Origin of the sequence: Pseudomonas lundensis, assembly GCF_001042985.1 — a bacterium.
Lineage (GTDB): Bacteria > Pseudomonadota > Gammaproteobacteria > Pseudomonadales > Pseudomonadaceae > Aquipseudomonas > Aquipseudomonas lundensis.
This window is the reverse complement of record NZ_JYKY01000008.1, coordinates 56,146-162,778: the sequence shown is the minus strand read 5'-3', so window position 1 is coordinate 162,778 and position 106,633 is coordinate 56,146. Positions and strand designations below refer to the sequence as shown.

Annotated in this window: 98 protein-coding genes, 1 tRNA gene and 2 pseudogenes (1 of these 101 cut by a window edge); 45 read left to right on the top strand and 56 right to left on the bottom strand. The window is 58.5% G+C overall.

Annotation, left to right across the window (positions count from 1 at the left end):
• Positions 1 to 404, top strand: a 404-nt coding sequence (locus TU74_RS09325; RefSeq protein ID WP_048375663.1) for an IS3 family transposase, incomplete at its 5' end; no start/stop codon positions are given.
• Between the two features lie 145 nt (positions 405 to 549).
• Here the strand turns inward: TU74_RS09325 and TU74_RS09320 are convergent.
• The 4 genes from TU74_RS09320 to TU74_RS09305 all read right to left on the bottom strand — a co-directional run bounded on the left by TU74_RS09320 (position 550) and on the right by TU74_RS09305 (position 4,168).
• A complete protein-coding gene (locus tag TU74_RS09320; RefSeq protein WP_241485554.1) occupies positions 550 to 888 on the bottom strand; it encodes a hypothetical protein in 339 nt (112 codons plus the stop codon).
• A gap of 473 nt (positions 889 to 1,361) precedes the next feature.
• Complete coding sequence (locus tag TU74_RS09315; RefSeq protein WP_048376181.1) at positions 1,362 to 1,553, bottom strand: hypothetical protein; 192 nt, start codon at positions 1,551 to 1,553, stop codon at positions 1,362 to 1,364.
• A 107-nt stretch (positions 1,554 to 1,660) separates the two neighbouring features.
• Entirely contained in the window at positions 1,661 to 2,461 is an 801-nt protein-coding gene (locus TU74_RS09310) for a helix-turn-helix domain-containing protein (protein WP_048376179.1), read from the bottom strand.
• Positions 2,462 to 2,710: 249 nt separating this feature from the next.
• Entirely contained in the window at positions 2,711 to 4,168 is a 1,458-nt protein-coding gene (locus TU74_RS09305) for a DUF6538 domain-containing protein (protein WP_048376177.1), read from the bottom strand.
• Between the two features lie 297 nt (positions 4,169 to 4,465).
• On the opposite strand from TU74_RS09305, the gene TU74_RS09300 reads away from it, so the two are divergent.
• The 5 genes from TU74_RS09300 to TU74_RS09280 all read left to right on the top strand — a co-directional run bounded on the left by TU74_RS09300 (position 4,466) and on the right by TU74_RS09280 (position 7,927).
• Positions 4,466 to 4,900, top strand: a complete 435-nt coding sequence (locus tag TU74_RS09300) for an acyl-CoA thioesterase (RefSeq protein ID WP_048376175.1) — start codon at positions 4,466 to 4,468, stop codon at positions 4,898 to 4,900.
• 74 nt (positions 4,901 to 4,974) lie between these two features.
• Positions 4,975 to 5,943: a tRNA dihydrouridine synthase gene (locus TU74_RS09295; RefSeq protein ID WP_048376173.1), complete on the top strand. Its 969-nt coding sequence runs from the start codon at positions 4,975 to 4,977 to the stop codon at positions 5,941 to 5,943.
• A 114-nt stretch (positions 5,944 to 6,057) separates the two neighbouring features.
• The gene (locus TU74_RS09290) at positions 6,058 to 6,507 is read left to right on the top strand and encodes an Hsp20 family protein (protein WP_047275033.1); all 450 of its coding nucleotides are present in this window, start codon (positions 6,058 to 6,060) and stop codon (positions 6,505 to 6,507) included.
• Between the two features lie 175 nt (positions 6,508 to 6,682).
• Positions 6,683 to 6,811, top strand: a complete 129-nt coding sequence (locus tag TU74_RS24895; protein WP_257011210.1) for a hypothetical protein — start codon at positions 6,683 to 6,685, stop codon at positions 6,809 to 6,811.
• 150 nt (positions 6,812 to 6,961) lie between these two features.
• Positions 6,962 to 7,927, top strand: coding sequence for a GGDEF domain-containing protein (locus TU74_RS09280; protein ID WP_048376168.1), 966 nt, complete (start codon positions 6,962 to 6,964; stop codon positions 7,925 to 7,927).
• 35 nt (positions 7,928 to 7,962) lie between these two features.
• On the opposite strand, the gene pbpG is transcribed toward TU74_RS09280, so the two are convergent.
• Complete coding sequence (gene pbpG / locus TU74_RS09275; protein WP_048376201.1) at positions 7,963 to 8,901, bottom strand: D-alanyl-D-alanine endopeptidase; 939 nt, start codon at positions 8,899 to 8,901, stop codon at positions 7,963 to 7,965.
• A gap of 317 nt (positions 8,902 to 9,218) precedes the next feature.
• Here pbpG and TU74_RS09270 point away from each other — a divergent pair, with 317 nt between their 5' ends.
• The gene (locus tag TU74_RS09270; RefSeq protein ID WP_047291273.1) at positions 9,219 to 10,160 is read left to right on the top strand and encodes a class I SAM-dependent methyltransferase; all 942 of its coding nucleotides are present in this window, start codon (positions 9,219 to 9,221) and stop codon (positions 10,158 to 10,160) included.
• 144 nt (positions 10,161 to 10,304) lie between these two features.
• Here TU74_RS09270 and TU74_RS09265 read toward each other — a convergent pair whose 3' ends face one another.
• The gene (locus TU74_RS09265) at positions 10,305 to 10,823 is read right to left on the bottom strand and encodes a Dps family protein (protein ID WP_047275027.1); all 519 of its coding nucleotides are present in this window, start codon (positions 10,821 to 10,823) and stop codon (positions 10,305 to 10,307) included.
• Between the two features lie 205 nt (positions 10,824 to 11,028).
• On the opposite strand from TU74_RS09265, the gene TU74_RS09260 reads away from it, so the two are divergent.
• Positions 11,029 to 11,724: an AzlC family ABC transporter permease gene (locus TU74_RS09260; RefSeq protein WP_048376166.1), complete on the top strand. Its 696-nt coding sequence runs from the start codon at positions 11,029 to 11,031 to the stop codon at positions 11,722 to 11,724.
• Positions 11,721 to 12,032 carry an AzlD domain-containing protein gene (locus TU74_RS09255; protein ID WP_047275023.1) on the top strand — a complete coding sequence of 104 codons (312 nt, stop codon included), beginning with the start codon at positions 11,721 to 11,723 and terminating at the stop codon, positions 12,030 to 12,032. Before TU74_RS09260 ends, TU74_RS09255 begins: the two co-directional genes overlap by 4 nt.
• On the opposite strand, the gene TU74_RS23405 is transcribed toward TU74_RS09255, so the two are convergent.
• The 3 genes from TU74_RS23405 to TU74_RS09245 form a co-directional block, all read right to left on the bottom strand.
• Positions 11,980 to 12,174: a hypothetical protein gene (locus TU74_RS23405; RefSeq protein ID WP_080960211.1), complete on the bottom strand. Its 195-nt coding sequence runs from the start codon at positions 12,172 to 12,174 to the stop codon at positions 11,980 to 11,982. The two genes, TU74_RS09255 and TU74_RS23405, sit on opposite strands and share 53 nt — an antisense overlap.
• 110 nt (positions 12,175 to 12,284) lie before the next feature.
• Complete coding sequence (locus tag TU74_RS09250) at positions 12,285 to 12,479, bottom strand: hypothetical protein (RefSeq protein ID WP_047275021.1); 195 nt, start codon at positions 12,477 to 12,479, stop codon at positions 12,285 to 12,287.
• A gap of 159 nt (positions 12,480 to 12,638) precedes the next feature.
• Complete coding sequence (locus TU74_RS09245) at positions 12,639 to 12,989, bottom strand: hypothetical protein (protein WP_048376163.1); 351 nt, start codon at positions 12,987 to 12,989, stop codon at positions 12,639 to 12,641.
• A 231-nt stretch (positions 12,990 to 13,220) separates the two neighbouring features.
• Here TU74_RS09245 and TU74_RS09240 point away from each other — a divergent pair, with 231 nt between their 5' ends.
• Entirely contained in the window at positions 13,221 to 14,039 is an 819-nt protein-coding gene (locus TU74_RS09240) for a shikimate 5-dehydrogenase (RefSeq protein WP_048376162.1), read from the top strand.
• Positions 14,040 to 14,077: 38 nt separating this feature from the next.
• Here the strand turns inward: TU74_RS09240 and TU74_RS09235 are convergent, their stop codons facing one another.
• The gene (locus TU74_RS09235) at positions 14,078 to 14,722 is read right to left on the bottom strand and encodes a YceH family protein (RefSeq protein ID WP_048376160.1); all 645 of its coding nucleotides are present in this window, start codon (positions 14,720 to 14,722) and stop codon (positions 14,078 to 14,080) included.
• 192 nt (positions 14,723 to 14,914) lie between these two features.
• On the opposite strand from TU74_RS09235, the gene TU74_RS09230 reads away from it, so the two are divergent.
• Complete coding sequence (locus tag TU74_RS09230; RefSeq protein ID WP_047291280.1) at positions 14,915 to 15,424, top strand: DUF1993 domain-containing protein; 510 nt, start codon at positions 14,915 to 14,917, stop codon at positions 15,422 to 15,424.
• A gap of 89 nt (positions 15,425 to 15,513) precedes the next feature.
• Here TU74_RS09230 and sstT read toward each other — a convergent pair whose 3' ends face one another.
• The gene (gene sstT / locus TU74_RS09225) at positions 15,514 to 16,737 is read right to left on the bottom strand and encodes a serine/threonine transporter SstT (RefSeq protein WP_047277448.1); all 1,224 of its coding nucleotides are present in this window, start codon (positions 16,735 to 16,737) and stop codon (positions 15,514 to 15,516) included.
• Between the two features lie 344 nt (positions 16,738 to 17,081).
• Here sstT and TU74_RS09220 point away from each other — a divergent pair, with 344 nt between their 5' ends.
• Positions 17,082 to 18,236: an MFS transporter gene (locus TU74_RS09220; protein ID WP_047277447.1), complete on the top strand. Its 1,155-nt coding sequence runs from the start codon at positions 17,082 to 17,084 to the stop codon at positions 18,234 to 18,236.
• 61 nt (positions 18,237 to 18,297) lie between these two features.
• On the opposite strand, the gene nhaR is transcribed toward TU74_RS09220, so the two are convergent.
• The gene (gene nhaR, locus TU74_RS09215) at positions 18,298 to 19,203 is read right to left on the bottom strand and encodes a transcriptional activator NhaR (RefSeq protein WP_047275006.1); all 906 of its coding nucleotides are present in this window, start codon (positions 19,201 to 19,203) and stop codon (positions 18,298 to 18,300) included.
• Positions 19,204 to 19,338: 135 nt separating this feature from the next.
• Here nhaR and TU74_RS09210 point away from each other — a divergent pair, with 135 nt between their 5' ends.
• Positions 19,339 to 19,581 carry a hypothetical protein gene (locus TU74_RS09210; RefSeq protein WP_047275004.1) on the top strand — a complete coding sequence of 81 codons (243 nt, stop codon included), beginning with the start codon at positions 19,339 to 19,341 and terminating at the stop codon, positions 19,579 to 19,581.
• A gap of 30 nt (positions 19,582 to 19,611) precedes the next feature.
• Complete coding sequence (locus TU74_RS09205; protein ID WP_047277445.1) at positions 19,612 to 20,367, top strand: TerC family protein; 756 nt, start codon at positions 19,612 to 19,614, stop codon at positions 20,365 to 20,367.
• A gap of 54 nt (positions 20,368 to 20,421) precedes the next feature.
• Here TU74_RS09205 and TU74_RS24445 read toward each other — a convergent pair whose 3' ends face one another.
• Positions 20,422 to 20,595 carry a hypothetical protein gene (locus TU74_RS24445; protein WP_164488087.1) on the bottom strand — a complete coding sequence of 58 codons (174 nt, stop codon included), beginning with the start codon at positions 20,593 to 20,595 and terminating at the stop codon, positions 20,422 to 20,424.
• Positions 20,596 to 20,822: 227 nt separating this feature from the next.
• On the opposite strand from TU74_RS24445, the gene TU74_RS09200 reads away from it, so the two are divergent.
• Positions 20,823 to 21,491, top strand: coding sequence for a peptidase C39 family protein (locus TU74_RS09200; RefSeq protein ID WP_371264330.1), 669 nt, complete (start codon positions 20,823 to 20,825; stop codon positions 21,489 to 21,491).
• A 51-nt stretch (positions 21,492 to 21,542) separates the two neighbouring features.
• On the opposite strand, the gene TU74_RS09195 is transcribed toward TU74_RS09200, so the two are convergent.
• Positions 21,543 to 22,826: an NAD(P)/FAD-dependent oxidoreductase gene (locus tag TU74_RS09195; RefSeq protein ID WP_048376156.1), complete on the bottom strand. Its 1,284-nt coding sequence runs from the start codon at positions 22,824 to 22,826 to the stop codon at positions 21,543 to 21,545.
• Between the two features lie 184 nt (positions 22,827 to 23,010).
• Between TU74_RS09195 and TU74_RS09190 the strand changes: the two genes are divergently transcribed.
• A tRNA-Val gene (locus tag TU74_RS09190) sits at positions 23,011 to 23,087 on the top strand.
• Between the two features lie 723 nt (positions 23,088 to 23,810).
• Complete coding sequence (locus TU74_RS23115) at positions 23,811 to 26,696, top strand: SEFIR domain-containing protein (RefSeq protein ID WP_053069990.1); 2,886 nt, start codon at positions 23,811 to 23,813, stop codon at positions 26,694 to 26,696.
• Between the two features lie 458 nt (positions 26,697 to 27,154).
• Here TU74_RS23115 and TU74_RS09180 read toward each other — a convergent pair whose 3' ends face one another.
• From TU74_RS09180 to TU74_RS23400, 3 genes are all read right to left on the bottom strand, one after another.
• Positions 27,155 to 27,832: a recombinase family protein gene (locus tag TU74_RS09180; protein WP_048376154.1), complete on the bottom strand. Its 678-nt coding sequence runs from the start codon at positions 27,830 to 27,832 to the stop codon at positions 27,155 to 27,157.
• Between the two features lie 133 nt (positions 27,833 to 27,965).
• A complete protein-coding gene (locus TU74_RS09175) occupies positions 27,966 to 28,181 on the bottom strand; it encodes a hypothetical protein (protein ID WP_048376153.1) in 216 nt (71 codons plus the stop codon).
• Positions 28,182 to 28,213: 32 nt separating this feature from the next.
• A complete protein-coding gene (locus TU74_RS23400; RefSeq protein WP_082149858.1) occupies positions 28,214 to 28,435 on the bottom strand; it encodes a helix-turn-helix domain-containing protein in 222 nt (73 codons plus the stop codon).
• Positions 28,436 to 28,547: 112 nt separating this feature from the next.
• Between TU74_RS23400 and TU74_RS09170 the strand changes: the two genes are divergently transcribed.
• The gene (locus TU74_RS09170; RefSeq protein ID WP_048376151.1) at positions 28,548 to 28,856 is read left to right on the top strand and encodes a hypothetical protein; all 309 of its coding nucleotides are present in this window, start codon (positions 28,548 to 28,550) and stop codon (positions 28,854 to 28,856) included.
• A gap of 494 nt (positions 28,857 to 29,350) precedes the next feature.
• Here the strand turns inward: TU74_RS09170 and TU74_RS09165 are convergent, their stop codons facing one another.
• The 4 genes and pseudogenes from TU74_RS09165 to TU74_RS23385 all read right to left on the bottom strand — a co-directional run bounded on the left by TU74_RS09165 (position 29,351) and on the right by TU74_RS23385 (position 33,275).
• Positions 29,351 to 30,235 carry a hypothetical protein gene (locus tag TU74_RS09165; RefSeq protein ID WP_048376148.1) on the bottom strand — a complete coding sequence of 295 codons (885 nt, stop codon included), beginning with the start codon at positions 30,233 to 30,235 and terminating at the stop codon, positions 29,351 to 29,353.
• 98 nt (positions 30,236 to 30,333) lie between these two features.
• On the bottom strand, positions 30,334 to 31,107 hold the full coding sequence (locus tag TU74_RS09160; RefSeq protein WP_053069988.1) for a hypothetical protein: 774 nt from the start codon (positions 31,105 to 31,107) through the stop codon (positions 30,334 to 30,336).
• A gap of 545 nt (positions 31,108 to 31,652) precedes the next feature.
• Positions 31,653 to 32,774: a polymorphic toxin type 44 domain-containing protein gene (locus tag TU74_RS23390; protein WP_241485553.1), complete on the bottom strand. Its 1,122-nt coding sequence runs from the start codon at positions 32,772 to 32,774 to the stop codon at positions 31,653 to 31,655.
• Positions 32,775 to 32,784: 10 nt separating this feature from the next.
• Positions 32,785 to 33,275: pseudogene (locus TU74_RS23385) on the bottom strand (Hcp family type VI secretion system effector).
• 501 nt (positions 33,276 to 33,776) lie between these two features.
• Here TU74_RS23385 and TU74_RS24890 point away from each other — a divergent pair.
• The 4 genes from TU74_RS24890 (at position 33,777) to TU74_RS09140 (ending at position 35,516) form a co-directional block, all read left to right on the top strand.
• Positions 33,777 to 33,905, top strand: a complete 129-nt coding sequence (locus TU74_RS24890) for a hypothetical protein (RefSeq protein WP_262374183.1) — start codon at positions 33,777 to 33,779, stop codon at positions 33,903 to 33,905.
• Positions 33,906 to 33,955: 50 nt separating this feature from the next.
• The gene (locus TU74_RS09150; RefSeq protein ID WP_420912157.1) at positions 33,956 to 34,528 is read left to right on the top strand and encodes a cytochrome P450; all 573 of its coding nucleotides are present in this window, start codon (positions 33,956 to 33,958) and stop codon (positions 34,526 to 34,528) included.
• Positions 34,528 to 34,872, top strand: coding sequence for an antibiotic biosynthesis monooxygenase family protein (locus TU74_RS09145; RefSeq protein ID WP_048376146.1), 345 nt, complete (start codon positions 34,528 to 34,530; stop codon positions 34,870 to 34,872). Before TU74_RS09150 ends, TU74_RS09145 begins: the two co-directional genes overlap by 1 nt.
• Before the next feature lie 146 nt (positions 34,873 to 35,018).
• Positions 35,019 to 35,516, top strand: coding sequence for an anti-virulence regulator CigR family protein (locus tag TU74_RS09140; RefSeq protein ID WP_048376144.1), 498 nt, complete (start codon positions 35,019 to 35,021; stop codon positions 35,514 to 35,516).
• A 54-nt stretch (positions 35,517 to 35,570) separates the two neighbouring features.
• On the opposite strand, the gene pcp is transcribed toward TU74_RS09140, so the two are convergent.
• Genes pcp through TU74_RS09125 form a run of 3 tightly spaced genes read right to left on the bottom strand, consistent with a single transcriptional unit; the run spans position 35,571 to position 37,904 of the window.
• A complete protein-coding gene (gene pcp, locus TU74_RS09135) occupies positions 35,571 to 36,218 on the bottom strand; it encodes a pyroglutamyl-peptidase I (RefSeq protein ID WP_048376143.1) in 648 nt (215 codons plus the stop codon).
• A gap of 7 nt (positions 36,219 to 36,225) precedes the next feature.
• Positions 36,226 to 37,176 carry a DUF979 domain-containing protein gene (locus tag TU74_RS09130; RefSeq protein WP_048376141.1) on the bottom strand — a complete coding sequence of 317 codons (951 nt, stop codon included), beginning with the start codon at positions 37,174 to 37,176 and terminating at the stop codon, positions 36,226 to 36,228.
• On the bottom strand, positions 37,173 to 37,904 hold the full coding sequence (locus tag TU74_RS09125) for a DUF969 domain-containing protein (protein WP_047274939.1): 732 nt from the start codon (positions 37,902 to 37,904) through the stop codon (positions 37,173 to 37,175). The genes TU74_RS09130 and TU74_RS09125 overlap by 4 nt, the downstream gene beginning before the upstream one ends.
• Positions 37,905 to 38,215: 311 nt before the next feature.
• On the opposite strand from TU74_RS09125, the gene TU74_RS09120 reads away from it, so the two are divergent.
• Positions 38,216 to 39,142, top strand: coding sequence for a LysR family transcriptional regulator (locus TU74_RS09120; protein WP_047274985.1), 927 nt, complete (start codon positions 38,216 to 38,218; stop codon positions 39,140 to 39,142).
• Between the two features lie 326 nt (positions 39,143 to 39,468).
• On the opposite strand, the gene TU74_RS09115 is transcribed toward TU74_RS09120, so the two are convergent.
• Positions 39,469 to 40,668: a methionine gamma-lyase gene (locus tag TU74_RS09115; protein ID WP_047280349.1), complete on the bottom strand. Its 1,200-nt coding sequence runs from the start codon at positions 40,666 to 40,668 to the stop codon at positions 39,469 to 39,471.
• A 124-nt stretch (positions 40,669 to 40,792) separates the two neighbouring features.
• Between TU74_RS09115 and TU74_RS09110 the strand changes: the two genes are divergently transcribed.
• Positions 40,793 to 41,263, top strand: coding sequence for an Lrp/AsnC family transcriptional regulator (locus tag TU74_RS09110; RefSeq protein ID WP_047274935.1), 471 nt, complete (start codon positions 40,793 to 40,795; stop codon positions 41,261 to 41,263).
• Positions 41,264 to 41,269: 6 nt separating this feature from the next.
• Here TU74_RS09110 and TU74_RS23110 read toward each other — a convergent pair whose 3' ends face one another.
• Positions 41,270 to 41,722 carry a hypothetical protein gene (locus TU74_RS23110; RefSeq protein WP_052892169.1) on the bottom strand — a complete coding sequence of 151 codons (453 nt, stop codon included), beginning with the start codon at positions 41,720 to 41,722 and terminating at the stop codon, positions 41,270 to 41,272.
• 572 nt (positions 41,723 to 42,294) lie between these two features.
• Here TU74_RS23110 and TU74_RS25085 point away from each other — a divergent pair.
• Both TU74_RS25085 and TU74_RS09095 read left to right on the top strand, forming a co-directional pair.
• Positions 42,295 to 42,699, top strand: coding sequence for a glycoside hydrolase family 19 protein (locus TU74_RS25085; RefSeq protein WP_420912156.1), 405 nt, complete (start codon positions 42,295 to 42,297; stop codon positions 42,697 to 42,699).
• 98 nt (positions 42,700 to 42,797) lie between these two features.
• Entirely contained in the window at positions 42,798 to 43,331 is a 534-nt protein-coding gene (locus TU74_RS09095; RefSeq protein ID WP_047280346.1) for a DUF3087 family protein, read from the top strand.
• 73 nt (positions 43,332 to 43,404) lie between these two features.
• On the opposite strand, the gene ppnN is transcribed toward TU74_RS09095, so the two are convergent.
• Positions 43,405 to 44,778: a nucleotide 5'-monophosphate nucleosidase PpnN gene (gene ppnN, locus TU74_RS09090; RefSeq protein WP_048376139.1), complete on the bottom strand. Its 1,374-nt coding sequence runs from the start codon at positions 44,776 to 44,778 to the stop codon at positions 43,405 to 43,407.
• A gap of 284 nt (positions 44,779 to 45,062) precedes the next feature.
• Between ppnN and TU74_RS09085 the strand changes: the two genes are divergently transcribed.
• Positions 45,063 to 45,383, top strand: a complete 321-nt coding sequence (locus TU74_RS09085) for a YbjQ family protein (RefSeq protein WP_048376137.1) — start codon at positions 45,063 to 45,065, stop codon at positions 45,381 to 45,383.
• Positions 45,384 to 45,446: 63 nt separating this feature from the next.
• The gene (locus TU74_RS09080) at positions 45,447 to 45,863 is read left to right on the top strand and encodes an Ivy family c-type lysozyme inhibitor (protein ID WP_053069987.1); all 417 of its coding nucleotides are present in this window, start codon (positions 45,447 to 45,449) and stop codon (positions 45,861 to 45,863) included.
• Between the two features lie 59 nt (positions 45,864 to 45,922).
• Here TU74_RS09080 and TU74_RS09075 read toward each other — a convergent pair whose 3' ends face one another.
• Positions 45,923 to 46,453 (bottom strand): DUF1269 domain-containing protein, encoded by a 531-nt coding sequence (locus TU74_RS09075; protein ID WP_047274924.1) that lies wholly within the window; start codon positions 46,451 to 46,453, stop codon positions 45,923 to 45,925.
• 289 nt (positions 46,454 to 46,742) lie between these two features.
• The gene (csrA, locus tag TU74_RS09070; protein WP_047274922.1) at positions 46,743 to 46,937 is read right to left on the bottom strand and encodes a carbon storage regulator CsrA; all 195 of its coding nucleotides are present in this window, start codon (positions 46,935 to 46,937) and stop codon (positions 46,743 to 46,745) included.
• Positions 46,938 to 47,189: 252 nt separating this feature from the next.
• Here csrA and TU74_RS09065 point away from each other — a divergent pair, with 252 nt between their 5' ends.
• Positions 47,190 to 47,549 (top strand): SPOR domain-containing protein, encoded by a 360-nt coding sequence (locus tag TU74_RS09065; RefSeq protein WP_048376135.1) that lies wholly within the window; start codon positions 47,190 to 47,192, stop codon positions 47,547 to 47,549.
• Positions 47,550 to 47,654: 105 nt separating this feature from the next.
• Here the strand turns inward: TU74_RS09065 and TU74_RS09060 are convergent.
• From TU74_RS09060 to TU74_RS09050, 3 genes and pseudogenes are all read right to left on the bottom strand, one after another.
• Positions 47,655 to 49,069, bottom strand: a pseudogene (locus TU74_RS09060) (efflux transporter outer membrane subunit).
• Entirely contained in the window at positions 49,053 to 50,219 is a 1,167-nt protein-coding gene (locus tag TU74_RS09055; protein WP_048376134.1) for an efflux RND transporter periplasmic adaptor subunit, read from the bottom strand. Before TU74_RS09055 ends, TU74_RS09060 begins: the two are co-directional and overlap by 17 nt.
• Positions 50,209 to 53,427 (bottom strand): efflux RND transporter permease subunit, encoded by a 3,219-nt coding sequence (locus tag TU74_RS09050; RefSeq protein ID WP_048376132.1) that lies wholly within the window; start codon positions 53,425 to 53,427, stop codon positions 50,209 to 50,211. The genes TU74_RS09055 and TU74_RS09050 overlap by 11 nt, the downstream gene beginning before the upstream one ends.
• 221 nt (positions 53,428 to 53,648) lie before the next feature.
• On the opposite strand from TU74_RS09050, the gene TU74_RS09045 reads away from it, so the two are divergent.
• Entirely contained in the window at positions 53,649 to 54,059 is a 411-nt protein-coding gene (locus tag TU74_RS09045; RefSeq protein WP_047277244.1) for a PA0061/PA0062 family lipoprotein, read from the top strand.
• Positions 54,060 to 54,083: 24 nt separating this feature from the next.
• On the opposite strand, the gene mapR is transcribed toward TU74_RS09045, so the two are convergent.
• Entirely contained in the window at positions 54,084 to 55,493 is a 1,410-nt protein-coding gene (mapR, locus tag TU74_RS09040; RefSeq protein ID WP_047277242.1) for a GntR family transcriptional regulator MpaR, read from the bottom strand.
• 112 nt (positions 55,494 to 55,605) lie between these two features.
• Entirely contained in the window at positions 55,606 to 57,027 is a 1,422-nt protein-coding gene (gene ccoG, locus TU74_RS09035; RefSeq protein ID WP_047291314.1) for a cytochrome c oxidase accessory protein CcoG, read from the bottom strand.
• Between the two features lie 288 nt (positions 57,028 to 57,315).
• Here ccoG and TU74_RS09030 point away from each other — a divergent pair, with 288 nt between their 5' ends.
• A complete protein-coding gene (locus TU74_RS09030; protein ID WP_082149857.1) occupies positions 57,316 to 57,933 on the top strand; it encodes a maltotransferase domain-containing protein in 618 nt (205 codons plus the stop codon).
• Between the two features lie 54 nt (positions 57,934 to 57,987).
• Here TU74_RS09030 and TU74_RS09025 read toward each other — a convergent pair whose 3' ends face one another.
• Together TU74_RS09025 and TU74_RS24440 are read right to left on the bottom strand one after the other, a co-directional pair.
• On the bottom strand, positions 57,988 to 58,227 hold the full coding sequence (locus TU74_RS09025; protein WP_048376128.1) for a DUF3203 family protein: 240 nt from the start codon (positions 58,225 to 58,227) through the stop codon (positions 57,988 to 57,990).
• A 25-nt stretch (positions 58,228 to 58,252) separates the two neighbouring features.
• The gene (locus tag TU74_RS24440) at positions 58,253 to 58,423 is read right to left on the bottom strand and encodes a hypothetical protein (protein ID WP_164488086.1); all 171 of its coding nucleotides are present in this window, start codon (positions 58,421 to 58,423) and stop codon (positions 58,253 to 58,255) included.
• Between the two features lie 225 nt (positions 58,424 to 58,648).
• Between TU74_RS24440 and TU74_RS09020 the strand changes: the two genes are divergently transcribed.
• From TU74_RS09020 to glgB, 3 genes are read left to right on the top strand one after another with little or no spacing between them, the layout of a single operon-like run.
• Positions 58,649 to 60,643, top strand: a complete 1,995-nt coding sequence (locus tag TU74_RS09020; RefSeq protein ID WP_048376127.1) for an alpha-1,4-glucan--maltose-1-phosphate maltosyltransferase — start codon at positions 58,649 to 58,651, stop codon at positions 60,641 to 60,643.
• Positions 60,644 to 60,701: 58 nt separating this feature from the next.
• Positions 60,702 to 64,049 carry a maltose alpha-D-glucosyltransferase gene (treS, locus tag TU74_RS09015; protein WP_048376124.1) on the top strand — a complete coding sequence of 1,116 codons (3,348 nt, stop codon included), beginning with the start codon at positions 60,702 to 60,704 and terminating at the stop codon, positions 64,047 to 64,049.
• Positions 64,046 to 66,271: a 1,4-alpha-glucan branching protein GlgB gene (gene glgB, locus TU74_RS09010; protein ID WP_048376123.1), complete on the top strand. Its 2,226-nt coding sequence runs from the start codon at positions 64,046 to 64,048 to the stop codon at positions 66,269 to 66,271. Before treS ends, glgB begins: the two co-directional genes overlap by 4 nt.
• A gap of 45 nt (positions 66,272 to 66,316) precedes the next feature.
• Here glgB and TU74_RS09005 read toward each other — a convergent pair whose 3' ends face one another.
• The 13 genes from TU74_RS09005 to TU74_RS08945 form a co-directional block, all read right to left on the bottom strand.
• On the bottom strand, positions 66,317 to 67,117 hold the full coding sequence (locus TU74_RS09005; protein WP_048376121.1) for an endonuclease/exonuclease/phosphatase family protein: 801 nt from the start codon (positions 67,115 to 67,117) through the stop codon (positions 66,317 to 66,319).
• Positions 67,118 to 67,191: 74 nt separating this feature from the next.
• Positions 67,192 to 67,893, bottom strand: a complete 702-nt coding sequence (locus TU74_RS09000) for a glycosyltransferase family 2 protein (RefSeq protein WP_048376119.1) — start codon at positions 67,891 to 67,893, stop codon at positions 67,192 to 67,194.
• Positions 67,890 to 68,489, bottom strand: a complete 600-nt coding sequence (locus tag TU74_RS08995) for an SAM-dependent methyltransferase (protein WP_048376118.1) — start codon at positions 68,487 to 68,489, stop codon at positions 67,890 to 67,892. Before TU74_RS08995 ends, TU74_RS09000 begins: the two co-directional genes overlap by 4 nt.
• A gap of 3 nt (positions 68,490 to 68,492) precedes the next feature.
• A complete protein-coding gene (locus TU74_RS08990) occupies positions 68,493 to 69,257 on the bottom strand; it encodes a PIG-L deacetylase family protein (RefSeq protein WP_048376192.1) in 765 nt (254 codons plus the stop codon).
• The gene (locus tag TU74_RS08985) at positions 69,254 to 70,255 is read right to left on the bottom strand and encodes an acyl-CoA dehydrogenase family protein (protein ID WP_047291325.1); all 1,002 of its coding nucleotides are present in this window, start codon (positions 70,253 to 70,255) and stop codon (positions 69,254 to 69,256) included. The genes TU74_RS08990 and TU74_RS08985 overlap by 4 nt, the downstream gene beginning before the upstream one ends.
• Before the next feature lie 2 nt (positions 70,256 to 70,257).
• Positions 70,258 to 72,423 (bottom strand): glycogen debranching protein GlgX, encoded by a 2,166-nt coding sequence (glgX, locus tag TU74_RS08980; protein ID WP_047291327.1) that lies wholly within the window; start codon positions 72,421 to 72,423, stop codon positions 70,258 to 70,260.
• Positions 72,424 to 72,543: 120 nt separating this feature from the next.
• A complete protein-coding gene (locus tag TU74_RS08975) occupies positions 72,544 to 72,792 on the bottom strand; it encodes a DUF2934 domain-containing protein (protein WP_048376117.1) in 249 nt (82 codons plus the stop codon).
• Between the two features lie 16 nt (positions 72,793 to 72,808).
• Positions 72,809 to 75,577: a malto-oligosyltrehalose synthase gene (locus tag TU74_RS08970; protein WP_048376115.1), complete on the bottom strand. Its 2,769-nt coding sequence runs from the start codon at positions 75,575 to 75,577 to the stop codon at positions 72,809 to 72,811.
• Complete coding sequence (gene malQ / locus TU74_RS08965; protein WP_047291333.1) at positions 75,565 to 77,655, bottom strand: 4-alpha-glucanotransferase; 2,091 nt, start codon at positions 77,653 to 77,655, stop codon at positions 75,565 to 75,567. Before malQ ends, TU74_RS08970 begins: the two co-directional genes overlap by 13 nt.
• On the bottom strand, positions 77,648 to 79,459 hold the full coding sequence (gene treZ / locus TU74_RS08960) for a malto-oligosyltrehalose trehalohydrolase (RefSeq protein ID WP_048376113.1): 1,812 nt from the start codon (positions 79,457 to 79,459) through the stop codon (positions 77,648 to 77,650). The genes malQ and treZ overlap by 8 nt, the downstream gene beginning before the upstream one ends.
• A 16-nt stretch (positions 79,460 to 79,475) precedes the next feature.
• Positions 79,476 to 81,053 carry a glycogen synthase GlgA gene (gene glgA / locus TU74_RS08955; protein WP_048376111.1) on the bottom strand — a complete coding sequence of 526 codons (1,578 nt, stop codon included), beginning with the start codon at positions 81,051 to 81,053 and terminating at the stop codon, positions 79,476 to 79,478.
• Between the two features lie 621 nt (positions 81,054 to 81,674).
• On the bottom strand, positions 81,675 to 82,121 hold the full coding sequence (locus TU74_RS08950; protein WP_047274876.1) for a DUF411 domain-containing protein: 447 nt from the start codon (positions 82,119 to 82,121) through the stop codon (positions 81,675 to 81,677).
• 146 nt (positions 82,122 to 82,267) lie between these two features.
• The gene (locus TU74_RS08945) at positions 82,268 to 82,798 is read right to left on the bottom strand and encodes a DUF4946 domain-containing protein (RefSeq protein WP_048376109.1); all 531 of its coding nucleotides are present in this window, start codon (positions 82,796 to 82,798) and stop codon (positions 82,268 to 82,270) included.
• Between the two features lie 228 nt (positions 82,799 to 83,026).
• On the opposite strand from TU74_RS08945, the gene TU74_RS08940 reads away from it, so the two are divergent.
• Together TU74_RS08940 and rfaD are read left to right on the top strand one after the other, a co-directional pair.
• Positions 83,027 to 84,316: a serine/threonine transporter gene (locus TU74_RS08940; RefSeq protein ID WP_048376106.1), complete on the top strand. Its 1,290-nt coding sequence runs from the start codon at positions 83,027 to 83,029 to the stop codon at positions 84,314 to 84,316.
• Between the two features lie 180 nt (positions 84,317 to 84,496).
• Entirely contained in the window at positions 84,497 to 85,489 is a 993-nt protein-coding gene (gene rfaD, locus TU74_RS08935) for an ADP-glyceromanno-heptose 6-epimerase (RefSeq protein ID WP_048376104.1), read from the top strand.
• 76 nt (positions 85,490 to 85,565) lie between these two features.
• Here rfaD and tal read toward each other — a convergent pair whose 3' ends face one another.
• The 3 genes from tal to ccoN form a co-directional block, all read right to left on the bottom strand.
• Positions 85,566 to 86,489, bottom strand: a complete 924-nt coding sequence (tal, locus tag TU74_RS08930; RefSeq protein ID WP_048376102.1) for a transaldolase — start codon at positions 86,487 to 86,489, stop codon at positions 85,566 to 85,568.
• A 161-nt stretch (positions 86,490 to 86,650) separates the two neighbouring features.
• Complete coding sequence (locus TU74_RS08925) at positions 86,651 to 86,881, bottom strand: hypothetical protein (protein ID WP_047274864.1); 231 nt, start codon at positions 86,879 to 86,881, stop codon at positions 86,651 to 86,653.
• A 54-nt stretch (positions 86,882 to 86,935) separates the two neighbouring features.
• The gene (ccoN, locus tag TU74_RS08920; RefSeq protein WP_048376191.1) at positions 86,936 to 88,363 is read right to left on the bottom strand and encodes a cytochrome-c oxidase, cbb3-type subunit I; all 1,428 of its coding nucleotides are present in this window, start codon (positions 88,361 to 88,363) and stop codon (positions 86,936 to 86,938) included.
• Positions 88,364 to 88,708: 345 nt separating this feature from the next.
• On the opposite strand from ccoN, the gene TU74_RS08915 reads away from it, so the two are divergent.
• From TU74_RS08915 to TU74_RS08890, 6 genes are all read left to right on the top strand, one after another.
• Positions 88,709 to 89,377, top strand: a complete 669-nt coding sequence (locus TU74_RS08915) for a DUF3313 domain-containing protein (RefSeq protein WP_047274862.1) — start codon at positions 88,709 to 88,711, stop codon at positions 89,375 to 89,377.
• Positions 89,378 to 89,651: 274 nt separating this feature from the next.
• Positions 89,652 to 90,152 (top strand): thiol peroxidase, encoded by a 501-nt coding sequence (tpx, locus tag TU74_RS08910; RefSeq protein ID WP_048376099.1) that lies wholly within the window; start codon positions 89,652 to 89,654, stop codon positions 90,150 to 90,152.
• Between the two features lie 210 nt (positions 90,153 to 90,362).
• A complete protein-coding gene (locus TU74_RS08905; RefSeq protein ID WP_048376097.1) occupies positions 90,363 to 91,673 on the top strand; it encodes an MdtA/MuxA family multidrug efflux RND transporter periplasmic adaptor subunit in 1,311 nt (436 codons plus the stop codon).
• A complete protein-coding gene (locus TU74_RS08900) occupies positions 91,670 to 94,771 on the top strand; it encodes an MdtB/MuxB family multidrug efflux RND transporter permease subunit (RefSeq protein WP_047274856.1) in 3,102 nt (1,033 codons plus the stop codon). The genes TU74_RS08905 and TU74_RS08900 overlap by 4 nt, the downstream gene beginning before the upstream one ends.
• Positions 94,768 to 97,875, top strand: coding sequence for an efflux RND transporter permease subunit (locus TU74_RS08895; protein ID WP_047277187.1), 3,108 nt, complete (start codon positions 94,768 to 94,770; stop codon positions 97,873 to 97,875). Before TU74_RS08900 ends, TU74_RS08895 begins: the two co-directional genes overlap by 4 nt.
• Positions 97,872 to 99,380, top strand: a complete 1,509-nt coding sequence (locus TU74_RS08890) for an efflux transporter outer membrane subunit (protein WP_080963734.1) — start codon at positions 97,872 to 97,874, stop codon at positions 99,378 to 99,380. The genes TU74_RS08895 and TU74_RS08890 overlap by 4 nt, the downstream gene beginning before the upstream one ends.
• A 12-nt stretch (positions 99,381 to 99,392) precedes the next feature.
• Here the strand turns inward: TU74_RS08890 and TU74_RS08885 are convergent, their stop codons facing one another.
• The 4 genes from TU74_RS08885 to TU74_RS08865 all read right to left on the bottom strand — a co-directional run bounded on the left by TU74_RS08885 (position 99,393) and on the right by TU74_RS08865 (position 103,196).
• Positions 99,393 to 100,469, bottom strand: coding sequence for a GGDEF domain-containing protein (locus tag TU74_RS08885; protein WP_048376095.1), 1,077 nt, complete (start codon positions 100,467 to 100,469; stop codon positions 99,393 to 99,395).
• 165 nt (positions 100,470 to 100,634) lie between these two features.
• Positions 100,635 to 101,351, bottom strand: coding sequence for an HPP family protein (locus tag TU74_RS08880; RefSeq protein ID WP_047277183.1), 717 nt, complete (start codon positions 101,349 to 101,351; stop codon positions 100,635 to 100,637).
• A gap of 177 nt (positions 101,352 to 101,528) precedes the next feature.
• Positions 101,529 to 101,819: a type VI secretion system contractile sheath small subunit gene (locus TU74_RS08870; protein WP_157315149.1), complete on the bottom strand. Its 291-nt coding sequence runs from the start codon at positions 101,817 to 101,819 to the stop codon at positions 101,529 to 101,531.
• A 456-nt stretch (positions 101,820 to 102,275) separates the two neighbouring features.
• Complete coding sequence (locus TU74_RS08865) at positions 102,276 to 103,196, bottom strand: MurR/RpiR family transcriptional regulator (protein ID WP_047274848.1); 921 nt, start codon at positions 103,194 to 103,196, stop codon at positions 102,276 to 102,278.
• 291 nt (positions 103,197 to 103,487) lie between these two features.
• Here TU74_RS08865 and TU74_RS08860 point away from each other — a divergent pair, with 291 nt between their 5' ends.
• The 3 genes in view from TU74_RS08860 to iolB are tightly spaced (at most 49 nt apart) and all read left to right on the top strand, a layout consistent with a single transcriptional unit that may run on beyond the window.
• Positions 103,488 to 105,425, top strand: coding sequence for a bifunctional 5-dehydro-2-deoxygluconokinase/5-dehydro-2-deoxyphosphogluconate aldolase (locus TU74_RS08860; RefSeq protein WP_048376093.1), 1,938 nt, complete (start codon positions 103,488 to 103,490; stop codon positions 105,423 to 105,425).
• A gap of 49 nt (positions 105,426 to 105,474) precedes the next feature.
• Positions 105,475 to 106,368: a myo-inosose-2 dehydratase gene (gene iolE / locus TU74_RS08855; RefSeq protein ID WP_048376092.1), complete on the top strand. Its 894-nt coding sequence runs from the start codon at positions 105,475 to 105,477 to the stop codon at positions 106,366 to 106,368.
• Positions 106,365 to 106,633: the start of a 5-deoxy-glucuronate isomerase gene (gene iolB / locus TU74_RS08850; protein ID WP_048376090.1), read on the top strand. The gene runs 541 nt beyond the window's last position; only the first 269 of its 810 coding nucleotides appear in the window; it begins with the start codon at positions 106,365 to 106,367; its stop codon lies off the right edge, out of view. Before iolE ends, iolB begins: the two co-directional genes overlap by 4 nt.

Below are 106,633 nucleotides of genomic sequence, written 5' to 3'. Positions count from 1 at the left end.
TTGGTTGGTCAATGAAGTCGCAGATGACCAGCGACGTAGCCATTGATGCACTGCTGATGGCGGTTTGGAGACGTAAGCCGAAGCAAGAGGTGATGATCCACTCGGATCAAGGCAGTCAGTACAGCAGTTCGGACTGGCGAAGCTTCTTGAAAGCTAACAACCTGGTGGCCAGCATGAGTCGTCGAGGTAACTGCCACGACAACGCTGTGGCGGAGAGCTTTTTCCAGTTGCTAAAGCGGGAACGGATCAAGCGTAAAATCTACACTACACGCCAGGATGCTCGGGATGATGTGTTCGATTACATCGAGATGTTTTACAACCCAAAACGACGCCACAGTTTCAACAATCAGCTGTCACCGGTAGAGTTTGAAAAGCGTTACGCAGCGAGCCTGGAGAGTGTCTAGAAAACCCGGGGCGATTCAACAAGCTGGAGTTTTTGGTAGTCATGGGTCGGCCTCCTTGTTCAGGTGATTAGATTCGATTGGTTTATGCAGCAGAGGTCGGCAGATCGGCGTAAGGACAGCCGGAGCCAGGATGAAACTGTGACGGTTACTTCTTGAGTTCTTCAGCCATCTCCAGCAACAACCCGACCACAGCCCAGAGCGGCCAAGTGGGATTCATATCGGCAAAGGTGCGGAATGACTTGCAGCCCGTGACTTCGGTGATCTGTTCAAGTGTGATGCCGAGGCCCAAGGCGTACCGGCGTACGCCACCAGCAGTGGCTGGCAAATACCACAATGGAAGACGGAACCCAGCAGCAGCGGCCAGCTCACGCCAGCGAGGGGTATCTGAGAAGTCGAGTTTAAGGTTCTTGCGTGCGTGATCCTGAGCGGCAAGTCGGGTAGCTGCTGCTTTCTCAGGATTGGATTGAACTGATTGAACTTGCATTGTGTAGCCTCCATAACGTTGGGGGACGGACACACACTGGAACGGTTCTACGGACGCACGGAATCGCGCCAGTGCTGAACCGCCCCAGTTGGGTTGCTCAATCGCTAGCGTTGATTCTGGGTCTGAATTAGCCGTACGAAGGCGGGTATCGATCGAAGTGCACGGAGTGCGAGTGGGTGCAGCGGGGTTTGGATCTAGGATTCGTCAGTTGGTGAGGCTGGCGGGTTGGAACGGTTGAGACACTATCCAGAAGACCCAGTTAAGCCGACCCGGTAGGGTAGCTAGGGTGGCAAGGCTCTCGTCGTTTTAAGGCGTGGAATCACCGTACGAACACGGGTTTCATTCGATAAGCCGCGTGGGGTTGAGGTGCAGCGGAATAGGTTGCCAGCGTCCACGAAGGAGAGCGCGTCACTGGCGGCTGTACTCGATGACCAATCGAACACAGCGGGAAACAGGCCGGTCAGTCGGCGGGGTTATTCGTCTTCATCAGGCAAGGGTACATAACCCGCGAAGTACTCAGCAGCGGTTTCAGCAGAGCATCCTAAGGCAGCCATCAGCTCAGTAAGGCTCAGGCCATCAGCGATTAGCCGGGCAGCTTCCGCATCCTGTGAGAGGCCGCTGTCGTCGATGCAGACGCTCCCGTCGGGCAAGGTGGTTACAGTCATGGTCGGTGCTCCCGGGCGAGTGGTTCAATAGGTAGTAATGAGTACGAAGTACTCTATGAGTTTGATCAAGCTATGATGGGTGCAGTGCACCCACGCTGCACCCAGCCTTATGCCGCTCTCCGTATCCAACTCTTCACGGTGTTCCGATTCTGACCAAGGAACTGCGCAATCTCGCCAGTGGTTTTGCCTTCGTCACGGAGGCGTACAGCTTCCAGCCGTGGGTCTAGTCCGATGTCCTCCAATGCGTGCCGCGCATCAACGGCAGCTAGACGTGCTTCCAGCTCCCCGATACGGCGGGCGTGATCGGCCTCACTTTGTTCCAGTCGAGCCAGTCGAGCTTGTGTCTTCATATTCACAGCAATACCTTCAAGGCTTCCAGATAACGTATCAGCGGCCATGCGCAGGTACTCCCTCCTCCCTTCGCTTCGGATCATTCGTTGGGCATTCGGGTGCAGGGCATGTTTCTGCAATGACTTCTTGACCTTGCGACGCGCGCCGGTCTTGCTGGTAATCCGGGCTACTTCATCGGCAGGGACGCCAGCATCAAGCAGGGCCACTCGTGGGAGTACGTTCCCTTCGGCATCAATCACCAGCAGCACAGCAGCATCAACGGTTTGTTGGCTTGATCTGTACCGACCAACGTGCTCAGCGGCACAGGCTTTGTAGAAGGCTTGCTCTGCTCGGAGCTTTGCCAAGTACGCTTCGCGGGATTTACTAACGCCGCACTTGCCGGTGAATTCAGCGAACAAGTCAGCGGCTACTTTGTAAGTAGGCAGCGCACGGTAAACATTCTGGTCAATCTCCCGGCCAGCAATCCAGCCGTTCCACCAGTCTTTCTGCATCACAGTGAGCGTCGCGGTCGGGTCTTGGAACATCGGCTCCAAGTCTCTTACATCTAAATCTGTCAAATTCGTCTCCTTGTTGTCGTCTTCCTCGCAGTGGTACTCGGGGGAGGCTGCATCTTGTGCAGATGTACTCACTCTTCCTCGGAGTGTCCGCTATTGCTTAGAGGTCGGGGAAAGACGTTATTTGCTTCCCGTCTCCTCTAAGTGGGGAACTAAACGCCAGCTCAGCTACAGGCCACGTCCTATAAGGCTCTAAGCGATTCGACACATAGTGGGGATTCCGACGGCTTCGCAGTGCGTTTCTTAGCTGATTTAGATCCGCTCTGGCTTTGGATCTGGGATCAATTCCCGAACCTTTGCCAGCAGCTCACGCGGCCTATCCAACGGCTGGCTACCACCATAAATACTTGTGGCTTTCGATCCGGCTGGGGTGTGCCCGAGGATGCCGCCGACTTCATCCGTCGTCGCCCCGACTTTGCGCAGCAGGTCAGCGCACGTGTGGCGTTGGCTGTACAGGCTCATGCCGGGGGCTTCGCCAAGGGCGCGGCTGAACACCCGTGATAGGCTTCGAACTCGTTGCCGCGCCCGTCTATCAAGATCGGCGGAACTGGCCCCAGAGGGCAGCCCCAGCCCCGACAGCACGGCGTGGAACAGCGGCTCGTCATCGGCGTGCACAGGCAAATCACGACGGCTAGCCGCGTTCTTCCCGCCACTTAGCGCAGCTTTGAACACCAGTTCGGTATTACCCATCACATCGGAACGGTGCCCCAGTGCCCTCAAGCCTTCTTGAAGCAGCTCACTCGGGCGCAGGGCGTACCGCGCCAGCAGCACGACAGCGGGGTAATGCGCTGGGGTAGTGGCTTTGATCTTGGCGTGGATATCAAGCATCAGCGCCAGTGGGATCGGCAACCGTTGATCCTTGCTCATTCCCGCGCCAGATCGCACGGCTTTAGCCACCGCCCCGGCTTTTGGCAGTGCCATACCAACCCAGCCGGGGATTCTCCGCAGGACGCTCAGCAGGCAGTACGCGTCGGAATGCACCGACGAGGGTTTGCCGCCGCCCGCCAATTTCTCAGTGCAGAACTTCATCAGGCTTTGTATTTGCTGGTCCTGTGTGCTCGGCCAAGTCAGCACCTTTCTGCTCAGGCTGCGAACCTTGTCAGCGCGACCCTTGCTCACGCCTTCGCAGTACTCATCTAGCACCGACTGGAACGCCGCCTCGGTGACGGCATCGCCCGCTGGCACGGGAGTCGAGGCAGTAACAGCAGGCGCTCCCGGTGCAGGCGTATCGAATCGGGGAGAATTCCCGGCTAGAGTGTCGTCCAGTGCCCGCAACATCGCCCGAGCTTCAATAGGGTGTACATCCAGACCCGGCAACACCAAAGTCCCTCGGGCATGCGCTTCTAAGGACGCTCTACGCCATTCAAGCTCAGACTGCCAGCCCGACGACTGCATACGCTCAGTGATGTTTAACGTGAAGCCCCGGACCATAGCATTCAGATTGTTCAGCACCTCGGTGGCAGTCTTCGCTTGCGCTTGCACCGTCTCTGGCTCTGCGCTGTGCGGAACCGGGGCAGCACACTCGGCCACGGCTGCATCACAAATCCGATCGAACTCAACCGACACAGCGTGAGACAGGCGCAGCGCCTCCGACCGGTCGGCAGTACCCAAGGCTTTGCGGTACTCGACGCGTCCGACTACCTCGGCAACATCGGCGGGGAATCGACGGCGGTAGCTGTAACGACCATCGCGGCGAGTGAGGTAGGACATTCGAACTCCAATGCTGCACGTGTGACGGACGCGGGGAGCTGGCACAGGCCTCAGAATCGCCTTCTGAACGATCAGTGTGTACCATAGCGAACCTCGCTCAAGACCAGTAATATAGGGCGTCTCGGCAAGGTTGGCGAATTGCTTGTGTCACCGTCGTCTAATTATTGAATGGCCCTTTTGTTTGCCTGAAGCTTTTGTCATCCTCGCCATCACCCTCGTTTGGCCCTGTGCCGCTCCCCACCTTAAACAGACCTGCTGCGTTACACTGCGCCCTTTATTTAAGCGTGGAGGCTGGGCATGAGCTGGGATTTGGCAACGCCGTTCATCATTGATCTGCAGGTGCAGGCTGAAGACATCGACGGTTTTGGCCATGCCAATAACGCTGCCTATGTTGTCTGGCTGGAACGATGCGCCTGGCGTCACTCTCAGCGCCTCGGGCTGGACCTCACGGAATACCGTCGTCTTGACCGCGCCATGGCCGTGGCCAGGCATGAAATCGATTACCTGGCCAGCGCCTATGAAGGTGACGAGTTGCAACTGGCGACGTGGATCATCGATTGCGACAAACGCTTGCGCATGACGCGTCAGTTCCAGTTGATCAGGCCGCGCGACGGGCTGACGTTGCTGCGGGCTAACACCACGTTTGTGTGTATCGAACTGTCCAGCGGCAAAGCCAAACGCCTGCCGCCCGAATTCTTCGATGGCTATGGTCCGGCGGTCGTGCCAGCCTGATAGGGCGTGCAACGCGATACCGATTGCCCGCGTTAGCGCGTAAACTGCCGCACGTTTTTTTATGAGAGTCACCCATGCAAATTGCCTTGGCGCCGATGGAAGGGCTGGTCGACAACATCCTGCGTGATGTCCTGACCCGCACCGGCGGTATTGATTGGTGTGTCACCGAATTCATTCGGGTCACCGAGCGTCTGCTGCCCGAAGCTTACTTCCACAAGTTTGCCCCTGAGCTTCAGCACGGCGCGAAGACCCGTGCAGGCGTGCCGCTGCGCGTGCAATTGCTGGGGTCCGATCCGGCGTGCCTGGCAGACAACGCAGCGCTGGCCTGCCAGTTGGGCGCTGAAGTGATCGATCTGAATTTTGGCTGTCCGGCCAAAACGGTGAACAAGTCCCGTGGCGGTGCCGTGCTGCTCAAAGAGCCTGAACTGCTGCATGCGATCCTGTTGCAAGTGCGTCGCACTGTGCCGGCTCATATCCCGGTCACGGCCAAGATGCGTTTGGGCTTCGATACCCCTGACAGCGCCAACGAATGCGCCATTGCGCTGGCTGAAGGCGGCGCAAGCCAGATCGTGGTGCATGCCCGGACCAAAATGGATGGCTACAAGCCACCTGCGCATTGGGAATACATTGCTCAGGTGCAAGAGGTCGTCAAGGTGCCGGTGTTTGCCAATGGGGACATCTGGTCCGTTGAAGATTGGCGCCGTTGCCGCGAAATCAGTGGTGCTGAAGACATCATGCTCGGCCGGGGTCTGGTTTCCAGGCCAGACCTTGCCCGGCAGATCGCCGCAGCGCGGGCCGGGGAAGAGGTCGTCGAAATGACTTGGGCTGACCTGCAGCCGATGATTCGTGACTTCTGGGCCCAGGCTCAAGCGCAACTGACCCCGCGCTCAGCCCCCGGGCGTCTGAAGCAGTGGCTGGCGATGCTGACGCGCAATTATCCCGAGGCCACGGTGCTGTTCAATGCGATGCGCCGCGAAACCGACTGTGAAAAAGTCCGTCATCTGGTCAACAACTCGCCCATGGATGCGGCTTCAAACACCTGAAATTTTTTTTAAAAAAACCTCTTGAAATGATTGGGTCGGTCCCTATTTAGGGAGTACGCGATGCCGAAACCGGGTCGCGGAGACAAAATCTCGCTGAAATCAGGAGGCTAAATTATGAGCACTGCATTTTCTCTGGCGCCACTGTTCCGTAATTCTGTCGGCTTTGACCGTTTTAGTGATTTGTTCGAAACCGCGCTTCGCAATGACACCAGCGGTGGCTACCCACCCTACAACGTTGAAAAACGCGGTGAAGACAGCTATCGCATTGTCGTAGCTGCAGCGGGTTTCCAGCAGGAAGACCTGGACCTGCAAGTAGAGAAAGGTGTGTTGAGCGTGAGCGGCAGCAAACGTGAAACCAGCACCGACGACAGCGTGACCTTTTTGCATCAGGGTATTGCACAGCGGGCGTTCAAACTGTCCTTCCGCCTCGATGACCACATCGAGATCAAAGGTGCAAACCTGAGCAATGGCTTGTTGAGCATTGATCTGCAACGGGTAGTGCCTGAAGAGGCAAAAGCCAAACGCATCCCGATCAATGGGGAACAGCCAGCCCTGCAAAACTGATCCCGCAGTGGCGTGTCAGGAACCCCGTCTTTTCAGGCGGGGTTCTTTGTATTCGGGGTAGGCGCAGAACTGCAAGCGCTTGTTTCCGGATGGTTTTCAGAGGTTTTTCGTCGACTAGCCTGAAGATAGCCGACCGGGCGCACGACGTGTCCGGCGCCATTCACAGGTGATTGACATGAAAAATAAACGTGCCCGCGACTCCGCAACCGGTCTCTTTATTCCACTGGAAGAAGCCAAGCGTCGACCTCGGGAAACCACCGTAGAAACCATTAAAAAACCGAAAAAAGAGCAACCCAGGCATTGACGAGCAGTACGCAGGCATTTGTTTTCGACCTCTCCCCGAGACAAGTGCCTGCACTTTCTTTATCCCTCCCTTCGGCGTTTGGTCGGCCATCTCTCGTTCAAAGACGCTGTGAACTACGCTTGTGCCTGTTCGTGCACAAAGGAGTGACGCATGCGGGTTCCAGACAAACCTGTCGACGAGGCGGCTCGTTTAGAAGCCTTGCACAGGTTGAATGTCCTCGACACCGAGCCGGAGGAGCGATTTGACCGCCTGACCCGTCTGGCGCGACGCGTGTTCAATGTGCCGATTGCCTTGGTCAGCCTGGTGGATACCGAGCGTCAGTGGTTCAAATCGGCGGCTGGCCTTGATGTCATTGAAACGCCCCGCGACGTGTCCTTTTGTGGGCACGCGATTTTGGGCGACCAGATATTGATGATCTGCGACGCCGTGCTGGACGAGCGCTTTTATGACAATCCGTTGGTATTGGGCGATCCGGGCATCCGTTTTTACGCGGGCTGTCCGCTCAAAGTCGCTAACGGCGATAAAGTCGGCACGCTGTGCCTGATCGATACCTTGCCCCGTGTGCTTAGCGACGATGAGCGTGAGTTGTTGCGGGATTTGGCAGCGATGGCCGAGCAAGAGCTGGTGGCTGTGCAATTGGCGACCATGGATGAGCTAACTCTGCTTTCCAACCGGCGCGGCTTCGAAGCCTTGGCGCGTCATGGCTTGGCGTATTGCAGGCAATGGGGCAGGCCGGCGACGTTATTGTTTTTCGATCTCAATGAGTTCAAGCAGGTCAATGACACCTACGGCCACGCCGAGGGTGATCTGGCACTCAAGGCCTTTGCCGACGTGCTGCGCATCGCGTTTCGTGAAAGCGATGTAATCGGGCGATTGGGCGGGGATGAATTTGTCGTGTTGATGACTGGCTCGGACTGCGTGCACATCGCCGCCGTCATGGCTCGCTTGCAAGCGTTGCTCGATGAGCGCAATGCAAGCGCGTCACGGGGTTATGCGATTCGTTTCAGTGTCGGGCAGATTGAATATGACCCTCAACACCATGACTCGGTCGCAAGCCTGTTGCTCGACGCCGACCGTGCGATGTACATCCATAAGCAAACATTGAAGCGAGGTTGAGCCCGGCCCGGCATTCCGGGCCCGGGTCGCACTGATTACTTTGAGGGGTGAGGCTGGGCCGCCGGGCGGGCCTTCAGGTTCTTATCGGCTTTATAGCGCAATGCCACATCTGGCACGCTGCCGCTTTTGCCGGTCTCAATCCAGCTGCGGATCCGGCTGGCATCGGCAAAGTGGGTGTATTTGCCGAATGCATCCAGAATCACCAGCGAAACCGGGCGGTTGCCCATTTCTGTCACCAGCACCAGACAGTGCCCTGCCTGATTGGTGAAGCCGGTCTTGGTGATCTTGATATTCCACTTGTCCTTGTTGACCAGGTGGTCGGTGTTGCGAAAGCCCAAGGTGTAGTTGGGTTTGCGAAAGGCGACGGTTGTTTCTTTGGTGGTGCTCAATTGGCTCAGCATCGGGTATTGACGGGCGGCTGCCAGCAACTTGCTCAAGTCACGGGCCGTCGAGACGTTATGCATCGACAAGCCGGTCGGTTCCACATAGCGGGTGTGCATCATGCCCAGGCTTTTGGCTTTGGCATTCATGGCGGCAATAAACGCCACGTAACCGCCGGGGTAATGGTGTGCAAGGGTGGCCGCGGCGCGGTTTTCTGAGGACATGAGGGTAATCAGCATCATGTCGTGGCGCGTCAGTTCGCTGCCGAGTTTGACGCGGGAAAATACGCCTTTCATCTCGGGGGTGTCGCTGATGTTGACCGCGATGTATTCATTCATCGGCAACTTGGCATCCAGCACCACCATGGCGGTCATCAATTTGGACACCGAGGCGATCGGCACCACGACGTCAGGGTTACTGGCGTAAATGACTTTGTTGGTTTGCAGATCAACCAGCATCGCGCTGCCTGACGCGAGATGCAGTTGTGAGGTGTCGCGCGGGGCAGAGGTGCTTTCAGTCGCTGCGGCGATTGAGGGAGCGGCGGCGCCTGTGAGGACTAAAAACAGGCCAAGAATCGAAAGATGACTTTTCACGCAGATTGACTCGAAAAGAAGTGGGAGGTGACTGGCTGCATCGCGATGCATTACACATCGAGTTACATTTGTTGAGTATGTATCAATAACCGCAGAAATGCCTGAGGTCGCAGGCAGTTACAGCGTCTTTTTCACGTAATTCGTCTGATTAAGCCTCGTCAGCGACAAAGGCGATCCGTTAGGCCGGGGCGATGCCCCAAGGGGCACAGACTCACGTCTGACCCCAGGCCGAAGGAACTGTCTTAGTGTGCGAGGCTGGCGTGGAGGCCGAGGTAATTGTGTAAAATGCCCGCCCTTTGAAATAACCGGCCCCACCGATGACCCCTGAAGCGTTTTCCATCCTCGACTCGCATCTGTTGACCGCCCTGCAAAGCCCCCCCGAAGAGACCCGCCGTCTGTTTCACGGGCGAGGTCGCTGCTGGCCGGGGCTGGAGCAATTGACTGTGGATTGGCTGCAAGGCGTGGTACTGGTCTCGCTGTTCAAGGAGCCTGATGCCGCTGCGCTGCAAGCCCTAAAAGCCCTGTTGATCAACTTGGCGCAGACGCCGGTATGGCAAGCCAGCGGGGCGCACACCTTGGTGTTGCAGCATCGCTATACCCTGCAAAGCGACACCGAATGGCTGGTGGGCGAAGCCATTGACGAGTGGACGCTGACCGAAGGTGGGCTGCGCTACCGCGTGGATTTGGGGCGTAAGCAGAACAATGGCCTGTTTCTCGACATGCGCTACGGCCGCGAGTGGGTCAAAGCCCACGCCCAAGGCAAGCGGGTGCTGAATTTGTTTGCCTACACCTGCGGGTTTTCAGTGGCTGCCATCGAGGGCGGCGCCGAGCATGTGGTCAACCTCGACATGTCGCGCGCGGCGCTGAGCCGGGGCCGAGATAACCATCGCCTCAATAGCCACGACATGAGCAAGGTCACGTTTCTGGGGCATGAGTTGTTCAAGTCCTGGGGCAAGGTCAAAAGTACCGGCCCTTATGACTTGGTCATCATTGACCCGCCATCCTTCCAGAAAGGCAGTTTTCTGCTGACCAAGGATTACCAGCGGGTGGTGCGCCGTTTGCCAGAGTTGTTGAGTGAAAACGGTTTAGTGCTGGCGTGCATGAATGACCCGTCGCTGGGGTCGGACTTTTTGATAGGCGGCGTGACCGAGCATGCGCCGGGGTTGCGCTTTGAGCAGCGACTGGCCAACCCGCCCGAATTTCCGGATGCCGACCCCGAATGCGGATTGAAAGCGCTGGTGTTCAGGCAGGGCGTTTGAAAGGCAAAAAAAAGCCCGCAGGGGTAGGCGGGCAAGGGTTCATTGAATGAGCAAGGGCCACTATACAAGCTGCGGTACGCGGGCTGAGTGAAACATAATTCATCTGCAGCGCCGGTTTGATCGGGATCAAACCGGCGTTTTGTTTTATTTGGTACGCGACGATTCAAACAGGAACCACACGCGACGTTCCGCTTCATCGATCCAGTTTTCCAGCAGGCTGGTCGTCGCGACGTCGCCCAGCTCCGAACACATGCTGTGGGTTTCACGCATGTAAGCCGCCAGTTGGATATTGTCTTCACGCAACTCGGCCAGCATGTCTTCCGGGGTCACGAAATCGGCGTCGTTATCGAGCAGGCGTTGCAGCTTCTTGATGTGGCCGATCGAACGAAGGGTGGTGCGACCCAGCTTGCGCACACGTTCGGCGATCGCATCGGTGGTGGCAAAAATCTGATCGGATTGCTCATCCAGCAGCAGGTGGAAATCGCGGAAGTGCGGACCCGACATGTGCCAATGGAAATTCTTGGTTTTCATGTAAATGGCGAAGGTATCGGCCAGCAGCGCGTTCACTTCGGCTGCAATGTTGATGCAGGCTTCATCGCTCAGCGCCGAAGGTGTCCGCAGATCGGCCTTTCTGGTTTCCTTGGCGGATTTCAGGTCTTTCATGATGGTTCCTCGTGGAAGCTGTGGGCGGGAGATAACGGATAACGATTCCGGCTGACTAAAGACCAGGATTGACCTTTCGTCAAACTGTCGTGGCCGTACCGCTACGTCGTTTGAGCGGTCCGGGCGCGCATTGAGCAAGATTGTTCAAGACTTTGCGTGGCGTTGTTGCGACCCTTTGCCGCTGCTGACCATCAGGATGTTTTAAATGCCCCATTCGCTTCCAAGAGCCGCCTTCATACGCGGTGTGATTGCTTGTCTGCCATTGACGCTTGCCTGTGCGCCGTGGGGGCTGCTGGCGGGGTCAACCGCCATCGATGCGCAACTGACCCCCGCCCAAAGCCAAGGGCTGTCGGTGCTGGTGTTCGCCGGCGCCGCGCAACTGGTGGCCATTGGCATGATCAAGGGTGGCGCCAGCGTGTTGTCGATCCTGCTGACGACTTTATTGCTGACGTCTCAACACCTGCTGTACGCCATGCATTTGCGCCCCGTGGTTTCACCGCTGCCCGCCAGGTGGCGGTTCGGTCTGGGCTTTTTACTCACCGATGAGTTTTTTGCATTGGTCAGCAATCAGGATCGCAAGACGTTTAACCGCTGGTATGCGTTGGGTGTCGGGCTGTGCATGTACATCGGCTGGAACCTGTTCACCCTGATGGGTGTGGTCCTCGGCAAAAGCATTCCGGGCCTGGACCAGTTGGGGCTGGAGTTCTCGATTGCCGCGACGTTCATTGCCCTGATTACGCCCGTGGTGCGCAATGTCCCGACGATCATTTGCGTGGCCGTTTCACTGGTGAGCGTGGTGCTGTTCAGTTATTGGCAGTGGGAGTCGGCGATCGTGCTGGCGGGGCTGGCCGGGATGGCGGCCGGTTACTTGAGCAAGCGAGCAGGGGTGTTTTTCGAATGATGTGGGTGATTATTGTCGGGATGGCGCTGATTTTGTTTTTCAACCGCTATCTGTTTCTGGAGCCGCGGCTGCCTATCCGTCTGAATAGAGGTGTGAAGGAGTTTTTAGGCTTCGCTGTGCCGGGGATGCTGACGGCCATTTGCGGGCCGATTATTTTCGTCAAGGACCGAGCGCTCAATCTCAGCCTCGACAACCCGTACCTGCTGGCCGGGTTGTGTGCAATCGGGCTGATGGTCTGGAGTCGCAACGTGTTGCTCAGTGTCGTGTCCAGTGTGGCGTTGTTTTATCTGTTTCGCTGGTGGCTTTGACTTGAGCGGCGGCCCGAGAAGTAAACGGGCCGCTGACCGGCACCCCGTCGATCACCACATACCAGCAGGCCAACAAGCCGTCAGCGCGCAGTGGAGCAGGCACTGCGCTGCCCACCATCGACATGACATGAACCTTGGACATACACACCTCCTTCAATCAATGAAGCCACCTTACGGCGTGCGCCGCAGCACAAAAAGTCATTGCGCGTGATAGTCGCCATCGACAGGGATTAGGTTAGTGCGTGCGCCAGGTTAATCCACTACCAGGTCCAGCATATGCATGACCTCTTGCTCATTGAGCATGCCTTTGTCGACCAGGTGCTGGGCCAGCAGTGAAACCAGCTTGGCAGAGCGGTGCCCTTCAAGCTGCTTGAGTTCTGTGAGGGCTTCGTAAACCTTGCTTGAGGTGCAGAGGTCAGCCCGGCGATGAGGGTGTTGAGTCGGCATGAGGGTCGTCCTTGTTTTTATAGGTGTGCGGCGATTGAAACGCGCTGCGCCCGGCGAGTCCTGACAGGCTGCCGGGCGCATTGGCGTCCAATCATGCCGCAAACACGTTACATTTTGTGTTTCACCTGCGACATTCACATCATCTATTCAGACCAGCCTTTACCAGCGTGGCGGCCCGTAATACCCCCGGGGCGGTCCGTATGGCACAGGGTGTGGTCGACCGTAATAGCCCTGGTAGTAAACCGGCTGGGGCGCCGGGACGTAGACCGGTTGTGGCGGGTAGTACGCGGGCGGGGCCTGCACATAGACCGGTTGCGGCTGAGCATAGACCGGTTGTTGCACATAGACCGGGCGCTGATCGTGATGGGCGATCACCGAACCGATGATCGCGCCACCCACCACCGCACCGAACACGGCCGGTCCCGGGCCCCAGCCACCGTGGGCAGATGCCTGGCCCGCGACGGCCAGTGCGCCGATCAGCAACGCGACTTTAGGGATGTTGCGCATCATGACGTTCCTCGAATAGCAGCCCCGGCAGTTCAGCCTGACACAGGCCACAAAAAGGGTGCGGGGATAACACTCAGACCGCGTTTTTCAAAAAAACTGCGGCGCCTCTTGGTAAATGTTGTGTAAGGTCGTCGGCGGCTGACTCGTTTCAGCGTGGCCGGCCCGGACACGACTAATCAGCCCCCTTGAAGCGGCCGCAGCCGTCTATCTGAACGCTTTTCTCAGGAGATGAACATGCAGATGAACCCGAACAAAGACACCCGGTTATGCATTTCACTGTCGGGCCGCCCCGGCAATTTTGGACTGCGGTTTCATAATCATCTCTATGAGCAATTGGGGCTTAATTTCTACTACAAAGCCTTCACCACACAGGATCTGCCGGGCGCGGTGACCGGTATACGGGCATTGGGCATACGCGGATGTGGCGTTTCAATGCCATTCAAAGAGGCGTGTATTGCGTTGGTGGATGAGATGGACGCATCGGCCAAGGCCATTGACTCGATCAACACCCTGGTCAACACCGACGGCCATTTGAAGGCCTATAACACGGACTACATTGCCATCGCGCAGTTGCTGGAGCGCCATAACATCAGCCAAGACACAACATTCGCCTTGCATGGCAGTGGCGGCATGGCCAAAGCCGTGGCATCCACCCTGCGCGACGGCGGCTACAAACACGGTGTGATCGTGGCCCGCAATCAAGCGTCCGGCTCGGCTTTGGCCCGGCATTGTGGCTATGAATGGCAAGCGCAGTTGGGGCCCGCCCGGCCTCAAATGCTGATCAATGTCACCCCCATCGGTATGAGCGGCGGGGCAGAAGCCGATGATCTGGCGTTTGAAGAGGATGCGATCAATCAGGCGGCGGTCATTTTCGATGTGGTGGCAATCCCGTCAAAGACGCCGCTGATTGTTCGCGGTCGCGCCTTGGGCAAGCAGGTCATTACCGGGCTTGAGGTCATCGCCATTCAGGCGCTTGAACAATTCGTGCTCTACACCGGCGTACGCCCGACCCCCGAGCAGTTCCGGGCCGCCGTGACGTTTGCCCGGGGCTGAACGCAAAGCCGGGCGATTGATGGTGCCCGGCGATCAGGTTATTCGAGTGCGGCCAGCCGCGCTTCCAGTGCTGCCACCCGAGCTTCCAGGGCTTCAAAGCGTTCCACGGACAGGCCTGAAGCGCTGCCTCGCTCAGATGGCTGCTGGCGCGCAGCCAGGATGGCGTCCATGTCGTCCGGGTCACCCAGCGCATGCATGTAGCGGTCTTCACGCTGACCGCTCTGACGGGGCAGCAACAATGCCAGATCACGGGCGATCAGGCGTTCCAGCAGATGCTGCACTTGATCGGCGTCTTCAAAGTCGTGCATGCGCGCGCTGCGGGTCAGCAGCTCATTGAGGGTTTGCGGGCCACGCAGGAACAACAACCCCATCAACACCACCTGCGCCGGCACCAGCTCCAGCACTTTATCGACCCGGTGCTCCCAGCGATCTGCGCGACTGCCCATGACCAAGCGCGTAAAGCCTCGCCCCTCAAGTGCCCGCAGGCTTTGCCCGACCTGGCCGGGGCTGAGGTTCATTACCGGCTCGCGGCTGGTCTTTTGATTGCAAGCCAACACCAGCGCATTCAGCGTCAGCGGGTACGTGTCGGGGTGGGTGGCCTGTTTTTCGATCAAGGCGCCGAGGATGCGAATTTCCGTGCTGTTGAGACGGGCTTCGACGTCGGTCTCGTGTTCGCTGTTCATCACGTTTTCCCTGTGCGTTGGAAGGCGGCTAGCCTAGGGGCTGTCCCCGTTCCATTGCAAGCCGCGTCGCAGCGGCGATGCAACGGGAACAGCCCCTAAAACCAATGGCTGTGCAAAGACAAGCCGCTTTAGCGCAGCGACGTGTCTATAATCGGCGCTCATTCATTGTGCCCACCGACTGTCGAGACCCTCATGACTCTCTCTCTCTACGCAGCGTCCATTCCCGTGTTCAAACAAATGCTCAACGCCATGAGCGGTGTGCTGACCAAAGCAGAAGCGCACGCCACGGCCAAGAACATTGACCCCAGTGTGTTCCTGCAAGCGCGTCTGGCGCCGGACATGTTCCCGTTGGTGCGTCAGGTGCAAATTGCAGTGGATTTTGCTAAAGGCGTTTCGGGGCGCCTGGCCGAAGTTGAACTGCCCAAATATGACGACAACGAAGCCACCTTTGCCGAACTGCAAGCGCTGATCAGCAAGGTGCTGGCATTTGTGGACACCCTCAAGCCGGAGCAGGTGGATGGCAAGGAAGGGATTGAAATCGTGACCCGCCCGGGAACGCCCAAAGAGAAGCGCTTCACCGGCCAGGCCTATTTGCTCACTTACGGTTTGCCGCAGTTTTTCTTCCACGTCACCACCACCTACGCGATTTTGCGCCATAACGGCGTTGAAATCGGCAAGCGCGATTACATGGGTGCGTTCTGATTCAGCGATGAATGCGCACTGAAACGTGCAGCGACAGTGTTCAAGCGCCGCCTGCGGGCAGCGCTTGACGAGTGTGCAAAGGCGTGGCGTCAGACGGCTTTGTCTTCTTTCGCCATGCAGGCGGCGGCGGTAAACAGCACATCGGTGGACGAGTTGAGGGCGGTTTCGGCCGAATCCTGCAGGATGCCGATGATGAAGCCCACGGCGACGACCTGCATGGCAATTTCACTGGGAATGCCAAACAGGCTGCACGCCAGCGGGATCAGCAGCAACGAACCGCCTGCTACGCCCGATGCGCCACAGGCGCAAACAGCCGCTACCACACTCAGCAAAATGGCTGTAGGCAGGTCGACTTGGATGCCCAGTGTGTGCACGGCTGCCAGGCTCAACACGGTAATGGTGATGGCCGCACCGGCCATGTTGATGGTGGCGCCCAGCGGGATCGACACGGAATAGGTGTCTTCGTGCAGGCCCAGTTTCTCGCTCAAGGCCATGTTGACCGGGATATTGGCGGCCGAACTGCGGGTGAAAAAGGCAGTGATACCGCTTTCACGCAGGCACAGAAACACCAGTGGGAACGGGTTGCGGCGCAGCTTCCAGAACACGATCAGCGGATTGACCACCAACGCCACAAACAGCATGCAGCCGATCAGCACGACGAGCAGGTGCAAATAGCCCAGCAGGGCATTAAACCCCGAAGAAGCCAGGGTCGAGGCCACCAGCCCGAAGATGCCAAGCGGTGCGAAACGGATCACCACGCGCACGATCAGGGTGACACCGTTGGACAGGTCATTGAGCACGGTGCGGGTGGTTTCGCCGGCATGACGAATGGCAATCCCCATGCCAATGGCCCACGCCAGGATACCGATGAAGTTGGCGTTCATCAGGGCACTGACCGGGTTGTCTACGACACTCAACAACAAGCTTTGCAAGACTTCGTTGATGCCGCCGGGTGCAGAAATCGCCACGTCGTGGGTAGACAGCACCAGATTGGACGGGAACAGCATGCTGGCGACCACAGCGACGACCGCGGCTGCAAACGTGCCAAACAGATACAGCACCAGGATGGGACGGATGTGGGTTTCCTGACCATGCTTGTGGTTGGCGATCGAAGCCATGACCAGCACAAACACCAGAATGGGGGCTACTGCTTTCAAGGCGCTGACAAAAATCTTGCCGATAAAGCCTACGGTCAGCGCCGCCGACGGGGCGAGCCAGGCCAGCAGAATCCCGGCAATCAGGCCGATCACGATCTGGGTCACCAGGCTGGTGCGTTTGAGCCGGTGCAGCAGGGAAGGTGAAGCGTCAGTCATAGGGGACTCTCTAGTTGTTGTGGGTGCCGCAATCAATGATCGTGTGCGAACAAAAATGTCAGATGTTTCCCACAGATCTCAGGGGGCGAAAAGTGCGCAGCAGATAATAGCCGTGTCTATTGGATACGTCTGTGTGACTAAAACCATGGCGGGGCGCGGACTTTATCATAGGGCTGCGGGAACTTTCCTGCTCAAGGGCAATCTGTCACAGCTGAACCCGTGTCAGGGCCGTGGATTCGGCCGAAGCGTGCTGCGAATCATTCTGTTACCATTGCGTCATCCACTCTTATTCAAATCAGCGGGCCACTTGGCTTTCGCTGGCCTTGCCGTCTCTGGAGTTATCCATGCTGTTGCCCATCCTGCTGCTGTCTGCGGCCGGTTTTACCGTGCTCACGACCGAGTTCATCATCGTCGGCTTGCTGCCCTCTATTGCGCGGGACCTTGATGTCAGCGTGCCCCAGGCCGGGCTGCTGGTGACGTTGTTCGCCTTTACGGTGGCGGCGCTCGGCCCTTTTTTGACCGCCTATTTCGCCAGGTTCGAGCGTAAACGTCTGTTTATAGGCATTTTGTTGATGTTCGCCTTTGCCAACACGGTGGCCGCATTGGCGCCGACTATTTGGGTGATGGCATTTGCGCGTCTGTTGCCTGCCTTGGGCTTACCGGTGTTTTGGGCGCTGGCCAGTGAAACGGCGGTCGACATCGTGGGCCCTGACTATGCGGGGCGTGCGATCGCTAAAATCGGTTTCGGTATTGTGTGTGCGACGGTGTTCGGTATCCCGGTAGGTACGTTGATTTCGGATGCGTGGGGTTGGCGCAGTGCGTTCGGCATCCTTGCGGTGGTGGCGCTGGCCAAGGCTTTGCTGTTGTGGATCTACCTGCCTTCAACGCGGGTGGTTAAAGCCGCCGTCACGTTGCGCTCTCAATTCGCCATGCTGCGTAGCCCGTTGATGATCGGTCACGTTGTCTTGTCGGTCCTGGTGTTCAGCGGCATGTTCACGGCCTACACCTATCTGGCGGATATTCTCGAGCGCCTGGCAGGCTTTGATGGCACGTTGGTGGGCTGGTGTCTCATGGGGTTCGGTGCGGTCGGGCTGATCGGCAATTCGTTGGGCGGTCGCATGGTGGATCGTCATCCGCTGATCGCCTCGATGGTGTTCTGCGCCTTCATGATTGGCGGCATGGTGGCGCTGGTGCCGAGCATTCATTCCACGCTGGGGCTGGCGGCGGCCTTGGGCGTCTGGGGCGTGACGCAAGCTGCGCTGTTTCTGGTCAGCCATGTGCGCCTGATGAAAGTGGCGCCGCACGCCCCGGCCTTTGCAGCCTCGCTGAACATCGCTGGGGCGAACCTGGGCATCGGGCTGGGCGCCATGGTTGGCGGCCGGGTTATCGACCACTACGGCCTGGGCAGCCTTGGTTTCGCGGCCGCGGGCTTTATTGTGGTGTCGATCCTGCTCGCATTGATGCTCATGACCTCTAAAAAGCGCGAGATTTGCGCCTAGGCGCTGTACGAAATGGATGTGTGCATCGCTGATGCAGCGTTGAAAACAGTGCGTACAGACCCTAATCGCCAAGATCGGTGAACAGCTCGCGTCGCGCACCTTCGGTAATCGCAACGATACCGGGGTGCTTGATCTTGCGTTCCACGGTGATGGCGTAAAACGATTCGGTCACGGCGTGGGTCTGGCCGATCAGTTCCACGTCAAACTGGCGGATCACTTCATCCGCGATCACGCTGGGGGCGATAAACACGCCCGTACCCGACTGTCCGAAGGCTTGCATCAGGGCGCTGTCGTCAAATTCGCCGACGATGCGCGGCTGAATGTGTTGTTCAGCCAGCCAGCGCAACAGCCGGCTGCGCAACACGGTTTCGGGGCCCGGAATCAGCAGCGGGGCGCCCTGCAGGCAGTGGGGGAAGTTGTGCGAATAGTCTTTGGCCAGCAGGGCTGTGGCAAAAAAACTGATGCCACATTCACCCAGCTTCTGACTCAAGCCTTTAATGTCGAGGTGTGAAGGCATGGGGCTGTCGGAAATCACCAGATCCAGCCGCTGAATCGCCAGGTCCGCGAGCAAACGATCAAGTTTGTCTTCGCGACACGTGATGCGGATCGGCGCCTCCAGCGCCATGGTTGGCGCAATCAGCCGGTACACAATCGATTTGGGCACGACATCCGCCACCCCCACGCGGAACAAAATCTGTTGCTCCTTGGGTGACATGCGCAGCATGCATTCCAACTCACTGCCCAACTGAAACATCTGTTCAGCATAGGGCAGTACCTGTCGGCCGGTTTCGGTCAATTCCAGTTGTCGGCCGACCCGCCTAAACAAAGGCAGGCCATAAGTTTGCTCAAGCAGGCTGATTTGGCCGCTGATGGTCTGGGGGGTGAGGTTGAGTTGCTCGCAGGCGCGCACAATGCTGCCGGTTTTAGCAACCACCCAAAAGTAGTGCAGCTGTCGATAATTCAGCATTAGCCCGATAACACTTCGTAAAAAGCGAAGTATACGCCTTAAAAAAACGAATTTTACTGAACTGTTGGCCTGTCTAGACTCTCGCGTTATTCGCGTGCGCTGGCCGTGACCAATGATTGAGAGAGGAAAGGCAAGATGACGATGAGAAAACGGGGCGTTGCTACACTGCTTGCGACAGCGGTTTTGTTGATGAGCGGTTGCGATCAGGCCGAGAAAGCCGCGCAGCAGATGCTCAGTAAAACGGCCGAGAGCGCCAAGCAGGCCATCGACGATACGCATAAAGCCGCAGAACAGGCGCTCAATGAGGCGACGGGGTATAAGCCCGCCGAGCCGGACGCAGCACCCAAAGACAATAAAGATTCCTCGCAAGCCATTTAATTCGCCCTACATCTGAGTCCGAACGCACCTATGGATTACCTTTTACAACTGGCTGCCAGCCCAACTGCCTGGATCGCACTGGCCACGCTGATCGTGATGGAGATCGTGCTGGGGATCGATAATTTGATCTTCATCTCGATCCTCACCAACAAATTGCCTGAGCAATATCGCACCAAGGCCCGCCGAATCGGTATCGGCATGGCGTTGATCCTGCGCCTGGGCTTGCTGGGCACCATTGCTTACATCGTGCAACTGACCACGCCGGTGTTCGAGGTTTTAGGCAAGGCCTTCTCCTGGAAGGACATGATCCTGATTGCGGGCGGCCTGTTCCTGGTGTGGAAAGCCACCAGTGAAATCCATCACAGCATGAGCCCGCACGCCGAAGGTGAGACCCAGAGCACGCCATCGGGCGTGTCATTGGGGTTCGCTGCCGCGATCGGGCAGATTTTAATGCTGGACCTGGTGTTCTCGATTGACAGCATCATTACCGCCGTGGGGATGACCGAGCATTTGCCGATCATGGTCATTGCCGTCGTGGTGGCGGTGTTGGTGATGTTGCTGGCATCGGAGCCTTTGGCCAAGTTCATCAACGAAAATCCGACCGTGGTCATGCTGGCGTTGGCCTTCTTGATCATGATTGGTATGACGCTGATTGCAGAAGGCTTTGGCGCCCATGTGCCTAAAGGCTACGTGTATGCGGCGATGGCGTTCTCGGCCACGGTCGAAACACTCAACATACTGGCTCGAAGAGTCCGGGAAAAACGCCAGGCGGCGTTGCAGAAGTAATCACTGACGAAGCTCAAAAAAACCGTTCACTTTCACAGGCTGAGCGGTTTTTTGTTAATGGACGCTTGCTGCTTTGACGGCGGGTTTGGCGCCCAGTACTTTTTTGGGCTCAACGCGGGGTTGCGGATGATGGTGACGACGGCTGATACGCATCACACCCCACAGCATGGCGGCGGCGACCGCCAACCAGCCACTGAACAGTAGAAAGAGAGTTAATGCCGGGCTCATCAGTGCCTCCTTTGCCTCAATGGGGCATACACACATGACAAGTGACAGTCTAGCCGCTGATGTGTTTCAAGCTATTGACCAAAGGTCGTGGATGTTCAACTGATTGGCTCTAAATCACGCGGTTTACTGGGTACTAAGGCTATACCTGATCTCGCGCGAGCCTTAAGATCGGCACCCATGCCGGGCTGACAGTCTGGAACCATTCAAGGCGAGGGTGCATGCAGGGAATGAAGGGTATGAGAGTGGCGCGAATTGTCTGGGCGGCGGTTATGGTCTTGTCTGTGGCGAGTTGTGCCAGCGTTCAGCGACCTGAGGTTCGCCAGCTGCCAGAGCGGGTTGAACTCAACGGCGTGCCATTTTTCCGCGGCAATGCGCATCAAAGCGGGCCGCACGTCTTGGCCAGCATGTTCAATGAACAGCGGATCGGCACCACGCCTGGTCTGTTGACCAAGCCTCTGAAGTTGCCGCAAGCAGAGCAGGCCTTGCAAGGCAATATGCAAGCATTGGCCGAGCAATACGGGTTGATGGTATATCCGCTGGACCCCTCGCTATCAGCGGTGCTGACGCAGGTGGCGGCGGGCTATCCGGTCATGGTCCGCATCGCCGATGGGGTTGTCTGGTCCACGCCTCGCTACGCCATGGTGGTGGGGTATGACCGTCACAAACAGACTGTACTGTTGCGTGCCGGCATGGAAAGGCGGCGCCCGATGAGCTTCAATGCCTTTGAGTCGGCCTGGAAGGAGGAGGGGAGTTGGGCGGTGCTGATACTTTCACCTGGTCAGTTACCTGCCCGGGTCGACAAAGCGCGTTGGCTAAAGGCTGCCGAGGCGCTGGCACGTGCCGGGCAAGAGCAGGCAAGCGCCAAAGCGATTCAAACGCTGGAAGCGCAACAGTAGTCAGGATTAAAAAAACGGCGCCGAGAGCGCCGTTTTCGATGAAGCGTCCGATCAGAAGCCCAATTTGTCGCGCAGGCTGTAGTACCAGGCACCTAGCGCTGTCAGCGGAGTGCGTAGCAATTGACCGCCCGGGAACGGGTAGTGGGGCAGACCGGCGAACGCATCGAAGCGCTCGGCCTGACCGCGCAAGGCTTCGGCCAGCACTTTTCCCGCAAGGTGGGTGTAGGTCACGCCATGACCGCTGCAGCCCTGCGAGTAATAAATGTTGTCACCGATGCGTCCTACCTGCGGGAGGCGGGACAGCGTCAGCAGGAAGTTACCGGTCCAGGCGTAGTCAATCTTGACGTCTTTTAATTGCGGGAATGCCTTGAGCATTTTTGGCCGGATGATCGCTTCAATATTCGCCGGGTCACGAGCCCCATACACCACGCCGCCGCCGAAGATCAGGCGCTTGTCACCGGACAAGCGATAGTAGTCCAGCAAATAATTGCAATCTTCGACGCAGTAATCCTGAGGCAACAGCGTCTTGGCCAGATCGTCCGCAAGGGGTTCTGTGGTAATGACTTGAGTGCCGCACGGCATCGATTTGGCAGCCAGTTCAGGCACCAGATTGCCCAGATAGGCATTACCGGCCACGATGATGAACTTGGCCCTGACTTTGCCTTGCGGGGTATGCACCACCGGGTTGGCGCCGCGCTCAATGCGCACGGCAGGCGATTGCTCATAGACAATGCCGCCCAGTGATTCAACCGCTGCTGCTTCACCCAGTGCCAGATTGAGCGGGTGGATATGGCCACCGCTCATGTCCAGTAAGCCGCCCTGATATTGATCGCACGCGACGACCTCGCGTATCCGGCGCTGATCCAGGAGTTCCAGCTGATTATTGCCATAGCGCTCCCAGAGTTTCTTCTGGGCTTCCAGATGACCCATTTGCTTACGGGTGATCGCAGCGAAGACCCCGCCGTCTTTGAGGTCGCATTGAATCTGATACGTGGCGACGCGATCACGAATAATTTTGCCGCCTTCAAATGCCATCTGACCTAACAACTGGGCTTGCTTGGCGCCGACTGAGCGCTCAATCACATCAATATCGCGGCTATAACTGTTAACGATTTGCCCGCCATTACGACCGGAAGCGCCAAACCCCACTTTGGCTGCCTCCAGCACCGTGACCTTGAAACCGTTCTCCAGCAAAAACAGCGCACTCGATAACCCGGTATACCCGGCACCAATCACACAAACATCCGTCTCGACCTCGCCTTGCAGGGCGGGGCGTTCAGGTGCCGGGTTCGCCGAAGCCGCGTAATACGACTGGGGATAAGGAGTGTTCGCCATTCTGCAACCTCTGTTTTATATTTTTTACGAGTGCGGTCGATGCTACCTGAGTTGAAATCCCCCCGCCAGCTACCCGGAGGCGCGTATTTCTGCGCTTCAAATAAAAAATTCGACAATTCATAGAGTTACCTGCAAAAAAGGTGTTGACACACCTCCGTAAATCTATAGAATGCGACCCCACAGCAGGCACGTAGCTCAGTTGGTTAGAGCACCACCTTGACATGGTGGGGGTCGTTGGTTCGAGTCCAATCGCGCCTACCAAACAAAATCCGCTCTGCTGGGCGGTCTAGAAGGGCTCACCGAAAGGTGGGCCCTTTTTTGTTGTCTTGAATTTCATGCAGAACGTTCACAAAATATCGGGTTCGTTCACACGGGGCAATGTGAATGCCGAAAATGGCTCGATTTCGGATAGGATTTTTCTACGAGTAGCTGGACGGTATTGTCGGAGGTGTTGGGCGTATGCTGTGTGTGGTAGCTAGCCGCAGCGAGAACATTGCGCGCTGGGGTATGGCTGGCGGGGCTGTCTTCGTTACATAAGTCATTGACTCTGAAAGAGTTTTTAGGTCAAAAATCTCGAAGTACGACAGCGTTTAGTGACACCTAAGTGGTGCATCATAAGCTGCATGCTAGTGCGTCTGTTTCAGCTATATCACTCGATCCTGCTTAGATGGCTGTTAACTTTTTTCGCCTTGTTGGGCGCTGTGGTTGCGTCAGCAGCAATTACCAGATGCCTCTTGCCTCTGCCTTAACGCTTGAGGGAGGCGTCACTGGTCGACATACAGGCCGCTAAAATCTCCCTTCCATCATAGCAAGTGTCCTTGTGCAGCAATCGCCGTGGCGGAGCCTATCCAGCAGTGCCGGGGTGAGTCCAGCAAGATGTTAGATGTCAATATGGCATCATTAGGGTTTTTTATGTAAGCATGGGCACACACTGACCTTTCGTGAGCTTGGGGGGTCTACTACTATCGAGGATTAAGGACTAAAATGCCTCCTATCAAGTTGTTCATAAGTTATAGTTGGGATAGTGAAGAGCACCAAAACTGGGTTTTGGGCCTTGCTACAGATTTAGATGAGTATGAAGAGCTTCACGTAACTTATGATAGGTTTGATTTGGATAACTTCTCCGATAAAAATTTATTTATGGAGAAGGCAGTCCAAGAATCCGATGTGATATTAGTAGTGTGTACTGAGAAGTACAGAGAAAAGGCCGACAGTAGGACTGGCGGCGTTGGAATTGAAACGACCTTAGCCACGATTCGGCATTGGGAGGAGTCAGAAGGGGGGGCGGCGAGCAATCTTTTGGTGGTTTCTCGCGAGAGAAACAGCACGCCGTTCTACTTGAAGGGGAAGTTTAGAGTCGACTTTCACGTGGATGACTTATACCAAAAGAGTTTGAGTTATTTAATTAAGGCTGTTACACGCCAAGCAAAAACTAAACGCCCAGAAAAGAGGAAAAGTATAGAGAGTGGTAGTGCTAATTATACTTTCACGAGAGTTGAAGATATATTACGGCTTAAATACCCCAAGCGACAAGGGTTGATTAGTGCGGCTGATGGAACCGATTTCTCTAACGGCAATAGAGTGAAATTTGAGCTTTGGGAGGTTCGCAATCCATTTGTATCTCACTTCTTGATTCTTTATCCAAATATAACTATTGCTCATACCATTAATAGGTTTTGTTTGCTTGTTAAAGAGAAGGGTATAAAGGTTAAGGATTTAACTCTGTTGCGCCCTGCGAAGGGCGTTGAAAGCCTTGTGCAAAGAACTATTGATACGGCTGGGCTTTCAATAAATGTGGTGGAGTTAACATATTCTGAATTTATCTGGGAGTACTGTATTGATGAGGGTTTGCGTAATTCGTCATCTGTAAGGCCAAATAAATTCTATACGGATCAAGCCTTGCTTCACATGACGGGCGATGACGTGAAAACGAAGAGTGATTCGGCTGTTGGTTTTCTGATTGATCGCCTAACAAAAGAAACAGCGTCATCAGGGCAGCTCGTTATTGCCACCGGAGGGATGGGCAAGAGCACTCTGTGTCACGAACTGGCTATCGCTTTGAATAAGAAGCTTGCCGGTGAAAGCTCTGTAATATTAATCAAGGCCGAATCGCTACGGAATAATTTTTCCAGTGATTTTGTAGCAAACATTGAAGTTAAAGGCTTGTATGATTTGTACGATCTACATGCCCAAGTTAACAAGCTTGAGGTGGTTTACGATAGAAATCAATTTGAGTTATGCTTGCTCTGCGGAAGACTTGTAGTAATTATTGATGGTCTGGATGAGTTTGCATCGATATTGCAAGATCGCTTCTCAGTAGTCGATTTTTTAATATCTATACATGACGCTCATCAGCAGATGGGGCGAAGTCAGGTTATATTAACATCAAGGAATATGAACTTCATAAACGATGTGGCATTAGATGATGTTGGGATTCAATGCCATGAGTTGCTCGGTTTTGATGAGGGCTCTCGTGCGAAGTATATTAGGAAGCGGTTTTCTAAGTACGATAAAGTGGAAGAGGTAACTGGGCTTTTTGATAGATATATCTATCAGCTTGAGCGCTTTGGGGAGCATGAAAGTCGTATAGTGCCTTTCTTTGTTGATATTGTTTCTACAATATTCGAGGAGCAGCTTGATGAGCAGGGAAAAATATCATTTGAGATCTCGGCAGAAGATAAAGACTATGCTTGTAATTCGGCCCTGACAGATTTAATAGTTTTTTCCGTCCTGCGGCGTGAGAAAACGAGGCATGATATAGAGCTCGAGACAAAAGAGTTCATTGATCTTTTCTCAGAGTTGGCTGTTGAGCATGGCGAAACGATGCCGGCAGAAAAGCTCCGTGAAAAATTAACTATTTATCACGATGATAGTGCTGATGTTTTGTATTCGAAAGTTGTTATTAATCCGCTGCTGGTTCAGGAAGGGACGCAACTTCGCTTTCGTTATCACTTTCTTAATGAATACTTTAAATCGCTTTATGTCATAGCCGGAATTCTGCGTAAGTCACTGAGTAAGGTTATGGTTCAATGTCTTGCGAGTACTAAGGATGTAGGTCAATCGGCCTCGTCAGATGTAGTTAGCTATTTCTCTCAAGAACCTTCTGATACTCTTCATTCGGCAGTGAAAGATATGTTGAAGAGCGCGAAAATTTTAATGGCTCGTGATGGATTAGAGCCAAGAGAGGGGGAGGCTTTAAAAAAGGCCGTGGGAGCTTTGCTGGGTATTTACTCACGATGCAGCCAGGGTGCAAGAGGGGAGTTGTCACGCTGTATAAGGGATCTTTATCAAATATCCCCGGACTTGGATGTTGAAGGAAAAATCGAGGGATTATATATTTATGGCGATTTCCCATCTTTGGATTTTTCCAATCTGCAAGTTTGGGGGAGTGGTTTTTATAATTATGAGAATTTTATCACGTCAAAATTTTCGGGCACGAAATTTTACTATAGTGAGTTTTCAAATACCGGCGGTTCATATGCATCTGAAAGCTTTGATCCGGCAATGTTCGATAGTACATGTAAGCTTGGCGATTTGACGGATACTGTGGCTCTTATTGAGAGTTCCGAGAAAAGTAATAAGGCTCTCTGTGAGTCGGAGTTGAAAAAGTTTCTGAGGAGCTTTCATCGAGGTGATGATTTCATAGATCAAAAAATTATGTACATGCAGTTTTCTGGTAAAGTGGAAAAGATGGGGAAGAGAGGGTTTAATAGTTTTCTTAAAATTGGATTGCTAGAGTTTCTCTCAGAGAAACGTGGTGAAAAATTTTACGTTGTCGCTGAATCTTATAAAGATAGTGTTCACAGATTTTTAAACGATAATTATATTGATGGCAGAATGAAGCTGATCGTAGATCATCTCAGATCCTGAAGGATGGTTCTGCGAGACGGGCCATGGATAATATGCCTCTTCTGCTGCTAGGTTTACTACTTGGTAAGTTGAAGTGGTGTATAAAGGTCTTTGTCCCGTCAAATACTTTATGCCGCTATCAAGCGAGTCGTTCATCGGGACGAATGGCGAAAAGTGGGTCCAATTATCCGGCACCTTCATCTGATCTATCCTCAAGTAGATGGTGCATTGGAGGATTCATCGCGGTGTAATCGCCGTGTGCGAAAACAACATGGTGATTCCAGTAGATAATCTTTTATCTGATGACTGCTCTCCAGCGAATTTCCAGTCCCGCCAAAATTTTAGATTTACTTCGATAGTCGATAGGTTTTTTCGATTGGAAAAATAATCTGGTGGTTTTGCCCTAGGTGCTTAACCAAGCACAAGGAGGGCTAATGAGGGCCGCTGCTTTCTGAAAATAATCTCAGGTGCTCAGGTGCTCAGGTGCCGCAGTGCTCGATTGGGGCGACAGAGACAGTATAGGCGTCCAATAAAGCTGCTTTCGATTCTTTCTTGATCCTGTACACCGTGGCGACTCCACAGTCAGCGAGCTTGGCAATTTCGTCGGCGGACATTGTTGGATACTCCTGCACCAGCTTCTGTACCTTAGCCCACTTGGCAGCATTCCTTCCCTTGCCTGATGGCTTCCAATCAGGATCAGCAGCCTTCTTGTTTTCCAATCCTTGCTTGATACGCTCCACGCGTTTCTCTTGATCCAGTCTTGCCATGGTTGCCATGAGGTCGATCAGCATGTTGTTGATCACGTCCATGATTTGACCGGTGATTCCCTTCGCCTCAACGAGCATGTGACTGGTAGGCAGATCAGCTACAACCAGACGCAACCCTTTGGCCTTGATGGTAGTCTTAAGAGTGTCCCAGTCAGCTTGTGAGAGGCGACTCAGGCGGTCTACAGACTCAACCAATAGTGCGTCCCCCTTCGCGGCAGAATCCAGCAAGGCAAGCAGTTCAGGACGGTTGAGCTTGGTGCCACTGATGTTCTCCGCATACACGCCAACAATGTTCAACCGCTTCTCGACGGCGAACTGCTCCAAGGCCAGCTTTGCACGGTTGGCGTCTTGGTCTTTGGTAGAGGCTCGGAGGTAAAGGTGGGCATTCATCGTCATCTATCCTTTGTCATTCGACTTGATAGGTAAATGATAAATGAATCGCATAGCACTCCACAAGAGTCTATTGATAGTGATTTCCTGATCGCTATCGCACTACCTGATGGGTCTACTTCTTTGATAGCGATTATTGCCGGAGTTTGAGAGTCCCAGCGGTGATGGCTGATGCGTTCGCATCGAGAGTCTGTAATGCGTTGAGTGCATTTTCGCCGGTGGCACCTGCGGCATTAGCTTTAGCCCACAGGGACAATTCTTCAATTACAGCAGCTATGGCGTGCTGGTTGTGACGGAGGAGGGTTAGAGCGTCTGCTGTGGCTGCATTGGCTTCTGTGTTGTCTGGCACTGCTTACTCCTTGAGTTTGTCTTTGGAGATCGTCAGAGCCCTTGTAGCAGCTCTGATAAGGTCATTCCAAGTCCATCAGCAAGCACCTTTGCCGCATCTAGGCTGGGGTTGGCTGTGCCCGTTTCAATTCGCGACATATACGTTCGAACGAACCCACACCGATCAGCGAAAGCCTCCTGACTGAAGCCCTGACTCGTGCGTAGCTCTCGGATTCGTTGGCCGAAGCCCTTTCTCAGATTCTGATTTGGTTGCATCCTCGAATGATGGGCGGATGTACCCCAATCGTGAACACACCAAATGGTGACACACCAATTGATACATTGCTATGCTCAACGTTTGCTAGCCAGCAACCGAGAGTGATGCTCTATGAACGAAAAACTGTTTGTACTGACCCCCCAGAAGAAGAAAACAAATCACATCCTGCACGTGATCATGACAGTGCTGACTGGAGGTCTTTGGTTGTTGGTGTGGGGTATTGCCATGCGGAGCAATGACAGCCACAACAAAAAGCTCGACAAGCAGATCAACCAGATAATGCACTACAAGACGAAAGGCTTGAGTGACAACGAGACTTACAAGCAGATCAGGAGCGACGAACTCAACTCGGAAGTGCTTCAAGGGCGGGTGATATTCGTGGTTCTGGTCGTAGTATTTTTGTACTTCTGCCTGCGATAGTTGTTGCACATGCAAGACAACGATTGCACATCTAAAGCGGAGCTTTGGGTGTTATACCCTCTCAGCTCTGCTGAAATGCTCGCACCGAAAATTTCAGTTTTCAATGTTTAGGCGTGACTGCCGACATCCCTTCGGATGTACTTCAGTAACAAATAAAAATTACACAAATTCAGCTCTTCTCTTTTGATTTTTATTTTGATCTTGTTTGTTGGTGTAAGAATGAATACGGAAGTATTAGGTAGACCTTCCGTCAGCGGACGCTGACAATTATGCACGTTACCTTCGGTGGAGCAGATCAAGAGCAAGAGCTTAGATGTATATTGATTTCATTTAATTTGTTGGTATGTTGATCCAGAATCGGGACGATACGAAGATTGTTCTGACTCATGCTTTGCATGAAATGGTATTCAATCCAATGCTCCGCATTGAAGTGTTTCTATGATACATGCGGCCGAATTAGTCCCCCCCCCCCTTTTTTTTTTGAGAGGGGCTGCTTATGCGGCCTGCAACTCACCCTGTGTGGTTTGCATCTCGTCACGCCACTTCCTGATGGTCTTTGCCGATACGGCGGTGTCTCGCTCAATGGCCTTGACCGCTACGCCTTGTGCTAGCATCTCCAGTACGTCTAGCTTCTTCGGGTGCTGGTGCCGGTTCTGGTGCTTATGACGCACCGGCAAGGCTACGACATTAGCGGGAGCTGGATGTGTCGGATATTCCGCTTCGTACTCTTCCGCAGTCTTGAACTCGGTGAGGGTGCGCAAGTCATCATGCAGTTTGGCCAGTTCTTCAGCACTTGGTTTGCACAGATCATCCCAATCATCCCACTCACAAGCTTTTGGCTCAGGCTCGATGCCATCCATCTCGTTGATCAGGGATCGCGGACGACTCTCCATCATCCTTGGAACAATCATTTCGATTGCTTTGACGTAACGTCTTGCGTGCCTTTCCCCAAGTTGCAGCAAATCCTCTACACCCTCATTAGAGACGACTTGGAGGCTTTCCAGAGTTACTACAAGTTTACGTACAGACAGCGGCATAGACTTTCCACCAATACCCGCGGGGCGGTCATACCAGTCAAGTCGTGCAATTCCTTCAATGATGTCCATGGCAAACGCTGGATAGCGCCCCCAGTAAGTTGTACAGCCGATGAACCCATAAAACGGATTCTCAATCATCTTGGGCTTTCGCCCGCGTTCACTCTTTGGTTTACGTGGTGCCTTCGTTCTGGTCTTCGGTGCATTGTCTACCAGCCACTGATCTGCGTTAGCGGCAATACGCACATTCAATGCTTCCAATTCTGCTGGGGAGAGCAGGTCGGAAAGAGATTTACTGGTGGCGGTTGTGATAGTGGGCGATTTAAAGGCGGATGCGTGCGACATGGGTTGTTCTCCTGTATTCAAGTTCATTTCATAGGCTGTTGCCTCAGTGTTTGTTTTGGCCGCAAGTGAGCGCCTGCGGCTATGTTAGGTAATGCTGTTTAAGCGGAGAAACCAGTAGTTTCCCTGCCTGCGGTCGAGTCAGCTCGAAGCCGGTCGGCGTAGTGAATCAACGCTCGTACAACTTCTAGATGGACCACTCGTTCATTCATGTACCGCCGTAGAGCAGCATCAATTACATCTGCCTTCTTCACCTGCCAAGCTTTGTGAGCCGATAGCGGGCAATCAAAGCTACCGAGGCGAATTTGCTTGCCATCAGCTCTGCAAAGTGCCTGATACGCTACTCCTCGTGCCTGCTTAGTTACGCCTAGCGGCCACTCGCCACGGGTGGCTGCGGAGTCGGTTACGATGAGGTTGAGGTACGGTGGCACGTATCGACAGTGTTCCGGTCCATATACCTTATTACCGGGACATATCAGGTCTTTGTCCAAGCACCAGCCTTCAACATAGTTTTGATCAAACCAAGCTTTGAACCCAGAGAGTCTGAGCCATTCGGGGTGTACAGAGCACCCGATGTAGGTGGGGCAGCGGGCATGGGTTTTCTTGCTATAGCCGCGATTGATCATGGTGTTCCACGCTGAATACGCTGGCTGTATCCGCAGCTTACCGGTCTTGGGGTCACGGTAGGATGAGTTACCGGGGAGGTCGTTAATTCCAACTCCACAGACAAGCTTTCCGCTAACGCTGTCGTTGGCGGACCGAACTGTATGTCCGGGGATTGTCGTTGTAGCTGCGATCTGGCGGATGAGGTGATTGCCTGCGAGTTGCGGCGATTCACCATTGGTCTTGTCGTTTTCAGTGAAAGTGCTGCTCATAAAATCCTCCTATGTAGTTAAAAATGGGCGTAAAAATACCGACACATCGGTCGGCATCGGCTCGTCATTCTTCTCACTACGGAGGAGCAGGAACTCAGCTATTCGATGTCGTCGACCTCATGGTGGTGTTCGCTTGCTTTGCAATAGTCATGGCTGTTCTCATGGTTTGCTGTGATCGTCAAATGGTGATCAGCCAAAGTTCAGGCGTTAAAAAACCTCCTGCGATTTCTGGGCGATTAGTTCGCTCCGTGGTCGCGTAGAGGCTTCTAGATTGTCTGTCTGCTCACTGAAGCAGAAAGCTATCTGCTCACAGATGTGGGCCGCCTGTCAAGAAGTGGTTGCGGTTAGCGTTTAGATATGGTTGGTCTTGTTCGGGAAGCTAATCATTCCAGAGCCCTATCGCACCGTGTCATTTTGCATAAACCAGTTTCCAGAGGAGTGGAAGCGCCCTGCTTAGCCCAGACGATCAGTTCACCCCGTAAACGCTGGGCAAAATGGAGGTGGGTGTTGAAACATTACTAATTTAGTGCAGGTTATTCTGGGGTTTATAGAGGGTTTATAACAAGTTTTCCAGGCCGCCAACACTGGCGTTCCTCCCAATCTTTTATCTTACGGATGGATTCGGATGCAATCTGTTCAACGCCCGCGCCATCGGATAGGACGCTTTCTGAAAGGCCTCCTGCGCGCCCTACATAGCCATAGTGGATGTTCGACCAAATATCATAGAAATAATTGTAGTCTCCTTGTTTGTGCCAAACACCTCCAATGACCTTTGGGATTTTCTTCTTGTGATCCCAGTCCATCCCCTGGCCCACTTTTGCAGCCCAAAGTGTCATTGCCACCGCAGCATTCGCGGCACCAATAACTTGAGGGCTGGACGCACCCGATTGGGCATACCAAGGCAGCGCCATAAACTTGCGGGTCTCTTCCGCTACGTCGTAGCTAAGCAATTCTTTCATTTTCGAGACTGACGAGTGATGGATGTTGCGATTCATCTCATCAGCGATGTAGCTGGCCAGCTCTTCCATCATGTCTGGATGAGTGCAGACGACAGGCTCCGTTTTTTCTGGTGGAGTGGTCTGGCTCATCAGGCCAGTTAATCCTTGGGGCGTGATATCACAGATGGATTCCCTGACGTACGAACCTTGAAGGGCGGGAGGTATAAGGGGGGAGGCTAGCTTAGCTAAATGGCTAATCATCACTCGTGCTGCGTCCCCTTTGGAGGTGTTGGTATACGTGCCAGTAGACGCTATGGTGGCAGCTGGTTTCACGTCAGGAGGCGCGGAATTTCCGTCCGGTGAGCGATCACTCCCAGTCGCTACCAGCGACTCAAAGAACAAAGCCAGTTTTCCGCCTGTTGCCCTGCGCATTGGCGTATAGGGGCGTTCGTAATCTCTACCTTGCATGCGCCCGTTTTTTGCGTAAAAAAAAGTTTTTGCTCGTAATCCTTCATACTCAGCCTGTAATTGCTGCATTCCTTCCCAGGCACTGAGGTTGCCTTCATGCATATTTTTGATGATGCCATTGGCTAATGTCGCGATGTGAAAACCAAACCGGCTTTTTTTCAAATGGTCGAAGCCGTGTTTTCGGCCTAGCGAAGAGCCGAAGGAAGCTAGATTAGACGCCGTTTTAATGGCGTCATGAATAGTGCAAGACGCTTCATTCATTAGAGGATTCCTAAGAGCTGTAGGCTGATGTTCCGGCCGCTATGTGCTCCCAAATAATGTCCCTGTAACGTATAGTCACGTGTTCTTGTGGGTCTGCATCATTCAAATAAACAGCGTGAGGACTTTGTGCGTTGATATGCGCGATACGCGCCCCTTTGAGTCGAATGGAGTAATACTTCTCCTGCCCACCGGACGAACTGGTGCGGTAAAGGTGTAGTGTACAGTCCAGCTCTTCCCCGCTATCCCAAGCGCTGGCTAACAATGGGGAAGATTTATCAATATTCTTAGTAATCGATAGCGGCATGTGTTGGCCACGCCCGCCCGCCCGCCCGCGCTGCTGCCGTTACTGTTGGTGGCCAAATCGTGCTCATAAGCCAACACCATAATTTCATCTTTATGAGCTGTCTGACTCTTATTACCAATTGACTCTTGATCAGAACAACCGGCGGAAATAAGTCCTTGCTTATTTCCGGTAATGCTTATGTAACTGACGCTAGCCATTATGTTCTTCCTTAGATAATCAGGGGGAAATGTTATTTCATGTTTTTTCCGCTGACCTATCTAGAAAAAGTGAGTATTTGTAACAAGGTAATCTGCTGTTCAGGGGGTGTACGCCGGACCCCCCGATTTTTCCGGAGAGTCCCCAACCCAGCAACGGCGAGGTCTGTCGGAAAACCAGTGATTTCCGGCTCTGCTGAACCAAACGCGAAAACGGCCCCTTTTCATGAGTAAAACGTGTACGTAAAACTATATCGGGTAGACAGAGCAGCCGGAAATCTATCTCCAGGCGTTTCCGACGGAATTTTCTGGGGGGGGCGGCATACACCCCCTCCTAGGCGTCCGCCTAAGGCGGTCTAACTTAGGTTTGGATGCCAGCGCCTGGACTCTCAGCTCCACAGGTGGCACGCGAGCGCGCAGGCCGTCGTAGACGGCAAACAGAAAGTACGGCTTACATTGGTTTTTGGTTCCACTGCTCCCCAAACCCCAAATAGGAAACCGACGATGGCCACGCACTTTGATCCCTACCCTGACGACGATGAAGCTGAGCAGGCGCCATGCGGCATTTGGCTCGGGGAAGCCAGCAACGGCACCAGTAACTGGGTGCAGCCCATCGCGGGGCGATCCGGCTAAGCGAAATATTCACCACGCTGCTTGGCAGTGGCGAGCTAAAAAGCCGCTTCTTGAGCGATATCTTGAACCGGTGCGAAGCCGCTGCCTGGGGAGATCACGATGCGTTGATCGCCAACCTTATTGGCCTGTTGTCACAGGCCTGCGAGGCCACCGCTGGCTTGATCGGCAATACCCTCATAGCGCTTCAGCGGGAACCTCACCTGATTGAAGGCGTGCAGCCTACGCCGATGATTGTTGCGGACTTGGTGGCCGAGGTAGCGCGCTACGACTCGCCCGTGCAAAACACTCGGCGATTCGTGGCGATGCGTTGCACTGTCGGCGGCAGGGTGCTGGAAGAGGGGGATACTGTGCTGGTGCTGCTCGCTTCAGCCAACAGGGATCCTGACGTCAATCCGGACCCCGACAGCTTCTTGCTCAGACGGACGCAGCGACGCACCTTCAGCTTTGGGGCAGCAAGGCATGAATGTCCGGGTCGGGCACTTGCATTGACGATCGCCTGCGAGGCGATTTTGGTCTGGCTGCATAGTCATCCTGTCCCGTTTGCCCGTCTGCTGCGGTGGGACTATTTGCCCTCCCACAATGGCCGCATCCCCACGTTTTATCCTGATGAGGAAACCCGCTAATGATCGCTGTTATTTTTGAAGCATGGCCTCATGAGGTGCAATACCAGCGGTATCTTGACCTTGCAGCTGAACTCCAACCCATGCTGGCAGAGCTGGATGGCTTTATCTCGGTAGAGCGTTTTCAAAGCCTGAGTGAGCCCGGCAAGGTGCTCTCACTGTCCTTTTGGCGTGACGAGGACGCTATCACACGGTGGCGCGGTCTTGAGCTGCACCGGGCGGCACAATTGGCGGGGCGCAGGCAGGTTTTCGATGACTATCACCTGCGCATTGCCCACGTGGTTCGCGACTATAGTCTTGAGGATCGCCTTCAGGCACCGAGCGATAGCAAACACGCTCATGAGTGAACGGTCGGCGGCAACTGAACGTCAGGCGCGTTCGACCGAAGAGAGTCGACGCGGCGTGGGTGAACGAGAAACGCTTCGGCGTATGAGCCAGGAATCAGCTACTTTCAACAATACCCAGAGGTGCTCCCTTAATTGAGAGGACGGTCATGTTCACATTACGTGTGTTGGCGGCTACGGCCATGTGTTGCTCCCTGGCCTTGACTTCGTTGCCTGTATCCAGCGATCCCAGTAACGGCAAAGGGCCTGATAAAGGTCATGCACAAGGAGGCAAAGGGCAGGGTAATAAGGCGGATCAGGGCCACAAAAATCAGGACTCTAAAGGGAATCAGGGTAATAAAGGCAAGGGCCAACAGGAGGGGGAGTGGGGCCGTTCGCCTCATATCGACAGGGACAGTGTTTTAGGGATTCTGGCAGGCCATCGCAATGACTGGCAGCCTGGCCCGTCACTTCCGCCCGGGATCCAAAAAAACCTCGCGCGGGGAAAACCGCTGCCTCCGGGGATTGCGAAAAAGCTGGACGGCAGGTTGTTAACTCAATTGCCCCACTACGAGGGGTATGAATGGCAACAAGCCGGAGCTGACTTGATCTTGGTTTCGATCGCCAGTGGTCTGATTTATGAAGTGCTTAATGGGGCATTCGATTGAGGTTTCAAGCGGTTTCGAAATGGGCCACCGCGCGAGGGCTTGCCTGCGCAGCCGTCAGCTCACCTGCCCCCCTGAATCGAGGACGTCTACCCAGGTCTCAAGCGCTGTAATGATTGCCACACGCAACCCCTGGACCTGTGTTTCAAGGCTCATGGAAGCCACTGGCTGAGGCGCCAGCGCTACCTGCTGCGGGAGATACGGCACATGGATGAATCCGCTGCGTATGCCAGTACCTGCCAGGGCGTGTTGCAGGCAATAGAACACCTGATTGCAGACGAAGGTTCCGGCCGTCTGGGACACTGACGCCGGAATGCCCTCAGCCCTTAACGCCCTCACCATGGCCTTGATCGGCAATGTACTGAAGTAGGCTGCCGGGCCTTCCATGACCACTGGGGTGTCGATGGGCTGGTCGCCCAGGTTGTCGGGAATGCGCGCATCGTTGAGATTGATTGCCACGCGCTCGATGGCAATATCGGTGCGTCCTGGCCCTAGTCCTACGGCAATGACCAGGTCTGGCCGCACGGTCTCCAACAGCTCGCGCAAACGGGCCGGGGCTTGAGAGAACACGCACGGCAACTGCCGCGAGACAATCCGGGTGTCTTCCTTTATCAGGCGTTGATCGAGCGCTTTCACGGCTTCCCATGAGGGGTTGAGCGTGTCTTGATCGAACGGTTCGAAACCTGTCAGCAACACAGTACGCATGGGTACCTCACATCAGCAGATAGAGCAGGGCAATATTGACCAGCAGCATCATCAGTGCCGTCGGCATTTGCGCTTTGATCACCGCGTATTTGTCCGGAATCTCCAACAGGGCCACCGGCACGATATTGAAGTTGGCCGCCATCGGCGTCATCAGTGTTCCGCAGTACCCCGAGAACATGCCAATGGCGGCCATGACGGCCGGGTTGGCATCGTAAATACCCACCAGCACTGGAACACCCACGCCACCGGTCATCACCGGGAACGCCGCAAACCCGTTGCCCATGATCACGGTAAACAACGCCATGCCCAGCACATACACCATCACCGCGATCAGGCGGTAGTCCATGTTGATGTAGGACGTTGCGACGTGCGCCACGGCTGTACCCACTCCCGCATCGTTAAACAGCAGGCCGAGCATGGCCAGCATTTGCGGCAGCACCATGGTCCAGCCCAGTGCCTCGGTCAGACGGCGTGATTCGCGCAGGCTTTGCAGGGGCGTATCGCGAGTCAGCAGGCAGGCCAGAATCAAGGCCACAATACAGCCCAGTCCCAAGGACACGAACGTGGTGTTTTTGGGGTCCAGCAGCGGCACGCCAGCAATTTGCGTGTGTTTGAGCAGCATGGAGCCGATAACCGTGACCAGAGGAATCGACAGGGCAGGGATGAACAGCTTGTGTCCCAGTCGCCCGGCGCTGGCGCGTGCTGCCTTGACGTGTAATTCGGCATGCGTCCCGCGGCCTACGCCGCCCACACCTGCGATCACAGCCATGACCAGTACGCCTACGCCTACAGCGAACGGCGGCAAGCGGTCGCCTACCAGGAAAACGATGGCAAACAGTGTCCAGAACAGGCTGCTGCTCCAGCGTTTTGGATGGGTCTTGTCGCAGGCGATCATAGCGGCGGTGACCATTAACAACACGCCAGCCAGCCAGTAGAAGTACTCAATGGAGATGATCATTGTGCAGCCTCCCGCGAGCCAGGCGTGATGGACGATTGCGGCGAGGTCAGTTGGCGCGTCAGCTGCAAGTCGAAGCGATACAGGCGCAGGGCATGCACGATAAAGGCGCAGATAGCCGTGGGAATTCCCCAGAATGCGATGTGTAAAGGTTCTACATCGAGACCCGAGCCCAGTAAAAAGGTATGCATCAAGGCGATTGCGCCAAAGGCTACGAACACATCTTCGCCAAAGAACAAACCGACATTGTCGGTGGCCGCGCACATGGCCAGCACCTTATGACGCAGTGCTTCGGGCAACTTACCGAACTTATTTTCAGCCGCGCCCTCGGCCATGGGGGCCAACAAAGGGCGCACCATCTGCGGGTGGCCACCCAGGCTGGTCAAGCCCACCGCCGCGGTGGTCTCCCGCACGAACAGATACATGATCAGCAGGCGACCGACCGTGGCCCGTTGAAACTTGGCGATCCAGTTCTGCGCATGCAAACGCAAGCCATGGCGCTCCAGCAAACCGATCACTGCGAGGGGCAGCAGCAGGATCAGTTGCAAGGCGCGGGTTTGCAGAAACCCTTCGCCCATCAACGTGATGATGTGCTCCAGGGAGAAGCTGGCTGCAAGGCCGGTCACGATCGCGGCCAAACTCACGACCAGTAGAGGATTGAAGCGCAGCACGAAGCCCACGACGATGACGAATACGCCCAATAAGGGCCATAGGTTGACGACGGTTTGCATGGGGAGTGAATCCCTTGGCTGGATGCCGCAACGCCAGGGCAGGCTGGGGTGCGCGCAAGGCGAAAGCGGTCGGGCTCACTTTCGCAAAATTGATTCGCTGCCGGACTCAGCGTGTTTTTTTATTGTTGGCGCCCGATGATAGAGCGTCATTGAGCGATATCTTTGGGCGCTTTATTCACTGCGTCCAGTCAAAAAAAGTTGTCACCGCCGAACAAAAAAGTTTGGTTAACGGCTTGCCTGGTCGGGCTGGCTTGGGATTGTTGCAAGGGTTTACAGTGGCAGCCTTGTTTGGTGTGGACGGGCAACCCTGCATGAATATGCGATTCCTTTTGACCTTTGTGTGGGTGGCACGGCTCGGCAGCTTTCGACTGACTGCCGAAAAGCTATCCAGTACACAAGCGGCGATCTCCAGCCGTATCTCGGTGCTGGAAGCTGAACTCGGCGTGCAGTTGTTTCAACGTGACTCACGGGGGGTCAGCCTGACCCGTGAGGGGCACAACGTGCTGAGCTATGCGCAGGAGATGCTGGCGACCCAGCAGCGCTTGCTCCAGTCACTGGGCCAGGCCGACACGTTTTCAGGCCGCTTGCGCATTGGGGTCATGGACACCGTGATTCACAGCTGGTTAAGCGAGCTGATTAACGCCCTGAGCCGGGAATACCCGCAGGTTGAAGTCGAGCTGACTGCCGATACGGCCCTCAACCTGAATGAGCAGTTACTCAAGGGGCAGTTGGACCTGATTTTCCAGACAGACTTATTACGGGCCGACGGTGTGCGTAACAGACACTTGGCGTGCTATCCGTTGCGGTGGGTGGTGGCCAGTGGAACCCCGCTTGATCGCCCGTATGAAGGGCTTGCAGCGCTTTGCCAAGAGCGGATCCTGACCTTTTCGCGGCTGTCCCGGCCGCATCAGGACGTGCTCAATTACCTGCATCAGCAAGGCGTGAGCGCGCCACGCATCAGTTGCATCAATTCGGTGGCGGCCATTATCAAGCTGGTGGCTGACGGGTTTGGCATTGGCGTCCTGCCGCCAGTGCTGGTCAGCCGCGAATTGAGTAATGGCAGTCTGGTTGAATTGCCGATGTGTGCTGGGCCCGGCTTTTCGGTCTATGCCAGTTGGCGCGTCGGGGCTGGCCTTGAACTCAATGAAGCGGTTGTCAGCCTTGCGCAAGAGGTGGTGGCCGACTACCAACGTGCCGTTGCTCCGGGCCATCTGGTATTGCCCAAGGCCCTCGATTAGTACAGCTCATCATCTGATCCGTATTTTTATGAATCAACTGCGCCTGTATTGCAGCTCACAATCGGCAGAAAATTGCAGCCAGTCAGATCGCTCAAGCAGGCATCGAACCTTAAACGGTGCAGGGATGCCGTCCGTTGATGCTCACGTTCTGGTTTTCGACATACTTACGGTAGGAACTGATATGGCTAAGATGGGTTGGTTTTTGGGCGGATTTCTGCTGTTGACCATTGGGATCGGTATCCTTGCCACCATTCCGCCGGGTTGATCCCTTTTACATTTAAAGGCCGCTGCGAAATCAGCGGCCTTTTCTGTTTGCGCAAGGGTATTCAGGCGTTGTACGTGAGGGCTTGTTCAACATCAGCCAGCAGATCTTCCACGTCTTCCAGGCCAATCGCCAAACGCACCAGCCCCTCACTAATGTCGTGTCGAGCACGCTCCTCCCGCGTGTAAGCCGAATGGGTCATGCTTGCAGGGTGTTGCGCCAAAGATTCTGCACCGCCCAGGCTGACAGCCCGGCTGATCAGTTGCAGAGCGTTCATGAAATGCCGACCGGCTTCCAGGCCTCCCTTTAGCTCGAAAGCAATCATCCCGCCAGGTTGGCGCATTTGGAATTTAGCCAACTCATAGTGTGCGAAAGAGGGTAGTCCTGGATAAGACACTGACTTCACGGCCGGGTGATTCTCCAAATACTGGGCAATCACCTGAGCACTGCTGCAATGGCGATCCATGCGTAAAGCCAGGGTCTTGAGCCCGCGCATGAGCAGGTACGCATCGTGGGGCGACAGCACGGCCCCCGTGAGGTCCTTCAAGCCCTGCAAGCGAATACGCGAGGCCAGCGCTTGTGAGGTGACAACAATGCCCGCCGTGATATCGCTGTGCCCACTCAGGTATTTAGTGGCCGAGTGCACGACCACATCGGCGCCTGACTCCAATGGTCGCTGCAAGTAAGGGGTGCAGTAGGTGTTGTCGATCACCACCGTGATGTCAGGATGGGCGTGGGCAACGCGCGCAACAGCTGCAATATCGACGAGTTGCATGTTGGGGTTGGCCGGGGTTTCAAAGTAGATCATGCGCGTGGCGGGGGAGATCGCGGCTTCAAGTGCTTGCATGTCGGTCATGTCGACATGTTTGACCTTGATGCCGAATTCCCCGATGCCGTGATGCAGCAGGGCAAAGGTGCAGCCATACAGGGTGCGGCTCACGATCAGTTCATCCCCCGGGCGCAGTAGCGTCCAGAAGGTCGTGGCAATAGCGCCCATGCCAGAACTGAAGGCAATACCGGCTTCGCCGTTTTCCAGTGTCGCCATGCGTGCTTCGAGCAGCGCGAGGGTGGGATTGGAAATGCGTGTATAAAAATGCCCGTCTTCTTCTCCGGCGAAACACGCTGCGCCGTATTCAGCAGTCGGAAAAGCAAATGTGGACGTCAAGTAAATGGGAGGAATCAGGGCGCCCTGATTCTCAAGGGCGTTGTAGCCGTGATGGATCGCGCGGGTAGAAAAGCCGAACTCATTTTTTTTGTCGTTCATGCTGGACGCTCCGATATTTCCTACAATGCTATGCTCAAATTCGAAGCGATAAATACCAATTCCAAGGGTTAAATCGAGCGCTATTGGAATAAATACCCTCCACATCGAGATCAAGAGGCACAGTATGCTCAACGCTCTGGATAGAACCGATAAAGCCCTGCTGGCTGCATTGCAAAACAATGCGCGATTAACGGTGGCCGAACTCGCGGAGCAGGTGTCGTTGACCACCTCGCCCTGTTGGCGGCGGGTCAAAATCCTTGAGCAACAGGGCCTGATTACGGGCTATCAAGCGATCATCTCGCCCAAGCAACTGGGGTACGGCGTCACGGCCTTTGTCAGCGTCATGATGGCCTCACATTCTCAGGAAACAGCCAGAAAATTCGAGCAGTGCTTACTGGATATTCCTGAGATCGTGGCCTGTCATAACATTTCGGGTCGTTATGATTTCTTGCTTGAAGTGGTGGCTAAAGACCTTGAATCTTTTGGTGAGTTTGCGCGTGAAGTTCTGCAAGCTTTACCTGCGGTCAAGGAGATTTATTCAAGTTTTTCATTCAAGTCGGTAAAACCGCTTCGCAAGATGCCCCTGGGACTTTAACGACCGTTATCCGATAAAAAAGTCGACCGTGTAGCTGTAGGGCCTGGAGGGATTATGGTGGGTGAGTTGTGAACGGCAGGGGAAGTCCGGATACTCGGCACATGCACAGTGGTGTGTCCAATAGAATGTCACCTTGGGCGCGCGATGATTAAGTCTTTTCTCATAGGCATATAAGAAACTACTTTCAAAAGTAATGATCGTCTTGTCGAGCGTGTAAGCAGCGCGAGATTCAAAGATGGATTTTTTAACATCATAGTCAATCAGAATGTCACCCCGTAGTTTGGGTGTGGTCACGAACTGAATTTGGTCGACGCGCACGTCAAGATTGTTGTCCGATAGCTCCGGAGGGAAAGCGCCTTGTCTCGCCGTGTGGTGTGCGGAAAGCAAATCCAGTCGGTAGCCCGTTTTATTGATAAAGCGCATATTGATATACATGTTGTCGCCAGGATGGCTGGTCATTCAATGAGTTCCTGTAAGGATGGTTCGGCCGTTAATCTGTGTGGTTAAGCCTAAGTATGGTGTGTGTTTTATAAGTAATGCGCAGGATTTACAGAAGGAAATACTTACATTGTTGTACGCCGTTACGGGGGGGGGAGCCGCAGTGGGTTAAAAGGGTTGAAGCCGGGTGAATAATGTCGGTTAAAGTTAAATTGTAAGTAGGAAGTGTCTTTTTGCTTCTTGAACGGGTGCGCGCATACACAGAGAGTGCTTAGCTTTTATTTTTATTAATGGTAAGAGCACACGATGTTGACACGAGAGTTGATGATGGGGTTGTTCCCCAAAAGTTCACAGTTCATGAACGATTATTTTCCTTCCTTACAGCATGTGGCGCAGCAGCGGCAGATCACCACCCCGCGTCGGATAGCGGCGTTTTTGTCCCAAGTGGGGCATGAGTGTGGCGGCTTTACAGTGTTGGTCGAGAACCTTAATTACAGTGCGGGTGGTTTGGCCGCGACGTGGGGTTCACGGTTTGCCGAAAAAAATGCGGCTGGCGCCTACATAACCGTCATGGAGGGGGGCGTTCACGACGAGTGCCCAACAGTGATGCGCAGAAGTTGCATCGCCAACCCGAGGCCATTGCCAATCGGGTGTACAGCAATCGTCTGGGTAACGGTGATGAAGCGTCAGGAGACGGTTGGCGTTACCGTGGCAGGGGGCTGATTCAGATGACGGGCAAGAGTAACTATCAACAATGCAGCCTGGGCCTGTTCGGGGATGAGCGTTTATTGACCACGCCTCAATTGCTTGAACAGTGGCGCTGGGCAGTCGAGTCGGCAGGCTGGTATTGGAGTACCCGTAACCTCAATGCGTTGGCAGATGGCGATGATTTTGAGCGTGTGACACGGGCTATCAATGGAGGACTTAACGGCCATGCCCAGCGCGTAGCGCTATATGAACAAGCCCTCAACCTGATGAGCCAGACATCTGCTGGTTGACTGGCGTTATTAATGGGAGTGAAACCTCAGCTCACTCGGTTTAGATGCCATAATGCGCGCCTGTTTTTTTCCAGCCACGCAGGGGTATTTAAACCGTGATGTTTGAACTGAAGTCGATGAGTCCCGAGGCTTATCGTCAACAAACCCGGCGCAGCACGCTTTACATCGCCTTGCTGTTTGCCTTGCTGGCGCTGGTGATTTCTGGCTTGGCAGTGATGCTGGCAGGCGTGCCGGGCGGTGATAACTTCCGGTTGAATCTGGCCGGAGTGATCGTGGCACTGATCGTCACGGTCGGTCTGGTGCGCTACGTGTTCTGGTCCCAGCCCTGGATGGCGGCTGCGGTGTATGGGTGGCAACTCAAGCGCAGCCTGATGCGGGTCACAAATGTCATGCATCACGTGACGGCGGGTGTCATGGCCGGGGATGTCAGCGCGCTCAAGCTGTTGCGTTTTTATCACCTGGGCATCACCCAGATGTATCAGCTGGATGCTAACTCCAGCGCGTTGAGCCAGATGGTGCGCGAGATCGACCTGCACAAGGCGCGGCTTGAAGCGTTGGGCATCGACACTGAGCAAACGCGATTGGACCCTGCGTGGATCGAGAAGGTTAAAACGTTCACACCGTTGAAATAAAACGTTAAGGCCAGCCAAGCCATGGGGGCGCCCAGTGCGCACCTGTAGCCCGGCCAGCCATGACGCTGCGTGGTTAGCTCACCACGCGATAGCAGGGCACATACGCTGCACCACCGGGGAGTTTCATGCGGTGTTGCTCGACGAAGGCCTGCAGCAATTTGTCCAACGGCTTCATCACAGCCGCATCGCCATGGATCTCGTAAGGACCATGTTGCTCAATCAGATGAATGCCTTTTTCTTTCACGTTACCGGCCACAATGCCAGAAAAAGCCTGTCGCAAATTGATAGCCAATTCATGGGGTGGCACGTCCTTGCGCAATTGCAGGCTGGCCATGTTGGCATGGGTCGGATCGAACGGGCGCTGAAAACCCTCATCAATCTTTAAAAGCCAGTTGAAGTGGAACGCGTCATTGCGTTCGCGACGGAACTGTTTGACCTCTTTAAGCCCGGCTGTCATCTGGCGCGCCACTTCGGCCGGGTTATCGATGATGATCTGGTAGTGCTTTTGCGCCGCGTCGCCCAGGGTCGCGCCCACAAACTCGTGGAGCTGTTGCAGGTAGGGTTCAGCTTCTTTAGGGCCGGTCAGAATGACCGGAAACGGCACATCGCTGTTGTCGGGATGCATCAAAATCCCGAGCAAATACAGGAACTCTTCTGCCGTGCCTGCGCCGCCCGGGAAGATGATGATGCCGTGGCCTACGCGTACAAAAGCTTCAAGGCGCTTTTCGATGTCAGGCAAGATCACCAGTTCATTGACGATCGGGTTGGGCGCTTCGGCCGCAATGATCCCAGGTTCGGTCAGCCCCAGATAGCGTCCGCCCGACAAGCGTTGCTTGGCGTGGGAAATCGTGGCCCCTTTCATTGGGCCTTTCATGACGCCGGGACCACAGCCAGTGCAGATGTCCAGCAGCCGCAGGCCCAATTCATGGCCGACTTTCTTGGTGTATTTGTACTCTTCGGTGTTGATCGAATGACCGCCCCAGCACACCACGATTTTGGGTTCAACACCTGGGCGTAAAGTGCGCGCGTTGCGCAGCAGGTGGAACACGTAGTCGGTAATCCCGGCCGAGGTGTTCAGGTCCATGCGCGGGCTGTCGAGTCCGCTTTGGGTGTACACGATGTCGCGCAGGGCGCTGAACAGCATTTCACGCGTGCTGGCGATCATTTCGCCATCCACAAAGGCATCAGCCGGAGCGTTCAGCAGCTCAAGGCGAACCCCCCGATCTTGCTGATGAATACGCACTTCGAAGTCTTTGTACGCTTCAAGGATGGTTTTGGCATTGTCGACATGGGCGCCGGTGTTGAGGATGGCCAGCACACATTGGCGGAACAGGGTGTAACTGGTGCCTGAGCCGACTTCACTCAGTTGCTGCACTTCACGTTGCGATAACGTCTCCAGGCTGCCTTTGGGGCTGACTGAAGCATTGATGACGTGTCTTTGGACCATTGAGAACTTCCTTGAGCGGGTCAAAAAATTGCCTGACGCAGTTTTACATGCATACCTGCCGAGTGTATCTACGCCACAAGAAGTCCCGATTGTCGTGGCGCTGGATATCTGTTCATTGTTGATGCCGGCTGTTTCGCGGCTGGCCTCTACAGTAACACCGCCTGCTCATAAGACCAGCGCACCGCAGACGTTGATGATCAAGTCGGTCGGGCCTGCTTTGTCTGAGGTAACCTGTGCCTCGATGAGGGAAGGTGCAAGACCTCACCTCGCATAAGGAAGGGTTAATGATCATCACCACAACCAACAGCATCGAAGGGCGCCAGATCACGGAGTACCTGGGGGTCATCAGTGCAGAGTCGGTACACGGTATCAACGTCGTGCGGGATTTCTTCACCGGCATGCGGGATTTTTTCGGTGGGCGTTCTCAGACGCTGGAGCGCGCGTTGAAAGAAGCGCGGGCAGAAGTTACGGATGAAATCCGAGAGCGTGCGGGCGTGCTGCGCGCCGATGCAATTGTGGGGCTGAATTTTGAAATCAGCATGCCGTCAGGTCGCGGTGGCATGCTGGTGGTATTCGCCACCGGCACGGCCGTGCGCTTGAGCTGAAACTGCGCTAAACCTGTGGCAGTTGTCAGACCGTCAGTTTTGGGAAATAGAAGGAGCGTTTCGATGACAGGATTTTTAAAGCGTGCGTTGATGGGGTGGGTCGTGGCGGGTGTCGCAACGGGAGTGGCTGCCGAAAGTCGGCTACCTGAGCTGACGACTCAAGCACCCTATAAACAAGCGTATGCGGCCATGCTGGCTTACCCGGATTGGGTGAAAACCGGTCAGGGCACTGCGGCTCCTGTTGAAAAAGTGGTCATGGACGGTAAAACCTGGACCGTCGGCCAGATGTGCAAACCCCACGATTGTGCAGCCAATCAGTTGAATGTGGTGTTTAGCCCCGATGGCAAACAGGCGTGGGGGCTACTGTCCGTTCGCGCCGAGAATGCCGAAACATTTGATCAGCAATTTTTGGGCATGCCGGATGACACCATTAAAAAGCTGCTCAACAAATCGTTTGCGGACAATAACCCTACCGATTGAGATTGCCCTACACGTTCGACCGCCTTTGAGGCGGTCGAACGAGCGGCAACGGGTGGCTTTTACGCTTTCGTCAGGCTGGTTTGAGAGAGTGCCGCCTGAAGTTTTTCTTCTTGCTCGGGGGAAAGCGAGGTGCGCAACACTTTGCCCTTGAAGTTTGAATCTTCAAGTTCCTTCAACACTTTCTCGGGCTGGAACTTACGCAACAGCACGAACAGGGCCGAAGAGTTGTTGGGAATGGTTTCGCTCAGCGACTTGATGAAATCGTCATCGATGCCGTAATCGCTCAACGACCCCGAGAGCGCACCAGTGCCCGCACCGAGCGCGCCGCCGATGGCAAAACCTGCCAGCGGGTTGAGAAACAACAGCCCGACCAGAGCGCCCCACAGGCCGCCAGTGACCAAGCCGGAGGTCGCGCCAAGGGCGGTGAGGTTCACGCTCTGTTTGATGTGCACCTTGCCTTCATTGTTACGAACAACAATGACCGCATCTTCCAGCTCCACCAGATGCTCTTTGCTCAACGACACCATTTTGGTCAAGGCGCGGTCAGCTTTTTCAGTATCGTCAAATCCCACTACGATCAAATCAGACATGTCTTTCATTCCTTGACTGTGCAGTTCCAGCCCGCAACGGGCTGAATGAAGAAGTAGGCCTCAAAGTGTGATGACACCTTTAACACCTTGTTGCGCAGCACAGCAGCGGTTGAGAAGCGGCTGCGAGCAATGAGCGTGGTCGCAGACCTTGAAACCGTCAAGTCGATACCCGGTTCGGGTTGTCGCACCAGGGAGCAGAAGGGAAAACAGCGCAGAGGGGAATAGAAAGGAAGAGGAGGGCTGGCTGAGCAGCCCTGACACTTACTCCAAGGGCTGATACCTCGGAGATTTATTGCTGATCGTTTTTGTCCGAAGCAGTCAGGCCAGCCTGGATGCGCTGGTAAATTTCTTCACGGTGTACGGCTACATCTTTGGGCGCGTTGATGCCAATTCTGACCTGTTGGCCGCTGACACCTAAAATAGTGATCGTAATATCGTCACCGATGTTTATGCTTTCACCAACTTTGCGGGTGAGTATCAGCATTTTTTTCTCCTTGATGGCTTTGTATGGCACGTCTCTGAGACGGTGCGGCTTCGGTCATGGCTACAGAATACTGCTAACTGCATATAAATGCGCCGCTCATTACAGACGTCATAGCCAGAGTGGCAATTCCCTGTACGAGGAAAGCTCTCGCCTATGTGTCTTAGATAAGGGCGTATCGGATTTGTTCAAGGAGAGCAAAGGCCGCTGCCCCAGTGATAAAATCGACCCACTCAAAAAGATAGGGGAAACGCAGTGCGTAAAGTCATCGTGATGACAGCAATATTGGCCCTGACGGCTTGCGGTCAGGAGTCTAACGATAAAATTCAACGGGCTAAAGCAGCTTCTGACACATCGACTGTTCAAGCGCCGGTGGCTCGCTGGGCGGTAGAGGTCAAACTGGGCGAGACTCAAGCGCTCAGTGATTTGACGGCAAGGCTGCTGGAACATGGTTATAGCTCTTATATTTCGGAAATTGACGGTGTTCAACGCGTGCTGCTCGGCCCCTTCACTAGCCGCGACGAAGCGCAGGCGATGTTGACCCGCTTGATAACCCAACTCGACAACCTGCAAGCCCGGATCATTGAGTTGCCGGTCGACAAGCCCGCCCACTAAGCAGTCACGGTGCCGTTTTGCTTCCTAAGCGTAGCGGCAACCGGCGCAGGCGCAGGCTTTGAGCCATTATTTTTTTGCACCCTGAGCGTGCGCCGGTGGCGTTTGTCACTGAGCACGCCAGCCACCACCCAATGACGTCAACAACGCCACGCTGGCCTGCAACTGGCGAGTGCGCAGAGCCTGCACCTGACGTTGCGCCTGCAAGGCGGCGGTTTGCGCAGTGACCACTTCCAGATAACTCACCGCTCCCGCTTCATAACTGCGGGTGGCCAGCGTCTGGGTGTTGTGCGCCGCATTGGCGGCGGCCTGCTCGTCTAGCTGCTGCTGGCGCAGGTCACGCAACTGCGCAAGGTTGTCTTCAACTTCCCGCACAGCGTGCAGGACCGTGCTGCGGTACGACGCGCTGGCCTCTTCAAATTCGGCCTTGGCCTGACGCGCCTGCGCATCCAGTCGGCCGCCGTCAAAAATGGGCAAGTTGACCAGCGGCCCCAGTGCCCAGAATCGGTTGCCCGCCGCCAACAGGTTGCCTGCCCCCCGGGTTTGCCCGCCGATTAATCCGCTCAGGCTAAAGTCGGGATACCAGGCCGCTTTCGCCACCCCGATCTGTGCATTGGCAGCAAACACCCTGCGCTCCGCCGCTGCGATGTCGGGGCGGCGTTGCAACAGGGCGCCGGGCAGCGTGTCGGGTTGCTCCGGCGGGGACAGCGTTTGTTCGCGGGCGGCCAGTTCAAACGTGCTGGCGGGTTCGCCCACCAGTTCGCCAATGGCATGCTCAGTCAAGTTGCGCTGCCCGCGCACCTCATCCAGTTGCGCCTGGGCTTGGGCCAGTTGGGTCTGGGCGCGGGTCAGGTCCACTTCAGAGGCAATCTGGCCCAGATAACGGGCGCGGGTCAGTTGCAGGGCCTGGCTGTAATCCTGCAGCGAGCGGGACACAATGCGCTGCTGCGCATCCAGACCGTCGAGCTGCACATACAAACAGGTCAATTGCCGTTGCAAACTCAAGCGAGCGACCGCCAGATCATCGGCTGACGCCTGCGCCTGTGCATCACCGGCTGCCACCTGATTGCGAATTTTGCCCCACAGGTCGAGGTCTAGATTCAGCGCGAAGCTGCTGTCTTGCTGTTGTACACCGACGGTTGTGTCGTACCGCGTAACGGGCGGCTATCTGATTGACGTTCGCGCAGCGGCTGGGCGCTGGCTGTCAATTGCGGGAACAGACCGGCATGCAACTGGCTGGCATACGCTTGGGCCGCATCAACATGCGCCAGCGCCGCCGCCAGATCGGGATTGGCGTCCAGTAATTGTTGTTGCAGAGCGTTGAGGCGTGCGTCCTGATACACCCACCACCAATGCGCCGAGTGTTGATCCGCGGGGTGCGCAGGATGCCAGGCACCAGCATCGGCCTGTTCACGATAATGCGCGGGCAATGCGAGTTGTGGCACGGTGTAGGCGGGGGCCAATGAACAGCCCTGCAACGCCAGGACCCACAGCCATAGCGCAGACTTAAGCCTTGGCAGCATGGGACGCTCCCTGGTTCGCGAGCCGTACGGCATCACCGTCGCGCAAGGCGTCGGGCGGGTTGTCGATGACGGTATCAGCAGGCTTTAGCCCTTGATCGACCACCAGCCGATCACCCAGCTCCAACCCGATATGGATGGTCTGCAAGTGCACATGCTGCGATGCATCCAGCAGCGCCACTTGGGTACCTTGGGCGCGAAAAATCAGCGCGCTGGCGGGAATGCTGACCCCATGGGTGTCAGGCGCCACCGCCAACACGGCTTCGGCATAGTCGCCAGGCATCAGCGCATCGTTGGGATTGGGGACCAAAAATTGGGCCATCAGTGTGCCCGAGCGCGGGTCAACCGAGGTTGAGTTACCCATCAGGCGAGCGCTGAAGGTTTGGCCCGGATGCTCCGGCACCGAGAGTTGAGCTTGCATACCGGGGCGCACCACGCTGGCGTAGTTTTGGGGCACTGGCACATACAGGCGCAGCTGGTGGGTATCCGCGATGTCAAACAGTTCGGTGTCGCTGTCCGTATCGGCCTTGATCAACTGGCCAATGTCCGTATGGCGCGCAGTGATGGTCCCGGCGAAAGGCGCGCGAATGGTTTTGTAGGCTTCCAGTGAGCAAAGCCGTGCGAAATCAGCCTCGGCCGCTTGCGCATTGGCATGGGCGGCGGCCGCATTCGATTGCTTCTCGTCGGCTTCCTGACGTGACACCGAATGCGACGCCAGCAGGTGTTGCCAGCGCGAGGCCGTGGTCGCCGCCAGCTTTGCATTGGCCTGCGCTTGCAGCATCCGGGCGCGGGTTTGTGCCAGTTGCTGGTCCAGATCGGGGCTGTCGATCAACGCCAGCACCTGGCCCGCTTGCACCTTGCTGCCGATATCGCTTTGCCAGCTCTTGAGGTAGCCGTTCACCCGCGCCTGTATGGGCGCTTTGCTCCAGGCCTCAAGGTGGGCTGGCAAGCGCAAGGTATCGCCCCCGGCGTTTTGCCGGGGCTGGAACACGCTCACCACCGGCAAGGCAGCCGCTTGCGTCCACTGGCTGACCGCCTGCTCATGCCGGCTGCGGCTCGCCAGTCCGTTGGCCACCAGCAGGGCGGCCAGCGTCAGGCCGCCGATGCCCAGGTACATCAAGCGCGTGTGCGAAGGTGTTTGATCAGACGACATGGGGCGTTTCTCCAGCAGCGCGAGTGTCTTTTTGCCCGTGCACCAAGCTAAACACCACGGGCACGAATAACAGGGTGGCAACGGTGGCCAGCATCAGGCCGCCAATCATGGCGCGGCCCAGCGGGGCGTTTTGTTCTTGCGAGAGCGCCAGCGGCAGCATCCCGAACATCATCGCCAGCGCCGTCATGCAGACCGGTCGGAATCGGCTGTAGCCCGCTTCCAGCGCAGCCTTCAGTGCGTCGCCATGCTCAGCCAGGCGTTCGCGGCAAAAACTTACCACCAGAATCGAGTTGGCGGTCGCCACGCCCATGCACAAGATGGCGCCGGTCAGGGCTGGCACCGACAACGAGGTGCCGCTGAGGAACAGCATCCACACGATCCCGGCCAGGGCTGCGGGCAGGGCGGTGATGATGACGAACGGGTCCAGCCAGGACTGGAAGTTGACGACGATCAGCAGATAAATCAGGACCACGGCCCCCAGCAAGCCCACGCCGAGGCCGCTAAAGGCTTCGTGCAAGGCGTCGATTTGCCCGTGCAGGCTGACGATCGCGCCTTTGGGCCGCAGGTCGGCGGCGCTATCAATCACCTGTTGCACGTCGGCGGCCACGGCGCCCAAATCGCGCCCCTGAATGTTGGCGTATAGGTCGAGGGTCGGCTGGATGTTGTAGTGCGTGACCACGGCCGGGCTGTGTACGCGGCGCAGGGTGGCGAGCCCGCCGAGGATGTGCGACTGGCCGTTACTGCCCGTCACCGGCAAGGCTTCCAGGGCGGGCAGGCTGTCCAGCCGGTATTGCGGTGTGGCCGCGACCACCCCGTACGACACGCCATTTTGCGGGTTGAGCCAGAAGGTCGGCGCCACCTGCGAACTGCCCGCCAGGGACGCCACCATGCTGTTGGTCACATCACGCTCGGTAATGCCCAGCCCGCTGGCACGCTGACGGTCGACATCCACCTGCAATGACGGGTAGCCCACCGACTGCTGAATGCGCAGGTCGGCAATGCCCGGCACCTGCTGTAAACGGCGCTGCAATTGCAGGGCATAGGCGCGATTGGCAGCGTCATCACGTCCGGAAATCTTCACGTCCAGCGGCGCGGGCGCACCGAAGTTGAGAATCTGGCTACTGATGTCGGCGGGCATGAACGCAAATTGGCTGCCGGGGAAGCTGTCGGGCAGTACTTCGCGCAACGTTTTCACGTACGCGGCCGTCGGCCCATGATCGGCCGTGAGCGTGACCTGAATATCGCCGTCCTGCGGCCCGATAGTGCCGCTGCTGCTGTAGGCCATGTCGATCCCGCTTAATGGAATACCAATGTTGTCGACGATGCTGTCCACTTGATCGGCCGGGATCACCTCGCGGATGCGCGACTCAATGCGGTCGAATGCTGCGGCACTTTCCTCAATGCGCGTGCCCAACGGCAAGCGCACGTGCAACGCCAGGGCGCCAGCATCGGTAGCCGGAAAGAAGTCTTGCCCAAGGCTGGGCAACAACGCGAACGAGGCCAGTACACACCCCATAAACACCAGCAGGAACCGCTTGCGCCACGCCAGCGCCAGTGTCAGCAACCCGTAGTAACCGTCGCGCACGGTAGAAAAACGACGCTCGAACCCTTGCTGAAAGCGCAGCAGCGCCCGCACCGGCGCCGAGTGTGGCTGTTTGGGCTGTACGCCTTCGTGGTGATTGAGGTAGCTGTTTTCCGGGTGATGGCCGACGCCTTGCTCAGGCATATGGGGCTTGAGCAAAAACATCGCCAGCGTCGGCACCAGCGTGCGCGACAGCAGAAAGGAACTGCCCATGGCGAACATCACGGCCAGCGCCATCGGGCGGAACAGGTAGCCGGCAATGCCTTGCAACATAAACATCGGCACGAACACGATGCAAATGCACAACAGCGAGACAAACGCCGGGCCGACGATCTGTCTGGCGCCATCCAGGATGGCCTCACGCACCGACTTTCCCTGTTCAAGGTGCCAGTTGATGTTCTCGATGGTTACCGTGGCGTCGTCCACCAGAATGCCCACCGCCAGGGCCAGTCCGCCGAGTGTCATCACGTTCAGGGTTTGCCCGCTCAGCGCCAGCAACGCAATGGCCGCCAGTACCGCCAGCGGGATCGACACCGCAATGATCAGCGTCGAACGCCAACTGCCGAGAAACAGCAGAATCATGGCGCTGGTCAGCAAGGCGGCAATCACCCCCTCCTGCGCCACGCTGCCCACCGACTGTTTAACGAACACCGAGGCGTCGCCCAGCAACGAGGTTTTCAGTGACGGCGGCAGGGTCTCATTGATGCGCGGCAGCATCGCGCGAATGCCGTCGACGATGGACAGGGTCGAAATGTTGCCGTTTTTCAACGCCGGCATCAGCACTGCGCGGTGGCCGTCCACCCGCACGATGTTGGTTTGCGGCGGCGATCCGTCACGCACGTGGGCCACTTGGCCAATGGTAATCAACGCGCCGTTCACGGTTTTGATCGGCAAGTCGTTGAGTTCGTCGATGGCCTTGGGGCTGTTATTGAGCATCACCGTGTACTCATAGGTGCCGAGCTTGGCCGTGCCCACTGGGATGATCTGGTTTTGGGCCGCCAGTGCAGTGCCCACGTCCTGCGCCGACAAGCCCTTGGCGGCCAGCGCTTGGGGGTCGAGGTCGAGGGTAATCTGGCGCTGTTTGCCGCCCATGGGCGTGGGCATGGCCAGCCCGGGCAGGGCGCTGAGGGGCAAGCGAATGTTGTTCTGCACCAGGTCGCGGATGTGCGCTTCTGACAGCGTAGGGCTGGAGAACGCCAGTTGCAGAATCGGCACGGTGGAGGCGCTGTAGTTGAGGATCAGGGGTGGGGTAATGCCGGGCGGCATTTGTTTGAGCACGGTTTGCGACACCGCGGTGACTTGGGCGTTGGCCGTACGAATGTCGACGCCGGGCTGGAAGAATATTTTCACGATGCCCATGCCCGGCAACGATTGTGACTCGATGTGTTCGATGTCATTCACGGTGGTGCTGAGCGAGCGCTCATAGGTGTAAATCACCCGCCCCGCCATGTCGGCGGGCGCCAGCCCGGTGTATTGCCATACCACGGCAACCACCGGAATGCCGATGTCCGGGAACACGTCCGTGGGCGTACGCACGGCGGCCAGGGGGCCAATGATGCAGATGAAAATCGCCAACACCATAAATGTGTAGGGCTTGTGCAGTGCGGTCTTTACCAGCCCGAGCATGCCTGAACCTCCGGGGAGTGGAATTGCAAACCCCGGCAGTCTTGCCGCTGGAACCTAACGCGGCGCTTTCAGGCACGTGAAGGATCCTTTAAGAAAGGGCTGAAAATCCCTTCATTCACCTTCATTTGGCGCTGTGCCCGAAGGCGGCCAGGCTGATGGCCTGTGTGACGGAGGCAGGTCAGCCCCGTCGTGTCCATGGTCTGTTTTCGAGGCGCGTTGCGATGATTGTCAAACCCTTGCTGTTGATTCCGGGCCTGAGCCTTGCACTGTTACTGTCGGCCTGCGCCGGTCCCATGCCCGCGCAGGACCCGAGCGAGGCCTGGATTGGCCTCAAGGAAGAGGGCACTGGCGACCTGATGGCCGAGCGTGTGGATGGCAAAAACACCCGTGACGGGCGTTTTTTTGAGGTGACACCGGGCGCCCACCGACTGGACGTCACGTTGTTCGAAGGGGCCAGCGGTGATCAAAATCAGGTCGATTGCCAGGGTAACGTCAGCTACCAGGGCTTCAAGCCCGGCGGCCATTACCAACTCATCGAATCGAGCCTGGGCGCGCAGATCAGTGCCCGGCTGGTCGACGGGCAGGGCAAGGAAGTGGCCCACACGGCGGACTTCACCTGTCTGCCCGGTTAGCGTGAGGCCCCGGTGCCGGGCGCGCTAAAACGAGCGCACGATTTTGCCGAGGGTTTCCATGGCTTTTTCACAGGCTTCATCCCACGGGCTGCCGTAGTTGAGGCGGATGCAATTGCGAAACCGCTGGGTTGCCGAGAAGATCGGCCCCGGCGCGATGCTGATGCCTTGGGCCAGCGCCATCTGAAACAGCTTGAGCGAGTCCATCTGTTCGGGCAGCTCCAGCCACAGGAAGTACCCCCCCGTGGGCTGGCTGACACGGGTTTGCGCCGGGAAGTAACGGCCGATCGCGGCCAGCATGGCGCTTTGCTGTTCTTCCAGCGCGTACCGCAATTTACGCAGGTGACGGTCGTAACCGCCGTGTTGCAGGTAGTCAGCGATGGCCGCCTGCGCGGGCATTGACGCGCACAGCGAGGTCATCAGTTTCAGGCGTTCGACTTTTTGCGCGTAGCGACCCGCCGCCACCCAGCCGATCCGGTAGCCCGGCGCCAGGCTTTTGGCAAACGAGCCGCAATGCATCACCAGGCCTTCGGTATCGAAGGCTTTGGCCGGTTTAGGGGCGTGTTGGCCGTAATACAGTTCGGCGTACACGTCATCTTCGATCAACGGCACCTGATGGGTGCGTAACAGGTCGACCAGTGCCTGTTTCTTGGCATCGGGCATGCTCGCGCCAATCGGGTTCTGGAAGGTGGTCATGCACCACACCGCCTTGATCGGGTGACGCTCCAGGGTGTGTGCCAGCACCCCAAGGTCAATGCCGTCGCGCGGGTGCACGGGGATTTCCACGGCCTTGAGCTTGAGTCGCTCCAGCACTTGCAGGCAGGCGTAAAACGCTGGCGCTTCAATGGCCACCAGATCACCGGGTTCGGTCACCGCTTGCAGGCACAGGTTCAAGGCTTCCAGTGCCCCGTTGGTGATCAGCAACTCCTCCATCGGCAGCATCAGCCCGCCCACCATGTAACGCAGGGCAATCTGGCGCCGGAGTTGCGGGTTGCCGGGGGACATGTCGGTGACCACCATGCGCGGGTCCATTTCGCGGCTGGCGGTGGCCATGGAACGGGCCAGGCGCTGCAACGGAAATAATGTCGGGCTCGGGAAGGCCGAGCCAAAGGGCACGGTGTGCGGGTCCTTGATCGAATCCAGCACTGAAAACACCAACCCGCTGACGTCCACTTCCGTGGATTCGGTGACGTGGTTGCTGAACGCCGGTTCACAAAACGGGCTGGGTGTATGGGCGTTGACGAAATACCCGGAGCGCGGCTTGGCCCGGATCAAACCGCGGCGCTCCAGCAGGTAATAGGCCTGAAACACCGTGGACGGGCTGACGCCGTAAGTCTGGCTGGCATAGCGCACGGAAGGCACCCGTTGGCCGGGGCCGAGCACCCCGGAGCGGATCAGTTCGGCAATGTCGTCGGCAAATTTTTCGTAACGTTTCATGTGGGCAAGGCTCGGTCCGGCGTTATTCAAAAAGTTTCAGCACCGACACTCTACCTGTCGCCGCCGCGCATCGCAGCGGCAACCGGGCCGGTGTGTGCTCGGCGGGTACGCCTCAGCGGTTGAGCGGCGCCACGAAACGGCTGTCAGCCACACCGCGCACGCTGGGCTGATCGGTGTCCGTGACCACAAACGTGATGGTCTGCGAGCTGCTGGTCGGGCGATCGGCCAGCAGGGCAACCGAGACCGGCAGGTCGGTGATTTCGCCGGGTGCCAGGGTCAACTCGGTTTTACCTTGCAACTGGTAACCCTCGCCGTCCTTGAGCGACACGCGATAGTGCTGGGTGTCCTGGGTTTTGTTGATGATTTTCAGGCTGTAGATGTTTTCGATCTGGCCTTGGCTGTTCTCACGGAACAAGCCGCGGTCTTTGATCACATCCAGTGACACCATGCTGCGCTGGTTCAACGCCACCACCAGAGCACCGATCATGACCACCAGCACCACCGCATAGCCAATCAGGCGCGGGCGCAGCAGGTGGGTCTTGCCACCCTGCAATTCGTGTTCGGAGGTGTAGCGCACCAGCCCGCGGGCATAGCCCATTTTGTCCATCACTGAATCACAGGCATCGATACAGGCCGCACAGCCGATGCATTCCATCTGCAAGCCGTCGCGGATGTCGATACCGGTCGGACACACCTGCACACACATGTGGCAATCGATGCAATCGCCCAGCCCGGCCTGTTTGGGGTCGGACCCGCGTTTGCGCGGTCCACGGGATTCGCCACGCGCCACGTCATAAGAAATGGCCAGCGTGTCCTTGTCGAACATCACGCTCTGGAACCGCGCATACGGGCACATGTGCATGCACACGGCTTCACGCAGCCAGCCGGCGTTGATGTAGGTGGCGCCGGTGAAGAACAGCACCCAGAACAGACTGACGCCGGCCATTTCCAGGGTCAGCAGTTCTGTGGCCAGCGGCCGAATGGGTGTGAAATAGCCGACAAACGTCAATGCCGTCATCACGCTGATCGCCAGCCACAGCGAATGTTTGGCGGTACGGCGCACGACTTTTTTGATGCCCCAGGGCGCCGCCTTGAGCTTGATGCGCTGGTTACGGTCGCCTTCGGTGACCTTTTCGCACCACATGAATAACCAGGTCCAGGTGCTTTGCGGGCAGGTGTAGCCACACCACACGCGTCCTGCAAACACCGTAATAGTGAACAAACCGAACGCGGCGATGATCAATAGCCCTGACAACAGGATGAAGTCCTGAGGCCAGAAGGTGGCGCCAAAGATGTGGAACTTGCTTTCGGACAGGTCCCACAAGACGGCCTGGCGGCCGTCCCAACTGAGCCAGACAGTGCCGAAGAACAGCAGAAACAGAAACCCGGCGCCGATTAATCGAAGGGTACGGAACAGGCCAGAAAAACTACGGGTATGAATCGCGTTATCGCTGGACGGGCTTTTGGGTTTTGCGGCTCGAGGTCGAGAAGCCTCAAATGATTCAAGAATCTGGACGGGAATGTGTTCGCTCATGGTCTTCGCTCATCAGCCTCCATCAGGCCGGAGCACTATGCCGGGGGAACTGATTGCATAACAGGCTCAGCTATCTGTTTTAAAAGCGGATCAGATGGTTTTTTCGAGGTGCCTGCGACAACCGGCTGCACCCCGCTGAAGAGCAGTATTTATGGCGTGTCAGCTTGTAACCGAATGCGTCTTGGATGATGCTGATCGAGATCAAGGAAAATGCGACTCACCTGACAGCAGAGCTCCAGAATTGAGTAGGGTGAGCCAGCACTTATGTGTGTGTTGAGGAGTAAATGAATGTCAGCCGGGGCGAGGTTCGAACCAGGTTCAGAGGCAGATGGAATAAGAAGCGGCCTGGAGCTGCCGCAGATCGTGATCGAAAACACCCAGCCGGTTGTTGATTTCGGCCAGCAACCAGCCAAGGCCGTGGTCGGCCAGTTATTAAAAGTCACCAGTCATGCGTATTGCCTCACGTCCGGACCACTGGCAGTGATTGTGCGCTGGCGGCATGTCGACAGCAGTGACGGCGACAGCCTGCACCTGCATACCTTGGGCAATCGCGTGTGGTACGGCCAGATCCTGATCGATCAACCGGGGCCCCATGTGTTTTGCATCGACGCGTGGATCGACAGCTATGGCGGTTATTGCCTGGCGCTGGAAAAAGCGCTGCAGACAGGCGAGCCGCTGCAATCACTGATCGATACCGGGCTAGCGCATATCGTGCAGGCGCTCGGACGGTGTGATGAGGAGCGACAACACCCGTTAAAGGCGCTGCACTACCACGTGAGGCGTTTGTCGCCGCCTGAGCAAGTGGCCTGTTTGATGAATGAACGCACCAAAGGCTTGATGCGTGATGCCCAGCCGCGTACCTGCTTGACCCTCAGCCCTGAATACCCGCTGTACGTGGTGCGTTGACAGCTGCGGTGAGCACCGGGGTCACGGTGCTCACCGTGCAGGCCAAGGTAGGGTTCAGATCGGTGAACCTTTGCTGGTGGCGTGTCGCATGGTCCGTTGATCCACCGCGCCTGCGCCGACCAAGGTTTCTGCCTCTTCCTCGGTAATGGCGATGCGTGCGTGGCCCACCCGTGCTTCTGATAGGCCCGAAGGGTTGTTGTTCATGACGATGATCTTGGGTAACTGCACCTGTAACTCGCCTTCACTGCGTGAAAAGACGCAGATGCCGCGATTTTGATCGATGACAAAGCTCATGGTGACTCTCCTTAATCTGAACCCCTTAAGCCGCGGGGTTGCCCTTGATGGGTGGTGTCTGGCTGGGTGGGTCGCCCACCGGCTTTGGATCGGCCAGCGGTGGGTCCTGTTCAGGAACCGGTGGCGGGTCAGAGGGCGGGATCACCGGATCGTCAATGTTCGGGTCCGGCGTGTGCGCAGGAATCGGAATACTCATCAGTAGGCCTCGTGGCTTTTTCAACGGCGGATAAACGTCAGGTCGTCAAGGGGTTGACCGGTGACCTGCGCAAAACACTCCCGCCACACGACCAACGGAGCCTTGTAAAACAGTCTGAACTTTTAATCCGGATGCTGCCTCCCAAGCTAGGTGTCCGGTGTCAATGCCGGAAAATGCTTTGAAACGACACACGTTAGCGTCCATGGGCGTGAGGAGTGATGCTCGATGACTGCTGATTTCCAGGATTCAGATTCAACCGCTGTATTGCCTCTGTCCCATGCGCTGCTGCTGCCGCGTATTGCCATCGAAAGCACCTCCCCGGTGCTGGAAAACGGCCAGTTTGCCGTCAAGGCAACCCAAGGGCGGACGGTGGACGTCACCAGCAAGGTCTTCACCGATGGCCACGATCAACTGGCCGTGATGCTGCATTGGCGCCGTGCCGAGCAGCAAGAATGGTCCACCGCGGCCATGACGTTCGTGGGCAATGATGGCTGGGCGGGGCAGTTCGAGGTGCCGTTGCAGGGACGCTATGAGTTCTGCATCGAAGCCTGGATCGATCGCTTTGCCAGCTTTTGCCACGAGCTGGAGAAAAAACACCAGGCCGGGGTGCCGGTGAGCCTTGAGCTGCAAGAAGGCCGCGTGCTGGTGCAACACGCCATTGAGCGCACCCAGGGTGAGCTTCAGGCGCAGTTGCAGACGCTGTTGATTCAACTGACCGGTTTGCTCGAAACCGAACAGGTGGCGCTGTTTCTCCATGAAAGCAGCGCTCACCTCATGGCGCAGGCGCAATATCACGCCTACGTCAGCCTCAGTCCTCGCTACCCGGTCGAGGTGGAACGCCCGCTCGCCGAGTTCGCCAGCTGGTACGAACTGTTCCCGCGTTCGATGACCCACGATCCCGCCCGGCACGGCACCTTTAATGACGTGATCGAGCGGCTGCCGATGATTCACGACATGGGCTTTGACGTGCTGTATTTTCCGCCGATTCACCCCATCGGCCGCCGTCATCGCAAGGGGCCCAATAACACCCTGCAAGCCGGGCCGGACGATCCCGGCAGTCCGTATGCCATCGGCAGCGAAGAAGGCGGGCACGAGGCGATTCACCCGCAGTTGGGCACCCGCGACGATTTTCGCCGTCTGGTGCAGGCCGCCGCTTCCCACGGGCTGGAGATCGCGCTGGATTTCGCCATCCAGTGCTCCCAAGACCACCCCTGGCTGACCCAGCATCCCGGCTGGTTCAACTGGCGCCCGGACGGCACGATCCGCTATGCGGAAAACCCGCCGAAAAAATACCAGGACATCGTCAACGTCGATTTCTATGCGCCGGATGCGATTCCTTCGCTGTGGCTGGCCCTGCGCGACATTGTGCTGGGCTGGGTGCAAGAAGGGGTCAAGCTGTTCCGCGTGGACAACCCTCACACCAAACCGCTGCCGTTCTGGCAATGGCTGATTGCCGACGTGCGTAGCGCGCACCCCGAGGTGATTTTTCTGGCCGAAGCCTTCACCACCCCGGCGATGATGGCGCGACTGGGCAAAGTGGGTTACTCCCAGAGCTACACCTATTTCACCTGGCGCAACACCAAGGCCGAGCTGACCCAGTACTTCACCGAGCTCAACCAAAGCCCGTTGCGCGAGTGCTTTCGGCCCAACTTCTTCGTCAACACCCCGGACATCAACCCGCGCTTTCTACAGGAGTCGGGGCGTGCGGGGTTCTTGATCCGCGCCGCGCTGGCCGCCATGGGCTCGGGGTTATGGGGCATGTATTCGGGGTTTGAGCTGTGCGAGTCCGCCGCCTTGCCGGGACGGGAGGAATACCTGGATTCCGAGAAGTACCAGATCCGCCCCCGTGACTTCACCGCGCCCGACAACATCGTGGCCGAGATTGCCCAGCTCAACCGCATCCGCCGACAAAACCCGGCCTTGCACACGCATCTGGGCGTGACGTTCTACAACGCCTGGAACGACAACATTCTGTATTTCGGCAAGCGCAGCGCCGATGGCAGCAACTGTGTGCTGGTGGCCATCAATCTGGACCCGCATCACGTGCAAGAGGCTCATTTTGAATTGCCTTTGTGGGAAATGGGCTTGCCCGACGATGCCGCCACCTGTGGCGAAGACTTGATGAGCGGCCATCGCTGGACCTGGTACGGCAAAACCCAATGGACGCGGCTTGATCCAGCGGTCCAGCCCTTCGGCATCTGGCGCATCAAACCTCTTTAACCGAGCCTTGAGCCGCTGCCCGGGCGGCCTCGCGCGTGCGAATCAGCAGGTATTACTCATGGCAAAGAACGTCGCAACCGCAAGTTTTATCAACGACCCGCTCTGGTACAAGGACGCGGTGATTTATCAAGTGCACGTGAAATCGTTTTTCGACTCCAACAATGATGGAATCGGCGATTTTCCGGGCCTGATCAGCAAACTCGATTACATCGCGGAGCTGGGGGTCAACACCCTGTGGCTGCTGCCGTTCTACCCATCGCCACGGCGTGACGATGGCTACGACATCGCTGATTATCGCGGCGTCCACCCGGATTACGGCACCCTGGCCGATGTGAAGCGCTTCATCGCTGAAGCCCACAAGCGTGGCCTGCGGGTCATTACCGAACTGGTGATCAACCACACCTCTGACCAACACCCCTGGTTTCAAAAGGCGCGGCACGCCAAACCCGGCTCCAAGGCCCGGGATTATTACGTGTGGTCCGACACCGACGAAAAGTACGACGGCACGCGCATCATCTTTCTCGACACCGAAAGCTCAAACTGGACGTGGGACCCCGTCGCGGGCCAATACTATTGGCACCGTTTCTACTCCCACCAACCCGACCTCAACTTCGACAACCCGCAGGTTATGAAAGAAGTGCTGGCGGTGATGCGTTATTGGCTGGACATGGGCATCGATGGCCTGCGCCTGGATGCCATTCCGTACTTGATCGAGCGCGACGGCACCAACAATGAAAACCTGCCCGAAACCCATCAGATTCTGAAACAGATCCGTGCCGAAATTGATGCGCACTACCCGGACCGCATGCTGCTGGCCGAGGCCAACCAATGGCCCGAGGACACCCAGCAGTACTTCGGTGACACCGACGGCATCAATGGCGACGAATGCCACATGGCGTTCCATTTCCCCTTGATGCCGCGCATGTACATGGCGCTGGCGCAGGAAGATCGCTTTCCGATCACCGACATCCTGCGCCAGACCCCGGAAATCCCCGCCAATTGCCAGTGGGCGATCTTTTTGCGCAACCACGATGAGCTGACGCTCGAAATGGTCACCGACAAAGAACGCGATTACCTGTGGAATTACTACGCTGCGGACCGTCGTGCGCGGATCAACCTGGGCATCAGGCGGCGCCTGGCACCCTTGATGGAACGCGACCGTCGGCGCATTGAGCTGCTCAACAGCCTGTTGCTGTCCATGCCCGGCACGCCCACCTTGTATTACGGCGATGAAATCGGCATGGGCGACAACATCTATCTGGGCGACCGTGACGGCGTGCGCACCCCCATGCAGTGGTCGATTGACCGCAATGGCGGGTTTTCGCGTGCCAACCCGGCCAGCCTGGTGCTGCCGCCGATCATGGACCCGTTGTACGGCTATCAATCCGTCAACGTCGAGGCCCAGTCCGGCGACCCGCACTCGTTGCTCAACTGGACTCGCCGGTTGCTGGCCGTGCGCAAGCAACAGCAAGCCTTCGGCCGCGGCAGCCTGAAAATGCTGTCACCGAGCAACCGCAGGGTGCTGGCCTACATTCGCGAATACACCGACAGCCAGGGTAAGAACGAAACCCTCCTGTGCGTGGCCAACGTGTCGCGCAGCGCCCAAGCGGTTGAACTGGACCTCAGCGAGTACGGCGGCCGGGTGCCGGTGGAAATGCTCGGCGGCAATGCATTCCCGCCGATTGGCCAGTTGCACTTCATGCTGACGCTGGCGCCATATGGCTTCTACTGGTTCCTGCTGGCGCCGGAAAGCCAGATGCCGGGCTGGCACGCCGAGCCGGTACAAAGCCTGCCGGAGCTGGTCACGCTGGTGATCAAAAAACGCATTGAAGAAGTGCTCGAAGCGCCGACCCGCACCACCCTGGAGCGCGTCACCCTGCCTGCCTGGCTGCCCAAGCAGCGCTGGTACGGGCAAAAAGGCGCGCCTATCGAGCACGTGGAGTGGGTGTACGGCACACGCCTGGGGCAGGCCGACACGCCGATGTTGCTGACCGAGGTGCGGGTGACCGCGGGCGGTCAGCCGCGTCGCTATCAACTGCCGCTCGGGGTCGTGGGTGAAGATCAGCCCGTCAGCGCCCTGGCTCAGCAATTGGTCCTGTGCCGCGCTCGACGGGTGCGTCAGGTCGGATTTATTACCGATGCGTTCAGCCTTGAACCGTTTGTGCGCACGGTGTTGAGCCACCTACACGCCGGTACGGTGCTGGACAGCGACGCAGGTCAGATCCGGTTCACCCCGACCGCGCAGTGGGCTGAACAGGGTCTGGATGAAAACAGCGAGATTCGTTACCTGTCGGCCGAGCAGTCCAACAGCTCGGTGGTGGTCGGCGGCACCCTGGTGCTCAAACTCATTCGTCAGCTCAGCACCGGCGTGCACCCGGAGCTGGAAATGGGCGCTTACCTCACGGCGGCGGGCTACCCGAATATTTCTCCGTTGCTCGGTGCCGTGGAGCGCCATGACGCCGACGGCGAAAGCACCTTGCTAATGATCGCCCAAGGCTATCTGAGCAATCAGGGCGATGCGTGGACCTGGACCCAAAACAATCTGGAGCGCGCCATACGTGACGAACTGGCGGATGCCATGTCCGAACACGATCAGCACTACAACGCCCTCGGCGAGCTGGCCGACTTTGCGGCCGTGCTGGGCCGCCGGCTGGGCGAAATGCATCAGGTGCTGGCCAGCGCGACCGACAACCCGGATTTCACGCCGCAGACCACCGGCGCGAAAGAGGCACGCCATTGGGCCACGGCCATCAGTCGGCAGGTCCACGCGGCGTTGCAGCAACTCGACGCTCACCTGTCGCAGTTGCCCACCGAGGATCAGGCGCAGGTCAAGCACTGGCTCAAACATGAGCGCGAGATCGGCGCTTACATCACCTCCCTGGCCGATCACACCCTTGGCGGCCCCCTGATTCGCGTGCATGGCGACTTGCACTTGGGGCAGGTGCTGGTGGTGCAGGGCGATGCGTATTTCATCGACTTTGAAGGTGAACCGGCGCGGCCCTTGCAAGAAAGACGCAGCCGTCACAGCCCGTACAAAGACCTCAGCGGGCTGCTGCGTTCGTTCGACTACGCCGCCGCCATGGCGGTGGCGCAGGTGCAACAGGCGGACCATTCGCCCGAGGCCGACCTGGCTCGCCAGCGCGTGGTCGAGCGTTACCTTGAGCAAGCGCGCGGTGCCTTGACGCAGGCGTATTCCCACGCAACAGCTAATCTGGCTTCAGGCTGGAAGGTGGAGGGTGGCCCGCAGGCTGCACTGACCCTCTTCAGCCTGGAAAAGGCGGCCTATGAAGTGATCTATGAAGCGGCCAACCGGCCTGCCTGGCTACAGGTTCCACTGCGCGGGCTGAGCGCCTTGCTCAGTCAGGTGCCAGGCATGTCCAAGCCTTTGAACGGAGAGAAACAATGAGTGCTGGCAAGGATCTGGGTAAGGCACGTGGTGGTTTATTGCCCACTCGGCAAGACATTGAGGCGTTGATTAACGCCGAGCACCGCGATCCTTTTTCGGTGTTGGGCCCCCACGCGGACGGGCAAGGGGGGTATTGCATTCGGGCGTTTTTACCCCAGGCGTTGAGCGTCAATGTGGTCGACCGCGAAACAGGCGACGTGCTGGGGCCGTTGTCGTGCCCTGACGTGCCGGGGTTGTTCGTCGGCCAGTTCGCCGAGCCGCGTGCGTACGCATTGCGTATCCAGTGGGCCGGGGGCGAGCAAACCAGCGAAGACCCCTACAGCTTCGGCCCGCTGTTGGGCGAGATGGACCTTTACCTGTTTGCTGAAGGCAATCACCGCGACCTCAGCCATTGCCTGGGCGCTCAGGTGATGAGCGTCGACGGCGTCCCCGGCGTGCGCTTTGCCGTGTGGGCGCCCAATGCCCGGCGCGTGTCGGTGGTGGGCGATTTCAATATCTGGGATGGCCGCCGCCACCCGATGCGCCTGCGCCATCCGAGCGGGGTGTGGGAAATTTTTATCCCGCGTTTGCAGGCGGGTGAAGCCTACAAATACGAAATTCTGGGTGAACACGGGATTTTGCCGCTCAAGGCCGACCCCATGGCACTTGCCACGCAACTGCCGCCGCAGACCGCGTCCAAAGTCGCCTCGCCGCTGGCGGTGGACTGGCAGGACCAGGACTGGATGCAGGCCCGTGGCCAGTTGCAACGCCCCGACGCGCCGTTGTCGATCTACGAACTGCACGTCGGGTCGTGGCAGTGCGAAGTGGACGAGGTGGGCGAAGTGGCCCGCCAATACACCTGGCACGAACTGGCGCAGCGGCTTATCCCTTACGTGCGCGAGATGGGCTTCACCCACATCGAGCTGATGCCGATCATGGAACACCCGTTCGGCGGCTCTTGGGGCTATCAGCCGCTGTCGCAATTCGCTCCGAGTGCGCGGTATGGCTCGCCGGATGACTTCGGCGCGTTTGTGAATGCCTGTCACGTGGCGGGTATCGGCGTGATTCTGGACTGGGTGCCGGCGCATTTCCCCAATGACGAGCACGGTCTGGCCCAGTTTGATGGCACGGCGCTGTACGAATACGCCAACCCGCTCGAAGGCTTCCACAAAGACTGGAACACCCTGATCTACAACCTGGGCCGCACCGAAGTTCACGGTTTTATGCTGGCGTCCGCGCTGCACTGGCTCAAAGACTTCCACATCGACGGGCTGCGGGTGGATGCAGTGGCGTCCATGCTGTACCGCGATTATTCGCGTCAACCCGGTGAGTGGATCCCGAACCGGCATGGCGGGCGGGAGAACCTGGAAGCCATCGACTTTTTGCGCCACCTCAACGATGTGGTGGCACTCGAAGCCCCCGGCGCGCTGATGATCGCTGAAGAGTCCACGGCCTGGCCGGGCGTCAGTCAGCGCACCGATGAAGGCGGGTTAGGGTTTTCCTACAAGTGGAACATGGGCTGGATGCATGATTCGCTGCACTACATTCAGCAAGACCCGGTTTACCGCGCGCACCACCACAACGAGTTGAGCTTCGGGCTGGTGTATGCCTGGACCGAGCGCTTCATCCTGCCGATCTCCCACGACGAAGTGGTGCACGGCAAACACTCGTTGATCGACAAAATGCCCGGTGATCGCTGGCAGAAGTTTGCCAACTTGCGGGCGTACCTGAGTTTCATGTGGACCCATCCGGGCAAAAAGCTGTTGTTCATGGGCTGCGAGTTTGGCCAGTGGCGCGAGTGGAACCACGATCAGCAACTGGACTGGTACTTGCTGCAATACCCCGAACACCAAGGCGTGCAGAAACTGGTGGGTGACTTGAACCGCCTGTACCGCGATTGCCCGGCCCTGCACGACCAGGACGACGTGGCGCAGGGCTTTCAATGGCTGATCGGCGATGACGCCACCAACAGCGTGTACGCATGGTTGCGCTGGAGCAAAGACGGCCAGCCGCTGCTGGTGGTGGCCAACTTCACCCCCGTGCCGCGTCAGGGATACCGGATTGGCGTGCCGTTTGCGGGCACCTGGCAAGAAGTGCTCAACAGCGACGCCGATACTTACGCGGGCTCCAACTATGGCAACGGCGCAGGCGTGGGCACTGAGCCGCTGCCCAGCCACGGGCAAACCCATTCACTGGCCCTGAACCTGCCACCGCTGGGGGTGTTGATCCTTAAACCGCACTGACCGGTCACTGCCGGGGCACGCCCCGGCAGTGACTAGCGGCAGTGACTACAAATGCACCTCGACCGACAACGGCAAATGGTCCGATAGGTGAGTCCAGGGTTTGCCGTCGAGGATTTGCGGGTTGCGGCTGCGGGCGTTGCGCAGGTAAATGCGGTCCAGCCTCAGCAGGGGCCAGCGCGCCGGGTAGGTTTTCGCCAGTTTGCCGTGGTGGCGCTCGAAGGCCTCATGCAGGTCGTCTCGCTGCCTGAGCGCGGCGTTGCCTTGCTGTTTCCAGTCGTTGAAGTCCCCGGCGATGATGACCGGGTCTTCGGGCGGCAAGGACTTGAGCAGTTGGTTGAGCAACACAATCTGTAACTGGCGATGACTCTCCAGCAAGCTCAAGTGCACGCAAATCGCGTGCACCTGGTCATGGCCGGGTACATCCAGTACGCAGTGCAGCAGGCCGCGGCGTTCCGGGCCGGTGATGGAGACGTCCAGATTGCGCCACGATTTGATCGGGTATTTGGACAGCACGGCATTGCCGTGGTGGCCGTCCGGGTAAACCGCATTGCGACCGTAGGCAAAATCGTTCCACATGCTGTCGGCCAAAAACTCGTACTGCGACATGGCAGGCCATTGGTCGTAGCGCGACGCATGTTTCTCATGCTCGCCGAGCACTTCCTGCAAAAACACCAGATCGGCCCCGGTGCTGCGCACGGCGTCGCGCAGTTCCGGCAGGATGAAACGTCGATTGAAGGCGGTAAACCCCTTGTGGGTGTTGACGGTCAGCACCTTCATGCGGTGCACGGCAGGCGCTGTCAGCGGAGCAGGGGGTTCAAGGTTGTTACCGGCTATATCGAGGGTCATGGTCTCTCCTGTGCGTGGGGTCACCTGGGTTCGACGCATGCCGAGACAGGCCGTTCAGGTGCGGCACTGCCTTTTTATAGCGCGTCGGGTCGCGACCCCGCTTGATGTTGGTCATGTTCGGCCACGCTAAGCAGCGACCTTAAGTAATCACCAAAACCGCCTGCGGCGCGGCAGTCGAGCCGGGCGCTGGTGATGACTTGCGGGCGGTGGCTCCAGGCGATGGACGCGCCGCACGCCTCCAGCTGCTTGACCAGGTGCACGTCTTCGTGACACGCCAGCGGCTGGAATCCCCCGGCGCGCCGGTAGGCGTTGGCACTGAAGCCCAGGTTGGCGCCATGGATATGTCGATGGCCGTCCCGTGCTTGATAGGCCGCCTGGTAGCGGGCGCGGGCCGCCTCATCGATGGCGCTGCCCCAGTCTTCGACGGTCACCGTGCCGCACACCGCGTCTTTGCCCAACGCCAACTGCGCCACCAGCCAATCTTCGGCCACGCGGCTGTCGGCATCGGTACACGAGATCCAGCGTGCGCCGCGTTCCAACAGCCATTGCGCACCGGCGCCACGGGCGGCGCCCACGTTACGGGCATTAATCGCCAGCACGTCGACGTCGTATTGCGCCGCAATGTCGGCCGACAGGTCGTCGCAACTGTCGAGCACCACCAGCACGCGCACCGGTTCTGCCTTGAGCTGCGGATGACGGCTGGCGCTGAGCACGGCATGCAGGCAATGGGCAATCAGTGCCTGTTCGTTATGCGCGGGAATCAGCACGCCGATCATCGCAATCCCTCCAGGCTGGCTACAGACATAGGGTCGCGACCCCACACTTCAAGGATGAAATCGTCTTCAACGTGCTGCGCCAGTCGCGGCCAGCTCAACGCGTTGTGGAGCAGGGCGTGCACCTCGTCACCGGTCAGCGCGCAGCCTTCGATGGGCGCTCGCCAGTGACAGGCCAGCAGTTGGCCGTCGGGGGGCAGGCTGAGCAGGGCCAGTTCGATCAACTCTTCCAGCGCTTTAGGGTCCAGGTAATACGCCACTTCGCTGATGACGATCAGGTCGAAGCGGCGCTCGGGCCACTGTTCAGGCACGCGGCTTTTGCGCACTTCAACGTTGGGGCAGTCGCTCAGACGCTGGCGCGCCAGTTCCACGGCCTTGGCCGAGGTGTCGCACGCCAGCAGCCAATCGGTACGCTGCGCCAGCCCGGCGCTTAACTCGCCATTGGCGCAGCCCACCTCGAAAATCGCCGGGTAATGCTGGCGCGGCAGGCTGGCCAGGGTGATGGCGCGCTTGCGTTGTTCATACCAACGCTCGCGAAAGGCCCACGGGTCATTGTTGTGGGCGTAGAGCTGATCAAAAAAAGCAGTCGAGACACTCATGGTTCATCCCTGTACAAAAACAACTTCATAGGGTTGCAGCAACCGTTCCAGCGCCAGTGCGCCGAGTACCGGCCCGGCACCGGTGCTCGGGTCTTCGTGGATCTGGCTGGTGAAGGCCTGCGCGGCATAGCGTTTGCGCGCCACCGCGTGGGCGCTGAGGTCGATGCGTCGTGCGCGTTCCCACGGCACGCGCGGGTCGTCGTCATGCGCCCAGTGCCAGGTCCAGATCGGCAGTTCATGCACGCAGGCGCCCACGTTGGCCGCCGCTTGGCGGCTGGCGCGGCCGACGGCGTCGTGATCGCAGTGGCCATCGCGGCACCACGTGCTGAACACCACATCGTCCGGTTCAAGGTGCTGTTCGATAAAGGCGGTGAGCAACGCTTCATCGGCCGCCACCTGGCTGTCAGCAAAACCGCCCCGGACCCAGTGCAGTTCAGTCACCGGCAGGCCCAGGCGGGTCAAGGCTTCTTCCGATTCGAGGGCGCGTTGGTACGCCAAATCGCACGCGGGCCATAAGCTGGAGCCGGGATGGCTGGCGGTGCCATCCGTGACCGAGATCAGCAACAGCGGGCGGTTGAGGGTGTTGATCAGTTGCAGCAGGCCGCCGGTGCCCAACACTTCGTCGTCCGGATGCGGGGCGACGATGACCGCCCGCGAGCCTTGCGGCAACAGTTCGGTCACCTCCACCGACGGCAAATTGGCCAGCCGTTGAGAGTCGCGCCAGTGTTGCAGCGGTGTGCCGCTGCCCACAATCAGGTTTTCTTTCATAGGGGCCAGTGCCTGCGAGGCGTTTGCGCGGCCCATTCGCCCAAGGCTTCCAGGTCGCGTTCAGCATGACTTTGGCGCAGGTAAACCGGCAGGTCGGCGCTCAGGCGGGCAAAGTGCGGGTCTTTGCAAAACGGCCCGGCCCCTAGTGCGCGGCCGACGTGGCGAAGCACCTGTTCGGCAACGTCTTCGACCTGCGCCCGGGTTTGCCGGGCCAGTGCCTGACAGTCGGCGGTGGGCGCTTCGTCCAGCTGCCCTGCGCACACGATAAGGGTGTTGCGTGCCCCGAACAGCGCCGCCTGCACCGCGCCCAAATGCGCCAGTGCATGGGGTTCGGCGCGTTGGGCAGCGTGTTGTTGCAGGGACTCGCCCAGCCGGTATGCCGCGCCATACCAGCACGCGGCAATGCCGATGGCGCCCTGCCAAAAGCCGGGGCGATGCAAATAGTCGCCGGGTTGCCCCACGCGGGTGCAGGGCACCTGCTCAAACAGAATGTCGACACTGGCCGTCGCCGCCATGCCCACGGCTTCCCAGCCTTCACTGGAAACGCTGACCCCCGGCTGTTGCATGTCGACCGCCACCAGTTGCTGGCCGCCTTGTTCATCCCAGACCGTGAGCAACCCGTGACTGACCACGCCCGCCCCTGAGCACCAGGCTTTACGCCCGCTGATTTGCCAGTGGCCGTTCACCTCGCGCAGGTGCACGCGGGCATTGGGCGGCTCGGCGGCCCACAGGCCCCACGTGCTGCCGGGAGGCACCGGCCGGGCGCCCAGTTCACGCAGCGTGGCCAGTGCATCGGTGTGGCCTTCGTACACTTTGCACAGCCCCAAGTCATGCCCGGCCACCAGCGCCAGTTGCTGCCAGCGTTGCAGGGTCAATCCGCTGCCGGGCAGGGGCAATTGATCCAGCCCGGCCTCGACCATGTGCCGCAAGCACTGCCCCAGTGCCTGCGGGGTGTTCAGGGGCGAGGCACAATCTTCGAGAAAATCATGCAGATTCATGGTCAGCCCGCGTCCTTGAGATGCTCCAGTTCGAACAGCACCACCGAACGGCCGTTAACGCCGTAAGTGCTGCCGAACGCCAGGGTGTGCGGGCGCTTGAAGTCCGGGTCGAAGGTGTCGAACTTGCAGATCCAGCCTGTGCCTTCAGGCACGTGGGGCAAAATGAAGTCCACGCCGTCATGCTGGGCGTTGAACGCGATCAGCAAGGTGGCATCGGCGCCTGAGCGCTGGACCCCGGACACCTGCGCCCGGCCGTCGAGCAGCATGCCGAAACTGCGGCTTTGCGGGTCTTCCCACTGTTCGATGGACATTTCATTGCCATCCGGGGCCAGCCACGTGACGTCCTTGACCCCCAGCTCCTCGTTGTAATGCCCCACCAGAAAGCGGCTACGGCGCAGGATCGGGTAGCTGTTGCGCAGTTTGATCAGGCGCTTGACGAACTTGAGCAACGACTTGCCGTCTTCGTCCAGGTCCCAGTTGATCCAGCCGATTTCGCTGTCCTGACAGTAGGCGTTGTTATTGCCGTGCTGGGTCCGGGCGAATTCATCCCCGGCGACGATCATCGGTGTGCCTTGGGCCAGCAGCAGGGTGGCAAAGAAGTTGCGCATCTGGCGCAGGCGCAGGGCATTGATTTCGGGGTCGTCGGTCGGCCCTTCGACGCCGTGGTTCCATGACAGGTTGTTGTTGCTGCCGTCCTGGTTGTTTTCGTCGTTGGCTTCGTTGTGCTTGTCGTTGTAGGACACCAGGTCGTGCAGCGTGAAGCCATCGTGGGCGGTGATGAAGTTGACCGAGGAATAAGGTCGCCGTCCGCGCTGGTTGTACAGCTCGCCGGAGGCGGTCATGCGTGCCGCGAAGTCGGCCAGTTGCCCGTCATCGCCTTTCCAGAAGGCCCGCACGGTGTCGCGAAAGCGGTCGTTCCACTCGGCCCAGCCCGGCGGGAAGCCCCCGACTTGGTAGCCGCCGGGGCCGCAGTCCCAGGGTTCTGCGATCATTTTCACTTGCCGCAGCAACGGGTCCTGACGGCAGGCCACGAGGAAACTGTGTCGCTCGTTAAAACCGTCGTGGTAGCGGCCCAGAATCGTGGCCAGGTCAAAGCGGAACCCGTCGACATGCATCTCATGGGCCCAATAGCGCAGCGAGTCGGTGACCATTTGCAGCACGCACGGGTGGCTCAGGTCTAACGTGTTGCCGGTGCCGGAATCGTTGATGTAGTAGCGCTTGTCGTCTGGCATCAGGCGGTAGTACGACGCGTTGTCGATGCCGCGCATGGACAGGGTCGGGCCTTGCTCGTTGCCCTCGGCAGTGTGGTTGTAGACCACGTCCAGAATCACTTCGAGCCCGGCCTCGTGCAGGTGCGCGACCATTTCCTTGAATTCGGCGATTTTACCGCTGGCCAGGTAGCGTGGGTCGGGGGCGAAGAACGCAATGCTGTTGTAGCCCCAGTAGTTGGTCATGCCCTTTTGCAGCAGGTGCTGGTCGTTGACGAACGCATGCACCGGCAGCAGCTCGACGCTGGTGACCCCGAGTTTGCGAATGTGCTCGATCACCTCATCCACCATCAACCCGGCAAAGGTGCCGCGCACGGCGTCCGGCACATCGGGGTGGCGCATGCTGATGCCGCGCACGTGGGTTTCATAAAAGATGGTTTTGTCCCACGGCACGATCAGGCGGTGGTCGTGGCCCCAGGTATGGGCCGGGTCGATGACTTTGCATTTGGGCACGAACGGCGCGCTGTCGCGTTCATCGAAGCTCAAATCGCCGTCCGGGTGGCCGATGGTGTAGCCGAACAGGGCTTCTGACCACTTGAGTTCGCCCACCAATTGTTTGGCGTAGGGGTCGATCAGCAATTTGTTGTGGTTGAAGCGATGACCGTTTTGTGGGTCATACGGGCCGTAGACCCGGTAGCCGTAGATCTGGCCGGGGTGCGCATCGGGCAAGTAGCCGTGGTAGGTCTCGTCGGTGTACTCCGGCAGTTCGATGCGTTCGAGTTCCACTTCACCGGTTTCATCAAACAGGCACAGCTCGACCTTGGTGGCGTTGGCCGAAAAAATCGCGAAGTTAACACCTAGCCCGTCCCATGTGGCGCCGAGCGGGAAGGGCAGGCCCTCCCTGAGGCGTGAGGGTTCAACGTCCGGTGTAACGGGTGGGGCTGACTTGCGCTTGGTCATGGTGACTCCTGGCTGTATCGAGGGCTTCACAAACGGCAGGCAAAGCACGGCCGTCAGGCATTACGGTCCTGTTAAAAACGGGGTGCGGTGCGGTGCGTCAGGGCGTGGCGCACCGGGCAGTCAAGAGGCGGGTTTGCGCGGTGCGCGCGGTTTTTTCGCCGCGGGCGCTTTGGCCGCCGGTTTCACACTGGCGGCCGGTGCGGCCTTGGACTTGGCTTTGCTGGCGGCGGCCTTTTTGGGGGTCAGCGCTTCGGCCTGGGCCAGCGTAACGGCCATTTCCCAGTGACGTGCTTCCTGACCTTCGGGTTTGCCTTCGGATTCCCAGATCTGGTAGGCAAATTCACGAATGCGTTTATCGTCGTTATTCATCGCAAAGCTCCTGGAATCAAGTGGTGATCATGAGGTTGACGGGGAACGAACCGAGAGCGTCGCTGACCCTTATCGCCTTATTGTTAGTGACTACGGGGTGCGCAAAAAATCCATTTAATTTGTGCTCAGTTCCGTCGAACGGTAATTCGAGGCGGGTATCTGCCCATTCACGTGGATTAATCAACGGCAAAGCGCTGTTTTGCAGCAGTGGGGCACTCAAACGAGGGGCCACCACCACGACCCATTGCCCCTGCCACTCACGCGCAAACGCCAGCACCCGATCGGCATGGGGGCCGGTCACGTGCAACGGCTGATAACGCCCACGTGCAAACAACACCGGGTGCTCAGCGCGCATGGCCAGGGTGCGGGCGATCACGGCCTGTTTGATCGCACCGCTGCGCCAGTCATCGAGCAGCGCAGGCGCAGGCGCGTGGATGTCCAGCTGTTGCTGGCGCAAGGCGAAGTCCACGGGGCGGCGGTTGTCGGGGTCGACCAGGCTGAAGTCCCAGAACTCGGTGCCTTGATAGAGGTCCGGCACGCCCGGCGTGGTCAGTTTGAGCACGCATTGCACCAAGCTGTTCAGGGCGCCAGCCGGAGCCAACTGTTCACTGAAGGCATGAATCTCGGCGCGCAGGGCGGCGCCTTGGGGATGTAATAGCAGCTGTTCAATGAAGGCCTGAACCGCTTGTTCGTAAGCCTCGTTGGGCGCGGCCCATTGGGTGTCGAGTTTGGCCTCGCGCAGGGCCTTGAGCTGCCATTGCCACACCCGTTCGTTGTAGTGCGCCAAGCCGTGCGGGTCATCGGGTGATAGTGTCAGTGGCCAGGTCGACAGCAGAATCTGGTAGAGCAGCAACTCATCGCCCGCCGATGGCCCTTCGCGGTGGCCGCGCAGGGTGCTGGCCATCGGGCGCCAGCGCGCGATGCACCGGGCGTAGTCGGCGCTCTTTTCGCTGATCACCGCCAGCCGTGCGCGGCAGTCTTCGCCGCGCTTGTGGTCGTGGGTGGCCGTGGCCAACAGAGTGTCGGGAAAGTGCAGCAGGCGCTCGGCACAGGTCTGGTGAAAGACCTGCGCCGGTGCGCTGAAGCGTTCGGCATCAAAGCCCACATCGTTACGCGAGAGCAGCGCCCCATAGCGGTAGAACGCGGTGTCTTCCACCGCCTTGGCAGCGGTGGGTGAGGTGAGTTGTTGAAAACGCACGCAGGCGCGCTTGAGCAATTTGCGCGAGCGCCCGTAAGGCCGGGTGCGCCAGTTATCGCCCCCCAACCAACGTTGCAAGGACTCCAGCACCGGCCAGTCGGCTTCGCTCAGGTCATGGCGGGCGCCCTCCATGGCGCGGCCAAACACCTCGTCATCGGCCGCACTACGCCCGGCGGCGTTGATGTAGGTGCGGTACACGCTGAAATGCACCACCAGCGCTTGCAACGCACGGGTAATGGCGCCCAGCGTCAGGTCGCGGGTCATCAGGTCGTCACGGGCCACGTCACGCAGGGCCAGGGCGACGCGGTCGCAATCGCCCGCCAGCGAACCGTTGAGGATCTGCTGCCGGGCCAGCAGCGCCTGCTCGCGAAAGTCGCCGGGGCGCTCGCTGTGCTCGGCCCAAAGGCTGGCCAGCGGCGCGGCGCCTGCGGGGTCGTGTTGCAACAGCGAGACCTGGTCCATGAACTCGTAGCCGGTGGTGCCGTCAACGTGCCAGTCATCGGGCAGGGACTCTTCGGCTCCCAAGATTTTTTCGACATAGATTGGCAAATGGCGGTCGGGTGCGAGGGCATCCACGCGGCGTCTTAACTTGCGGCAGTAGCCACGGGGATCGGCCAGGCCGTCCACGTGGTCGATGCGCAAACCGTCCACCAGCCCGTCGCGGATCAGGTCGAAGATCTTCTGATGGGTGGCCTCAAACACGCGGGGCCGCTCGACCCGCAGCCCGGCCAGTTCGTTGACATCGAAAAACCGCCGCCAGTTGATGTCGTCGGCAGCCGTGCGCCAACTGGCCAGCCGATAAGACTGACGTTCGAGCAGGGCATGCAGGCGTTCCAGGCCGCTGGGGTGGCGCGCATCGAAACACGTCAGTTGCTGTTCAATGGCGGCCAGCACCTCAGGTCGGGCACTGAGCGCGGCCAGCTCCGCATGCAGCGGCGCCGTGCGCTCCCGTGGATGGGGCAGCGGGTGCAGCGCGGTAAATCGTTCGCCAAGAAATTGCAGATCGGGCTGGCCGCTGATGTGCAGCAAGAAGCCATAATCCAGCGGGCAAATCGGGAAGTGGTGATGGCCGTGCTCGGTGTAGAAGCGGCCCTGTTGCGCGTCGTAACGCAAGGGCAGTTCCCCGGCTTTTAACGTGGCGCCGTAGTCGTTACCCAAAAAGGGCAGCAGCAATTGCCCTTCGAGCAAGGGGTCGGGGGAATGCCACTGGATGTCGAAAAACTCCGCGTAGGGGCTGGCGCGCCCCCAGGCCAGCAGGTCCAGCCACCACGGGTTGTCAGCACCGCCCACCGCCATGTGATTGGACACCACATCGAGGATCAGCCCCATGTCATGGGCGCGCAGCTCGGCCACCAGCCGCCGCAGCGCGGCTTCACCACCGAGCGCCGGGCTGACGCGGGTCGGATCGACCACGTCGTAGCCGTGCATCGACCCGTCCCGCGCCGTCAGCAACGGTGAAGCGTAGAGGTGGCTGATGCCCATGCGCGCAAAGTACGGCACCTGCAGGCGCGCATCGTCCAGGGTGAAACCTGCGTGAAATTGCAGGCGCTGGGTGGCGCGCAGAATCGGTGTGCTCAATGTGTGCATTCATCACGCTCCTGCGCCTGCAGGCGCGCACAGGCCAGCAGCTCAAGGCGGCGGGCGACCTGGGGAAGGTCGAGCAAGGCAGCACACTCGACCGGCAGGCGTCGTCGCCAGTTGGGGTGAGTGCCCACAGTACCCGGCAGGTTGGCTTGCTCCAGCACGCCCAGCGCATCCTCGACAGGCAGCAACACCAGAGGCGCATGGGTGTGGCCCAAAAAGCGCGCGCTGGCGTTGAGCACCTGATCGGCGCCGGTGGCTTCTTCCTGAAAATTCTGCGGATCGAGGCTCAGCGCGTGATGCAGACCGTTGCGCTCGTGGGCACGGTTGTCGCGCCAATGGTCTTCGGTGTCGGCGTCCACCAGCCCCAGTTGTGCGTTCCAGTCGATGTCCCGTTCATGCCACCAGCCATTGAGGGTCGGCAGATCATGGGTGCTGGTGGTGGCCAGTGCCGTGTCCGGCCATTCCAGCACTGGCCTGAAGCGGGCGCCGTAATCTTGTTCAAACAACAGGATGCGCATGCCGAGGATGGCGCGTTCGCTGAGCTTGTCGCGCAAGCCTTCAGGCACCGTACCCAAGTCTTCACCGAGGACAATCGCGCGATGGCGCAATGACTCCAAGGCCAGCAGGCGCAGCAGGTCTTCAACCGGGTAATACAAATAGGCACCGTCTGCCGGGGTTGCCCCCAGAGGAATCACCCACAGCCGTTGCAAGCCCATGACGTGGTCGATGCGCAGGCCACCCGCGTGGGCGAAGTTGGCCCGCAGCATTTCGATGAACGCACGAAAGCCGTTGCGCTTGAGGCCGTCCGGTGAGAATGCCGAAATGCCCCAGCCCTGACCCTGGCGGTTAAGCAGGTCGGGCGGGGCGCCCACGGTGAGTTGCGACAGCAGTTCGTCCTGTCGGCACCAGGCCTGACTGCCGGCGCCATCTGCCCCAACGGCCAGGTCAGCGATCAGGCCAACGGCCATGCCGCTGTCGCGCGCCGCTTTGTGGGTCTTTGCCAGGCAGCGTGCGACCAGCCATTGGCAAAACGCGTAAAAGCCGATGTCGTGGCGGTGTTCTTCAGCAAACAGCAACAGGGCAGGGCTGTTGGGGTCGCGCCACTGTTCGGGCCACTCGCGCCAGTCCTGGCTCAGTTGCTCGCTGCGCCGCTGAACCTGCAAGGCTTCGAACCGGCAGTGGTTTTCCAGTGATTCGCCGCCGCTGTCGCAAAAGGCGTTGAAATCCTCTCGCAGCGGCTGCTCGCCCACCACGAAGTCTTCGTAGAGTGCGCGCAGCAAGGTTTGCCGGGCACGTGTGGCGGCGGGCCAGTCGATCAGCGGCAGGTGTTCCAGGCGCTGCCATTCTTCGCGTAGGCCGCTGTCATCAATGGCCTGCTGCACCACGCTGTCGCCCAGCACGCTGGCCGGGGCGGCATAGAGATAGTTGAGGAACAAACGGCTGGAGGGTGAATACGGGCTGTAGCGGTCGGGGTCGCAACTGAACATGGCGTGCATCGGGCTGATGGCCAGTGCGTCGGCCCCCCGTTCCCCGGCGGCCTTGGCGAAGGTTTCCAGCGCCTGGGTGTCGCCCAGTCCACCGTCGCCCGGTCGTGCCAGGCTGTACAGCTGCGTGCTCAAGCCCCAAGTGCGTGGCGTGTCGCTGTCCGTCGCATCTGCGATGCTGTAACAGCGTGCGGGGGCGACGGCCAGCGTGAAGTGTTGTTCCCCGATTTGCGCCCGGTGATAGCCCACCGGGATCATGCCCGGCAGGTAGGCGTCGGCGTCCAGCTCAATATCCAGCGAGCCGCCGGTTTCGAGGTGAACCACGCATTGGCTGTGCGGGTGGAAGTAGCGTGTCAGGTCCAGGCTGCGGCCCACGTCGGCGGTCAGCAGGGGCGGCAGGCGCTTGTTTTGCTGTTCCAGTTGCAGGTTGAGCAGGCTGGTTTCGATGGCTTCGTCGCTGTCGGCGGGCAAGCCCAACCCGGCCAGCACTGCCCGCAGCACAGGGGGTGAAACCCGCTGCGGGGTGCCGTTGGCATCTACCCAGTCCACGGCCAGTCCGGCACGGCTCGCCAGTATTTCCAGTTGCGCGTCACTCATGGGCGCTCTCCATCAAGGGCGAAAGGGTCGGTGGCGGCACCAGACTGACCAGTGCGCTGTAAGGCACCAGCCGCTGATGCTGTTGCACGTCGAGGGTCATATCGGGTGGGGTCTGGAACAGGACCGGTTGGTCAAGTGGCGCCACAAAAGGCACGCTCTGCCCGCTCAGGTTCACGGTGATGTGCAGCACACTGGCATCGCCCAGACGCCAACTGGCGGTGACGGCACCTTCGGCCAGCACTTTGCTGCCCAAGGCCTGCGAACCTTCAAGGCGCGGCACGATCTGTTGCTGGCGCAGTGCTAACAGGTGCTGGTACAGCGTGAGCATCTCGCGGCGCGGACCACGCTCCGGTACCCGAAAATCCGGGCGCGAGCGGGCAAAGGTTTCAGGGGCGTTCGGGTCGGCCACCGTCGAATGCGCGTCAGGCGAGGCGAAGGTGCTGAACTCGGCAAATTCCTTGCGTCGACCTTCACGCACGGCGTCGGCCAGTTCGCCGCTGTAATCGGTGAAAAACAGAAACGGCTCGGGCGCCGCGCTTTCATCCCCCATAAAGAACAAGGGGATCATCGGTGACAACAACAGCAAGGCGGTGGCAGCCTGCAAGGCCTGGGGTGCACACAAATGGTGCAAACGCTCGCCCGCTGCACGATTACCGATCTGATCGTGGTTCTGCAGGAACAGCACAAACGCGCTGGGCGGCAGATGACCGCTGGGTTCACCGCGCGCTACCCCGTGTCGGTTGTCTTCGCCCTGGAACACAAAACCCTGGCTCAGGCAGCGCGCCAGTTTTTGCGTCGGGTTGTCGGCGAACTCCGCGTAATAGGCGTCTGTTTCGCCGGTCAGCAACACATGCAAGGTGTTATGGCCGTCATCATTCCATTGCGCGTCAAAGGATTTTTCCAGCAGGCCCGCCTGATTCAACTCGTTTTCCAGGGTCAGCCACACATGGCGGTCCGGCGCGGTGTGGCGCCGTACCTGATGGGCTAACTGATGCAAGAACGCCGGGTCGTCAATGGCGTGTACGGCATCCAGGCGCAAACCGTCGAAGCGGTACTCCAACAACCACATCAAGGCATTGTCGATGAAGAAGTCGCGCACCGGCGGGCGTTGGTAATCGATCGCGGCGCCCCACGGGGTGTGGCTGTCTTTACGAAAAAAGGGGCTGGCATAGCGCGACAGGTAATTACCTTCCGGCCCGAAGTGGTTGTAGACCACGTCCAGCATCACCATCAACCCCAGGCCATGGGCGTCGTCGATCAATTGCTTGAGGGCTTGCGGCGAGCCGTAGCTGTCGTGGGGCGCATACAGCAGGGCACCGTCATAGCCCCAGTTGCGTTGGCCCTGACATTGGGCCAGCGGCATCAACTCGATGGCGGTCACCCCCATTTCAGCCAGCCGGGGCAGGTGCCGGGCCACATTGGCATAGCCGCCCATGGCGCCGACGTGAACCTCATAAATCACCGCTTCCTGCCACGGGCGGCCTTTCCAGTGAGGATGGCGCCAGTGATAGTCCCGGGGGTCGACCACCACGCTCCAGCCTGCCAGCCCGCCGTCCTGCGCCCGTGACGCCGGATCGGGCACCTCGAGTTCGCCGTCAATGTTGAAGCGATAACGGGTGCCGGCCGGGCACGGGATTTCCAGTGCAAACCAGCCATCGGCTTGCGGAATGAGGGGCAGGGAGCGGCCGTCGGGCAGCTCCAGGCTCACGTAAAAGGCATCGGGCGCCCACAAAGTGAAGCGCGTGTGATGCGCGTCCAGTCGCTGAGCACCATGGGAGCCGTGTTCCACGGTTTTTAAAGGCATCGGTACACGCCTCAGGTCAGGGTTTGCCGGCTCTGCTCAGGGATTTGACCACCAGTTGTTCATAAAGATGGGCGTAGGGTTCCACGGCCTGACACCAGTTGAAGGGGGCCGACATGGCGCGGCAGCGCATGGCGTTCAGCAGGTCGGGGAAGGCGAAAACCTTGAAAGCGCGGCTTAATGCCTGCTCGTAGCTGTCCACGGTGGATTCGTTAAACAGAAAGCCGGTGATGCCATCTTCAATGGTGTCGGCCAGCCCGCCGGTGTTGCGCGCCACAGGCAATGAACCATAGCGTTGCGCGTACATTTGGCTCAGGCCGCAGGGTTCATAGCGCGAAGGCATCAACAGGAAGTCACTGCCAGCGAACATGCGTCGGGCGTCGGTTTCATTGAAGCCGATGCGCACGCCGATCTGGCCGGGGAAGCGCAAGGCCAGCTCGCGCATGGCTTGCTCTTCTTCAGGCTCGCCACGGCCAATGAGTGCGATTTGCCCACCGTTGGCCACGATGTAGGCGGCCACGCCTTGCGTGAGGTCCAGGCCTTTTTGGTACACCAGTCGCGAGACCACGGCAAACAGCGGGCCTTTGGACGGGGCCAGGCCAAACAGGCTGCGCACGTGATCGGCGTTGGTGGCCTTGCCTTGCCATTCACCGAGAGAGAACGGTGCTATCAGGTGCGGGTCGCTGGAGGCTTCCCAGCTTTCATCGATGCCATTCGGGATGCCGCTGAGCAGGCCTTGCTGGGTCTTGCTGTGCAAAAAGCCGTCCAGCCCGCAGCCAAAGGCCGGTGTGGTGATCTCTTGCGCGTAGGTGGCGCTTACGGTGGTGATGTGGCTTGAATAGGCCATACCCGCCTTGAGAAATGACAACTTGCCGTAGAACTCCATGCCTTCCTGTTGCAGGGCGTGGGACGGGATGCCCAGTTCCGGGCAGCAAGCAAGGCTGACCACGCCCTGATAGGCGAGGTTGTGAATGGTGAACAGCGTCGGCGTGCGCTGGCCGCGCCAGTGCATGTACGCCGGGGCCAGACCTGCAGGCCAGTCGTGGGCATGCACCAGGTCGGGCTGCCAGTGAATTTGCGCCAGATTGGCGGCGATATCGGCCGCCGCCAGCCCTAACCGGGCAAAGCGGATGTGGTTGTCGGGCCAGTCGCAGCCATTGTTGGCGCCGTAGGGCGTGCCTTCGCGCTCATACAGCTCGGGGCAGATCAATACGTAGATCACCAGCCCGTCCTTAAGGTCCATGCGCCCGATCTTGCACGGTGGCAGCGCGGCATGGCCGCCCAGTTCGCCGATCACGTGGATCGGGTTGTCGCTGTTCATCACCTGCGGATAACCCGGAATCAACACACGGACATCGTGCAAGTGGCGCATGGCGCGTGGCAACGCCGCTGAAACATCCCCCAAACCGCCGGTTTTAACCAGATCGGCCAGCTCGGAGGTCACAAACAGGACTTTCTTTTTATTCGGATTGATCGGGAGCGCTTCTGCGATCGGTACGGCTACTTTGCCAGCCGGTGTCCGGGTGGCACCGGCTATCACCTCATTGACCAGCGTATTCAGGCAATTCTGTGGGTTTGTCGCAGCAGCACTGATCATGGTGTTCTCCCGTTGTATTTATTGATCTGCCCCGACCCCTGGTCGGGTTCTTACTCACTTCCTGTGGGCAGGCACAACACTGCTTGGGTTATCGCGTGGTAATGCGCAAAGGGTGAGGAGGGCGTTGCAAGGATTGAACCAAGAATCGACGACCCTACTGTTAAGCTGACCCGGTGCAATTGCAGAAGGTTCGTTTTTTTTAGTGTTAAACATCCGAAGGATTTACGAAGCCATGAGTGTAGGAGAGAAGCCGGATTACGGACTTCTAAGTCATGGATAATGCGTAAGAAATTTATCTCCAATTGCGTCAGATCAATCTTCTTTGGTGGCGCGCGTGTCTTCGGGCAAACCTGTAGGCGCGAGGCAGCCGGATTAGAAGCAGTGTGCTCGTGGTTTTTTCACGTAGATGGCAGTAGATCGATGCAGAACTCAATCGTATCGCGCGATATGAGCTTATCGACTGCCGATAGGTGTAGTTCTACCAAGGAACGCGGGGGAGGGCCAACCGGGGGTTAGAACGATTTGGAATGAATCAGAACCCGGTGTTTTAAAGCCGACGGTTCGCCAGCCCGCCGTGACTGGCTTAATGCCTTGAAGCGCACGCGGGCTGGCTTTTCGGGGTCAGTTACCGGGGTACTCGGCAACGACCACATCTCGACCTTCTTGGGTCAGGCCGATCACCTGATAGGCGTCTTTGCGATCGCCCATCTCCATGCCGGGAGAGCCGATCGGCATGCCGGGAACGGCAATCCCTTTCAAGTCGTCGCGCCGGGTCAAGGCAACCACCTGGTCTGCGGGCACGTGGCCTTCGACGAATTTGCCGTTAATCACACCGGTGTGGCACGAGGCCAGTCGGGGCTGAACGCCGAGGCGCTGCTTGACGCTGCTCATGTCGGCTTCGACATGGTCATTGACCTTGAAGCCGTTCGCCTGCAGATGAGAAATCCAGGTTTTGCAGCAGCCGCAATTGGCATCGCGGTGAACATCAATGGTCAGGGGTTCGGCGGCGTGGGCCATGCCGCTCAGTAACAGGGCCGAGAGTGCGGCAACGCGCAGTGGGGTTTTCATTGAGGTCCTCTTCAGCTTAAAAGGCGCAGATGCAGCCTTGAGAAAATGTCAGCCTGACCGACACCTGCTGTCAGTCAACTGATGGCTGGATGACAGTTTTGTCAGGTTGGGGAGGGTTGCCAGGGATTCAAGGTGCCAGGCGTCGTTTATTGATTGAACCGCAGGCTGCCGCGAATCCCTTGCACTTGTGGTTCGGTGGCTTTGTAGCCGTCGGCGGGGCCTGCGTAAGACAGCGCGTAGGCGTGCGCCTCGCGGGTCGCGGCCACCAGCGTCTGGGTGATGACGTGGTTGCCGTTCTGGGTGATTTTGCAGGTGGTTTCGAGTGCCTTGAGGCCGCCCAGCGTGCTCGGGTGGATCTTGTTGCAGGCGCTTTGGTAACCGCCCTTGGCGAAGTTTTGCTGCAGGGTTTTACGCATTTGCAGCAAAACGGCCTCCATGTTGACCTGGTGCTCGGGCGCCAAGGTGGTCTGGGTCAGTTCCATCACCATCAGCGGGTCGCCGTTGGCGTCGTTCTTCACGGCGCGCTGGCGCTGGCCGTTGTCGTCCGGTGCGGGCGGCACGTCTTGAACCTCCCAGCCGGCGGGCCAGATGATGCGCGTTGCGTCGGCCAGGGCGGCAGGCACAGTGAGGGCGCAGATGAGTCCGATCAGCGCTGTGCAGCGGTGCGAGACAGTCATGGGAGGACAGGCCTTATGGGCGTAGGTTGGGTCAGCGGAGTGTATCAATAGGTGTCTGTAGATGGCTTTGGCCTAGCAAATGTTTTTTACCTTTGCTCAGCTAAACCTTTGCTTCTTATGTCTAATCCCGGACAATCGCGCCCTTCTTATGGCTGGGGCGTTGTCTGTAAGGTGTGTTTTGTCCGCCCCGGCCGCGTGGTAACGACCGGCTAGCGGAGATTCGACCGGATGAATGACCAGGCTAATAGCGTCGACGATTGTTTCGACGAGACACCCGCGACGCTCACTCGCTGGAACCGCCAAGACACCACCTGGATGCTGGGCCTGTTCGGCACAGCGATTGGCGCAGGCACACTGTTTTTACCGATCAACGCCGGGCTGGGCGGTTTCTGGCCGTTGTTGATTCTGGCGTTGCTCGCGTTCCCGATGACCTTTTACGCCCACCGGGGCCTGACCCGTTTTGTCCTCTCCGGGCGCGAGGGTTCTGACATCACGGACGTGGTCGAGGAACACTTCGGTCTCAAGGCCGGTGCAGTGATTACGCTGCTGTACTTCCTGGCCATCTTCCCGATTTTGCTCATCTACAGCGTGGCGCTGACCAACACGGTCGGCAGTTTCATGCTCAACCAACTGTCGATCACGCCGCCTCCCCGGGCGATTCTGTCGCTGGTGCTGATCCTCGGGCTGCTGGTGGTGGTACGTTGCGGCGAGCAAGTGATCGTCAAGGCCATGAGCATGATGGTTTACCCGTTCATCGTGGCGCTGCTGTTTTTGGCGGTGTTCCTGATCCCGCACTGGAACGGCGGCATTCTCACCACGGCCAGCACACTGCCGCAGCCTTCGGCGTTTCTGCATACGCTGTGGCTGGCGATTCCGGTGATGGTGTTTTCGTTTAACCATTCCCCGATCATCTCGGCCTTTGCCGTCGACCAGAAACGCCGCTATGGCGAGAACGCCGATGAGCGCAGCTCGCAGATCCTGTCCCGTGCGCACCTGCTGATGGTGGTCATGGTGCTGTTCTTTGTCTTTAGCTGCGTGCTGACCCTGACCCCGGCGCAACTGGCCGAAGCCAAGGCGCAAAACCTGTCGATCCTGTCGTACCTGGCCAACCATTTCAGCAACCCGACCATCGCGTTCGCTGCGCCGCTGATTGCCTTCGTGGCCATTGCCAAGTCGTTCCTCGGGCATTACATCGGGGCCAGCGAAGGCTTGAAAGGCCTGGTGCTGAAAACCGGCAAGCGTCCGGCAGCCAAAAGCCTGGACCGCATGACCGCCGCCTTCATGCTGATCGTGTGCTGGGCCGTGGCGACCCTTAACCCGAGCATCCTGGGCATGATCGAAAACATGGGCGGGCCGGTGATCGCGGCCATCCTGTTCCTGATGCCGATGTATGCCATCCGTCGTGTGCCAGCGATGCGCCAGTATGCGGGCACGATCTCCAACGTGTTCGTCACCGTGATCGGGCTGGTGGCCATCTCCTCGGTGGTCTATTCCCTGGCGCAAACCTTTCTCGCCTGAGTGGCGCTGTTGTCACTGCGCACGCGCGCAGTGACACCCCCTTGAGCACCGCGACGGCGCCTTCAGCGCGCCGTCGATCCCTTTGGGTCTGCGCGCTTGAAAAAGCCTTGACCCGCATCAATGTCGGACCTGCAAACACGCCTAGGCTGAAACCATTCATGCATCGGCAGGAGGTCCTGAATGAGCATCATCGTGACCGGGGCTGCGGGTTTTATCGGCAGCAACCTGGTGAAGGCGCTCAATGATCGCGGCGAGCGCGACATCATTGCGGTGGACGACCTGACTGACGGCGATAAATGCCGCAATCTGGCCGACTGTGATATTGCGGATTACTTCGACAAACGTGACTTCGTGCAGCGGTTTGCGGATCGCCAGTTGGGCGATATCCGTGCGGTTTTGCATCAGGGCGCTTGTTCCAGCACCGTGGAACGTGACGGTCGCTTCATGATGGAGAACAACTACCGCTACAGCTGCGCGTTATTGCAGGCCTGTCAGGACCAGTCGATCCCGCTGATTTACGCCTCGTCGGCGGCGGTCTATGGCGCCCATCGGGATTTTCGCGAGGTGCGCGAGTGCGAGCGGCCGCTCAACGTGTATGCCTGGTCCAAAAGCCTGTTTGATCAGAAAGTGCGCCAGTTACTGCCCAGGGCGCGCAGTCAGGTGGTGGGCTTGCGGTACTTCAATGTGTACGGCCTGCGCGAACAGCACAAAGGGCGCATGGCGTCGATGGTCTGGCATTGCTTCAACCAGTACCGCGAGCGGGGCTACGTCGAGTTGTTTGGCGAATATGGCGACTACCCGGCGGGCGGGCATCTGCGCGACTTTGTGTCGGTCGAGGATGTGGTCAACGTCAATCTTCACTGGCTGGACAACCCCCACGTCAGCGGTGTTTTCAACGTCGGCAGCGGGCGGCCGAGGGCGTTTAATGCGTTGGCGCTGGCCACCATCAATGAAGTGCGGGCGGCAGAAGGCCGTCCACCGCTGACCCTGGAGACCGCGTTACTGGAAGGGGTGATTCATTACGTTGAGTTTCCGGACAGCTTGAAGGGCAAATATCAGGTGTATACCTGTGCCGATCTGACTCAACTGCGTGAGGCAGGCTATCGGGCGCCGATGCTGGGGCTGGAGGAGGGCGTGAGCCGGTACGTCAGGGGGGTGCTGGAGCGCTGTTGAGTCGTTGAGCGCGCAGCTTGGCAGCGACTGCCTGATCGGGTCGTCGCTGCCGCCGGATGGGATAGATGTCGGCGGGTTACTTGACCGACAACAGGGCTTCCAGTTTTTCCTGATCGCGGGCGAACTGACGAATGCCCTCGGCCAGTTTTTCGGTGGCCATGGCGTCTTCGTTGGAGGCCCAGCGGAACTGCGCTTCGTTGAGGATCAGGCGCGGCTCGCCCGCATTGCCCGGGCTCAGTTTGCGTTCCAGCGGGCCGTCTTCCTGCGCGAGTTTTTCGATCAGGTCGGGGCTGATGGTCAGACGGTCGCAGCCCGCCAATTGCTCGATCTGGTTGAGGTTGCGGAAGCTCGCGCCCATGACCACGGTCTTGTAGTCATTGGCTTTGTAGTAGTTGTAGATGCGGGTTACCGATTGCACGCCCGGATCTTCGGCGCCGGTGTAGTCGATGCCGGTGGATTTTTTGTACCAGTCGTAAATGCGGCCCACGAACGGGGAAATCAGAAACACCCCCGCGTCGGCACAGGCGGCTGCCTGGGCAAACGAGAACAGCAGGGTCAGGTTGGTTTGAATGCCTGCCTTCTCCAGTTTCTCGGCGGCGCGGATCCCTTCCCAGGTCGATGCCAGCTTGATCAGCACGCGGTCACGGCCCACGCCTGCTTTGTCATACAGCTCGATCAACTGGTTGGCTTTTTGCAGCAAGGCCGGTTCGTCAAACGACAGGCGGGCATCGACTTCTGTCGAGATGCGCCCCGGAATCACTTTCAAGATACCGCTACCCACAGACACCGCGAAGTGATCGCAGGCCAGGCCGACATCGCCCTTGGCGTGGTTGATGGCGTTTTGCAAAAGTTCGGCATAGCCCGGCATCGCGGCCGCTTTGAGCAGCAGCGACGGGTTGGTGGTGGCGTCGACGGGTTTAAGGCGGGTAATCGCGTCGAGGTCGCCGGTGTCTGCGACCACGGTGGTGAACTGCTTGAGTTGTTCCAGCTTGGAAGTCATGGGCGTGCTCTGTCCGAAAAAGTGTAATGGCTGTACAGATTGAGTGCGTCGTCGATCAAAAGTTCGCAAAACATCAGGTCTGGCAGAATGCCGCCGATGACCCGGGTTATGCAACCGATGTCTGCGCCCAAACGCCTCTACAGGTGTTCGCAACCCGCGTTTTAGAGCTTCAGGGTGCCCCAGCCGGGCGGGCGCACGGCTTCGTCGCTGACCTGTACCGCCTCAATCGTCTTGCCCGTGGCTTGTTCGACCCGGCGCGCCACCTCGGGGTCGTCCGCGAACGGGATCAGGCTGGCGTCATCGATATCGCGCTCGGTCTGATGCTTGAGGCACCAGCTGATTGAGAAGTACAGGCTGGTCACAGCCAGCATGTTCAGGGCTATTTCTATCATGGTCACGGCTCCGTGCCCGTGGCGGCGCACACCCGCAGGTGTGCGCCGCGCAGGTCAGGCGATTTGCGCCGAGAGTTCGGCTTTTTTGAAGTCAGGGACGCGAACGGTGCGCCACACGTTGTAAGCCATCAGCAACATGCCCGTCAGGAAGAATATTCCGCCCACCAGGCGCACCACGAAGCCCGGGTGGCTGGCTTGCAGCGACTCCACAAAGGAGTAGGTCAAGGTGCCGTCATCGTTGATCGCCCGCCACATCAGGCCCTGGGTAATGCCGTTGACCCACATCGAGGCGATGTACAGCACGGTGCCGATCGTGGCCAGCCAGAAGTGCAGGTTGATCAGCGCCACGCTGTGCATCTGCTCACGGCCATAGAGTTTAGGGATCATGTGATAGACCGCGCCAAAGGTGATCATCGCCACCCAGCCCAGCGCCCCGGCGTGTACGTGGCCGATGGTCCAGTCAGTGTAGTGAGACAGGGCGTTGACAGTCTTGATCGCCATCATCGGACCTTCAAAGGTCGACATGCCGTAGAACGCCAGTGACAGCACCAGAAAGCGCAGGATCGGGTCGGTGCGCAACTTATGCCAGGCGCCCGACAGGGTCATCATGCCGTTGATCATGCCGCCCCAGCTCGGCGCCAGCAGAATGATCGACATGGCCATGCCCAGCGACTGGGCCCAGTCGGGCAGGGCGGTGTAGTGCAAGTGGTGCGGGCCGGCCCAGATGTACAGCGTAATCAGTGCCCAGAAATGCACGATAGACAGGCGATACGAGTAGATCGGACGTCCGACTTGTTTCGGAACGAAGTAGTACATCATTCCGAGGAACCCGGTGGTCAGGAAGAAGCCCACGGCGTTATGCCCGTACCACCACTGCACCATGGCGTCTGTGGCGCCGGCGTACACGGGGTAGGACTTGAACCAGTCCACGGGAATGGCCAGGTGGTTGACCACGTGCAGCATGGCAATCACCAGAATGAAGGCGCCAAAGAACCAGTTGCCGACATAAATGTGCTTGGTTTTGCGCTGCACCACCGTGGTGAAGAACACGATGGCGTAGGCCACCCACACCACCGTCATCCACACCGCACCGGTGAACTCGATCTCGGCGTATTCCTTGGTCGTGGTGTAACCCAGCGGCAGGGTGACCAGCATGATCACGATCACCGACTGCCAGCCCCAGAACGTGAAGGCCGCGAGTTTGTCGCTGAACAGCCGCACCTGACAGGTGCGCTGCACGGCGTAGTAACTGGCGGCAAACTGCGCGCTGCCGGCAAAGCCGAAAATCACCAGGCTGGTGTGCAGCGGTCGCAAGCGGCCGAAGGTGGTCCAGGGCAGGTCGAGGTTCATGGCGGGCCAGGCCAGTTGAGACGCGATCCATACGCCCATGGCCATGCCGATGACGCCCCACACCACGGTCATGATGGTGAACTGGCGGACGACCTTATAGTTATAGGCCTGCCCGTTTAGTGCTGTGCTCATGCTCAAGTCTTCCACGGTTCAAAGTCCTGCCAGACCACGTGGTCTGGCGCAAGGTGAACTGTAGGAACCCACCGCAGAACAAAACAGATCAAGAAAAACTTAAATACTACGGATCAGATTAAAAGGTGTTTTATTGGGCTTGGGTGTGTATCTGATCTGCTTTTTAGACGTCGTAACCCGTTCATTCTGCGTCTGCGCCGTATTGACGCAGGCAGCCCGTGACGATTTTCGAAAGCAGATTCACCCTTGGCATTAAAAGCGAGTGAATGAACGACGCTTTTCCATGGGTTGGCTATACCTAAAATACCGTGCGCATGCGGTGGCGCTTTCCACAGGAGTTTCACAATGAAGTTCGGCTTAATGATCGGTACGCTGTGCCTGGCCTCGATCGGGCTGGTCGGTTGTTCAAGCAATGTCACGCAGCCGGATGAGTATTCCGGTTTTTTGAAAGACTACAGCCGGCTCAAGGAAGCCAAATCGCCATCGGGTGCGGACGTGATGCGTTGGGTTGATCCCCAGTTGAAGGCTGGCCAGTACACCGCCGTGTACATCGAGCCGAGCCAGTTCTACCCGGCCCCCAAGCCCACCGCCAAAATCCCGCAAAGCACACTCACGGCCATCACCCATTACTACGATCAGGCCCTCAAGCGTGAATTGGGCAAATCGTTGCCTCTGGCCAGCGCCCCCGGTCCGGGTGTGATCGTGGTACGTCCGGCGATCACGGCGGTCAGCAGCCAGACGCAAAGCCTCAAGCCGTATGAATACATTCCGGTGGCGTTGGTGGCAGCGGCTGTGAGCACGGCCTCGGGTATTCGCGATCAGGAAACCGACCTGGCCACCGAGGCTGTCTTCATCGACGGCGGCTCGCAAAAGGTCGTGGCGCAGGTGGTGCGCAAAGGCACCGGCAAACCGCTGGAAAACGACAGTCAGGTGATGAAGGCCGACGACGTGAAAAACGTCATTGATGGCTGGGCTTCGGACTTGCACCAGTCGTATTTGAAACTCAAAAAGTAACGAAGCCTCGATGCTTGGGGCATTGAAGCAATGCCCCAACACGCTCGCAGCCGATCGGCACTTGGCCTGTGGCCTCCCGTCTTGGCAGCACGTGTGCGCGACGCGCGCTCAGGGCGTGCGATATGCACCTGACCTGTAGGGATTGTTCAACGATTTATCTAGAATCGTCTTTTTGTGATGGGCCGCATGAGATTTTGCAAGTGGGGCATAGGTCGATGGAATGTTTCGTGTTTAACTTCGGCCTCTTCAAAAACCGTCAAGAAGGACATCGTTCATGGCTCAAGTGACGCTTAAAGGCAATCCTGTTCAAGTTAACGGCCAGCTGCCAGCTGTAGGCTCCAAGGCACCTGCGTTCTCGCTGGTGGCGGGTGATTTGTCCGATGTAACGCTGGCAAACTTTGCCGGCAAGCGCAAAGTGCTGAACATCTTCCCAAGCGTTGACACCCCGACCTGCGCCACGTCGGTGCGCACGTTCAACACCAAGGCCAATGAGATCGCCAATACGGTCGTGCTGTGCATCTCCGCTGACCTGCCCTTTGCGCAGGCGCGTTTCTGCGGTGCAGAAGGCCTGGAAAACGTTAAAAACCTGTCGACCCTGCGTGGCGCAGAGTTCATTCAGAACTACGGTGTGGCCATTGCTGACGGCCCGCTCAAAGGCCTGACGGCCCGTGCCGTTGTGGTGCTGGACGAAAACGACAATGTGTTGCACAGCGAGCTGGTCAAAGAAATCGCTGATGAGCCGGACTACGAAGCAGCGCTGGCTGTTCTGAAGTAAGGTCACTCCTGCAACGCAAAACGGCCTGGCAGTCACTGTCAGGCCGTTTTTATTCAGTCCCTTCGCGTCGCTTTGGCCTGCACAGCGCTAAATCGCTGCCCTGAACCCGCCCCAGACACCCCGCTTACGTAAATACCCGGTAAAGAACCTTTTCTTAACGGTCCACACTGCTTATCGTTCAGCCTTCCTGAATATAAGCCCACGCGCCCAATGGTTGATCACTCCATGCAATCCACTGTTTCACACAAATCCCGTCGCTGGCTGGTTGGCCTTTTGCTCGTGTTGGTCGTCGTCGGCCTGTGCTGGTGGCTGTGGCCGTCTTCGTCGAAAAAACAGCAGGGCGCCCAGCCTGAAGGGCACACCGGCAAGTCGGGCATGATGCGTCCCGGTTTTGGCGGCTCGACCCTGGCGGTGCCGGTAAGGGTGTCTGAAGTGAAGCGCGGGGATTTCCCGGTGTTCTACAAGGCGCTGGGCACCGTGACGGCGCTCAACACCATCAATGTGCGCAGCCGCGTGGCAGGGGAGTTGGTCAAGGTTTACTTCAAGGAAGGGCAGAGGGTCAAAGCGGGCGACCTGCTGGCTGAAATCGATCCGCGCAGCTACCAAAATGCCTTGCTCCAGGCCGAAGGCACGCTGTTGCAGAACCAGGCCCAACTCAAGAATGCTCAAGTCGATGTGCAGCGCTATCGCGGCCTGTATGCCGAAGACAGTATCGCCAAGCAGACACTGGACACGGCCGAAGCGTTGGTCAGCCAGTACCAGGGCACCGTGAAAACCAATCAGGCAGCGGTCAACGACGCCAAGCTCAACCTCGAATTCACCAAGATCCGCGCGCCCATCAGCGGCCGCGTAGGCCTGCGCCAACTGGACGTCGGCAATCTGGTCGCGGCCAACGACACCACTGCGCTGGTGGTCATTACCCAGACCGAGCCGATTGTGGTCAGCTTCACCTTGCCCGAGAACGATCTGGCGCTGGTGATCGCGCGTTATCGTTCGGGCGCCAAATTGCCGGTTCAGGCGTGGGACCGCGGGGACCGCAAAGAGTTGGCAGTGGGTGTGTTGAGCAGCATCGACAACCAGATTGATATCACCACCGGCACCCTGAAATTCAAGGCGCTGTTCGAAAACCGTGACCAGGTGCTGTTCCCCAATCAGTTTGTGAACGTGCGCTTGCTGGCCGACACCCTCAAAAATGTGATTCTCGCGCCTTCGGCTGCTATTCAGTTCGGCACCAACGGTTCGTTCGTGTACGCCCTGGACGGCGACAACAAGGTCAAGATTCGCAGCATCAAAGTGGGCGCCACTGACGGCGACGTCACCGTGATTGAAGAAGGGCTGGCGCCGGGTGACCGCGTAGTGCTTGAAGGCACGGACCGCCTGCGTGATGGCGGCGCGGTCGAAGTGGTCAACGACAGCGCCGAGGTGCCTGCGACCCCGGCATCGCACCTGCAAGGCGGGCCAGCGGCGGGTGACGCTACGACCCCGGCCACCGACGCTGCCAAGACCAAGGCCCACGAATGAATCTGTCGCGGCTGTTTATCCTGCGCCCAGTCGCAACCACGCTGTGCATGCTGGCCATCGTGTTGTCCGGGATCATCGCCTACCGCCTGTTGCCGGTATCGGCCTTGCCTCAGGTGGATTACCCGACCATCCGTGTCATGACGCTGTACCCCGGCGCCAGCCCGGATGTGATGACCAGTGCCGTGACGGCGCCCCTGGAGCGCCAGTTCGGGCAGATGCCGGGGCTGACGCAAATGGCGTCCACCAGCTCTGGCGGCGCTTCGGTGCTGACCTTGCGCTTCAACCTCGACATCAACATGGACGTGGCCGAGCAGCAGGTGCAGGCCGCGATCAATGCCGCGAGCAACCTGTTGCCGAGCGATTTGCCAGCACCGCCGGTGTATAACAAGGTCAACCCGGCCGATACGCCGGTACTGACCTTGGCCATTACTTCCAAAACCATGCTGCTGCCCAAGCTCAATGACCTGGTCGATACGCGCATGGCGCAAAAGATCGCCCAGATCAGCGGCGTGGGCATGGTCAGCATCGCGGGCGGGCAGCGTCAGGCGGTGCGGATCAAAGTCAACCCTGAAGCCTTGGCGGCCAACGGCCTGAATCTGGCCGATGTGCGCGCGTTGATCGGTGCGTCCAACGTCAACCAGCCCAAGGGCAACTTTGACGGCCCGACCCGGGTGTCGATGCTCGACGCCAACGACCAGCTCAAAACCCCGCAGGAATACGCCGAGCTGATCCTCGCCTACAACAACGGCGCGCCTTTGCGCCTCAAGGACGTGGCCGAGATTGTCGACGGCGCCGAAAACGAGCGCCTCGCGGCCTGGGCCAACGAGAACCAGGCGGTCCTGCTCAATATCCAGCGCCAGCCGGGCGCCAACGTGATCGAAGTTGTCGATCGCATCAAGGCGCTGCTGCCCAGCATCACCGACAACTTGCCCGCGGGGATCGACGTCACGGTGCTCACCGACCGCACGCAAACCATTCGCGCTTCGGTGCGTGATGTGCAGCATGAACTGCTGATCGCCATCGCCCTGGTGGTGATGGTCACGTTCCTGTTTCTGCGCCGTGCCAGCGCCACCCTCATTCCCTCGATTGCCGTGCCGCTGTCATTGATCGGCACCTTCGGCGTGATGTACCTGGCGGGTTTTTCCATCAATAACCTGACCTTGATGGCGCTCACCATCGCCACCGGCTTTGTGGTGGACGATGCCATCGTGATGTTGGAAAACATCTCGCGCTACATCGAGGAAGGCGACAGCCCGATGCAGGCGGCGCTCAAAGGCGCCAAACAGATTGGCTTTACCCTGATTTCCCTGACGCTGTCGCTGATCGCCGTGTTGATTCCGTTGCTGTTCATGGCGGACGTGGTGGGGCGGTTGTTCCGCGAGTTTGCCATCACCCTGGCGGTGGCGATCCTGATCTCGCTGGTGGTGTCGCTGACCCTCACGCCGATGATGTGCGCGCGTTTGCTCAAGCCTGAACCCAAAGAAGAAGAGCAGGGCCGCTTTTACCGGGCCAGCGGTGCGTTCATCGACTGGATGATCGGGCAGTATGGCCGCCTGTTGCAGTGGGTACTCAAGCACCAGCCACTGACGTTGCTGGTGGCCATCGGCACGTTGGCCCTGACGGTGTTTCTGTACCTGATCGTGCCCAAGGGCTTCTTCCCGGTGCAGGACACCGGGGTGATACAAGGCATTTCCGAAGCGCCGCAGTCGATTTCGTTTGGCGCCATGAGCCAGCGTCAGCAGGAGCTGGGTGCAATCATCCTGCAAGACCCGGACGTTGAAAGCCTGTCGTCGTACATCGGTGTCGACGGCGATAACGCCACGCTCAACAGCGGCCGCATGCTGATCAACCTCAAGCCCCACAGCGAACGCAGCGACAGCGCCGCGCAGGTGATTGCGCGCCTGCAGCCGCAGCTCGACACATTGGTGGGCATCCGTCTGTTCATGCAGCCGGTGCAAGACTTGACCATTGAAGACCGGGTGAGCCGTACGCAGTATCAATTCAGCCTGTCATCCCCGGATGCCGACTTGCTGAGCACCTGGAGCCAAAAACTGGTCACCGCGTTGTCCAACCAGCCTGAGCTGACGGATGTCGCCAGCGACCTGCAGGACAAAGGCTTGCAGGTGTACCTGGTGATTGACCGCGATGCCGCTTCGCGCCTCGGGGTGTCGGTGGCCAATATCACCGATGCGCTGTACGACGCCTTCGGTCAGCGGCAGATTTCCACCATCTACACCCAGGCCAGCCAATACCGCGTGGTCTTGCAGGCGCAAGACGGCGAGAAAATCGGCCCGCAAGCGCTGGACCAGATCCATGTCAAAACCACCGACGGCGGGCAGGTGCGCTTGTCCAGCCTGGCCAAGGTCGAAGAGCGTCAGGCGCAACTGGCGGTGTCGCATATCGGCCAGTTCCCGTCCGTCATGGTGTCGTTCAATCTGGCCCCCGGCGTGGCGCTGGGGCAAGCCGTTGAGCTGATCGATCAGGTGCAAAAAGACATCGGCATGCCGGTGGGCGTGCAGACCCAATTCCAGGGCGCGGCGCAAGCGTTTCAGGCCTCGTTGTCGAGCACCTTGCTGCTGATTCTGGCGGCGGTGGTGACCATGTACATCGTGCTCGGTGTGCTTTACGAAAGTTACATTCACCCGATCACCATCCTGTCGACCTTGCCGTCGGCAGCGGTCGGGGCGTTGCTGGCGCTGATCCTCAGCGGCAATGATCTGGGGATGATCGCCATCATCGGCATCATCCTGTTGATCGGCATCGTGAAAAAGAACGCGATCATGATGATCGACTTTGCCCTCGACGCAGAGCGCAATCAGGGCATGGCCCCGGAACAGGCGATTTATCAGGCCGCCTTGCTGCGTTTCAGGCCGATCCTGATGACCACGCTGGCCGCCCTGTTCGGGGCCGTGCCGTTGATGCTGGCCACCGGCTCTGGCGCGGAACTGCGTCAGCCATTGGGTCTGGTCATGGTCGGCGGTTTGCTGGTGAGTCAGGTATTGACGCTGTTCACCACGCCGGTGATTTACCTGTACTTCGACCGCTTGGGCCGCCGCTGGCGCGGTGACGCGGGCGAACCTGAGCAGGCGCCGCTATGAACCTGTCCGGCCCTTTCATCCGGCGGCCCGTTGCCACCCTGCTGCTGAGCCTCGCGATCATGCTGCTGGGCGGGGTCAGTTTCGGCTTGTTGCCGGTTTCGCCCCTGCCACAGATGGACTTCCCGGTGATCGTGGTCTCGGCCAGCTTGCCGGGCGCCAGCCCCGAGGTCATGGCCTCCACGGTGGCCACTCCGCTGGAACGCTCATTCGGCGCGATTGCCGGGGTCAACACCATGAGCAGCCGTTCGAGTCAGGGCTCGACGCGGGTGATTCTGCAATTCGATCAGGACCGAGACATCAATGGCGCCGCCCGCGAAGTGCAAGCGGCGATCAACGCGTCACGCAACCTGTTGCCCAGCGGCATGCGCAGCATGCCGACCTACAAAAAGGTCAACCCGTCGCAAGCGCCCATCATGGTGCTTTCGCTGACCTCGGATGTGCTGTCCAAGGGCGAGCTGTACGACCTGGCCTCCACCATCCTGTCGCAAAGCCTGTCGCAAGTACCGGGGGTGGGCGAAGTGCAGATCGGCGGCAGTTCGCTGCCCGCCGTGCGCATCGAGCTGGAGCCGCAATTGCTCAACCAGTACGGCGTGTCGCTGGACGAGGTGCGCAACACCATTGCCAACGCCAACGTGCGCCGACCCAAGGGTGCGGTGTCCGATGGCGAGCGTAATTGGCAGATTCAGGCCAACGATCAACTGGAGAAGGCCAAGGATTACGAGCCGCTGATCATCCGCTATCAGGATGGCGCGGCGCTGCGCCTGAGCCATGTGGCCAAGGTTCAGGACAGTGTGGAAGACCGCTACAACAGTGGTTTTTTCAACAATGACGCGGCCGTATTGCTGGTGGTCAACCGGCAGGCGGGTGCCAACATTATCGAGACCGTGAACGCGATCAAGGCCCAGTTGCCTGCGCTGCAAGCGGTGTTGCCGGCCAGCGTGAAACTCAACCTGGCCATGGACCGCTCGCCGGTGATCAAGGCCACCTTGCATGAAGCGGAGATGACCTTGCTGATCGCCGTGGCGCTGGTGATTCTGGTGGTGTTCCTGTTTCTCGGCAATTTTCGCGCTTCGCTGATTCCGACGCTGGCCGTACCCGTTTCGCTGGTGGGCACCTTTGCCATCATGTACCTCTACGGTTTTTCGCTGAACAACCTGTCGCTGATGGCGCTGATTCTGGCCACGGGGCTGGTGGTGGACGATGCGATTGTGGTGCTGGAGAACATCTCGCGTCACATCGATGCCGGGATCGCGCCGATGAAGGCGGCGTACCTGGGGGCGAAGGAAGTCGGGTTTACCCTGTTGTCGATGAACGTGTCGCTGGTGGCGGTGTTCCTGTCGATCCTGTTCATGGGCGGCATCATTGAAAGCCTGTTCCGCGAGTTCTCCATCACCCTGGCCGCGTCCATCGTGGTGTCGCTGGTGGTGTCGCTGACCTTGACCCCGATGCTCTGCGCCCGCTGGCTCAAGCCCCATGTGCCGGGCACTGAAAACGCCATGCAGCGCTGGAGCAACAGGCTCAACGAGCGCATGGTCAACGGTTATGCCCGCAGCCTGGACTGGGTGCTGCGGCACAAGCGGCTGACCCTGTTCAGTTTGCTGGTCACCATTGGGGTCAACGTGGCGCTGTACGTGGTGGTGCCCAAAACCTTCATGCCGCAGCAGGACACCGGGCAATTGATCGGGTTCGTGCGCGGGGATGACGGCCTGTCGTTCAGCGTGATGCAGCCCAAGATGGAAATATTCCGCAAAGCCGTGCTGGCTGACCCGGCGGTTGAGAGCGTGGCGGGCTTCATTGGCGGCAACGGTGGCACCAACAACGCCCTCATGATCGTGCGCCTCAAGCCGATTTCCGAGCGCAAGATTTCGGCGCAAAAGGTCATTGAGCGCCTGCGCGAAACCCTGCCTAAGGTCCCGGGCGGGCGCCTGATGTTGATGGCCGATCAGGATTTGCAGTTTGGCGGCGGTCGCGAGCAAACCAGTTCGCAATATTCGTACATCTTGCAAAGCGGCGACCTCAGCGAGCTGCGCACCTGGTACCCGAAAGTGGTCGAAGCCCTCAAGGCGCTGCCAGAGCTGACCGCCATTGACGCCCGTGAGGGGCGCGGCGCGCAGCAAGTCACGCTGGTGGTCGACCGCGATCAAGCCAAGCGCCTCGGGGTGGACATGAACATGGTCACCGCCGTGCTCAACAACGCCTACAGCCAACGTCAGATTTCGACCATTTACGACAGCCTGAACCAGTACCGGGTGGTCATGGAGGTCAACCCCCAATACGCCCGAGACCCGGAAACCCTGAATCAGGTGCAAGTCATCACGGCGGACGGGCAGCGCATCCCGCTGTCCACCATCGCCCATTATGAAAACAGCCTGCAAGACGACCGGGTCGAACACGAAGGGCAGTTTGCCTCGGAAACCATTGCCTTCGACCTGGCCAACGGCGTGTCGCTGGAGCAGGGCACGGCGGCCATCGAGCGGGCCATTGCCAAACTCGGTTTGCCTGAAGACGTGATCGCCAAAATGGCCGGCACCGGCGATGCCTTTGCTGCCACGCAAAAAAGCCAGCCGTTTATGATCCTGGGCGCGCTGGTGGCGGTGTACCTGGTGCTGGGGATTCTGTACGAAAGCTACATTCACCCGCTGACCATTCTCTCGACCTTGCCTTCGGCCGGGGTGGGCGCGCTGTTGAGCATTTACCTCACTGGCGGGGAGTTCAGCCTGATCTCGCTGCTGGGGCTGTTCCTGTTGATCGGCGTGGTCAAGAAAAACGCCATTCTGATGATCGACCTGGCCTTGCAGCTGGAGCGCCACGCGGGCATGAGCCCGCAGGAGTCGATTCGCAGTGCCTGCCTGCAACGTTTACGGCCGATCCTGATGACCACGCTCGCCGCCTTGCTGGGCGCCTTGCCGCTGATGCTCAGCCATGCCGAAGGCGCAGAAATGCGTCAGCCACTGGGTCTGACCATTATCGGCGGCCTGATTTTCAGCCAGATTTTGACCCTGTACACCACCCCGGTGGTTTACCTCTATCTCGACCGTGTGCGCCATCGCTTCAACCAATGGCGCGGCGTGCGCACTGATGCAGCCCTGGAAACTCCGCTATGACGTCTCGTTTGCTTGACCTTGCCCCGGCCTTGTCGCCTCAACGTTGGGCGTTGGCCCGTGGCTCGCGCCTGCTGGGGCTGGTGTTGTCCGGGCTGTTGCTCAGTGCCTGCGCCGTTGGCCCGGATTATCAGCGCCCCGAAGCGGCCACGCCGGTGGCCTTCAAGGAAGCCGCGGGCTGGCGCCAGGCCACCCCCGGCGATGCGCTGGAAAGAGGTGCGTGGTGGGAGTTGTACGGTGATCCCCAGCTCAACGGGCTGGTGGAATCCCTCAACCGCTCCAACCAGACCGTGGCGCAGTCCGAAGCCCAGTTCCGTCAGGCCCAAGCCCTGGTGCGCAGCGCGCGCGGTGCGTTCTTTCCCAGTGCCGACCTGAGCGTGGGCAAGACCCGTTCGAGTCAGGGCACGGGCAGTTCCAATTCCAGCCTGACCAGTTCCAGCAGCGGCATTCGCGACACCCTCAACGCCCAGGTCGGCGTGAGCTGGGAGGCTGACGTGTGGGGCAAATTGCGACGCGGGCTGGAGGCCGACACCGCCAGCGCCGAAGCCAGCCTGGCCGATCTGGCCGCCATGCGCCTGAGCCAGCAGTCCGAGCTGGTGCAGAACTACCTGCAATTGCGGGTGATCGACCAGCAAAAGCGCTTGCTGGAGGCCACCGTACAGGCCTATGAGCGTTCGCTGAAAATGAGCGAAAACCAGTACCGGGCCGGGATCTCCGGCAAAGATGCCGTGGCCCAGGCGCAAACCCAGTTGCGCAACACTCAAGCCAACCTGATCGACCTGATCTGGCAACGCGCGCAGTTTGAAAACGCAATCGCAGTGCTGACCGGTCAGCCGCCCGCCGGTTTCAAGCTGGCTGAAAGCCAGAGCGTGCCCGCGTTGCCGTCCATTCCCCTGAGCGTGCCCTCACAGTGGCTGGAGCGGCGTCCGGACATCGCGTCGGCAGAGCGCGCGATCATAGCCGCCAACGCCAATATCGGCGTGGCCAAGGCGGCCTACTACCCGGATTTCAGCCTGAGCTTGCAGGGCGGGTACAGCAGCAGTACCTACGAAGACTGGATCAGCGTGCCGAACCGCTTCTGGTCGGTGGGGCCTAAACTGTCGCTGCCGTTGTTCGACGGGGGCCAGCGCTCGGCTGAAGTGGATCGCAATGAAGCGGTCTACGACCAGACGGTCGCCAAATACCGCCAGACCGTGCTGGATGGTTTTCGCGAGGTGGAAAATTACCTGGCGCAGTTGAAAGTGCTGGAGGACGAGGCCGTGGTGCAACGTCAGGCGCTGGAGTCGGCCCGCGAGTCACTGCGTTTGACCCGCAATCAGTACAAGGCCGGTTTGATTGCCTATCTGGATGTGGTGGTGGTGCAAGCCACGGCCCTGAATGCGGAGCGCACCATGCTCACGCTGGAGCAAAATCGTTTGCTTGCCAGCGTGAAACTGATTGCCGCGCTGGGCGGTGGCTGGGACGGCAACACCGATCTGAGCGCCCGTGAAAAGGCTGACAAGCCGTAACGCCGTGGGGGGTTAACGATGAAACGTAAACCGGTCTTTGCCAGCGTTTTTTGACGCGTACAGCGCTTTGTCGGCCTTGGCCAGCGCCTGGTTCAGGGTGTCCTGATCCTCAACCCTGACCAGGCCGATGCTGACGGTCACCGGATGGGCCGCCGGGTCATTGCGCACCCGGCTGCACAGCGCCGTCATCAGTGCCTCGACATCTTCGCGCCGCACACCGGATAGGTACACTGCGAATTCTTCGCCCCCCAATCGTGCATATTCATACCCGCGCATGACGGCTTTGATGCTGGCGGCTGTGCGCTTGAGCACTTCATCGCCGATGTCATGGCCGTACAGGTCATTCACTTTTTTAAAATTGTCGATGTCGATCATCGCCAGATAGTGGTCGTGTTCGCGCGGAAGCTGGGTCAGCAAATCGGTGGCGCGGGCCATGAAAGAACGTCGGTTGGGGATCTCGGTCAGGGTGTCGATGTACGCCTGAGTCAGCAACAGCTTGGACATGGTGTAGTTGTAGAGTTTGATTTGCCGCAGCTTGAAAAAACTGTAAATGGTCAGGCCGCTGAGAAACACGAAGTAACACAGGATCAACGTGCCGCGCAGGTCGAAGAATTCGACATCGGTCATCAAAAACGGGTTGAGCACGACCCAGGTCGCCCCGACCACCGACAGAAAGCCCCAGCGGCTCAGGGGCAGCACCGAGGCGTTGTACAGCAGGCTGGACGTGGCAAGGATCAACCAGATGGGCTGTGCGTTATCGGGCAAGCCAAACACGATCAGGCGAATGCCCGACGTAATCACCAGCACATAAATCAGGTTGAGTACGTCGAAGTGACGGGCCTTGCGGATAAACCCGAGCACGATGGTCAGCACCACCATGGTTCCGAAATAGAGCATTGAGAGGGCGGTAAAGCCTTGCTGGCCCTTGAAGCTGACAATCAGGTCGAACAGTAGCCAGATCACGATGCTGGCGATGTAGGTCAGCCTGCAGAAGGTGCGCAGCTTTTCAAAATCGTGTTGGGCAAATTCAGCTTGCAAAGCAGAAGGCGCGGCGTGCTTTGAGATTTCATTTTCGATGGTCTTGAGCATTGCAAGCCTTGATCACGGTCGTTGAAGAGGGCGTCCAGCGGTCGCGGATCCACCTCATCAAGGGCATCAAGATAAAGCCCCGGACCACGCACCGATAACCCTAGCAGGACTTTGAGGGGTAACCGTGCGGATCGTTCAGGGGCCTTGGCAATGCGCAGCACGCGCTCAGTCGGCATGGGAAAGTACCTCGCCCACGCTGCGGCGGCGGGCGTAGTGTTCACTGGTACGGATCAGCTCTTCGAGATCCTGGGGGGTGACATCAATGAACGCGTCCATCTTGGCCAGCGCCTGTTGCAAGTCCTCGGCGGTAATGCCGGGATCCCCTTCGTCGGGGGGCGTTATCACGCTGGGGGCGGGTTCGGCGGCCTTTTTCGGATAGCGCACACGGGTCAGGTTGTTGTAGGCCAGTGCCGCGAGGAGCATGCACACGGCACTGAGCATGACCGGGGCCAGCAGCTCCCAGCCCAGGCGGGCGCTGTCCGGGTCCGCCAGGACCACCAGCAGGGCCAGCGCCCCGGCCGGCGGGTGCAGGCAGCGCAGCAGGCACATCACCAACAGCGCAATGCCGACGGCCAGGCAGGCGCTGGCTAAGTCCCGGCCGAAAAAATGCACGACGATCAGCGACACGACAGTGGCGCACAGGTAGCCGCCGAGGATCGACCACGGCTGCGCCAGTGCCCCGGAGGAGACGGCAAATAAGAGAATCGCGGAAGCGCCCAGCGGGCCGATCAGGTGCATGGCGATGGGCAGGCCAAAAAACAGGCTGCACAGCCACACGCTAAACAGGGTGCCCAGGGACACGCCAAGGGCGGCGCGGCTCCATTCAAGGGGGCGGGTATGTGTAGCCGCAGGCAAAAGGCGGCTGATCCAGCGGGTTTGCATGGTGGGGAGCGTCCGGGAGGGTCAGTCAGCAGGTCAAAAAAGGGCCTGGCGGGAGACCCGGCAAGCCCTTGAACAGTTCCTTCATGGGGGAAGGGACCGGCGTAGTCTGACCACTGCCGATACAATCCGCAAATTCATAATAATGAGGGTTGAGTGCATTAATTTTGATGGCGAATGCTAGCTGACTAAACTTGCCCCTGAATCGGCCAATTTGCCCAGCACCCGGTCATGCACGTCACTGCTCAACAGTTGGCGTTCAAGGAGCTGATGCAGGTCGGCACTGGGGCTCATCGAACCTTTGAGCACAAGCAAGGCATCGCGAAGTTTTACCAGCCTGCTCAGTTCAGGCTTGTGCATCATGTCTCGCCTGTCGGCCATTGGCCGGATGACGTCACGCGGGTTTGAAGGGGCATGGGTGGATTGCTCGGGCAGGTAACGGTCGTTGGCCAAAAAAACTTCACTCGTCATGTTGTACTCCATTTATCCAGGGACTTTGGGCGCGCTTCCTTGATGACAATTCAAAGGGACGCACACAGGTGTGCAATCCCTTGAAACAACAGTTCTGGGGGGGTGAGCTCAGCAAATCGGTTTAAGGGTGGGAACACATCGCGTGCAGCAACTGGCGGCAGATCCGGTTGCGATACAACGGGTGACACAAACGGCGTTTACACGGCCCGAGATCTTAGATCCAAAGGGGCGATTGTAAGGCCGTGTGCAAGGGACATGTTGTCAGGCAGTGAGTAGCTGGCGATAAGATTTACGGAGAAAGTCGTAGGAGCTTTCAAGTTTCGGGGAAAGAGTTTTTGTTTTCCCATTCCTGACGCTCTTTAGGCACAGGGTGTACACACTCTGATGCAAAAACCTTACAGCGATTGTCGACCACCCTCGCTGGATCGGGTCTCAAGCGTTTGCATCGGCGTCGCGTTAATCGTCGAACCCGACCTGTTCGTGAATCTCGTCGACTTTCAGTTCGAGGCGGTAGGCCACGGCAATGAACAATGCCTGACACAGGCACAGCGTCGCGCTCAGTGAGCGGAACGCAAACGAGCTGCCTTCATTGACCAGCAATACGCTGTTGGCGCGCTTGGCCAGCGGCGACAGGTTGCTGTCCGTGATGATCAGGGTCTTGGCCTGATGCAGCTGGGCAATGCGCAGGCAATGCTGGGTTTCCTTGCCATACGGCGTGAAGCTGATGGCAATCACCAGGTCGTTGGCGCGCACGCTGCGCATTTGCTCGCGGTAGCTGCCGCCCAGCCCGGACACCAGATGAATGCGTTTGTTGGTGTGTTGCAGGTTGTAGACCAGGTAATCGGCCACGGCGAAGGAGCGTCGCACGCCGACCACGTAAATATTGTCAGCGTTGACCACCAGGTCCACGGCCTTGTCGAAGGCCTGGTCGTCGAGTTCCAGCCCAAGGCGTTCTATGCCCGACAGCGTGGCGTTGATGCACTCGCGCGCCAGATCGCCGCCGCTGGCCTTTTGCGACTTGTTGGCAATCATGTTGCGGATGCGTTGCTGGTAGTTCTGCACCGGGGTCGTCTTATGGGTGTACGCCTCGCGGAACAGGGCCTGCATTTCGCTGAAACCGCTGAACCCGAACCGCTGGGAAAACCGCACGATGGCCGACGGATGCACGTCGCACTCGCGCGCAATGTCACTGATGCGGTCCACCATGATGCGGTCGCTTTGCTGGCTCATGTAGCTGGCAATGCGCTTGAGCTGGCGCGGCAAGCTCTCGTATTCCTCGGTAATGAGTTGCAACAGACGCTCGGCACTCACCGGCGGGCTGGTCAATGCGCGCTCTGGCGTTTGCTCGACGGATGCCGGCTGATCGGTGGATGACATAGTGGAGTCCTTATCAATGGCGCGGGTTGTCACGGAGCAGGTTTTTTAGCTGCGCAGTCTACAGGGTAGGTGCAAATAAAATCCTGACCAGCCGTTCAATCCGCTGCGGGCTGAAACGATGCACCCTGGAAAAACCTCCCGGCGCGTCGAATATGGAAAAAAAATTCTACATTAAAAAATAATGGAATAAATATTGTTTATTGCGCCGGGACGTTTTAGTCTTCATCCCACATTGAGTGCTCGGGCCCTGAGGGTGATGAGCGCAGGCTGATAAAAATAACAGGAGCCACCATGGGACAGACTCGTTTTGCCACAGGCCGCGATTTGGATGTCATTTGCCTGGGCCGCATGGGTGTCGACCTTTACGCGCAGCAAGTCGGGGCGCGGCTGGAAGACGTCAGTAGCTTTGCCAAATACCTGGGTGGCTCCTCAGCCAATATTGCGTTCGGCACGGCGCGCCTCGGTGTGCGTTCGGCCATGCTCAGCCGGGTGGGTGACGATCACATGGGGCGCTTCCTGCTGGAGTCGCTGGCGCGTGAAGGCTGTGACGTCAGCGCCGTGAAGGTTGACCCGCAGCGTTTGACGGCGCTGGTGCTGCTGGGCCTCAAAGACCGCGAAACCTTTCCTCTGGTGTTCTACCGCGAAAACTGCGCCGACATGGCGCTGCGTGCCGAAGACATCGACCCGGCCTTTATTGCGTCGAGCAAGGCGCTGCTGATTACCGGGACGCACTTTTCCACCGAAGGCGTGTACCAGGCCAGTCTTCAGGCCCTGGATTACGCCGAGCAGCACAATGTCAAACGGGTGCTGGACATCGACTATCGTCCGGTGCTGTGGGGCCTGGCAGGCAAAGCGGACGGGGAGACGCGCTTTGTCGCTGACGAGGCAGTCAGCGCCCATGTGCAATCGATCCTGCCGCGTTTTGACTTGATCGTCGGCACCGAAGAAGAATTTTTGATCGCGGGTGGCGGCACGGATTTACTGGCAGCACTGCGCACAGTGCGCTCGCTGACCGACGCCACCCTGGTGGTCAAACTGGGCCCGCTGGGCTGCACGGTGATCCATGGCGACATTCCGGCCCGTTTGCAAGACGGCGCCATTTACCCCGGCGTGCGTGTGCAAGTGCTTAACGTGCTGGGGGCGGGGGATGCCTTTATGTCGGGCTTTCTCAGTGGCTGGCTCGAAGACGCCAGCGATGAGCGTTGCTGCCAGTTGGCCAACGCGTGCGGTGCGCTGGTGGTCTCACGGCATGCCTGCGCCCCGGCCATGCCCACCCGGGCAGAACTCGACTACCTGTTCAACAGCCCGGTGCCTGTTACCCGACCGGATCAGGACGTCGCGCTGCAACGCCTGCACCACGTCAGCGTGCCGCGCAAACAGTGGAAACAGCTGTTTGTGTTTGCTTTCGATCATCGCTGGCAACTGCTGGAAATCGCGCAGCAGCATGGCCGCGACCCGAGCCGTATTTGCACCTTGAAACAGCTGTTCATCCGGGCGCTCGAGCGCGTTGAAACCGATTTGCAGCGTCAGGGCATCGACGCCGATGTGGGCCTGCTGGCCGATCAGCGTTTCGGCCAGGACGCGCTGAATGCCGCCACCGGTCGCGGCTGGTGGGTCGCCCGCCCGGTGGAAGTGCAGGGGTCGCGACCGCTGGCGTTTGAACACGGTCGTTCGGTGGGCAGCAACCTGATCGCTTGGCCGCACGAACACATCATCAAATGCCTGGTGCAATTTCATCCCGACGATGAGCCGTTGCTGCGTCTGGAACAGGAAGCGCAAATCAAGGGGTTGTACCAGGCGTCGCTGGCCAGCGGCCATGAACTGCTACTGGAAATCATCCCGCCCAAGGATCACCCCTCGACCTACCCGGATGTGCTCTATCGCGCCATCAAACGTTTGTACAACCTGGGCATTTACCCGGCGTGGTGGAAGATCGAAGCGCAACCGGCCGAGGTCTGGCAGCAACTGGATGCCTTGATCGAAGAACGTGACCCGTACTGCCGCGGTGTTGTCCTGCTGGGCTTGAACGCGCCTGCCAGTGCGCTGGCCGACGGCTTTCGCCAGGCGGCGCGCAGCACCACGTGCCGCGGTTTTGCGGTGGGGCGCACGATTTTCCAGGAACCGGCCCGTGCCTGGCTGGCCGGTGAAATCGACGACGCGACGCTGATCGAGCGGGTGCAAGGCACCTTTGTGCAATTGATCGACGCCTGGCTAACGGCCCGTCCCTGATTCGCCGGTCACGCCGCGCAACCCATTCAAAACAATAATAGGTGCAGCCATGCCCGCTATCCGTATTGGCATCAATCCGATTTCATGGAGCAACGACGATTTGCCCTCGCTGGGTGGCGAAACGCCGCTCAGCACCGCGCTGAGTGAAGGCAAGCAGATCGGTTATGAAGGGTTTGAACTCAACGGCAAATTCCCCAAGGACGCCAAGGGCGTGGGCGATGTCCTGCGCCCTTACACGCTGGCGCTGGTCTCGGGCTGGTACTCCGGCCGCCTGGCGCACCGCTCGGCGGCCGAGGAGATCGACGCCATTGCCAGCCACGTGCAGCTGCTGGCGCAAAATGGCGCCAAGGTGCTGGTGTATGGCGAGGTCGCTGACTCGATTCAGGGCCAGCGTATCCCTTTGATTGAGCGCCCGCGTTTTCACAGTGAACGCGCCTGGCAGCAATACGCCGAGAAGCTCGATGAACTGGCGCGCTTCACCCTGTCGCAGGGCATTCGCCTGGCGTACCACCACCACATGGGCGCGTACGTTGAGTCGCCTTCGGACATCGACACCCTGATGCGCCTGACCGGGCCTGAAGTCGGCCTGCTGTTCGATGCCGGGCATTGCTACATGGGCGGCGGTGAACCGGTCCAGGTGCTGCGCAAACACATTGATCGCGTCTGCCACGTGCATTTCAAGGATGTGCGCAAGCCCGTGGTGCAACTGGCCCGCAACAATCTCTGGAGCTTTCCCGATTGCATCATCAACGGCACTTTCACCGTGCCGGGGGACGGCGACATTGATTTTGGCGAGTTGCTGGACGTCCTGCTGGCCGCCGACTACCACGGCTGGTTGGTGGTAGAAGCCGAACAGGACCCGGCCGTGGCGCCGAGTTTTGCTTACGCGCAAAAAGGCTATCAAATCTTGCGCGCGCTGCTCGATGAGAGGGCGCGGGCATGAATTTACTGATTAAACGCCAGCCCACGGGCCAGCCCCTTGTGCAACTGCCCACGGGCGCGCTGGAGTACGTGGGGTTCAGCGCCTATCGGCTGCAAGCGGGCGAGACCTTGCCGGTGCAGGCCGGGCAGCAAGAGCTGTGCCTGGTGTTGCTCAGCGGGCTGGCCAATGTTTCAGGCGAAGCGCCAGGGCACGGCGCTTTCAATTGGGAGGCTATCGGCGATCGTCAGTCGGTGTTCGAGGACAAATCGCCCTTTGCCGTGTATTT

What these genes read in the sequence shown, in the direction of transcription:
- TU74_RS09320 (WP_241485554.1), bottom strand. Translation starts at nt 888, where the DNA reads ATGCAAGTTCAATCAGTTCAATCCAATCCTGAGAAAGCAGCAGCTACC.
- TU74_RS09315 (WP_048376181.1), bottom strand. Translation starts at nt 1,553, where the DNA reads ATGACTGTAACCACCTTGCCCGACGGGAGCGTCTGCATCGACGACAGC.
- TU74_RS09305 (WP_048376177.1), bottom strand. Translation starts at nt 4,168, where the DNA reads ATGTCCTACCTCACTCGCCGCGATGGTCGTTACAGCTACCGCCGTCGA.
- TU74_RS09300 (WP_048376175.1), top strand. Translation starts at nt 4,466, where the DNA reads ATGAGCTGGGATTTGGCAACGCCGTTCATCATTGATCTGCAGGTGCAG.
- TU74_RS09295 (WP_048376173.1), top strand. Translation starts at nt 4,975, where the DNA reads ATGCAAATTGCCTTGGCGCCGATGGAAGGGCTGGTCGACAACATCCTG.
- TU74_RS09290 (WP_047275033.1), top strand. Translation starts at nt 6,058, where the DNA reads ATGAGCACTGCATTTTCTCTGGCGCCACTGTTCCGTAATTCTGTCGGC.
- TU74_RS24895 (WP_257011210.1), top strand. Translation starts at nt 6,683, where the DNA reads ATGAAAAATAAACGTGCCCGCGACTCCGCAACCGGTCTCTTTATTCCA.
- TU74_RS09280 (WP_048376168.1), top strand. Translation starts at nt 6,962, where the DNA reads ATGCGGGTTCCAGACAAACCTGTCGACGAGGCGGCTCGTTTAGAAGCC.
- TU74_RS09270 (WP_047291273.1), top strand. Translation starts at nt 9,219, where the DNA reads ATGACCCCTGAAGCGTTTTCCATCCTCGACTCGCATCTGTTGACCGCC.
- TU74_RS09265 (WP_047275027.1), bottom strand. Translation starts at nt 10,823, where the DNA reads ATGAAAGACCTGAAATCCGCCAAGGAAACCAGAAAGGCCGATCTGCGG.
- TU74_RS09260 (WP_048376166.1), top strand. Translation starts at nt 11,029, where the DNA reads ATGCCCCATTCGCTTCCAAGAGCCGCCTTCATACGCGGTGTGATTGCT.
- TU74_RS09255 (WP_047275023.1), top strand. Translation starts at nt 11,721, where the DNA reads ATGATGTGGGTGATTATTGTCGGGATGGCGCTGATTTTGTTTTTCAAC.
- TU74_RS23405 (WP_080960211.1), bottom strand. Translation starts at nt 12,174, where the DNA reads ATGTCCAAGGTTCATGTCATGTCGATGGTGGGCAGCGCAGTGCCTGCT.
- TU74_RS09250 (WP_047275021.1), bottom strand. Translation starts at nt 12,479, where the DNA reads ATGCCGACTCAACACCCTCATCGCCGGGCTGACCTCTGCACCTCAAGC.
- TU74_RS09245 (WP_048376163.1), bottom strand. Translation starts at nt 12,989, where the DNA reads ATGATGCGCAACATCCCTAAAGTCGCGTTGCTGATCGGCGCACTGGCC.
- TU74_RS09240 (WP_048376162.1), top strand. Translation starts at nt 13,221, where the DNA reads ATGCAGATGAACCCGAACAAAGACACCCGGTTATGCATTTCACTGTCG.
- TU74_RS09235 (WP_048376160.1), bottom strand. Translation starts at nt 14,722, where the DNA reads ATGAACAGCGAACACGAGACCGACGTCGAAGCCCGTCTCAACAGCACG.
- TU74_RS09230 (WP_047291280.1), top strand. Translation starts at nt 14,915, where the DNA reads ATGACTCTCTCTCTCTACGCAGCGTCCATTCCCGTGTTCAAACAAATG.
- sstT (WP_047277448.1), bottom strand. Translation starts at nt 16,737, where the DNA reads ATGACTGACGCTTCACCTTCCCTGCTGCACCGGCTCAAACGCACCAGC.
- TU74_RS09220 (WP_047277447.1), top strand. Translation starts at nt 17,082, where the DNA reads ATGCTGTTGCCCATCCTGCTGCTGTCTGCGGCCGGTTTTACCGTGCTC.
- nhaR (WP_047275006.1), bottom strand. Translation starts at nt 19,203, where the DNA reads ATGCTGAATTATCGACAGCTGCACTACTTTTGGGTGGTTGCTAAAACC.
- TU74_RS09210 (WP_047275004.1), top strand. Translation starts at nt 19,339, where the DNA reads ATGACGATGAGAAAACGGGGCGTTGCTACACTGCTTGCGACAGCGGTT.
- TU74_RS09205 (WP_047277445.1), top strand. Translation starts at nt 19,612, where the DNA reads ATGGATTACCTTTTACAACTGGCTGCCAGCCCAACTGCCTGGATCGCA.
- TU74_RS24445 (WP_164488087.1), bottom strand. Translation starts at nt 20,595, where the DNA reads ATGAGCCCGGCATTAACTCTCTTTCTACTGTTCAGTGGCTGGTTGGCG.
- TU74_RS09200 (WP_371264330.1), top strand. Translation starts at nt 20,823, where the DNA reads ATGAAGGGTATGAGAGTGGCGCGAATTGTCTGGGCGGCGGTTATGGTC.
- TU74_RS09195 (WP_048376156.1), bottom strand. Translation starts at nt 22,826, where the DNA reads ATGGCGAACACTCCTTATCCCCAGTCGTATTACGCGGCTTCGGCGAAC.
- TU74_RS23115 (WP_053069990.1), top strand. Translation starts at nt 23,811, where the DNA reads ATGCCTCCTATCAAGTTGTTCATAAGTTATAGTTGGGATAGTGAAGAG.
- TU74_RS09180 (WP_048376154.1), bottom strand. Translation starts at nt 27,832, where the DNA reads ATGAATGCCCACCTTTACCTCCGAGCCTCTACCAAAGACCAAGACGCC.
- TU74_RS23400 (WP_082149858.1), bottom strand. Translation starts at nt 28,435, where the DNA reads ATGCAACCAAATCAGAATCTGAGAAAGGGCTTCGGCCAACGAATCCGA.
- TU74_RS09170 (WP_048376151.1), top strand. Translation starts at nt 28,548, where the DNA reads ATGAACGAAAAACTGTTTGTACTGACCCCCCAGAAGAAGAAAACAAAT.
- TU74_RS09165 (WP_048376148.1), bottom strand. Translation starts at nt 30,235, where the DNA reads ATGTCGCACGCATCCGCCTTTAAATCGCCCACTATCACAACCGCCACC.
- TU74_RS09160 (WP_053069988.1), bottom strand. Translation starts at nt 31,107, where the DNA reads ATGAGCAGCACTTTCACTGAAAACGACAAGACCAATGGTGAATCGCCG.
- TU74_RS23390 (WP_241485553.1), bottom strand. Translation starts at nt 32,774, where the DNA reads ATGAATGAAGCGTCTTGCACTATTCATGACGCCATTAAAACGGCGTCT.
- TU74_RS24890 (WP_262374183.1), top strand. Translation starts at nt 33,777, where the DNA reads ATGGCCACGCACTTTGATCCCTACCCTGACGACGATGAAGCTGAGCAG.
- TU74_RS09145 (WP_048376146.1), top strand. Translation starts at nt 34,528, where the DNA reads ATGATCGCTGTTATTTTTGAAGCATGGCCTCATGAGGTGCAATACCAG.
- TU74_RS09140 (WP_048376144.1), top strand. Translation starts at nt 35,019, where the DNA reads ATGTTCACATTACGTGTGTTGGCGGCTACGGCCATGTGTTGCTCCCTG.
- pcp (WP_048376143.1), bottom strand. Translation starts at nt 36,218, where the DNA reads ATGCGTACTGTGTTGCTGACAGGTTTCGAACCGTTCGATCAAGACACG.
- TU74_RS09130 (WP_048376141.1), bottom strand. Translation starts at nt 37,176, where the DNA reads ATGATCATCTCCATTGAGTACTTCTACTGGCTGGCTGGCGTGTTGTTA.
- TU74_RS09125 (WP_047274939.1), bottom strand. Translation starts at nt 37,904, where the DNA reads ATGCAAACCGTCGTCAACCTATGGCCCTTATTGGGCGTATTCGTCATC.
- TU74_RS09120 (WP_047274985.1), top strand. Translation starts at nt 38,216, where the DNA reads ATGAATATGCGATTCCTTTTGACCTTTGTGTGGGTGGCACGGCTCGGC.
- TU74_RS09115 (WP_047280349.1), bottom strand. Translation starts at nt 40,668, where the DNA reads ATGAACGACAAAAAAAATGAGTTCGGCTTTTCTACCCGCGCGATCCAT.
- TU74_RS09110 (WP_047274935.1), top strand. Translation starts at nt 40,793, where the DNA reads ATGCTCAACGCTCTGGATAGAACCGATAAAGCCCTGCTGGCTGCATTG.
- TU74_RS23110 (WP_052892169.1), bottom strand. Translation starts at nt 41,722, where the DNA reads ATGACCAGCCATCCTGGCGACAACATGTATATCAATATGCGCTTTATC.
- TU74_RS09095 (WP_047280346.1), top strand. Translation starts at nt 42,798, where the DNA reads ATGTTTGAACTGAAGTCGATGAGTCCCGAGGCTTATCGTCAACAAACC.
- ppnN (WP_048376139.1), bottom strand. Translation starts at nt 44,778, where the DNA reads ATGGTCCAAAGACACGTCATCAATGCTTCAGTCAGCCCCAAAGGCAGC.
- TU74_RS09085 (WP_048376137.1), top strand. Translation starts at nt 45,063, where the DNA reads ATGATCATCACCACAACCAACAGCATCGAAGGGCGCCAGATCACGGAG.
- TU74_RS09080 (WP_053069987.1), top strand. Translation starts at nt 45,447, where the DNA reads ATGACAGGATTTTTAAAGCGTGCGTTGATGGGGTGGGTCGTGGCGGGT.
- TU74_RS09075 (WP_047274924.1), bottom strand. Translation starts at nt 46,453, where the DNA reads ATGTCTGATTTGATCGTAGTGGGATTTGACGATACTGAAAAAGCTGAC.
- csrA (WP_047274922.1), bottom strand. Translation starts at nt 46,937, where the DNA reads ATGCTGATACTCACCCGCAAAGTTGGTGAAAGCATAAACATCGGTGAC.
- TU74_RS09055 (WP_048376134.1), bottom strand. Translation starts at nt 50,219, where the DNA reads ATGTCGTCTGATCAAACACCTTCGCACACGCGCTTGATGTACCTGGGC.
- TU74_RS09050 (WP_048376132.1), bottom strand. Translation starts at nt 53,427, where the DNA reads ATGCTCGGGCTGGTAAAGACCGCACTGCACAAGCCCTACACATTTATG.
- TU74_RS09045 (WP_047277244.1), top strand. Translation starts at nt 53,649, where the DNA reads ATGATTGTCAAACCCTTGCTGTTGATTCCGGGCCTGAGCCTTGCACTG.
- mapR (WP_047277242.1), bottom strand. Translation starts at nt 55,493, where the DNA reads ATGAAACGTTACGAAAAATTTGCCGACGACATTGCCGAACTGATCCGC.
- ccoG (WP_047291314.1), bottom strand. Translation starts at nt 57,027, where the DNA reads ATGAGCGAACACATTCCCGTCCAGATTCTTGAATCATTTGAGGCTTCT.
- TU74_RS09030 (WP_082149857.1), top strand. Translation starts at nt 57,316, where the DNA reads ATGTCAGCCGGGGCGAGGTTCGAACCAGGTTCAGAGGCAGATGGAATA.
- TU74_RS09025 (WP_048376128.1), bottom strand. Translation starts at nt 58,227, where the DNA reads ATGAGCTTTGTCATCGATCAAAATCGCGGCATCTGCGTCTTTTCACGC.
- TU74_RS24440 (WP_164488086.1), bottom strand. Translation starts at nt 58,423, where the DNA reads ATGAGTATTCCGATTCCTGCGCACACGCCGGACCCGAACATTGACGAT.
- TU74_RS09020 (WP_048376127.1), top strand. Translation starts at nt 58,649, where the DNA reads ATGACTGCTGATTTCCAGGATTCAGATTCAACCGCTGTATTGCCTCTG.
- treS (WP_048376124.1), top strand. Translation starts at nt 60,702, where the DNA reads ATGGCAAAGAACGTCGCAACCGCAAGTTTTATCAACGACCCGCTCTGG.
- glgB (WP_048376123.1), top strand. Translation starts at nt 64,046, where the DNA reads ATGAGTGCTGGCAAGGATCTGGGTAAGGCACGTGGTGGTTTATTGCCC.
- TU74_RS09005 (WP_048376121.1), bottom strand. Translation starts at nt 67,117, where the DNA reads ATGACCCTCGATATAGCCGGTAACAACCTTGAACCCCCTGCTCCGCTG.
- TU74_RS09000 (WP_048376119.1), bottom strand. Translation starts at nt 67,893, where the DNA reads ATGATCGGCGTGCTGATTCCCGCGCATAACGAACAGGCACTGATTGCC.
- TU74_RS08995 (WP_048376118.1), bottom strand. Translation starts at nt 68,489, where the DNA reads ATGAGTGTCTCGACTGCTTTTTTTGATCAGCTCTACGCCCACAACAAT.
- TU74_RS08990 (WP_048376192.1), bottom strand. Translation starts at nt 69,257, where the DNA reads ATGAAAGAAAACCTGATTGTGGGCAGCGGCACACCGCTGCAACACTGG.
- TU74_RS08985 (WP_047291325.1), bottom strand. Translation starts at nt 70,255, where the DNA reads ATGAATCTGCATGATTTTCTCGAAGATTGTGCCTCGCCCCTGAACACC.
- glgX (WP_047291327.1), bottom strand. Translation starts at nt 72,423, where the DNA reads ATGACCAAGCGCAAGTCAGCCCCACCCGTTACACCGGACGTTGAACCC.
- TU74_RS08975 (WP_048376117.1), bottom strand. Translation starts at nt 72,792, where the DNA reads ATGAATAACGACGATAAACGCATTCGTGAATTTGCCTACCAGATCTGG.
- TU74_RS08970 (WP_048376115.1), bottom strand. Translation starts at nt 75,577, where the DNA reads ATGCACACATTGAGCACACCGATTCTGCGCGCCACCCAGCGCCTGCAA.
- malQ (WP_047291333.1), bottom strand. Translation starts at nt 77,655, where the DNA reads ATGAGTGACGCGCAACTGGAAATACTGGCGAGCCGTGCCGGACTGGCC.
- treZ (WP_048376113.1), bottom strand. Translation starts at nt 79,459, where the DNA reads ATGCCTTTAAAAACCGTGGAACACGGCTCCCATGGTGCTCAGCGACTG.
- glgA (WP_048376111.1), bottom strand. Translation starts at nt 81,053, where the DNA reads ATGATCAGTGCTGCTGCGACAAACCCACAGAATTGCCTGAATACGCTG.
- TU74_RS08950 (WP_047274876.1), bottom strand. Translation starts at nt 82,121, where the DNA reads ATGAAAACCCCACTGCGCGTTGCCGCACTCTCGGCCCTGTTACTGAGC.
- TU74_RS08945 (WP_048376109.1), bottom strand. Translation starts at nt 82,798, where the DNA reads ATGACTGTCTCGCACCGCTGCACAGCGCTGATCGGACTCATCTGCGCC.
- TU74_RS08940 (WP_048376106.1), top strand. Translation starts at nt 83,027, where the DNA reads ATGAATGACCAGGCTAATAGCGTCGACGATTGTTTCGACGAGACACCC.
- rfaD (WP_048376104.1), top strand. Translation starts at nt 84,497, where the DNA reads ATGAGCATCATCGTGACCGGGGCTGCGGGTTTTATCGGCAGCAACCTG.
- tal (WP_048376102.1), bottom strand. Translation starts at nt 86,489, where the DNA reads ATGACTTCCAAGCTGGAACAACTCAAGCAGTTCACCACCGTGGTCGCA.
- TU74_RS08925 (WP_047274864.1), bottom strand. Translation starts at nt 86,881, where the DNA reads ATGATAGAAATAGCCCTGAACATGCTGGCTGTGACCAGCCTGTACTTC.
- ccoN (WP_048376191.1), bottom strand. Translation starts at nt 88,363, where the DNA reads ATGAGCACAGCACTAAACGGGCAGGCCTATAACTATAAGGTCGTCCGC.
- TU74_RS08915 (WP_047274862.1), top strand. Translation starts at nt 88,709, where the DNA reads ATGAAGTTCGGCTTAATGATCGGTACGCTGTGCCTGGCCTCGATCGGG.
- tpx (WP_048376099.1), top strand. Translation starts at nt 89,652, where the DNA reads ATGGCTCAAGTGACGCTTAAAGGCAATCCTGTTCAAGTTAACGGCCAG.
- TU74_RS08905 (WP_048376097.1), top strand. Translation starts at nt 90,363, where the DNA reads ATGGTTGATCACTCCATGCAATCCACTGTTTCACACAAATCCCGTCGC.
- TU74_RS08900 (WP_047274856.1), top strand. Translation starts at nt 91,670, where the DNA reads ATGAATCTGTCGCGGCTGTTTATCCTGCGCCCAGTCGCAACCACGCTG.
- TU74_RS08895 (WP_047277187.1), top strand. Translation starts at nt 94,768, where the DNA reads ATGAACCTGTCCGGCCCTTTCATCCGGCGGCCCGTTGCCACCCTGCTG.
- TU74_RS08890 (WP_080963734.1), top strand. Translation starts at nt 97,872, where the DNA reads ATGACGTCTCGTTTGCTTGACCTTGCCCCGGCCTTGTCGCCTCAACGT.
- TU74_RS08885 (WP_048376095.1), bottom strand. Translation starts at nt 100,469, where the DNA reads ATGCTCAAGACCATCGAAAATGAAATCTCAAAGCACGCCGCGCCTTCT.
- TU74_RS08880 (WP_047277183.1), bottom strand. Translation starts at nt 101,351, where the DNA reads ATGCAAACCCGCTGGATCAGCCGCCTTTTGCCTGCGGCTACACATACC.
- TU74_RS08870 (WP_157315149.1), bottom strand. Translation starts at nt 101,819, where the DNA reads ATGACGAGTGAAGTTTTTTTGGCCAACGACCGTTACCTGCCCGAGCAA.
- TU74_RS08865 (WP_047274848.1), bottom strand. Translation starts at nt 103,196, where the DNA reads ATGTCATCCACCGATCAGCCGGCATCCGTCGAGCAAACGCCAGAGCGC.
- TU74_RS08860 (WP_048376093.1), top strand. Translation starts at nt 103,488, where the DNA reads ATGGGACAGACTCGTTTTGCCACAGGCCGCGATTTGGATGTCATTTGC.
- iolE (WP_048376092.1), top strand. Translation starts at nt 105,475, where the DNA reads ATGCCCGCTATCCGTATTGGCATCAATCCGATTTCATGGAGCAACGAC.